The organism is Nostoc sp. DedSLP03 (genome assembly GCF_034530815.1).
In the GTDB taxonomy this organism is placed as follows: Bacteria; Cyanobacteriota; Cyanobacteriia; order Cyanobacteriales; family Nostocaceae; genus Nostoc.
Genome location: NZ_JAVRCK010000006.1, coordinates 57672 through 162554, shown reverse-complemented (window position 1 = coordinate 162554; position 104883 = coordinate 57672). Strand labels below are relative to the sequence as shown.

Here is a 104883-nt window from a genome sequence, read left to right as displayed (position 1 = left end):
TTTGTCATTTGTCATTTGTCATTTGTCATTTGTCATTTGTCATTTGTCATTTGTCGTTTGTCATTAGTTATTCTCTCCCTGCTCCCTGCTCCCTGCTCCCTCCGTTCCTGCTCCCCTGTTCCCCTGCTCCCCTGCTCCCTGCTCCCTACACCTGGGTTATGTTCGCTAGACATGGCTTTGAGTTTAGATGTAAAAGAATCAGGGCGATCGCTTGTTTTGGGGGTAAATTGCTCAATTGGGGCATGAATAGGAGCAGGCGGGAGCAGTTTTGGCTGTCGTTGATGATGGTTTGGTGACGGGAAAGGCACTGGACTTTCTTGTGAAGTTTGCTTTTGGCTGACAGCAGATAATCGCTCAAGAGTTGCTGAAGAGGTAAATTTCGCAGAAAGGGGAGGCTTTAAGACGGTTTTATTGTCTCTATCTTCCTGTTTTCCTTCTTCTTCACTCAAAGATGTCTTTGGTTGATAACTTTTCAGTTGGAGAATTGCAGTATTGCTGTGTTGATAGCCGTTGCGAATCTTAGCTGGTGGTAATTGAGGACTCGTCACTTGCTCTACAGTGGGTTTTTTCTTGGCTGGCGGTAGAGCTGGCGCAGCCGATGACGTTAAGTTTTGAGGAAACTTGCTACAAATCATCCGTTCAAATTCCATGTTGAAATGATATGTAGCCTGATCCCGGCGCTGCCAAAATACTAAAATTTGCTGCACAGAAACCGCTTTATAACGACCTTGATATAGTGCCTCAATCACTGCCAGGTGTAGCCAATTAAGGGGGTATTGCGTTTGCCAACGCTCAACTAGCTCATTGGCACTATACCCACCGAGATCGAAACTATAGTTAATTAATAAGGCGATCGCCAAGTTGGCAGAGGTGTCTGGAAGTGTTGTTAACATGGGGCTATTAGCTTTAGGCAATAGGTCTAAGATTTGTCACCCATCGCATATTAGCCTAGCGTGCTTTTAACTACATGGTTTATTTTTCCAAGAGTTGCCGAGCCGATAGGCAGTGTTCCTTATTTTACTTGTCAACTTCTAGAATGCAACCCCATATAGACTGATTTAACAAATTCTAAGGGTTTAAGTTGCATAGCAACTGACAAGACGTTCGGCGAGCGCTCAGTCGAGCCGTGAGTCGCAGCAAGTTTTATGGCTTTTGTCTTTATCCTCCTTGCAAAACTTAATTACGAATTACGAACTTGTACTGAGCGTAGCCGTAAAGCCTGCGGCATAGCTACGCTTCGGGCGCAGCCTCTCCAAGAGTTGTATTACGAATTACGAATTATTTTTATCGCAGATGTTCGACCAATGGCAACTAATGCTTGATAAACCATCGCTGCAACTTCGGCGCGTGTTGCAAAACGTAAAGGTGCAAGCACTTTCGGATCTGGATAGTTGACAACTATTCCCCGTTGTGTAGCAGTAGCAACGGCTGTTCGGGCATAATCGGGAATGGTATGACGATCGCTATATACTTCTACAACACCGCTATCAACAGCTGGTAATCCCAGTCCGTTTACTAAGGAGACAATCACCTGTAGCCGCTGCACACTTCGATCGGGGCGGAAAGTGCGATCGCTAAATCCACCAACAAAGCCACCGCTAGCCGCGATTTGGATAGCACTATAAGCCCAAAAATCCTTGGGTACATCCGTAAAATCAGGAGATGGGATTTTGGGAAATGGGTTAAAAGCGATCGCCACCATTGCTGCATACTGGGCGCGAGTCATGGGTTTATCTGGCTGATAACTACCATCAGCAAACGTATGAATTAAATCCATTCTCGCTAATGCTTGAATAAATGCTTCTGCCCAATGTCCGTTTAGTTCGGGAGATGGGGATTCGCTCGAAGCCGCGACTCGATTGGTTGGGAGTAATTCTACCAAACCCTTGACTAGAGCAGGATTTAATTGATTACCTACGGAAACTAGCTTTTGTGTAGTGGCATTATATAAATCAAATTCCCTTTGATCCCGAAAAATATTATCACCTGGATCTTCGCTATTACCTAAATCGGGGACTGCATTGCCATTGACTAATAGACCACCTTGGGTATTGTTAATAATCAGATTTTGACGTAGCACAGGTTGGGCATTGCGAGAAAGTGCGATCGCTGTGCGATTTTCTGATAATTTGTTATTGGCGATCGTTGGAACAGCAAAGTCACTAATTGCTATGCCTAAAGGGTTTCTTTGAAATACATTCCGCCGTACTTCTCCCTGGCTATGACCTGCCATTACTAACCCGCAAGCAATATTTTGTACAAATATGTTATCTAAAATTGCGGGTTTGGCAGTACCAGTGGTAAACACACCTTCCCGCCCACAGTTGCTCAAAGTATTGTTACTTAAAGTAGGTGCAGCCGATTCAATCCAGATACCAGTACCTTTGGCTGAGGGATTGGTGACAGTTATACCTAAAAGACTGGCATTATCTACCAAGAGCAACGTAATATTTTGTATACCAAAACTGGGACTTTGATACTCACCACTCCCGGAAATTACAATCCCTACACCTTTGTTAGCTTCATTACCCACCACTGTCACCCCTCTAGGGATAATTAGTGGAAACACTTCGCCACTAGCGGCCTTGTAAGTCCCCGACTCCAGATGAATTATCGTCGGGATTTTAGTTACTTTTAAAGCACGGGTGAGGCTTTTAAATGGACTCAACCGTGAACCAGTATTGGTATCATTCCCTGTCATAGGGTTGACATAGAGTGTGACGACGAGGGTAGAGTTCACCATTGATAGTTGAGAGTCAATTGTTTTAATTATGACAATCGTAAATAACACTACTTTTAGCAAACTTTTTCACAGTAATATCCTTGTGTATAGAAAATATATCCATCTGACTTTTTCTGGCAAGCAGATCGTGTGTACACAAAAGTCACAAACTCTTGTGCAACATTTTAAGTTCTCATCTCAATCGCATTGTCAGTGGAAACAATCGAGTTTAATCTCGGTGTTCCGAGGTACTGTTTTGGTTAATGTATTGAGTCAGCAACCCAGAACCCTTGCTCTGTAAGAAAATGAGTTAAACATTCTCATCCAGAATCGTTCCTTCTATATTGGCTCCATCCAAATTGGCTCCGCTCAAATTTGTCTGGTTCAAATCTGCTTGAGTGAGATTTGCCTGGGATAAGTCGGCTACAGTTAAATCTGCACCACTTAAATCTGCTCCATCTAGATTTGCTGCTATCAAGTTTGCTTCCTGTAAATCCGCCTCACTCAATTTAGTTTCAATCAATTTAGCAACCGTCAAATCAGCGTGACTCAAATTAGCTCCATCCAAAATAGCTCCATCCAAAATAGCTCCATCCAAAATAGCTTTGCTTAAGTTGCTATTACTGAGATCCGCATTGCTCAAATCTGCTCCATTTAAGTCTGCTTCAATCAAACTAGCGGCGGTTAAATTAGCGTGACTCAGATTAGCTCCATCTAAAATTGCTCGATCTAAAATTACGCCACTGAGATCGGCTTCTCTTAAATTGACCTCACTCAAGTTGACGCCAGTAAAGTCTCTGACACCTGCGGCATAGTTTTTCAGGAGTTGATCTGCTTTCATATCTGTCACTGTGATAAGGAACGTTTAACTAATTCGTAATACTTCGGCTACGCTCAGTACAAGTTCGTAATTAGTAATTTTTGAATGTAATTGCCATTTATTATATATACGTGGCTTTGTTTCAGTTTGGGTGTTTAAATAAGAGTCTGAAATAGTCTTTAATTACGAATTACGTTAGCGCAGTAGTAGCGAGTCTGCAAGCGAACGATTATGAATAATTTTGGACTATTCAGACTAACTGTAAATCTTCAGTACGCGCCACAGATGATTATTGTGATGAATCAAACTAAAGTGGATGTTGAATCAACTTTGTCTAGACTAGCTATTTTTAACTACTAGCGCTACTACCTAGAGTCGTGAGTTAATTTCATACTTGGGAGGGATGTTGCTCACCTTACAAGTCAAGCAGTACGCATGATTGCAACTCTTGGTGGCTTTTTGGGACGCAAAGGCGATGGTGAACCAAGAGTGAAAACCATTTGGCGTGGGCTGCGGCGATTACACGATATCCCTGCCACCAGGAAACTTCTTCACTTAGATTCTCCATCTCCATCTTTGTAGTTAACGAGCGCCTCTGGTGGATGTGCCACACTATCCCTACTACCCATACATTTTATGTTGATTTTGTCAACTATGCCGCCGTTGTTTACTTCTCTCACCCCTTTAGAGCCTACTTGACGGCAATCTTAAGAAAAATGTGACTAATGGATAGCTCCCAAAGGGAGAGGCTAACGCCTTTCCTCTGAAACGCTACGCGAACGCAAAGCGTCTCGTAGAGAAGGGAGAAGACCGCACTGGCTACCCTACAGAAATTCGCTGTAGAATTTTGGATGCCTAAATTTGGAGGCAATTTAGAATTATCTCCATTAGTCGTTAAGAGATTATTAGCTAGCTTTCATATTCACACTAGTCAGCTGTTCGATAAGTGCAAAAACATCACTGCGGCTGAGTTTCTCTTTACCATTAGCAAGGGCGTCAAGAGTGCCCTTTGCCAAGGTGAAGGGGATTTGACAAAAATCTAAGGCTGGCCCGGTAGGAAGGTCTTTGATATAAGCTTCGGCCAAACCTAGATTGCGTTGGGCATACTCTTGCATATTTTCTGCACTCCAACCTTCTGGGAAGAATTCTACCCCACGCTTCAAATCTTCAGTGTGGTTACGCAAGATATTGACTGCTTGTAAACCCCGACCAAAACCAATCGCCTGGGTGCGATTTGTTTGTGTTCCATCATACCAAGTCCACAAGTCAGAAAGTAACAGTCCCACTGCACCTGCAACTCCAAAGGTATAACGATCTAAATCAGATTCTGTATGAATTTTCCAGTTTTTTTCTGACCAATAAGCCATCCGGTCAGCCATTGCAGCAGTGGCATCCCAAATTCGAGGTGCAATGGTGTCTGGTGCTAGCAGTGACCATTCTCTAATCCTCAAAGTAACTTCTTCTAATGAATTCTCATACCCACTAAATCCTGCAAAGAAAGCATCTACCGCAAAGCCATCAACTCCTGCCTGTAATGTCAGGCTAATGGTTCTTAACAGCTTTGCTTTAGTAGCGTTATCTAATTCGGGATGATCTTCAATTTCATCAATGGCACGCATACACAAATATGCTGATGCTACTGCTTCTTGCAATCCTGGCGGTAAAAGACTAATTGGGATATAAAAAGTTCGGCTAGTTTCTTTGAGGATTTGCAATGCATCTCTACGTAAATTCATGTCTTCACTCCCCACTTGATTTTTGCACCACATGAAGTTTGCAGTTTTTTGATGTTACTGGATATAGTTTTGACTAAACTTTAAAAACTATAGACTATAAGATACGCTAGTATTTCATCTAAAAATTGATAGTTTTTGGTATTGCAATTAACAAAACTCTCAAATTTATCAAAGTCTAGTCTAGTATAGAGGTTTTTGGGTGCAAAATTGTTTAAAGTGTCGTTTGATATAGCTTTCATAAACTTTTAGCATACATATAAAGAATTATGGTAATATTTGGTTAGATATGACGAAATCGTTCTATAAGGAAACATCCATTTTAGCGATTTGAAAGTGCTTGAAGTCTGCGTTAATCTGACTAACAAAATGTAATTATTGTATATATAAAGACAATTCAGGAAAAGCTGACAACGGATAACAGCATTTGTACATACCTTTGGATGGGTACAGTAGTTTACCGAAGAGTTAGGGTCAGTTAAACTGGACAACATAATAAGGCTGCAATGCCTGAGTTGTGACTATAGACTATATCTAATCTATTGGAGTCAGAACCGCCTTGCTGTTCAAAGTGACATAAAGTGACCAAAATTCAAAACAAGAAGTTCCCGTATATTTACGAGATTGGCAAAAGTCGGGAAAATTCCATACTTTTCCCGACTTTTGCAAGAAGTGGGAATGAGAGGACACCTCCCTATCTTCTCTTAGCAAGGGGAGGTGCCGCAGGCAGTGGATTCTTTCGCGTATTGATCAAAAATCAGTGTTATAGTTCAGATTCTGTTTACAAACAAACCGAACAGTCTGTAAAAAACTAAAAAAATATAGAAGTATTCCTAATTATTAAATTTTCTGAATCCCTCGTTGATATTGTAAATATTTTTTCTGTAATTCCTCTGGAATGGGAATAAGGCGATTATTTTGCAAACTGATAAAACCACCCTTCTGACTAGCCACTGCTGCTAATTCATTGTTAGATAAAATTTCAGCTTGCACAGTCCACTTTAAGCGTCCTAAACCACTCAGCCATAAACGTCCAATCACTCGATCGATAATCTTTATTGGACGTTTATATTCAATTTCAGTCCCAGCTAGAATTGGTGTATATCCTAGCTCAATTTGTTGACTGAGTTGCCAATGTTCATCTAAAAACTTTAGACGTAAATCCTCTAGCCATCTGATATACACGATATTACTCACAATTCCCATAAAATCAATGTCGTATGTTTTGACAGGAATTGGTAATACTACTTCTAATGGTCTGTGTAAGTTGTTGTTTATTAGCATTATTGATCTTGATATTTTTTAATACTGCTCGATCTGTTTAATTAAAGAGAAGTTTTCAAGTATTGATTCAAGTGATTAATTACCCTATGGATATGAATTGAATCTCCATAAAGCTTGCTGATCATTATGCCTCCTTCCAGTGTTGCGATTATGATGGTAGCGATTTCATCAGCACTCACTTCCGGGCGAATTTCACCTTTTTTAATTCCTTTTTCAATAATTCGACAAATTAAATGTAGCCAAGAGTTCATCGCTTGTTGAGCACGTTGTCGCAACGCTGGATGAGCATCGTCACTTTCCACAGCAGTATTCAGCAGTGGACACCCGCCCTTGATTGGTGGATTTTCTGCGAAGCTACTAAACACCTCAATGATTGCTTGCAGACGTTCTACTGCGTGGTGTTTGCTTCGTAATGCAAATCTAGTATGCTGCTTAATGCGAGCGATCGCAAAATCAAAAGCTTGTAGTGCGAGATCGTCTTTGCTTTGGAAGTGATTGTAAATTCCTCCTTTCTGCAATCCAGTTACACGCATAATGTCTGACATCGATGAACCTGCATACCCCTGTTGATTAAACAGTTCGGCTGCTTGCTCAAGAATTCTGATTTTTGTTTCTTCGCCTTTGGACATTACAGCGATTTTGATAGTAGGGAGTTTATTGAATTGAAAATTGCTGTCAATTAAATATTACCGACCGAATGGTTTTATTTAAACTATCATGATATTTGCTTGTAAGTCAAGATTTTCTAAACACTGAGTAAAGAACTAGGCATTGTCTATAGCCAAAGTTTGCCAATGCAGACTTTACCTGGTTATAGACGCCGTTAGTTTTGATGCTATCCCACCATAATTAATCAGTATTTTGGCATTATCAGGAATTTCAGCAGCAATGTCGGCGATTTGACCTTTGCCAAACAGGATTTTGACTGGATTGCAAAAAACAAGGTTTTCCATGAGTCATTAAACTAGGGAATCGAAATTGACCTTGAGTATTGTAATCACTTCCAGGATGTTGCCTAATTGCAGCATAAATGCGATATATCGCGTCTCTACAAAGTTTGGTATTATCCTTATGCTTAATAACTTGTAGCTAAATTTTTGAGCAACCAGTCCGTAGGGAGTTTGACTGACTGCGGTGTATTATCCAGATAATTGAGCAATATACAACGCGAATACGCTAGACGTTTAGTCATGCTTACTAGTAAAATACGGTAAGTGCATCGCCTTACGTGGTTTTATATGTAAAACTGTAGAAAAACCTAGTTAGAAGTTGAGTTTAGCAGAGCGACTGACCAATAAGCAGTTATCAAAGTCTGTTTGAGCTAAATGCCAATTGTTATGCTTACAAAAACTTCCAGACAGGTTTTAAGTTGTCCAAGAATCATTGAGAAACACAATAACTTGTCATAACTAGCTCTGTCTACCACTGGGCTATAGTTTGGCTGAGTTGCTGCTCTCTAACTGCTCGTAATTAAGTCAGCGAACAGTTATCAAGGCTTCGTTTGGGGATTTAATCAACCCTTACCGACGCTGCTCACTTATAGAAGTGGGAGACTCAACAGGACTTTGATAACTGATAACTAATTGTTGAAACCCCCGAAGAATATGGACTATTTATTACTACCGTTCTTAAGCTTTTTTGTTGGTATCATCGTTGGTTTGACGGGAATTGGTGGAGCGTCTCTCATCACCCCAATGTTGATTTTTATTTTTCAGGTTCCGCCTTCTATCGCTGTGAGTTCTGATGTTGTGGCCGCCACCTTGATGAAAATTGTTGGTAGCGTCAAGCATTGGGAACAGAAAACCCTTGACACAGAAGTTGTTAAATGGTTAGCTTTCGGGAGTGTTCCAGGCTCACTGTTCGGCGTGGGGATTTTGCACTTAATTAAACATACAGGTGAGTTTAACCTGGATAATATCTTGTTCCGTTTGCTTGGCGGGATGATTTTGTTAGTCACAGTTTTAGCACTAGTGCAATTGTTGTTATTGACTTTTTTCCCCAAATTTAATTTACCCGAACTGCCAAAGTTAGACTTAGAAACTAACTTTGGTCGATTTATGACAGTTACTTTAGGAGCAATTTTAGGCTGTTTGGTTGGTCTAACTAGCGTCTCTTCAGGTTCAATGTTTGCCCTAGTGCTGATTGGGTTTTTCCACCTTGATGCCCGGAAATTAGTGGGTACAGATATTTCACACGCAGCGATTTTATTGCTGTTTACAGCCCTTGGTCATCTCAGCCTGGGAACAGTTGATTGGAGTTTGGTACTCCCTATATGGTTAGGCTCTGTGCCTGGGGTGTTACTAGGTGCTAAAATCTGCCAAGTAGCTCCGCAACGCCCACTAAGATTTATTATTTACGCCATTTTAATGATGGTAAGTTGGAAATTAGTTCATCAGGTTTGACAAAACTCGGTAATAAAGTTTTGCGATAAAAATTTTTTGCTACTCACTCATTCTTCAAAAAGACGACACCAAGATTAGGTGCGGCTAAATCTATCCCTTTGTTCGTTCCAGTATTCGTAGGAAAACATGAGATAAAGTACAAAAACGGGGCGCTCGTTGAAATAAGACAAAAACTAGATTGAATGCTTGGGTGAAAACGGATATTTTTGAAAAAGATGTCTTTTGTGTTTTAAAGCATTTATGCTCAAAGTTTATTAGCAGTCAAGTTATACATTTACAGGCTTTGTTTAACTAATATCAAGTTCCGGTGATTAATTATAATAAAATCTATGAATGTAGATTGGGTTGAACGGCGTGAAACCCAACATCAACAAGGATGAAATGTTGGGTTTCCTTCCTCAACCCAACCTACAGATATTATACTGATGCGGTTCAATAAGCTCTATGAAGACGTTAAAATCGGCAAAGTTGACAGTGGTTGGTTGGAAAAAGTCGAGTTAATGGATAATATCTTCCCCGAAATCAACTATCGCGTCTACCGTCCGCTATAGTCTCACAAAAAATAATCAACAGCAGTAGGGTGGGCATTGCTCACCCTATATTTTTAGCTAAAGGCTATCTGGATCGATATTTAATTCTCGGAGTTTAGCAGCTAATCTTTGCGCTTTCTCTTCTGCGGTTTGTCGTGCAGTTGCTTCCTCTTCATGAGTTAGGAGTATTTGACCCATAGCTGGATTGTAAAAGCGCAGTTTTCCCGCCTCTAAACGCAATTCTAGCCCCAAAACTTCACTGGATAGGGAGACTGTACCATCTGGTAAGGTATTGGTTGCCACTGGGAAATAATTTCCATCGACCAACTGTAAACCCTGGAGTTGGGGATTGAGATAATCGCCTGTGGGGTCATATTGAAAATATTCACGTACTCCTAGAAAGGCGTAAATTCCTTTTTTTGCACCTTGGTCTTTACTGCGGGTAGTTTTTGAGGTAATCTCTAAGACAAAATCTGGGGTTTGATTATTTTCTTCCCAGGTTTTGTAAGAGCGTCTGTCACGGTTTTCTACTCCAAACACCACAAAGACATCTGGAGCGACAACCGATTCTGGATAACCTTTTTCGTAGTAAATAAATAGATTACCAGCAACATATACATCTGGGTGATTTTGGAAATAAATTTCCAGCACAGTGGTAGCGTATACGAGACACTTACGCTGTACATCACCTTCGGCCATCGGCTTACCGTCCTCATCTGGGTATTCAATTGGAGTAACGGGGATATACTCTACTGAGGCTGTCATGGTCGGATACCTCAATTCAACTAGGGCTAGATTCAATAATATCGCTCAAAATGCGATCGCCATGACTGGGAGGCTGTGAAATTACCAGAAATTCCAAATCATAGTCGCTTTCATTAAGCATCTGATGAGGAATATTAGGTGGGATTTCTATACCTTCGTGTGGAGAAAGCACTTGGCGGGAACCATCAATTTCTAAGGTTGCCTTTCCAGATAATATAAAGAAAAACTGGCGGGCAAAGCCATCCTTGCCGATCTAAATCTGCACTGTAATACCAGTTACCTCCATATTCTTCACGCTGCCAGTCAAACTTGATCTGATAGCCAGGAAAGGGAGATGCAGAAAATATCAAACTGAACCCTGACTCTGCATCTGGAATCTGTGCCACCATTCTTTCGATAATTTCGTCTGCCCCTGCCACGAAAGGTTCTCTAACTAGACCTACATTTCCATCGTCGAACACCCACATCTCGCCGAACTTATAGGGATGAATAACCATGATTGAGTTCATAAAGTTTACTAGCAGTTAATAGCGTTTCATTTTAATAATGATATAAATACATTGGTAAGCGTACAGCAATTTGTATAAGTCACAAATTTCTAAATTTCGTGTCACTAACGTAAAAAAAGACAGGCATATTGCCTGTCCTAAAAATAATGATTTAGCAAAGAATTTAGAAATTCATCTCAGCAGCTTGGACTTTTTCAACCTGCTTTTTCTTCAGCACGAGCATAACTTGAGCCAACATTACAAGAGCGATAAATGCAATCATCCATTTGACTCTGGAAGCGTCTTGCAATACGATTTCTCCATCTGCTTGACCGAATCCACCGACGTTCGGGTTGCTGGTCAAAGCATCACCTGTCTTAACTGCTTGACCTTCGGAAACAAGCAGGTCTGGCCCTAGAGGAATCGTATCAACGACAACATCACCCGATTCGGGTTGGATGTTTACTAGATATTTAACGTTACCGTCTCCATCTTCCTCTTTAGCAATCTTGGTAATTGTGCCAGTAGCGGAAGCGTTGTAAACAGCGTTATTGCTCTTTTCACCAGTAGGATAAACTTGTCCGCGTCCTCGATTACCACCTACGTGAACTGAATATTTACCGAAGTGGATGTTTTTGTCGGTTGCGGGGTTGGGAGAAAGAACTGGGAAGACGATTTCCTGATACTGTTCGCCAGGTAAAGGGCCGACGATGACGACGTTATCTTTGTCTTCGCTGTAGGGTTGGTAGAAAGTGTCGCCAACTTCTTCTTTAAGTTCTTCGGAAAGACGGTCTTCAGGAGCAATCTTAAAGCCTTCGGGTAGCATCAGTACTGCACCGACGTTCAAGCCAACCTTAGAACCATCAGCACCAACTTGCTGGGCGCTTAGATCGTAGGGGATTTTCACCACAGCTTTGAATACAGTGTCAGGTAGCACCGATTGGGGAACTTCCACTTCTGTAACCTTGGCGGCTAGGTGACAGTTGGCACAAACAATTCGCCCTGTTGGTTCGCGGGGGGTTTCGGGATAGGTTTGCTGTGCCCAAAAAGGATAGGCGGCAGCTGATTGGGGAAGGGCTAGATCGCTGGTGAAGTAAAATGTCACAGTAGCGATCGCTATGAGCAATGTTTTTACAATCGCTCTAGCACTGCGAGTTAACCTCGCTGTTAGGAAAACATTTCTCATCTCTATAAGGGCGACAATTGAATTAGTCATTAGTCATTGGTCATTAGTCATTAGTCATTAAGCCCTGAACAAAGGACAAATGACTAAAGACAAAATTATTAACCCCACCAAGGTGCATCACCTGTGCGGAAGTCGGTTTCAGTCCAAGGGGTTAAAACGATTTTGTCGTCGTTGACGCTGGTATGGGCTAAAGCCAGAGACAGAGGTGCTGGTCCCCGAACAACTTTACCAGTTTCGTCATACTGAGAACCATGACAAGGACACTTGAATTTGTTCTCAGCAACGTTCCAGGGGACGACACAACCTAAGTGGGTACAGATAGCGTTAATGCCATAATCTTTGATCGCCTCTTTGCTGTTTACCACAATATAGGTAGGATCTCCCTTTAGTCCTTGGACTAGGTTGCGATCGCCTGCATTCCGATTTTCTAGAAATTTTGTGACGCTAACATCGTTACCTAGCTCGTCTTTTGCTGTTGTACCGCCACCTGCGCCACCTGCTGCTGGTGGAATAAAGTACTTGACAACGGGATACAATGCACCCAGAGCTACTCCAGTGACAGTCCCAAAAGTGAGCAGATTCATGAACTGACGACGCCCCATATCGGGCACGTCTGCTGATTCAGAAAATTGAGCCATAATCTACGCGCTCTTTGTGTATTTTGTTAAGCATTTTGACAAAAGTACTTGTACTTGAGCAACTCTTGTCTAAGTCGAAATGCTAGCGCTCACAACGATGCCATAATTCTTTGTTTCAAGATATAAAAAGCATCTTTTCTGTTAGCATTACATTTCTTTATATCCTTATCATACTGGAGTCACGGAACTTAACATCATAACTAAATGTAAAATCTGATTGAGAAAAGCTATGACAGGACAGGAATTACGCCAGATGTTGCTTGATAAGTGGGGATATTCTTACGATGTCCAGTTCCGGCGGACACAGGGAAAGATATTTTTGCAAGTAATGTGGAAATATCTAGAGCAAGCTTCTTTTCCCTTGAGTGAGGCGGAGTACCAAGAACATCTTGATCGCATTGCCAATTATCTTCATGCCTTGGGTGGGTCAACACAGGTACAAACTTTTATTACCCAAACCCGCGATCGCCCCCGCCTCGGCAAAGCTGTTAGCATCCCTTTAGATTTGGGCGAACGTTCTTCGGAATGGATATTATGACCAATTATTTGATTAACTTTAATCAATTTCTTCCTTAATTACAGTATTTTTTATGCAAAAATACTTTGAAAAAATCGGCTTGAGCCTTAAATGCAACTCAGAGAAGCGATCGCAATTCCCATAGCCCTCATCTCTCGTGAAACTGCTCGATAGCCAGAGCAGTTAAACATGCGTTGGATTTTTATTTTTTGGAAGTCTCTAATGCTTTTAAATCATCTAAGGTACAGAGCAAACGAGGCTTTTCAGGGTCAGTCAAATCTAGCTGCTCCCAAGATATTGTATAGCCACTGCGGATCTTGTGTGCCCCAAGCAAGTGTAAGATTCTCAACCCAATTGCCCAAGCCGATAGTCTTTCTAACATCGCAGTGGTTCCAATCAGATATTCCTGAATAACCCATTCTTCACCTTGCTGTTCGGCGCGTACTTCCTCAATGCGTCCGGCGGGTTTGCCAGTTGAATCCAATACTTGTTTGCCTAGTAGTAATTCCAGATGAATTTCACTTGCCATGTTCTGCCCCTGGAATTCGGCCAATAATGTGTTTCTGAAGCCATTTTTCATAAGCTAATGCCGGAGTTTGGTCAGCTTCAATCTCGACTTCAACATCAATACCAACATCCCGCACTTTTGACCACGGAATTCTCAAGGGTTCACTTTGTTTAGCACCCCAGCTACTTTCAATTGCTTTTACCCACCTGCCTAAACGTGGATGAATGCGTCGTGCAAGAATTGTCATACCAGTTTCGATATAAGTGAGTCGTGGCGGTTCTCCATCGCGTAACTCGATGACAATGCCATCGACTTTGCCCAGATGGCGGCGATCGCTGTCAACTAATTGGTTATCAAGTACATCTCTAATAATGTTCATTTTCTCTCACTTCCAGTTGATGATTAACAAGAACGCCCACCAGCGATCATCCTCCAAGAATTTCTAGTGGAATCGCAACGATCGCTAACACGAATGTCAACACAATTGTAAAGATCACCACACTATTACTTATCCAACCGTTGCGATATTTGCCGATATATAATTCATCGTTCATCAATACCAAAAATGGCACAATCACAGGCGGCAAAATTACTGCTGTAATCGCCATTGAAAACAAAGTCAATTGCAATGGGTCGATGCCAAATACCATTAATAAAGAAGCGAGAAAGACAAACACAGTGTAGACCAAACTAAAGCGGGCGGCATCTTTTGGTTTCAGATTTTCGCCCCAATTCCAACCAAAGGTCTGAGCAACAATATAAGCTGTGTCGAGAGTCACTTCCAATGCTGCACCAAAGCAAGCAATGCCCAAGGACACTGCAAATAGTACAAAGCCCCAGTAACCAAAAGCTTCTGTCAACATCAATGCTGCTTGTTCGTAGCTATCTACCTCAACGCCTTTGGGTTTGAGTACCAATGCTGACACAATCAGCACCCCTAGCGATACAATGCTACCAAAACTCATTCCTAAACCGGCAACTGCGCGATTTACACCGATATACCCTTCATCCCATTTATCTTCTACTGCCCCAGATGAGTAAAAGTAAAATAAATAGGGGCTAATCAAAGCACCTAAAATCCCAACTCCAAGATATAAATAATGAGCGGTATCTTGTTGTGGCAGAGTTGGCAACAAACCACTACCAAGTTGTGTTAGAGATGGATGCAACTTAAAAGTAGCGACGACAAAAACTAGTGTCACCAATCCTAATACGGAAATACCATTTTCAATAATCCCAAAGTTGCCGTACCAAATGAGCAACCAAATTGCAAAGGCAACGGGTAAAGCATACCACTGAAAACTAATACCCGTTAGCAGTTGTAAGGCAATGCAAACACCACCAATTTCCGCTGCTAACACTAGAAAATCAACTATGACTTCTGCAATCAGTGGAATAATATAAAAATTAAACCCAAAACGTTCGCGTACCGCAGCAGCTAAAGTATGTTTGCTAACTGCTGCTAACCGCCCAGACATTTCTACCAAAAAAATCACACAAATTGTACCCAGGATAATCGCCCAGATTAGTTGAAAGCCGAAAATAGATCCGGCCTCTGCTGCTGTAGCGATCGCACCCACATCTAAGAAGCCACCTATACTAGTCACAATGCCCAGCGCAATTTCCAAAACTTTCTTCATGGTTTGTTCTGCTGTGGTAGTTGCGAGTCTAGGGTTCGTCCTTCTAGCGATAAATCCTTAATACTTTGTGCCACTACAGAATAATTTTCTTGTTCAACTGCGGTTGACATTTGCTCTGTGATTTTTGCTAACCGTTTAATATGACCTAAAAGTGCTAACTTGTAAGGCTGAGGAATAGCTGTAGATGATTCTATCTGGGCTATGTTGTCGGTTTCTGTTTGCAACTCTTGCTGTGCTTTCTTGAGTGTTTGTTTCGCATAAACTTTTGGCACAGCACCTCGTACCCAACTATCAGCAACCATTTTGCTTGTAGCTGTCCATGATTTGACAGTTCGTAGTTCTTGTGTAAGCTTATCTGTGGCTGCTTCGCTACAAGCGGTTAATAATGTTAACCCTAATAAATAACCTATAAAGATCATTTTCATCAGATGTCGGTTTTTCTAGCCCTCCTTAGAACTTAGATGAATTCTAGTAATAAATTTACCATAGCCGTTGGTTTCAACTCCGCTCAACCAACTGAGCAGTCGAGAGTTGAGCGAAGTCGAAACTCGTCAACAGAGGTATTTTTTTTATGAGAAATCACCTTATTCACTCTCACCTATAACCTATTCCAAATGTTATTTACCTGTAAGCTTCACTAATCCAATACCACCGAAATAAAGTGCTAAAACTGCTCCCGCTAAAAGACTTTGAGTCAAGGGGTCAGTAGAAGGTGTGAGGACGGCTCCTAAAATCACTGCTCCCATAATCACGTAACGCCAACCAGAAACCATTCGTTCTGACGAGACAATGTTCAAATTACCGAGCAACAGTTGAATAATCGGAATTTGAAATGCTAAACCAGTGCTGAATAACAGCAGCAGCACAAATTCAAAATATTTATCAATTGACCAAAGTTGTTCGACTACATCTGCTCCGTAGCTAATGAAAAATTTCAAGGCTGCGGGGATAAGCAGTAAATAGGCAAATACTAAACCTGCTCCAAATAGCACACTCGAACCCAAAACCACAGGCCCCAGTAAACGGCGTTCGCGGCGAGTCAGTCCTGGAAGCACAAACTGGATAATTTGGTAAAGAATGAAAGGACTAGTAAGTACGATGCCAGTGTATGCTGCAACTTTCAGGGAGACAAAGAAATATTCTCCTGGTGCAAGTTGGAGAAATTTTACTCCTTGTGCTGGAACTTCAAGTAACTGGACAATCGGCTTAACGGCAAAGAAACAGCCAATAATGCCCACTGCTACGGCAATCAACGAATAGAAAATGCGCTGTCGCAACTCTTCTAGATGGTCGAAAAGGGACATTTCGACTTCACCAGGCAACTCATCAAGAGGATCGGTGTCTGAGTTGCCATATCCTTCTGGGTCGAGGTTAGGAACGTTTACAGTATCTACGTCTTGTGAAGGCGTCACGTCGCTTCGCTCCGAATTCAAAATTAAAAATTAAAAATTAAAAATTAACAATGCCATAAATAAATTTAGGGGATTGTATCTTTTTTTGTCGGTCATCGACCATTTTGGTGACTCAGCACTCTTCATTATTTTATCTGGGGAATGCAGCTACTAAGAGATGTTTTTGGGTGCTGTGGGTTTTTTGTCCTGTTTTTTGGGTTTGCATCTGCATAAGTTAGTAGGAAGACATCTTGTAGGCAATGCCTAACCTAAAATAAAAAAGGGTGGAACCGATAAATTAGAAATCATGTCTCTGCGGCTAGTAGTCTGTCTTATTGGTTTTGATCGGTTTGTAGTAAGCACTTGAGTGTTTAGAGAATGAAGGACTAAAGTCCTGACTAGGAACTAGCTTACCCATCAATTTAAATTTGACAGACCACTGCGCTGAGTAAATTAGCACAACATCAACATTTAATACTCAGTTTTAAAAATCCGGTTCGTCTAGGTGGCATCTATACAGATGGTAATCGGAAATTGTTAGCTGAGGTTGGGTATGAACCGGATAATTTGCATTGCCCTTATGGCATTGCCTGTTTATTTATACAATGTTGGGCTAGGCAATACTTCTAGTAGCGACGTGGCAAATGTTAAAAACCAGTATCCCACAATAGCTGCTCTAATTACTTACAGTACAAATGCTCAGTTACGCATCTTGCCGGGGCAAATATCGGCTAGAGATGACCAAACCGAAGATTGCCTTCGTGCTGGCACTTGTAAAGATTAGACTTCTAAGAGAAGTAGGGGAAAGGGTAAGGGTTAAAGGGGAAAGGGATGGAATTTCCTCTTAGCCTTTCCCCAACCGGAAAGCAAAAGTCACTTTTGCAAAAGACTCCATGAGTGGAACTCACAAGGAACAATAAAAATATCTCTTCCCCAGTCCCTATTTTCAAAGCAGGTCTATTGATACTAATTCGTAATTCGTAATTACGGCAGCCCCATCATCAAAGAAAATTAATGGTTGTAGAAAATCAACGTACAGTAGTGGTTACAGGAGCTTCAACAGGAATTGGTCAAGCGTGTGCTTTGCTTTTAGACCAGTTGGGCTTCTCTGTTTTTGCTGGAGTGCGTCAAGATGTTGATGCTCAAACACTTAAACAGAAAGGATCGCCAAGGCTGATTCCGATTTTTTTAGATGTTACTAATGCGGAATCGATCGCAGCTGCGGTTGATACGGTAACAAATGCAGTCGGTGGTGTGGGAATTGTCGGTTTAGTGAATAATGCCGGCATTGCTGTTCCTGGGCCGTTAGAATTATTAGCGATCGCTGAATTTCAACACCAGATGCAGGTTAATGTCACCGGACAATTAGCTGTGACACAAGCATTTCTTGGTCTTCTACGCCAAAGTCAAGGTCGAATTATCAATATGGGTTCTATTGCTGGTAGAAGTCCTACGCCGTTTTTGGGTGCTTATAATGCTTCTAAATTTGCTTTGGAAGCACTCACTGATGTGATGCGGATGGAGTTACGACCTTGGGGAATCTCGGTTTCAATTGTTGAACCTGGTTCTATTGCTACCCCAATTTGGGACAAGTCCCTAAGTCAATCTGAAGTAGCACAGCAGGATCTACCCGAAACGGCACACAATCTTTACGGTCAGGCGATGAACATTGTCCGCAAGAAAATGCAGATTATCGCATCTAAGGGAATTTCTGCGGATATTGTGGCTCAAGTTGTTGTCCATGCACTGACTGCAAAAAAACCCAAGACACGCTATCTTGTTGGACAGGATGCCAAAATTGGAGCGCTGATCAAGCATATTTTGCCCGATCGGCTACATGACAAGATAATTTTATACTCAATGGGGCTGTAGATTCCTGATTGTCAATAATTCAGAGGTCATCACTCTGAATGCAAAGGCTGTCATTAATAAAATCATGATTTTCATCAACAAAATTATGGTTTTCATCAAAAAAATCATATTTTTATCAACAAAATGATAGTTTTCATCAATAAAATTATGGTTTTCATCAATAAACCTCTTGCAAAAGTGACTTTTACTTTCCGGTTGGCGAAAGGGACTCATGTTAAAGGGTAAGAGGAAATTCCATCCCTTTCCCCTGCTTCTGCAAAAAGTCTAATAAAATCGTGCTGATTTCAGAACCAGAAGCAAAATTTAGTTAAAAAGTGACTTTGAACTCAAGTTGGCTTAAGCAACGTTTTTGTTAAAAGCCTTATTCTATAAGAATTTTAGATTATTTTTTTGTAAAATTAATGAAAGCTCGTTAATAAATCAAGCTGATGATGAGTTCAAAAGAGCGACAAAATTGTACTTAACAGTACCTTTTTTTGTGTTGGATATTTTTAATATTCATAAGAGTACCTTATTTAATTTTAGATATTTTTGCTATTTGTACTTATACTGGTATTTTTGCTTACTTTAACTAAAACATTACCATTAATATGTGCTATATCGAACTATAGATATAATCAATTATCCTGAATGCTGCTAGTTTAGTGAGTAGTTTGATTAAAATAAGGCATAAATTACCTAAAATCAATATATTTATCTAGTAAATTTTTATATCCTCATTCCTGAGTGAACTTGATTAGTTATGCTCTTAGATTTAGAAAGATTTTATCAAGCTTGCAATCCGAGCAGACCTCTAATAATAGGAAACGCTAGCGATCGCAGGTACTATATCGATTTTGCTGCGGTGCGGGGTGGCAAAATTATCGAAGCTTTGCAGCGCACGATCGCTAGAATATCGCCAGATACACCAACCTGTCAACTATTTACCGGACATCTCGGTTGTGGAAAATCAACGGAGTTGTTACGCCTGAAAGCTGAGTTAGAAGCGCAGCAATTTCATGTAGTTTACTTTGAGTCTACCCACGTCTTAGAAATGGCTGATGTGGATGTGACTGATATTTTGTTGGCGATCGCTGGACAGGTAAGTGAAAGCTTAGAAGCGATGAAAATTCGGCTCAAGCCTCGCTACTTTAGCAAGTTGTTTGGTGAAGTTGTAGATTTTCTGCAAACGCCAATTGACGTTGGGGTAGAAGCAGAGTTGTCTGTGGGGATTGCCAAAATTACCGCGAAAACAAAAGAAAGTCCCCAATTGCGACGGCGGTTACGAGATTATTTAGAACCGCGAACCGCAAATATTTTACAGTCAATTAATCAAGAATTACTAGAACCTGCTAACAAAGAATTGAAAGCTAGGAGTAAAAAAGGATTAGTGGTAATTGTTGATAACTTGGATCGAGTCGCAATTCGACCTTTACCATCGGGGCGATCGCTGCCAGAATATTTATTTATTCAGCGTGGCGAACAGTTACGCAAACTCAATTGTCATGTAGTCTATACTATTCCTTTAGCCTTGACTTTCTCTAACGATAGCGCCGAACTTCAGCATCGTTTGGGGGGTGGTGTTGCCCCAAAAATGTTACCGATGATACCTGTGCGTTTGCGCTCTGGTGAGATTTTTCCCCAAGGGCTAGCAATGATGCGGCAAATGGTGCTAGCTAGAGCTTTTCCAGACATTTTACCTAGCGATCGGTTAGGCTTAATTACAGAGGTGTTTGATAGTTTAGAAACCTTAGATCGATTGTGCCTGATCAGTGGTGGTCATGTCCGCGACTTATTAGGTTTACTGTTTGACTGTCTGCGAGAACAAGATCCACCCTTTGAGCGGGAATGTGTCGAGCTGGTAATTCAAAGACAGCGGGATTACCGAGCCAACGCTATCGACCCTCAAGAGTGGGAACTAATCTTTCAGGTGGTGCAACAGCAACGAGTTAGAGGTGATATAGAATACCACACCCTCTTGCGAAGTCTATTTGTATTTGAATACCGCGATCATCAGGGAGCTTGGTTTGCCGTCAACCCAGTTTTAGCAGAGACGGAAAAATTTAAATCATGGTTGAACGACACGCACAAGTAGATATCAGAGCAGCTAATGAGCGGGCTTTGCGGAGTTTGGGGAGAGCAATTACCCTTTCTAGCGGTCAATTTTCCCTAGTTTTGGTGTGCTGCAATTATCGAGTTTTGCAAGAACTTATGCTGCAACGACTCGAAGAACTCTCTTCAGGAGTACACCACATTCAAAAGGTAGTTCTGCCGCATAATGCCAGAAGTCTTTACACAAGTATTCATTTACAACTGCTAACCGAAGCTAATCCACCATCGGCGTTGATGATTTTGGGTTTAGAGTCAATAGATGGACTCGACGATTTTCTGAGGTCTATTAATCATATTCGGGATGAATTTCGCAAACGCCACCCATTTCCGATGATTGTCTGGGTGAATGAGGAAGTGTTGCAAAAGGTAGTCCGTTTAGCACCAGATTTTGCTAGTTGGGCGGCGACACCGATTCGGTTTGAAATGACAACTCAATCACTGCTGCAATTTCTGCAACAGGAAACTGACTCTTTATTTGCTACGGTGTTAGCAAACGATCTTACACAACACCAACCTCCTCAACTTGCCAAGCATTATTCGACTGTCGAGCAAGTCTGGGAACATAGTTACGAACTGCACTTTGCCATTAGAGAATTGCACAATCGTGGTATTACCTTAGAGCCAGAACTCCACGCTAGTTTAGAATTTGTTTTTGGTCTAGATAATTATATTAGCGATCGCATCAATACAGGTTTAAGCCATTTTCAGCAAAGCTTGCAAGTTTGGCAAAAGTTGGCAAAAAGAGAAGAAGCAGGGGAGCAGGAAAGTAGGGGAGCAGGGGGAGTAGGGGGAGCAGGGGGAGATGAGGGGGTATTTTCTTCGTCTACACCTCCATCTCGTCCATCTACCCTACTTCTGCGACAAGGAATTTTACTGTTTTATATTGGGCTGTGTTATTGCCGTTTTGCAGAGCAAAATCAAATAGAAAACCGCCGCCATTGGTACACTGCTAAATCTTATTTTCAGCAGTGCTTGAATATTTTGCAGGTGGCTGGGCGTTTAGATATAGTTGCTGGATTTATTAATCAGCTTGCTGAGGTTTTACAATATCTGCAAGAGTGGGAAGAATTGCAGACAGTTGCCCAAAAGTCTCTGGAGTTACATCAAACTTATGGTAGTCAAATCCAATTAGCTTGTGACTACGGTTTTCTGGCACAAGTAGCTGTGGAGCAGTCGCGGTGGGTACAGGCGAGTATCTTAGCACACGTATCACTGCTGAAATTAGGTGAGGCGCAAAAGCAGAATGACCCTTATAACTGCTTTTTTCCATTATTATTGGCGCAGATTTACTATTTAGTTTTAGCGAAAGCACAGCGAAATTTAGGCGAGCTAGAAGTTGCTCGTGAATACTTAGATAAGGCGACAAAAGAACTGCCCGCAGCCTTAGAAAGCAGTGCCCATCAATACGATGCCCATCGTTATATTCGCTTATTGCGGAGACTGCGATCGCTCTACTTTGAAGAAGGGCGATATTTAGAAGCTTATTACATTCGCCAAAAACGGCGTTCTGTTGAGCAGCAGTACGGTTTTCGGGCTTTTATTGGTGCAGGGCGCTTGCAACCCCAAAGACAGGCGACAAACCCAGCACTAATGTCACCTTCTGGAAGTAGCAGCATTGCTTTAGAAATTGCGGCTTCTGGTCGAGAGCGTGATATTAATAACTTAATTGGCAGAATTAGCCGCGCCGATCAAAAGTTGACGGTGATTCACGGCCCATCGGGGGTGGGTAAGAGTTCTACTGTCACGGCGGGTTTAGTTCCAGCACTGCAAAATCGAGCTATTGGCGATCAAATAGCCGTACCTGTGGTACTGCAAGTTTATACCGACTGGGCACGGGAATTAGGGAAGTCTTTAAATGAGGCGATGTCTAGTGACGCATCCCTAGCGATTTACGCTGATATTAATCCAGAAGTAGCCATTGAAGTGGAGGCTTTACCTTACTCTGACACACCGTTCACCATTGCTAGCATTTTACAACAACTCCAAGAGAATGCCGATCGCCATTTGATTACAGTTTTAATTTTTGACCAGTTTGAAGAATTTTTCTTTGGTTATAGCGATCGCAATCAAAAGCAAGAGTTTGATAAATTTATTAGCGATTGTCTGAATATACCCTTTGTCAAAGTTATCCTTTCTTTGCGAGAAGATTATTTACATCGTTTATTAGACTTTAAACATCTTTCGGCACTGGAAGCGATTAATAATAATATTCTCGACAAGCATATCCGCTATCAGTTAAATAATTTTTCGCCAGAATATGCGAAGGCAATTATCCAAAAATTGACGGAGCGATCGCAGTTTAATTTAGAACCTGCTTTGATTGATGCTTTAATCGAAGATTTATCCACAGAATTTGGAGAAGTCCGCCCGATTGAATTACAAGTTGTGGGAGCGCAAATTCAAGATGAGCGCATTACTACATTAGAGGAATATCAACCATATAGACCGAACAAACTCATCGAACGATATATCAAGGAACTAATTAAAGACTGCGGCCCAGAAAATGAACGAGCGGCTTTACTCGTTTTATACTTATTAACAGATGAAAGCAACAATCGACCTTTTAAAACTCGTGCTGAGTTAGCGGCGCAGCTATCAGAATTAGAAGATGCTGACAAATTAGAGTTAGTCTTAGAAATTTTAGTGCGCTCCGGTTTAGTGGTTCTATTTCCTGATGTACCAGAACGCTATCAACTGATTCACGATTATTTAGTAGATTTGATTCGCTACCTGCAACAACAAGAATCGAGCTTACAGGTACAACTAAATCAGTTGCGCTACAAAGTAGAACAAAGTCAAGCTGAGATTGAGCGACTGAAAAGCGAACTTAGTCAAAATAAGCAGCGTTCTAAATTGGTAGATTCTCATCCGCAACAGGGATTAGACTTATTAACAGAATTGCGAGAATTACACAAACGGGAAGAATTAAGTCAGTTAGAAATTGAGCAATTACGAGCTGAACTCAAAGAAAAAGAGTTAACAGCTAAACTTGCAGAAAGTCAAAAGAAACAAAGACTTAGTGAAGCTCAATTAAATCGTTCGCTGAAAATTGCCCTCACCGCTTCTGTTCTCGCCATCTTCGGATTAAGTGTTTCCATCGTCACAGCAGTAGATAGCGAAATTAAAACTCTCAGTGCATCCAGTGAAGCCCTCTTTGCCTCCCAAAAAGGTATTGATGCTTTAAAAGAAGCTTTGAAGGCAGGGAGAAAATTACAACAAACAGTCTGGATAGATTCCAATACAAGAGAACAAGTACAGACGGCGCTTTATCAAGCTGTTTCCGGGGTCAGAGAATATAACCGCTTGGACGGGCATATATCTGGAGTAAATAGTGCTATATTCAGCAGCGATCGCACTTTGATTGCCTCAGCCAGTGCGGATACTACAATCAAACTCTGGCGTCCTGATGGTAGCTTAGTTAAAACCTTGTCGGGGCATGAAGATGTAGTTAATAGCGTCAGTTTCAGCCCAGATAGTCAAATCATTGCTTCCGCCAGTCAAGACAAGACGATAAAACTTTGGAGTCGAGAAGGTCTACTGCTTGCTACTTTATTAGGACATCAGGGTGTAGTAAATAGTGTGAGTTTCAGCCCAGATGGTCAGATTATTGCTTCGGCGAGTACAGACAAGACAGTGAAACTGTGGAGTCGCGATGGTAAGCTACTCAAAACCTTGCAAGGACATGATGGTGCAGTCTTAAGTGTCGCTTGGTCAAATGATGGTCAAACCTTAGCTTCTGGAAGTGCTGATAAAACGGCGAAACTGTGGAGTCGTGATGGTAAGCTGCTCAAAACCTTGCAGGGACATGAGGATGCAGTGAAAAGCGTGGCTTGGTCGCCTGATGGTCAAACAATTGCTTCTGCTAGTTTAGACCAGACAATCAAACTGTGGAATGTTGAGGGGAAGCTACTGCGAACCTTATCGGGGCATAGTGCAGGAGTTACTAGCGTCAGTTTTAGCCGCGATAGTAACACGATCGCTTCTGCAAGTACTGATGAGACAATCAAACTCTGGAGTTCTGAAGGTGTACTGCTCTTAACCCTGAAGGGACATAATAATTGGGTTAACAGTGTCAGCTTCAGCCCAGACGGTCGCACTCTTGCTTCCGCCAGTCGGGACAAAACTATTAAACTTTGGCATTGGGACGATGTGTTACTGCGAAAGCCGAAAGCCGATAATGATGACTGGATAACTAGCATCAGTTTTAGCCCAAGCGATCGCACCTTGGCAGCAGCAAGCCGAGACAAAACTGTAAAACTTTTCAGTCGAGACGGTAAACTACTGCGTACATTCACAGGGCATCAGGGTCAAGTTTGGGGTGTAGCTTGGTCGCCCGATGGTCAAGTAATTGCCTCGGCTAGTAAAGATAAAACGGTGAAGCTTTGGAGTGGTGACGGTCAACTACTCAAAACCTTACAAGGTCATAATGATGCCATCTTGAGTGTAGCTTGGTCGCCTAATGGTCAAGTAATTGCCTCGGCTAGTAAAGATAAAACAGTAAAACTTTGGAGTAGTGACGGTCAACTGCTTAACACTTTGCAGGGACATCAAGAAGCAGTGAATTGGGTAAGCTTTAGCCCCGATGGCAAGTTGCTAGCCTCAGCCAGTGATGACAAAACCGTAAAAATCTGGTCTATAGAGGGTAAATTGCTATATACATTAATTGGTCATAGCCGCCGGGTAAATGGGGTTGCTTGGTCGCCTGATGGTCAAAGCATTGCCTCAGTGAGTATTGATAGCACGGTGAAGATTTGGAGTCGAGACGGTCAGTTGCTAGATAATCTCACGGGCGATGGCGATAGTTTTATCAGTGTCAGTTTTAGCCCCGATGGTAAGACTCTGGCAGCTAGCAGTGATGACAAAGTGAGAATTTGGAACCGAGAAGGAACGTTGCTGATTGCTTTGAAAGGCGATAAAGATGAGTTAACCAGCGTCAGTTTCAGCCATGACGGTAAGACTCTGGCTGCGGGTAGTGGTAATAGCACAGTAATTTTCCGAGATTTAGCAGATATCCAACTGGATAAATTACTGGCACGCGGTTGCGATTTGCTACATGATTATTTGCAGACTAACCAGAAAGTAATGAAAAGCGATCGCGCCTTGTGTTCTAGTAGGTGATTTTAAATTAATCGACTTCATGAATGATTTTCGGGCTTCCCGAACAGCTATATCTATGTTAAATCGATCAAAAAATGAGCTATTAAAGTATTTCTTTCGTAGGATAGCAAGTAAAGATGCAAAAGATTTGGGTTATCTTTATCAAGGTGCATCACTGAACCATCAACTGCTAAGTGGTGATGATCTATCCACCGCTCCTGTGAATCGAGTAAAAAACTGAAATAGGGGCTGACATCTGGATGATTTTTAGTTAATTCTTCATAGCTTTGATAAAAAGGAGGTATCCCAATTCCCATCGGCATATATAAGCCTTTGGGATAATCTGCTACAGGCAATTGAGGAAGCGTTTTCAGATTAATGCCACTAATGAATAATCTATTCTGTTCGCCAGTCTTGGTATCTGTGAATCCTAACTCAATTTCCTGTAAATTTTGTTCCACGCCAATTGGTTTAATATTCCTTAAAATGGCTTTATCAAATTTGCCTATTCTCCAGTATTGATTGCCCCAAGGCTTATTTTGATCGTAAAACCCTGGCGCTCGAAAACTTGCAAACTTAACTTCATTTTTAATGTTGTAAAAATCTCTCCATTTGGTGATGTTGGTCGCTAGCGTAGTTCTAACTTTTCTACTTTGCTCTCCTGATACAATTATCCTCTCATCAAGAGGGAACTGAGTAGCAACTTCTTTTTGATCGATTACATTTCTTAAAAGATTAGTTTTTACTACTGTGCCACTCGGATCTTGCCAGTGTTCTAATTTCCACCAATGCTGCCAATATGAAATCTTATTAATTTTTTCAAAAATATTTTTGTAATGTCCAATTGGGAAAGTAAACCAACTTTGATAATAAAGGGTTTTATTATTATCCTCTTTAGTAAAAAGTAAAATTTCCCAAAATCCGGCATTTAAGCAATTATTAGCCAAAGCTATCTCTACAATATTTTGTTTTTCAAAACCATCTCCTCCTACAATTTCTATATTTTTTGAATTAGCAGGAAAACTAATCTGTTGCCTATTCCACTCCCTATCTGTAAAAGCGATTATTTCTAAACCTCGATCTTTTTTAACCCATTCAGGTGCTTTGGGAACCAATAGCTCTAAGTCAACATTTTTTATAACTATTTTTGCCGTGTTTTTGTCTGTTGCTTCCAATACGAAATCGAAATGCGTATCATCTTTCTTAATCAGTGTTAATTTTCGATTAGAATATCTTTGAAAATTTTTTCCTAATGGTGCAGGATTGGCTGGATAATCGACATTAGATAATTCTTGTAGTTTTACACTCATCTGATTATCAAATTTATATCTGGATTTAAACCAGAAACCACCTAGTCCCAGCAAACCAAGGCAGAGAATAAGAGTACTAAATAAAATCTGTTTCTTCGTGACTGTGAAATTAACTTTGCCGAATTGGGAAATGCCTGCAATTTTTTCGTTTGCAGAGATGTTTTTCATCAGACAAATTCCTTTTTATGAGAATGCTGCTTAACAGCATAGCATTCTGCAAAACGGATGTCTTATTTCTCTTTTCAACTAAGATGTTAATAAACAGTTATCTGCAATTAAGGGTTTAATACCAATTCTTATTTTTCCTTTATTACACTTGCAGCAAACCGCTAAAGCGCATACGCATAGGCTGAAACCTGTATTTATTGGGAAATTGGACTTTTTCAACTTCACCAGAATTAGTCACAATAGAAAAAGTTTCACGCCTCAAAGGAAAACTTTTACCCAACAATGTTGTTTACTTTTCTTAATTGGATAAAGTCGGACTAAGCTGTTGAAGAAACTCAATATTTAAATCTAGCTTTTCTCCTAACCATAGGGAATGAACTGCATGATCTGCCACAGCATCCCCTGTCTCAGGATGAACGAGAATATTCAATCCCTCACGATTGAGCATTAACCAAGGAACGACTTTCTCAAACTGATTCGGTAAGAAAGCAACTTGATACATCGCTTGTGGATGGGGCCCGATCGGCTTGTCAAACCAGCGTCCGAGTTGCACCTCAAACCTAGCGCCTAATCCTTCACGTACGCGCGCAGCTACATCCCGACTCGCAGGATCGAAGTAAACATGAGCATGAAAACCAACGATCTCAATAGTATCTTTTTCCATAGATCCACTTTTCGATCTCAACTCTAATTTTGGGTAGCTGACTTTTTATTTTTTACTATAAATCTACGACGAGCTACGCCCACGCTCAATTTTAGCCCAATACAGTGTAGTTAGCGATCGCTTGTTGGAGATTGAATTTACAGAGATCGTTGATTGAGATAACTAACTTTTATGGGGTAGGCAGTATACTGAGCGTTATCGTTAACGCGGCCTCTTGCAGAGAAGTAGCGATCGCGCCATTTTGCCCACCCTAATTATGCAAGTTAAATGTGGAATAGCTTAGTAGTTAGTTAACGCTGAAAGCGCTTGTAGTTTCTTTGACAACTTCATCTCTTTTAGGAGTAACTGAAAGATGCACAACATGCACTGAACAAGGAGCATGGTGAAGAACGTAGTTACTCACACTACCGAGAAATAGTTCCATCAGCCGAGAATGGCCCCGACGCCCCATAACAATTAGATCGGCGTCACAACTATGGGCTAAATCACAAATAATCCGACCAGGACTACCAACATTTTGTGTAAATTCCGTAATCACACCTGCTGTATTTGCTTGGGCACAGAAAGATTGCAACATCTGGATTCCTAGATTTTTAAAAGTATCCCACTGTCGTTGGTATAACTCAAAGCTTTGACTGGTCAATCCTGGATAGTAGTCCATATTAGACAGCATAGGTACATAAGGACTACCCTCTTCTTCGGAAGACAGGACATGAAGTAACATTAAGCTAGCTTGTGTTAACTTTGCTAAATCTAATGCTTCCTGAAAAACCTGTTGCCCTATTTCCGAGCGATCTAATGCAACTAGAATCTTTTTAAACATCATATAGACCTCCGATTTCATTGGTAATTGGTCTTTACGGTTTCGGGTTTCCAGATGCTGGATTGTCAAAAATGACTAATCCCTCAACTATGTTTAGCGACTTTTGAATTTTAAATCTCTTAAAGGTTTTCGCACTATATTTATATTTATAGCAAAACAATTTGAGGAACTTGTGAGGAAAGCCAGCATTTATCTTTGAGCATGAGGGAGCATCTCATTTTGGAATAAATATTTTTGGGTACTGAGCCTAAATCCCTCTCTGAAAATTGTTGCAAATAAGCTAGGAACAGGATTGTAGAACAAGGCGATCTGCGGATATTTGACAAAAGCAGAAGAATGTAAATGACAAAAATTTTCTAGGCGATCGCTAACCACAAACTGGAAAATTTGAGTGGATAACTATCAATGTTTTTGCTCTTGTTTTAAGTAAGTTATATTTTTGTTGAGAAAGATTTGGGTAATGGATAGCCTAAAAGAAAATAGGTCAATGTATTGGATACAAACGAAAAGAGTAAAGTATTAAACAATCCGGTTGACAATTGTCCACACTTCTCCATCAGAGCGGACATAGGGAACGGAGATTGTCTTCAAGCCAGTAATAAAGGGCTTGTAATAAATCTGCCAATACATTGGACTCAGTTGATTGGCACAAGCCTTAAGAAAACGGACTTCTGCGGCCAGTTCACTTGCTAGTTGATTAATGCGTTCAGCATGAACCTGAGCTACTTCTTTCGCTTCTTCTAGCTGCTGCTGTTGGATAAGTTGTCTGGATTCACCTTGCCAACGCACTAACTTACCTTGTTTTTGTTTTATCTTGCCTTCTAAAGCGGCGATCGCTGCATCTATACCTTGGAGTTCAACTGATAATTGAGCATTTTCTCTGGCTTGACGGCGGTAAGCTTCTACCAGCGCCTGGGGTGAATCATTCTCGCCAGAGATGATATTACTTTTTATCGTGAGTGCAGCGCGTTCTTCTAAAAGAGCCTGAATTTGAGATTTAAGCGCTGCTATTTCAGCCTGAGTTTGCTCCATAAATCGAGTTTTAAGTGCTGAGTAAAATATTAAAAGCTTTTTGCGCCTTGGGTATCTAGAGAAAGCGATCGCACCTCGGCTGTAATTCCTTCTTCTTGCCAAGCAGCTAACATCGCCGCCTCTACTTCCTTTGAGTGTAACTTATCCGCCAAAGCTAACAGTGTCGGCCCCGCGCCACTAATCACCATACCATAAGCACCAGCACTAACAGCTGCAATGTTGAGAGCATCATAACCAGGAATCAAAGCTTTACGATAGGGCTGATGCAATCGATCTTGCAAAGCTGTCTTTAACCATTGTCCGTTACCAGTTTCCAAGCCGCGCAACAATAAGCCCAAATGGGCGGTATTGAAAATCGCATCGGCGCGACTTACTTCTGTTGGCAGAACGCCCCGCGCTTGTGATGTAGAAAGTTCAAAATTAGGAATAGCCACAACTGGCACAACATCTTTATGCCAGGGAACATCACAAATTTCCCAACCTGCGCCACTGGTAGCAGCCAGACGACATCCACCCAATAAAGCTGGAACTACATTATCAGGATGTCCTTCCATTGCGATCGCTAACTCCATCACCTGCGACTGAGATAGAGTTGCACCCTCTAGTTGGTTAGCCGCAACTAATCCACCAACAATTGCTGTCGCCGAACTACCCAAACCCCGCGCCAACGGAACACCTAACTTAATCTCTATTTTCACAGTCGGCGGTGTCTGCTCTATATGTTGATAGAACTTGACAAACGCTTGGTAGAGAAGATTACTTTCATCAGTTTGGACTCGTTGGGCTTCTGTACCAGTGACATCAATAGTTAACCCACCTTCTTCCAGCCGAGTGAACTTGAACTCGTTGTACAGCTTTAAAGCTGCACCAATACAATCAAAACCAGGCCCCAAATTAGCAGTTGTGGCGGGAACGGTAACAGTGATGGTAGAAACAACAGACATTGGTAAAACTCACTAATCATCAACCAGCATCCCATGTATTGGTATCACTTTGAGGCTAGTTTTTAAACCTAATAAAAACGCATATAGCGATCCTAAATGAGTTGTGAAAATCGAGAGACTAAGATCCCCGACTTCTTTGAGAAGTCGGGGATCTTATTGTTCATAAATGATTTAGGACTGTTATGGACGGGTAGTACTTAGTTGTAGGCATCGCTCTTTTTGACAAGTCTATTGGTCAACAAGATTACTTCAAAGTTCCTAAAACGGGCGCTACTTCAACTTCTGAAATTTGCGGAACCAAGAATCCCTTGGCATAAATCTGAGGATTGGTTTGCGAGACTATGGCATAAGATTGGCGAAGATTAGCATTGACTGCAACGGTCTTCACATCGTACATCTGCATCGCCATTTTGGGATAAAAACCAATACCAATAATCATCAGCAGAAAACAGGCGGCGATAAATACTTCACGCGGTCTAGCATCTTCGTAGACTGCATCTTCTGGTACAAGACAGTCTGTACCAAAACAAACTGTTCCCTCATCTTCTCGATTTTCCAAGCCTGCATTATTAATGTCGCATAACAGTGCTGCATCTTTACCATAAAACACTTCTCGCAGCATGGAAAGTAGATAAATCGGTGTGAGGATAACTCCAACTGCGGCGAGAAAAACTGTGACGGTGCAGAAAGTCGAACTGTAAACGTCACTGCTTGTTATTCCAACAAATACCGAGAGTTCGCCAGCAAAACCGCTCATACCGGGAAGTGCCAGAGATGCCATTGCTCCGATTGTAAACAGGGCAAAGACTTTGGGCATGGCTTGACCAATACCGCCCATATCTTTCATTACCATTGTGTGGGTGCGATCGTAAGTAACACCTGCTAAGAAGAACAGCACTGATGCAATCAAACCATGCGAAATCATCTGCAACATCGCGCCGTTGATTCCCAAATCAGTGAAGGACGCAATCCCAAGCAGTACAAATCCCATGTGAGAAATCGACGAATAAGCTAAACGCCGCTTCATATTGGTTTGAGCAAAGGAGTTCAATGCACCATAGATAATGTTGACAACACCGAGAATGGCTAGAACTGGCGCAAAATAAATGTGTGCATCGGGAAGCAACTCAAGATTCAGGCGAATCAGTCCATATCCGCCCATCTTCAGCAACACACCAGCTAATATCATCGATACAGGAGAGGATGCTTCGCCGTGGGCATCAGGCAACCAAGTATGCATCGGGAAAACAGCAAGCTTGACACCAAATGCAATCAACAATCCTGTATAAAGTAGCAGTTGTAGTCCAAGAGGATATTCCTTCTCAGCCAGGGCGGTTATATCAAACGTCATATCACCGCCGCCGTATAGCCCCATTGCCAGGGCTGCCACTAAAATAAATATAGAAGCAGCTGCGGTATACAACAAAAATTTTGTAGCCGCATAACGACGCCTTTGCCCACCCCAAATGCAGACTAATAGATAGACGGGAATCAGTTCTACTTCCCACATGATGAAAAATAGCAGCAAGTCTTTAGCAACAAACACCCCAACCTGTGCCGAATACAGCACCAGCATCAAAAAATAGAAGAGGCGGGGTCGGCGATCGACTTGCCAAGCTGAAAAAATCGAGAGTGTGGTGACAAATCCGGCTAAAAGCACAAGTGGCGCTGAAAGCCCATCGACTGATACCGCCCAGTTAAAACCTAACTGAGGCACCCAGGCATAATTTTCCACCATTTGAAAACTAGCACTGCTGGCATCGTAATGCTTCCAAAATGCGTAGCACATTAATCCAAAATCTGCAATACCTACACATAGTGCATACCACCGCACGAATTTACCATCTTTATCAGGTAACACAGGGATAAGCAGGGAAGCAACAAGTGGCAGTAAGACAATTGCGGTAAGCCAGGGAAATCGATCCGCTATCATGTATGTATAGAAAAATACTTATTTAGTCAATTATGTCATTCTACTAAACTTTGTAACGATTTCTTCATAAATTTTTTTCCCAGTTAACTGCTTTGACCAAAAAACAATTTACTGGAGACTGGGAAAGAAATATTTTTATTTGTTAAGTATTCTTCTGTACACAGTTGATGATGGTTTTACTTGCTTACGGTACTAATCCGGCCCGCAACGCACGGACAGCAGCTTGTGTGCGGTCAGCAACACAGAGTTTATTGAGAATACCTCGAACATGAGTTTTGACAGTACCGACTGTTAAATAGAGCCTTTTGGCAATTTCTGCATTGTCACAGCCAGCGACAATCAACTCTAAAACATCCATCTCTCTATGAGTTAAAGGATAGCTGACTATACTTTTCTCAACATCTGGGTCAATACCTTCAATCAAAACTCTTTTTCCAGATGCGTTTTTGTTGCCATCGGGGAAATCTTGACGTATTTGTTGTAGTACAAGGTCTGCGATCGCTGGATCGATCCATGAGCTACCTGCATAAGTCGTTTGCACAGCTTCTACTAGTTTCTCAGTTTCTATATCCTTCATACAATAAGAATCTGCACCTGCTGCAAATGCTGCTAAAACTGCTTGTTCGCTATTTTGCATCGTTAAAATTAGCAGCTTTGTTGTATAGTCCTCATTATCTGCCTGATATTGCCTAAATGTGCGTGTTAGCTCAATACCATCCATGTCAGGCAAACCAATGTCAATCGTAGCAACATCCGGCTTGAGAGTTTTCAGAAGCTTGATACCGTCGGCTGCATTGGCTGCTTCACCAACAATGTTAAACTCTGGCTGGGTTTGTAAAGCAGACCGCAAGCCGATTCTTGTCAGGTTATGATCTTCAATCACAAGGATCTTGATTTCACTCATAGTTGCTTAACTTTACTGTTATTTATCTAAAGTACAGATTAAAATAATCTCGTTCTTCTATTCGGGATCTTATACAAAAAGCAATGCGTTTGGTATTATTCCCTGAACTTCATCTACCATTAGACATAGATAACATTATCTCGTAAGCTTTTCTAAGGCAAGAGTTTCGATATGATAATATAATTCAATCAAAAAATATTTTTATACATAAACCCAACGCCCGATGTGTTATGCTATACAAATTTTCAGAAGAAATCTGATAGCAAGTAAAAGTAGGTGATTATTAAGTAGTTATCTTTGCTTTGAGCGGTATTATGCACATAAAAGCGACTAAAATAACTTACTCTAGCACTCAGGCACTCATATTAATTGGAGAATTTAGGCGACTAGTATACTTACGGAAAGAGTATTTGTATAATACAAATAGTACACATATTCAAGAGAAAAGCAGTGTAATTACGCAAAAAAAGGTATTAAACTCAGAAAACTCTAAAAGAAAATGTTAATCCTTAATAATCTCAGCGCTGGTGAAGTAAGCTATTACTAGATTTGCTAGGGATAGCCAAGCACTTCTTTTTTATTTAGCCATGTCTTTACCTAAAACTGTCAAAAAAGATAAAATTCTCGTTGTTGATGATATTTTTGACAATCTACTGGTCTTAGAAGCAGTCCTAGACGATGAGGACTATGAAATTAGCTTGGTAGAAGATAGTAAGATTGCTCTGGCTATGGTTGAAGAGTCACCGCCAGACATAATTCTCTTAGATGTGATGATGCCGGAGCTAGATGGCTATGAATTTACTCGGCGCATCCGACAGAATCAGGCGTTGCCATTTATCCCAATTCTGCTGCTCACGGCTCACTATGAGTCTAGCGTAGTTGAAGGACTAGACGCTGGTGCAGATGACTTCATTCGCAAACCATTCGATCCTGATGAACTCCATGCAAGGGTGCGATCGCTCCTGCGCCTCAAGCATAGTATCGACGAACGAGATCAGATGGCGAACCTTCGTGCAGATTTCGTCTCCCGTTTTACTCACGATTTACGCATCCCTCTAGTAGCCTCTAACCGCGTATTAAAATTATTGCTGGAAGGCAGGTTTTGCGATGTTTCGCCACAATTGCAAGAAATAATTAATACCATGATTGGCAGCAATCAAGACTTGCTGGAAATGGTAAATACCTTGTTAGAAGTTTATCGTCATGAAGCAGGCTGTAAAACCTTAAAAATTTCTGCCTGCAATATTCAAGAATTAGTTAGTGAAGTTTGCCAAGAATTAACTCCTTTAGCTGAAGAAAAAGGATTAGCTGTAAACATCGATCTAAGTGAAACTGCAAGCACCATTATGGGCGATCGCTTAGAACTGCGGCGAGTTTTGACAAATATTATCGGCAATGCTATCAAATTTACAGACAAAGGCTCTGTAAATATTCACTGTTATCTGACTCCGATAGCTGTGAATATTGATATCCAAGATACAGGGCCAGGAATTTCTAAACCAGATCAGGCAATATTATTCGAGCGATTTCGTCAAGGAAAACACCAACGTTCTGGTAGTGGCTTGGGATTATATCTTTCTCGCTGTATTATCGAAGCACATCAAGGCACAATCGATGTGACATCTGAACCAGGCAAGGGTAGTACATTTACTATCCGCCTACCTTTAGCTGACGAAAACTAAAAGTAGGCGACAAAAATGATTACCCTAATAACGCTGTTAGTACAATAGTATAAGTAGAGTTACCTTGTGATGTTGGGATGTTTGTTAAAAGATAGGTAAATAGAATATTAATTATGAATTAACACCTTTGAAAAAATCAGTAATAGATTGAGAAAATGCTTTGCGATCGTTATTTTCAAAATGGCTGAAAATCTTAGGTAAAAAACAGAGTGAATAAAGGGAGAAGGTTCAGTAAATCATTATTTAACTTAAACCTTCTTCCAAAATAAAATTTCACCTATTACATTACCATCAAAATCTAACTACTTGAACAAATTGTTACAGCGAGGAAAACCTCTATCACGCTGTACTATTCTAAAGTCTTTTTAACTTCATCTTTGATATTTTCAGTGGTGTTACGTACTTGGGCTTCAGCTTGTTTAGCTTTACCTTCAGCTTTATCTTTAGGATCGCCAGTTACTTCGCCAATTGCTTCTTGTACTTTACCTTCGACGTTTTTAGCAAAAGCTTTTGCTTTATCTTCGATACTCATTTTTTTTGCTCCTTAAATATGTTACGTAGTCATTAGTTATTGCTTGCTTTCAAAGCGCTGCAATATCTATAGATTAGTTTTAAATAACTTTCGATTCTTCTATCTGACGATGTTTTTATGACAAATATTTGTATCCATTGTAGATAACTATTTAAAGGTTAAATTCATCTTAAGAATTCAACTAATATCCACAAGAGAGAAAGATACCATTATATTTTTCATTCTTAAGACAAGATAATTTATAACTTTAGGTAGATAGTGATGCTGATAAACAGCAACTTGGCTTATTACAACTGGATATAGTAAATATGTCAACAGTGTGAGGGGGCTTTCAGCTTGGTGGTAGTAGTGCAATATCAGTGAGCCTGTGTATTCAATTCCGAGTAAACGATCGGGAAACCGCAAGGGCGCAATGGCTCCCCAACCTACGTAGTTTAAAGTTTTTGGGGCTAATGCAAGCGTATTGAGTTATATATTAGTCACATCTTTCTTAACAGTCACTTATTAACCTGCAATCTGCTGTATATTGTTTCTGTAATTCTGACTACTTAAAGCTTGTACTAGAAATAACTAACACTAAAAATAGTTGCAATTTCAGTAAATACTTTAGGAGCAGAAGCTTGCAGAATAAGGATTTTGTCACAAAATTTAGCAGAAATCAACATAATTGTTTAGGTTTTAACTGAAGAATAATTTAGCTAGTGCAAGAAGGCATAGATAAGTCTTAGTAGCGACTTTGAAATACCTAATAGAACTTGTGATTAATTTCTGCTCAAAGACAGCAGGAACAATTCTCCACGTTTATTTCTAGCTTCTTACTTGTAGTATTTATGAAGATATTTATTTATGCAATCAAATTCTAGTAATCAACCAACTCCCAACTCTCAATATATAGACTACAAAATGCCAACTGATTCGTCTGTTAACATTTTCATCGGATATTCTATCTTGATTCCAATGATTGTGTTTGTCGGGTTTAATATCTATAAGCAATACCGGACTGCTGTTTTTTGCCGACAAGTTGCTTATTTAGAGAAACTGTGGCATTTGAATATTAAAAAAGAGCTTGAAGAAAAATAATAATGAAGTACTTATTTCTAGTTTGGGTGCTTATATTCTCTTTAGTCGCTCCTAGTGCGGCGATATCTGACAACAAGCCGCTTCTCGACGAGAGCCTACACCAACACGTCTACACTGAAGTAAAACAGCCATACAACTTAATATCTGGACTTGGCACAATCCATCATCCAGTTTCTACTTCTAATTCCCAAGCCCAAAAGTTTTTCGAGCAGGGATTAAATTTAATTTACGCTTTCAATCATGATGAGGCAGTGCGTTCTTTTCAATACGCTGCCAAACTCGATCCGCATTTAGCGATCGCATATTGGGGTGTTGCTTTAGCCTTGGGGCCCAACATTAATTCAGAAATAGACCCCAATCGGGAATTAGCTGCTTACCAAGCAGTACAGCAAGCTTTGGCCCTTTCTACCCAAGCTTCCACCCAAGAACGAGACTACATTAACGCCTTAGCAAAACGTTACTCTCAAGATGCCGATGCTGATTTGTATCAACTAGCAGTAGATTACGCCAAAGCAATGGGAAACCTAGTCAAGCGCTATCCTGATGATTTGGATGCAGCGACACTTTACGCTGAAAGCTTGATGGATCTGCATCCTTGGCAGCACTGGACTAAAGATGGTAAGCCACAGCCAGATACAGAAAAAATTGTGGCTGTTTTAGAATCAGTTCTCGAACGTAACCCAAATCATGCCGGAGCTAATCATTACTATATTCATGCAGTAGAAGCCTCACCTTCTCCAGAACGGGCCCTTGTCAGTGCTAATCGGCTCGGAACTCTAGCGCCAGCAGCAGGACACTTGGTACACATGCCAAGTCATATTTATTTTCGTGTGGGAGATTATCAAAGGGCAATGCAGGCAAACGAGCAGGCGATCGCTCAAGATGATATTTACATCAAAAAATATCAAGTCCAGGGCACTTACCCCATGATGTACTACAACCACAACGTACATTTCCTCATGGTGGCCAGCAGCATGGCAGGAAGATATGAAGATGCTCTGAAATCCGCAGATAAATTAGTTGCAAATGCTACTGCAATTGACCCCTATGCACCAATGCTTGAGGGATTCCTCGGTAGCAAAATGCTGATTCAGACACGCTTTAGTGATTGGGATGCCATCTTCAAAACTCCTGCTCCCGAAGCTAAATTACCCACTACCTCTGCACTTTGGCATTTTGCTCGCGGTATGGCAAGCGCAGCCACAGGCAAACTTGAAGATGCAGCAAGTGAAAGTCGGGCATTACTGGCTGCCAAACAGGGAATTTCCACTAAAGCAACCATTGGATTCAGTCCAGCCAGTACTATTTTAGACATTGCCTCAAAAGTTCTAGACGCCAAAATTGCTAGAGAAAAGCATGATTATGAATCTGCTATCCAATTACTAGAAAAAGCAGTAGTAGCAGAAGATGCCCTTAATTACGTGGAACCACCAGACTGGTACTTTCCGACGCGGGAATCTTTGGGTGCTGTGCTTTTGGCTAAGGGTGACTATAGAGAAGCTGAGAAAGTCTTTCGTGCCGATTTAAAAAAATATCCCCATAATGGACGTTCTCTATTTGGCTTGCAGGCAACTTTGCAGGCACTAGGCAAAGATGAGGCCGCTCAACTTGTCAAAGCTGAATTAGAGACTGTTTGGAAAGGTGATGTTCGGCAACTTAACATTGCAACTTTGGTTAATTAGTCGAACATGATGTTACGCCACTGACTCTCCTTTTCCAAAAAAAGAGGCTAGCGCCAAAGAAAAAGACTCGCGATGCTTGCTGTTATAAGCATCGCAGTTGCTTTTATAGCAGGTTTTCCCAAAGAGTACAAGTCACAATAGTTTTATATTTGTTGCCTGACTTTGCCTTTCGTATTAAAATCTTGAAGTAATGCTTCATGGTGAATGCAGTCAAACGTTCAATTCGGATATTCAAAGATGCGCCCCTGCATGTCTGATTTTCTATATCACCCTACAGAATTTATCTTATTCCATTTCCAACCCCTTTTTGCGGTGGATTGTACTTAGGGTATGTGGGGGCGGGCGATCGCACCTAAGCGATCGCATCACTGGTTAACTATCTAGTGGATGCAAAGAGTTGGCTCGTATGTCATCCTAGATTTATGAGAGTTAATTCAGCGATGTCTTTGGTTTTAGTATTGAAAGGCTTTTTCCTTTTAGTATTTACAGACTTCTGAGAGAAATTAAAATCTCTACACAGTGATGATTTTGGAGAGAATCGATGTCAATTTATGTAGGTAACCTCTCTTATGACGTTACACAAGAAGATTTAAGTGGTATTTTTGCAGAATATGGTACTGTAAAGCGCGTTCAAGTACCTACTGACCGTGAAACAGGTCGTCCGCGCGGCTTTGCTTTTGTGGAAATGGGAACTGAAGCTGAAGAAACTGCTGCCATTGAAGCTCTCGACGGTGCTGAGTGGATGGGTCGTGACTTGAAAGTTAACAAAGCTAAACCCAAGGAAGACAGAGGTGATAGAGGTTCCTTTGGTGGTAACAGAGGAGGATACGGCAACCGCGGCGGTGGCGGTGGCGGACGGTACTAACCTTGGAAACAAAAACTTACCAAGAGTCTTAAGGTCAGACAAACAACAGTCTGTCTTTTTTTTGTAATGTTACCGCCTGCATAGCCATTGATGAAGTCAACTTAGTAGGAGAAATAATGACCCAAGTAATTGTAGGTGACAATGAACACATTGAGTCAGCCTTACGACGATTTAAACGAGAAGTTTCCAAGGCGGGAATTTTCCCAGACATGAGAAAGCATCGTCATTTTGAAACACCCTTAGAAAAACGCAAGCGCAAAGAAGTTGCCAAGCACAGACAAAGTAAGAGAAGTTTTCGTAATTAAGGGCTGAGATACAGCAGAATTCAGTCCTTCTGAATTCAGGAGTAAAACAGGCTTTATACCTTGCTTTGAGACCAAGCTTGTGTACTTCACCTTCCTGAAAATTCGCTGTAAATATGAATGAATTCCCTCATAGATTCTATGGGGGTTTTCCTTTTATCTATTTTAAAATCAGGAAACCTAAAGAAACGCTAAAATCAAGTCAGCCTTTGTATTGTAGCGGTTGTGTCCCACATTACTCAGAGTGCGGTTCACTGCATAAATCCTGATTGTCAACGTCCTTATCCTCAGCCTTGGGGAAACAAATTTTGCAACAGCTGTGGCGCACCGCTAGAGTTGTTAGACCGCTATGTTCCAGTTCAGCCCTTGGGATCGGGAGGATTTGCTCAAATCTACACAGTTTGGGATGAAAAAACTCAAACAGAGAAAGTGTTGAAAGTATTGGTAGAAGATTCGCCGAAGGCACTGGAGTTATTTACCCAAGAGGCGGCAGTTTTATCCGGTTTGCACCATCCAGGTGTCCCCAGAGTCGATGCCGAAGGGTATTTTCAGATACAACTGTTTAACCCCAAACCGCACCAACTGCCTTGTCTGGTAATGGAAAAAATCAATGGGCAAACTTTAGAGGAGATATTAAAAAACTTTCCCCAAGGGTGTCCAGAGAATTTGGTTTTAAATTGGTTTGCCCAAGCAGTGCAAATTTTACAAGAATTACATAAACGTCAGATTCTTCACCGAGATATCAAACCTTCTAATTTAATGCTGGGTACATCTTCGTCATCTGTAACCCCGTCTCCAGGGCAAGCAGAGGGCGATCGCCTGGTGTTAATTGATTTTGGCGGAGCGAAACAATTTAGTGCCTCTAAGCTGCGTTCTGTGTCTAGTTCCACGCGATTATTTTCTTCTGGCTACAGTCCACCAGAACAAGTGACTGGAGGTATTGTTGGGCCAAGTGCCGATTTTTATGCTCTTGGTCGAACGGTGATTGAACTACTAACAGGCAAATACCCACTAGAGTTGGAAGATCGGCAAACGGGTAAATTGCGCTGGCGAACTGAGGTGAATGTCAACCCGCAACTAGCAGATTTGCTGGATGAGATGGTGCAGGAAGATGTGCGATCGCGTCCAGCGAATGCAGCTATAATTCAAAAACGTTTGGCGAAGATTTCTCAACCATTACCGCCACCAGGGTTATTTGCCCAACTGCAAGACAAGATAAAGCTTGCCTCAACGCAAGTTTCCCAGAGATTTACACTGATAACACAAGCTATCGAACAAGTTTTAGCTAACTTTAGCCTAGCTCTCACCAAAACCATTATTTTTATCGCTCAGACAATCATCAAAATTCTCCGAGCTTGTTTGGCGACGATTTGGGCGATTGTACTAAGTACTATCGGCGCTTGTTTTGGTGCGATCGCTGGTTTTATTTTGGCCTATCACACCAGCTTAGGGCCTCAGATTGTAGAATTTCTTGGGAGTCAGCTAAATCAATTAGTACCAAATACTCAACCTGTCTTCGGGACAGATATTTTAGTGTTTGTCGCCGCAGGCTGGGGAACTGCTTGGGGATTGACAGTATCTGGGTGTTTTGGTCAACGGCGGCGGTTTTTAGTGGCTTCCTTGATGGGCATGATTAGCTATGGCTTCGGCTGGTTGATTTTGCAACTAATCACCCCAAAAGATAGCGGCGAGGGCTTAGTGGCAGTGATTTTAGTAGCAGTTTGCTTACTTACCTTGAGTTTAGGACTTCGCAGCCATCATGTAGTGTACGCTGTGTTCGCGGCCTTTGGCAGTGCGATCGCCTATGCCATTTTGATTCTTTTGAATTTAGCACCCCCAATTTTCCAATTTACCAGTCAACCAGGTTGGTCAGAGTTATATTCACCTCTGACTTTTTTTGGCTCTGTAGGCTTCTTTATCAGCTTCTGGTTAGGAGTGAGTTACTACCTAATTGTCCCTGGACTGCGCCTTTTAGGATGGCGGTGAAGAGGCAGGGGGAGAAATCAATTCAAAATTCAAAATTCAAAATTCAAAATTGAAGATTCAATGCCCAATGCCCCATTCCCCATGCCCAATGCCCAATGCCTAAAAACAAGATCCCCCTAGTCGTATTTTTATCGAGCTAGGGGGATCACATATTTGGTAGTCTATAATTGGTTCGGTATAGTTCCTTACGATTTGATTCTATAGCCTATATTTCCGTTTGAGTAGTCTTACTACTAGAATTTATAGTATTTTTACAGCTTCTTAATCAATGCTTCATCCCTGTACTTCCTTACAGAAGCAGTATATGTAAGGATGGCAGTACGTGATGTTCGTAACTTGTCATTTTTGTAAATATCAGTAAAAAATATGAAACTTAAGATTGTTGCCACCGTCTCGCTGTTAGCTTGTTTAGGGTTTGCAGAGCAGGCTCTTGCATTAAATCAGCTAGACTTGGATCAGTTAAAGGCAACAAGTGCCTGTCCTCGGTGTAATTTGAGTGGCGCTGACCTAAGTAGGCTGAATCTAACTGGAGCAAATTTGCGAGGGGCTGACTTGAGCGGCGCTACATTATCTCAAGCTAATCTCACAAATGCCGATCTCACTGGTGCAAATTTAGAAAATGCGATTCTGAATTCGGCGAATCTCAATGGTGCTTCTTTAACTGGAGCAAATTTAAAATCAGCATCCCTGGAAAATGCCGATCTGTCTTTTGCTGGTTTTATCAGCGCCAATTTAGAAGCAACAAACTTAAAAAATGCAATATTGCAATTTACTAATTTTCGAGGGGCTAACTACCGGCTAACAACTCTGGCTAATGGTGTCGTCACGTCCGACAAACCCTATGGCTGGTCGTTAGAGCGTCCAAACCCCAGAGAATGTAACGAGTTTAAACCCGAAAATACTTTAGGCACAACCTGCTATTCAAAATAAACTGGGAGTAGGGAATGGGGAATGGGGCATTGGGCATTGAATCTTCAATTTTGAATTTTGAATTTTGAATTTTGAATTGATTTCTCCCCTGCTCCCTGCTCCTCTGCCTCCTTCAACCCCTATCCTTGTATAGCAAAAGCATTTTGTTTGTTAACAGTTCTTTATCATGGGAAAAAAGCCTAGCCTATAGATTAATTAAATCGATGCTTACCCATATAAAAGACTTAGCAGCAAAACTAGCGCCCCGCTTAATTGAAATTCGCCGTCACATCCACTCTCACCCAGAACTCAGCGGTCACGAGTACCAAACAGCAGCTTTCGTGGCTGGTGTTTTGTCTTCCAGTGGACTGCACGTACAAGAAGGAGTTGGCAAAACGGGCGTAATTGGAGAACTTCAGGGCACTGGCCAAAATGACCGGTTATTGGCAATTCGTACTGATATGGATGCCTTGCCAATTCAAGAGGGTACTAATTTAGAATATGCCTCTCGTGCAGATGGGATTATGCACGCTTGCGGTCACGATGTTCATACCACTGTAGGGTTAGGAACGGCAATGGTGCTGTCCCAAATGACTGAGGAATTAGGTGGGAAAGTGCGGTTTTTATTTCAGCCAGCCGAGGAAATTGCTCAAGGGGCAAGCTGGATGGTGAAAGATGGGGCGATGGAAAATGTCTCAGCTTTATTAGGGGTTCATGTTTTCCCTTCTATACCCGCAGGTTCTATTGGGGTGCGTTACGGGGCATTAACAGCCGCCGCTGATGATTTAGAGATTCTGATTATGGGAGAATCTGGACACGGGGCGCGTCCCCATGAGGCGATTGATGCGATTTGGATTGGTTGCCAAGTGATTACGGCACTGCAACAAGCTATCAGCCGGACACAAAATCCTTTGCGTCCTGTAGTATTGAGTATCGGGAAGATTAATGGTGGCAGAGCGCCGAATGTAATTGCCGATAAAGTGCAGTTATTAGGAACTGTGCGATCGCTCCATCCCGAAACCCGTGCCCATCTCCCAAACTGGATTGAAAACATTGTATCTAATGTTTGCCATACCTACGGAGCAAAGTATCAAGTCAATTATCGCCAGGGTGTACCCAGCGTCCAAAATGATTACGCCCTGACGCAATTGTTACAATCAGCCGCAGAAGAAGCTTGGAGTAGCGATCGCGTTCAAGTACTACCCGAACCTTCCCTTGGTGCTGAAGATTTTTCTATATATTTGGAACACGTCCCCGGTTCCATGTTTCGCTTGGGTGTTGGCTACAAAGAAAGGATCGTTAACCACCCATTACACCATCCCCAATTTGAAGTCGATGAATCTGCAATTATTACCGGAGTTGTAACTATGGCATACACAGCTTATAAATACTGTCAGCAAAATTTGTAAACAAAAACTCCCAGCATTTATCTGCTGGGAGTTTTTGTTTAACTAACCTTTTTTAGAGGATATAAAAAGCTCGAAAGCATTCTATACATTCGACTCGCTAACAACGCCCAATTTCTCTTGAATTTTGGTCTTAGCGGCTTTGAATTCAGTAGCCAGTTGCTCGCTTTCATCGCTGCTCAAGTTGTTACGAATAGCAGCAAACATTGTGCTTTCTTCTTGACGAATATGGTCGCCAACAGCTTCCATTAGCTGTCTAACTCGATCTTTGAATTCAGATGAAGAAGGACTAATACCCTTAATTTGGTCTAACACCTGCTTCATTTCAGCCTGTTCGTCAAACAGTTCTTGGGTGTTATCTTGACCGTAGAAAGGACGTACTCTTGGATAGACTACTTCCTCTTCAGCTTCAGCGTGGGCACTCAAATCCTTGTAAATTTGACCGAAGTACTCTTGGATCTTCTGCGGATCGTTGCTTTGCAGTAATTCGGTGAACAGGGTATTTACCTTGTTGTGATCGAGGCGGATGACATCTTGGATATTTAGATCCTTTTTATCGCTGTTTTGGGTGACAGCGCTACCTACCACACCACTGACTGCGGCCACAGCGTCTTGAACCCGTGCCCAAATTCCTTGATCTGCATCTTGTCCAGTAAGTTCGCGGACACCCAGAACCTCTAGAACGCCTTTAAGTTGCTCTTGGTGAGCGCGGTTCTCAAAGTTAATGGTATTTAATGGCCCGATCGCTAGCAACACATCAGCGCCAACTTTTTGAGCAGCTTTGTGAACTATCAAGCCACTCATTACTACTTGATGTTTCAGCAATTCATGCTGAGAGACTTTTTCATACAGGCTTAACTCAGAACCTTTGAACAATTCGCGAGCTTTTTCAATGAATTGTGTAACATTTTGTTTGGGTTCAGCCTGAATCCCATACTGACCAATTACAGTTTCTAAAATCCCAAGGTTTTTTTCATCATCTTTGATAAAATTTCGGATGCGATCGGCAATTTCAGCATCAAGCCCTTGCGTCAAAAGCGATTGTTCATTTTCGATGACCAACTGTTGCAGAGCTTTAAGACTTGCCAGTTTTACAGCAATAGCATTGCGTTTCGTATCATCTAAAGTAGTAACCATCCGTGTTCTCCTCGGCAAAGTGTTCGTAATTCTTACTTGATATAACCTTGACATAGGGGTTAGGAAGATTCCATCTTTCTTTTGAGCGATCGCTCTCACAACTCTGGGTAGATAAATCAAACTTTTCGTTAGAGAAAAATAGAAGCGAGCGCTTCTATTTTTGATTGCCATCAAATTAAGCAGTTTAGTATGACATTCAAATTGAATAAATTACCTATTTGAAAGCAATTTATATCTTTAGAATGACAATTAAGATCGAAAAAACTACTTCTTATTCAAGAGGGCAAAATTGTAACCAGTTCCACTAGAGCAAGACTCGCAACGCTCAATTTTGACAAGCATTGCTTCTCCTTGACGCTCCCCAGATGCCGAAAACTGAATCATTCCGGTTGCTCCAGATGTTGAAAAATTGGGATTAGACAATACCCTTTGTAATCCTTCGCGGGTACTATCTTTTTTTAAACCAGCAATAATTGCTTGGAGTGCATCATAAGCTCCTGCTGTTCTCTGATTTACTTGAGCATTCCAAAGCTGAAAGGCATTTTTTGCAAAGGGGTTATCTTTATTAGCATCACGATGCCAATACACAGGTAATACCATTCCTTCGAGATCCTTGCCATTTTGCAAAGTTGTAGCGCTGTACATAGTTTCAGAAGCAAACAATGGCTTTCTACCTTTAACTTCTTGTGCTACTTTGGTGGCAAAGTAGATATTTCTGATTGAAGGCATTAGTAAAAAGCCACTTGCATTTTCTGTTTCTATGGCTTTATTTACAAAAGCTTTAGGGTCAAAATCCTTATCTGCTAAATTGCAAGGCGTACTAATAACGTTGCTGCCATAATTTTTGATAGCTTGAGTGTACTTTTCTACAAGTATCTGATTTGATGAAGAGGTTGGATTATCTCTTGAATTACGAACATCGCCACAAATAGCAACATTTCTTGCTTGTCGAGCAATGTAGCGAGAATGAGTATCTACTAAATTATCATATAATGGATTTACGTGAAATAAGTAGTTATTTGTGTAACTATTAGGCTGACTATTTAATGTATTATTATTTAACTTTCCTGAATTTTCTGCTTGATTTGGTAGCTCAACGGGCAAAACTAAAACCAAACCTTTCTCTTTATATATTTCTGCGTTACGTCTAACACCCACAGCAGCTACAAGGCTTTTATCTTCAACTAATTCATTATCTAGGCGTACAGAATCTTCTCTATTATCAGCACTTGCAATTACAATTTGCAATTTTTTACCATTAATTCCTTCTTGGGTATTAACTTCATTTTGAGCTTGAGCTACACCGCGTAAAATCTCTTCTGCTAAACTAGGGTCGAAGTTAATTGGTGCGACGATCGCAACTTTTATAGCTGATGAATTATCTCGCGCTATTTTGGCATTATTTAAATAAATTAAAGTTTCTGGATCGTTGCGATTATTTTTCAGAGAATCAGTAAACTTTTTAACGGCAGTAACGTAATCTTTTTCAGCAAAAGCTTTAACTCCATCTGTTTTTTCTGGGGATGTTTGCACTTTCACCAAAATCCTTGTACCCAAATTCATTAATGACGACTTATTTGTAAATGAAGATGAAGTTTGTGTGGGGTTTGATGGTGTTGTTACGATAGTAGAAGATACTTTGTTAATTAACCATAAAATAGCTGCTACCATTACCCCAGCCAGACCAAGAGAAATAAGCAGTCTCAAATTTTCTTTTTTATTTGTCATGAATAATTACCAATCTATTACAAAAATTATTTTAAATAAAAAGATTTATGACAATTGGATAAAACCAAAAAACTAAAGATATTTAGCAATCAGGTTGTTGATTATTTCCGATATACCCACAATAATAACTGTCAATAAACCTGCTAGAATAACTAGCAATCCTACAAGTAACAGCCCATTTAAACCAGCTTTGAAAAGATTATTAGTTAAAAGATTTCTGAAAATAAAGACAACGAGTAAATTGGCGATGATAGCAATAACAATTAAATAAGCCTTTTCTAGAAGTGGGCGAGATTGAATAAAGACTAATCCTCCTAAAATGAGCAACCACAATCCAGAGCTAATCCAAGTCGTTCCGAGAAAACTTATAAGTGCGATTGCTAAAAATGAACTACCCGATCCAGCTATGATTGCTCCAGATAATAATCTCCTGTTAGATAATTGTGGTAGATATCGAGTTGATTGATGTTGATTTTGCGGTTGCGTCCTTGATGGTAGAGTAGGTGGAATAACTGTAGGAGGTGATGTATACCTTAGCGGTGGCAACTTCTTTAAGTCTTGTAAGACAGCCTGTGCAGATTGATAACGCTGTTCGTGATTTTCTTGTAAACACTTGTTAAGAATCATCTCTAATTCTTGACTTATGGGTTGCGTTAAATGCTGTCGCCAACTAGAAGTCCAACCATAGCCTTGTTTCATCCACAAACTCGAAGGAGAGATATTGGTCAGCAGTTGAAAGCAAGTTATTCCTAAACTGTAGATATCACTAGACAGAAAAACTTTACCCGTTTGCATTTGCTCAACTGGTGCATAACCTAATGAACCAATAATTGTCCCGATCGTAGTGTTTGTAGGTTCCGTTTTTTGTTTTGCCACTCCAAAATCAATTAGTACTAACTTTCCATCATTTTGACGGCGAATAATATTTTCTGGCTTAATATCTCGGTGAATTACTTGTTGTTGATGTATGTCTATCAGTACGAATAATAAATCATTTAAAAAACCTCGAATTTTGGCTTCATCAAAAACTCCCTGTTGTTTTAACTCTTGCAACAGATTTTGTCCTTCGATAAACTGTTGCACTAAATACAGATATTCAGCTTCCTTAAAATATGCATATAAATTAGGAATTTGGACATGTTCTCCTAGTTCTTTGAGACGTTTGGCCTCTCGTTCAAACAACTCAGTCGCTTTTTTATGTGCCTGACTACCCTGACTGGCATAAAATTGACTTAGAACCAGCTGCTTAACAACACATCGTTCATTGAGCTTGTCTATATCTTCTGCAATATATGTGCGTGAAAAACCTCCTCTCCCTAATGGTGCGATGATTCGGTAACGATTTCTCAATAGCGATACCAACTGCGTGCCACAACTGAGGCAGAAATTTGCCCCGTCAGGATTTTTGGGATTCTCGCAATTAGGATTTAGGCAGCAGACCATATAACTATCGCTGTCATTTTATTAGTTTTTAGAATATACCTTAAATTCTCTAGAAGCTTTACATTGTAAAGTCTCTACATAGCTAATGGCGTAGGCGTAGCCCGCACTTCGACAAGCTCAGTAACCATCGTAGACATCGCTTTTTGCTTTTTTAAACAATTGACCTAGCTCTACATTGTGGGAATTCTGTGTGAGTTGAATATTTTTGTAGAGATACCTACTTCATTCTAGTCAATAGAAACCAGGCTTGGCGATCGCTTCTCTTCGATCCCAAACACGAAATAACCTGACTTTTAGTAGCCAGTAACTTCATCTCTCTGGGACAAAGATCGTACTTTTCACCAAAGCATTTCAATGACTAAATTCCTCTATGCGAATCAACCGCAATTCTCAAAAGCAATACAGCCCTTCAGTTAACAGCTGTTTGTCACAGAAGCTTTTTTTATCCCATCAACGCCGTAATTACCACACATCTCGATTGTGGGGTTTACAAAACTCCCCGCAATTGTGACGATTACGCTAGAATTATTAAAGGTTCTTTACAGAATTTGCCGATCCTTCTCAATTCTGTTAAAACAGCCTAGCATTCAAATGTAAATCTTATAAACACCCTCTAGAGTTCACCAAAAGCTTCTATGACGCTCCCAATTCGCAACGTCGCCATTATCGCCCACGTTGACCACGGCAAAACCACGCTGGTTGACGCACTCCTCAAACAATCCGGCATTTTCCGCGAAGGCGAAGACGTTCCGGATTGCGTTATGGACTCCAACGCCCTAGAACGGGAACGGGGTATTACTATCCTGTCCAAAAATACAGCAGTTCGCTACAAAGAAACATTAATTAATATTGTCGATACTCCTGGACACGCTGACTTTGGTGGCGAAGTTGAACGGGTACTCGGCATGGTTGACGGATGTCTTCTGATTGTCGATGCCAATGAAGGCCCCATGCCCCAAACGCGCTTCGTTCTGAAAAAAGCATTAGAAAAAGGGTTGCGCCCCATCGTTGTCATCAACAAAATCGATCGCGGTCAAGCTGACCCCCACGTTGCAGTTGATAAAGTCTTGGATCTGTTCTTGGAATTAGGCGCAGATGAAGATCAGTGTGATTTTCCTTATCTGTTCGCCTCTGGAATGGGAGGTTTTGCGAAGGAAACCTTGGAAGCAGAATCGGTAGACATGCAACCTTTGTTTAACGCGATTCTGAAACACGTTCCATCACCAGTGGGCGATCGCAATAAGCCTCTACAATTACAAGTCACAACCCTAGATTATTCTGAATATCTGGGACGGATTATCATTGGCAGAATTCACAATGGTACTATCCGTTCAGGACAGCAAGCCGCTTTGGTAACAGAAAATGGCACCATCGTCAAAGGTAAAATTACCAAATTGATGGGCTTTGAAGGTTTGAAACGGGTGGAAATGGAAGAAGCAACCGCAGGTTATATTGTAGCGGTGGCTGGTTTCGCTGATGCTTACATTGGGGAAACGATTACCGATCCTAACGAACCCCAAGCTTTACCACTAATTAAAGTGGATGAACCCACCTTGCAAATGACCTTCTGGGTGAATGATTCGCCCTTTGCGGGTCAAGAAGGTAAGTTGGTGACATCAAGACAAGTGCGCGATCGCCTTTTCCGCGAACTTGAAACCAACGTGGCTTTACGCGTGGAAGAAACCGATTCTCCCGATAAATTCCTCGTTTCCGGTCGGGGGGAACTCCACCTGGGTATCTTAATTGAAACCATGCGCCGGGAAGGATTCGAGTTTCAGGTATCTCAGCCACAGGTTATTTACCGCGAAGTCAACGGTCAACCTTGCGAACCTTACGAACTCTTGGTGTTAGACATTCCTGTTGATGCCGTGGGTAGCTGTATCGAACGCCTGGGACAACGCAAAGGCGAAATGCAAGATATGCAACCAAGTAGTGGCGATCGCACCCAGTTAGAGTTTGTCATTCCCGCCCGTGGTTTGATTGGTTTCCGGGGTGAATTCATGCGGATGACTCGTGGCGAAGGCATCATGAACCACAGCTTCTTAGACTACCGTCAACTCAGTGGCGACATTGAAGCCCGTAACAAAGGCGTTTTAATCTCCTTTGAAGAAGGCGTTTCTACCTTCTACGCCATGAGGAACGCCGAAGATCGAGGAGCATTCTTTATTACTCCCGGTACAAAGGTTTACAGAGGTATGATTGTGGGCGAACACAATCGTCCGCAAGATTTGGAACTAAATATCTGTAAAACTAAACAGTTGACCAACCACCGTGCTGCTGGTGGCGATGAATTGGTGCAACTGCAAGCACCGATAGACATGAGCCTAGAGCGTGCTTTGGAATACATCGGCCCCGATGAATTGGTGGAAGTTACACCCCAATCAATTCGTCTGCGGAAGATGTCGAAGAAGTTGGCAAAACGGTAAGTAAAGCAATAACTTAATTAATTTAGAAAGTCCGCATCAGCGGGCTTTTTTGTTTGCTAGGTGTGTAACAATCATTTTTTAAATGAATATATAGCACAATACAGTTCAGTTAAGCTTTTTTCTCTCCCCCTGCCTCCCCTGCCTCCCCTGCCTGCCTTAACAGATAAATTTTGCTTAACCCAAGCCCAAGCGTATTGATATATAGCAGGAGGCAGGAGGTAAAAACCTTGCTATTCCTGAGATTTACGCTTGTCATTATGTCCTAATCTACCTGGCAACTGCTATAACAAGGAATAGAAGTATAATAATGCCTGATGTTTATTACACATCAGCCAAAGTAAGCTGCACTTAAATCATCCTGTCTTAGGAAAGTTAGTCAAAGAATTTAGACCAAAAATTTTTAGATCGCTTAGTAAAAGTATTAATATTACCTTATCTTGTATCACATCAAAAACTGTTTGGATTAGTCAAAACTAGGCGTAAGCGCCACCCTTGAGATTGACGCTTACACCAAACAAATTTGGGCTTTAACTTCTTAAGTTGACACCAATGATTGCTTGCGATCGCAACAATTATGCTGTTAAAGATTTAATTATATGTAACCAATAAAACTGAATTATACAAAAAAATTAAGTAAAATTTCGTATGCATTTTGTACATCTACTATCTAGGCTGATTTATTACACATGACACTGAACTCGCTCACAGACAGTCCTATTGTTGCATTTACAATTCTCCTAACAGTAATCTTTACTGTCCCTCCGATATTTGAGCGACTGCGACTACCTGGATTAGTGGGGTTGTTGGTTGCAGGTATATTACTAGGACAAAATGGACTAAAGTTGTTAAATCCTGAGTCTGAAACTATCAATCTGCTCTCTGAGATCGGCAAACTTTATTTGATGTTTGTGGCAGGTTTAGAAATTGACTTAGAGCAGTTTCGTAAAACTAGAAATCGCTCAATCGGGTTTGGCATTTTAACATTTTTAGTTCCAATGATTGCTGGCATTGCTACAGGACGATTATTCAATTTGGGTTGGAATGCCTCCGTCCTCATTGGTTCTTTGCTAGCCTCTCATACCCTCTTGGCATATCCAATTGTGAGTCGTCTGGGAGTGGTAACGAATGAAGCTGTAACTGTCACCATTGGTGCCACAATTTTTACTGACACAGGTGCTTTGCTGGTATTAGCGATTTGTGTCGGAATTCATGGAGGAGAATTCTCCGCCATGAGTTTAGCAATTTTATTAGGTGGATTAGCAATTTACACTGCTGTTGTCCTGTTTGGCTTTGACTGGGCGGGAAAAGAGTTTTTTCGCCGCTCTGGGGATGAACAAAGTAACCAGTTTTTGTTTATATTACTAGCATTATTTTTGGCATCTGTCGGAGCGCAGGTAATTGGAGTTGAGAAAATTGTTGGTGCTTTTTTAGCAGGTTTAGCTGTCAACGATGTTCTAGGACGTAGCCCAGTCAGAGAAAAAATTGAGTTTATTGGTAGTGTTTTATTTATCCCTTGTTTCTTTGTGGACATGGGATTATTGATTAATATTCCTGCATTTATCAAAACCCTCAGTTCAATTTGGCTGACTCTGGTAATTGTAATAGCTTTGATTGGCAGCAAATTTATAGCAGCATTCTTAGCCAAATTATTGTATCGCTACAACACGGCCCAATTGCTAACGATGTGGTCATTATCGCTACCACAGGTAGCAGCCACACTAGCAGCAACCTTGGTTGCTTATCAAACGGTAAATCCTGCTGGTGAGCGCTTAATCAGTGAAGCTGTCTTAAACAGCGTGATTGTGCTTATGCTGGTAACTGCAATTCTGGGCCCCATAATAACAGCACGATTTGCTCCTTCACTACAGCTTTCTCAGACAGATTTTGAAACAGATAGTTTGACAACTTGGTGGCAAGGTAATGAAGATGAGCAAGTAGAAAAAAATCAATATCCATTTACTGTACTAGTGCCAATATACAACCCCCAAACCCAACGGTATTTAATCGAAATGGCATCACTACTGGCTAGTCATGAATCTGGAAAAATTGTGCCATTAGCTATTACTAGAGCACATATTCACATGGATGATCCGCAATTAGTAACAGCGCTTAACCAAAGTCGAGAAAGATTGAATTTAGCTAAAGAAATCAGTCAAGAATTTCAGGTGGAAGTATCACCAGCAATTCGGATTGATGATGATGCAGCTTTGGGGATTAGCCGCACCAGTCGAGAACAAAATGCTAGTTTAATAGTGATGGGTTGGTCGCAGACAACAGGTTTACGCGCCCGCTTATTTGGTAATGTTATTGATAGCGTCTTCTGGTCTTCTCACTGTCCGGTTGCAGTTACACGCCTCTTGAGCAGTCCCAAGACAATCCAAAGAATTCTTGTACCAGTTGGAGACTTAACGCGCCAAACAATCGGTGCTTTAAGGTTTGCTCAGATTTTGGCTGATGTCAATCAGGCGGAAGTTGTGCTTTTACACGTGTGCGATCGCAAATCACCCCCAAATCGAGTAGAAAGATTTGTGTCTCAATTGTCTGACATCACTTCTAAAAGCCAGTTACAGGTAAATACGAATATCCAAACAATCAGGGGTGATGATGTCGCAAGAGTCGTAATTCGGGAAGCTCAGACGTTTGATTTAGCAGTATTACGTTCCGTTCGTTATCGCACAGCCGGAGGATTAGCAGTCAGTGAAGTGACAACGCAGATGATTCAAGAATTGAAGTGTTCAATTGTGTTGTTGGGAGAGCCGAATTCGTGATGTGCGAGTCAACGCTAGTAAAATAATTGCGATCGCTTTTGCCTCAGTGATGGGAATCCACAAGAGCGATCGCGTGGTTTGATAACTATTCTCCAAGTTACTCTTGAGATAATAATGGCTCAAATGACTGGTAAGCCTGATAGTTCCGAAAATGTCGAGCATATAAATCAACAATATCCTCAGATGAATCAAAGTCATCATACAAAACTGAATTCACGTCTACTAATTGCTGCAATGACCAAGTAATAGTTTCTCCATTTTCATTTGTATAGCTGACACTTTCATTTTTACCATGATTCAAAGCTTTTGCTTTTGCTTCCTCTAAAGAAGTGGCTTTAATCAAAACAAAGCTTTCTTGGTACAAAGATTGATAATCAGGTTTATCTGAAGATGATTTGTAGAGAATTATAGCAATATAGAAGGATTCTGCTTTATTTGCACTTTTAGTTTCCATATTATGTTCTCCACAGGTCTTATAAAGGTAAGTATTGAACACGATTACTTAATTCTTCAAGATAGGCTGTTTTAGCAATAATTTCTAAATCACGAACACAATCGCCAACAGTAACTCTGAGTTTATGAGCATAAATAACACCAGCAAAATTTATTTGTTTGTCTTGACGATGGTTGGCTTCAGCTAAAAAATCGTCATCTTGGGAAAACAAAACACGCTCAAGTTCTGTCGCACGGTCAAGTATAAGAGGATCGGGAAAGCTAGTCCGCCCATCTTCTTGTACTGTTAATACATCTACACCCCGAATCCGTAATCCATCTGTAATTCCTCGATGGACATTTTCATCAATATAAAGAGCAATGCTCATTTAATTAATCCTTCTACACGCAGTCTTTTTGCTAATGGAGATTCTCCTGTTTCTAAACGTAATCTTTCCGCATACTCGAAACGTTGCTGCATATCAGCATCAATTTTTTCTTTATGTTCCCAATAATAAGCTAAAGCAGAATAAATCTGGCTCATGCTCAAATGTGGATATTGAAAATGTAATTCTTCTGGACTCCAACCATAAGCATGAATGGAAGTAATTAATTCGACAACTTTCATTGATGTTCCTTTAATGAAAGGAATATTATTTTCATTAACTAAAATATGTTTATATTCAGTGGTTGTTGTTTGAGTCATAATTTTTACGTTAAAGGTTTTATAGTTGTTTTAATTCCTTACCAATTAGAAAGCTAATCCAAACTTAAATTTATGTTCATCACTATTCCTACACCTTATTTTACCGCCGAAACCAACTGCGTACCCAACGCCACAACCGACGCAACCAACGCCGTAAATTACGACGAGAGACTACAGGCGTTTTTGGTTGAGAAAGACGCTCAATTGCATTGTTGCAATCTTGCACATTAGCATCAAGTCCCATTGTTTGATATAGTTCACGGGCATTGCGATAAGCACCCAGCGCGTCTGATTCTCGGTTGAGGTTTTCTAATGACAGACCTAAGTTAAACCATGCGATCGCTTCCCCATTGCGATCGCCTATCTTTCTTTTGATTTCCAAAGACTGCTGCAAGAACTCAATCGCCCGTTGGTACTGTCCCAGGGAGTTGTAAGCATTGCCCAAACCGATTAAGGAAGCACCTTCGCCATTGCGATCGCCTATCTCCCTTTTGATTTCCAAAGACTCTTGGTAGAACTCAATCGCCCGTTGGTACTGTCCCAGGGAGTTGTAAGCATTGCCCAAACCGATTAAGGAAGCACCTTCGCAATTGCGATCGCCAATTTCCCTAGCTATATCCAAAGACTGCTGAAACAACCCTATCGCCTCTTGGTACTGCCCTTGAGATAAGTAAGCAAGACCCAAATTAGCTAAGGATTTGCCTTGTGTATTGCGATCGCCTATCTCCCTAGCTATATCTAAAGACTGCTGATAGAACTCTATCGCCCGTTCATACTGCCCCAGAGAGAAGTAAAAATTGCCCAAATTAGCTAAGGATTTGCCTTGTGTATTGCGATCGCCTATTTCCCTAGCAATATCCAAAGACTGCTGTAAGAAATCTATCGCCTGTTGGTACTGCCCCAGAGATAAGTAAGCATTACCCAAATTAGCTAAGGATTTGCCTTCAGTATTACGATCGCCTATTTCCCTAGCAATATCCAAAGACTGCTGTAAGAAATCTATCGCCTGTTGGTACTGCCCTAGAGATAAGTAAGGATTACTCAAATTCATTAAGGATAAGCCTTCAGTATTGCGATCGCCTATTTCCCTAGCAATGTCCAAAGACTGCTGGAAGAAATCTATTGCCTGTTGGTACTGCCCCAGAGATAAGTAAGCATTACCCAAATTCATTAAGGATTTGCCTTCAGTATTGCGATCGCCTATCTCCCTAGCAATGTCCAAAGACTGCTGGAAGAAATCTATCGCCCGTTCATACTGCCCCTGGTATAAGTAAGCAAGACCCAAATTCATTAAGGATAAGCCTTCAGTATTGCGATCGCCTATTTCCCTAGCGATCTCCAAAGACTGCTGGGAGAAATCTATTGCCCGTTCATACTGCCCCTGATAATTGTAAGCATTACCCAAATTCATTAAGGATAAGCCTTCAGTATTGCGATCGCCTATCTCCCTAGCAATGTCCAAAGACTGCTGATAGAAATCTATCGCCCGTTCATACTGCCCCTGGTATAAGTAAGCAAGACCCAAATTCATTAAGGATTTGCCTTCAGTATTGCGATCGCCTATTTCCCTAGCGATATCCAAACACTGCTGATGAAACTTAATTGCCTGTTGGTACTGCCCCAAAGAGTTGTAAGCAAGACCCAAGTTATTGAGAGCAGCCGGATAATTCGAGTTTTCTGTCTCGCTAGTTTTTTCCCAGGCTTCTATTAATTGCCCGTATAAATCAACTTGATCGCTGTAATAGCCCCGCAAGGTCAAAAATTCAGTGCAGAAAAGAATGCTATCAAATGCCGAATCATACTTTTCTAGTTGAAACCAGTGATAAAAAACTTCTAGATATCCCTTAATATCTTCTTTAGTCTGCCAAGGTTGTTGTTTAACATTCAAAAGATAGTAATTGATAGCTCGTTGATGCACTTCAGTTTGATCGCCAGCCTGATACCGTACATATTCCAAAACCACAGGCTGAAATTCAAATCGCCGCTTCCCATTAAGCTTTTCTATTAACAAAGAACGCTTAACCAGATTCCTCAATTCTCCTTCAATCTCTGGTGCTGAACTTCCCGGCAACATGGCCACGGCTGCGGCACTCTCAACCGCACCACGATAAACACTAATATTCAGCAATAACGCCTTTTGTAACTCATTCAACCGATTAAAACTGGCATCCAACACCACCGCCATGTTCCACCCATGCTTGGAAAAAGTCGCCGTAAAATAGACTTCCCCACTGTCTATCAGGTTGTAATAAACTCTCCAGGTTGTCAACGATCAGTAAAAATTGCCCAGAACGTAAACACCTAACTAGCGCCTCTACTAACTGCGCTTCTTGTTCTGGAACCGGAAAGCCAAATTCACCGAGGACTTGGCGGGCTAAATCGCTAAAACCTGCGCCATAACTAACATCAGCCCAAAATCGCTTTGGGAAACCGACAATTTCATCATAAATTTTCGTAGCCAGCATCGATTTACCTGTGCCACCGATGCCTTCTATACCAATTAAAAAAGTATTTTCATCAGTTAACCATTGCTGTATTTGGGCGATTTCTGCTGTTCTTCCTTGCCAGTAAGCCAAACTTTTACCGGGATTCCCTGCTTTGAGAACCCCCGGCGATTCTGGTGGAGAGATTTGTTGCAATCGCTCTAGTACTGGTTCTATTCGGTCAACAATAATTTTGACTTCTGCTGCATTTATCTGTCCAACTTGAGTTACCTTACTGTCACCGTAGGCAGTGAGATTCATTTCAATATTGTTCGAGTTACTGGGGCTGGGTTCCTCTGCCATTGCTTACAGTAGGTAAAAATTTTGCTTGATATTGTGGCAGTGAACTCGGAAGTTCGTGTTCAGAACTCGGCCGTTCCTGTTTAGAACTCGGCCGTTCCTGTTTAGAACTCGGCCGTTCCTGTTTAGAACTCGGCCGTTCCTGTTTAGAACTCGGTCGTTCCTGTTTAGAACTTGGCCGTTCCTGTTTAGAACTCGGCCGTTCCTGTTCAGAACTCGGCCGTTCCTGCTCAGAACCCGGCCGTTCCTGCTCAGAACTCGAAACATCAAAATTTTTAGGGTGGGCAGTACTCTATCCACCCTATTCAATTAAAAACTTACTTGGTTTGCGTCAATTTTCCCAACTTGCTTCACCGTACTTTGGTCGTAAGCATTAGCACTGACCTGAATATTGTCTCCGGGTTGGTCAGTCGATGCTTGTAAAATTTTAGCTATTTCCTCTGCAAGTGCTGTATCCGCTTCTAAAATCTTCTTAAGTTGCACTCGCAAACTTGCTTGTAAATCTTCATCTTCTGGCTTTTGTGCCACATCCGTTGCTGCTTCGTTTGCTGCTTCTTTAGCCTCTACTTTGGGATGTAACTTAGCCCAAATAGCTTTGGCTTTATTCCAAACATCCTCACCTACTTTCTGAGATGCTCCTTCTACAGCTTTATTGCCCACATTTAACAGAAATGGCAGACAGGGAGCGAGAAATTTAACGAGTAAAGCTATATCCATTGGTTTATGATGTCTATCTCACAAATGTACATTTTTACTAAGTATATTAACGCTTCTTTCCCTGTCACCTTGAAGCGAAATTTAGCCCAATAATCGCTGCCAAGTTAATTCTTTTCTCATTTCATCCCAATGCCAGCGTAATAAATTAGCGGGTTGACTCTTGGTAATTCCAGGCAAACCAATCGCTCGTCTAGGTGCATCCGTAGCTAGTAAAATGGCAGTCTCCACATCACAAATCCCCCACTTCAGCAAATTCTGCACTCCCACTAATAAGGGTAAAGTCGTTCCTGATAAAGTGCCATCGGCTAGTCGTGCCGTGCCGTTTTTAACTTCAATTTCTCGACTGTCCCAAGGATACACGCCATCGGGTAGCCCCAGAGGTGAAAGGGCATCGCTGACGAGGAACAGCCCTTTTTCTTCATAGCTAGCGCGGAGTAAAATTTGCAGCATCGTGGGCGAAACGTGTTCGCCATCAGCAATAAAACCACACATCACATCAGAATGGGTAATTGCTGCCCCTAATAATCCTGGTTCGCGGTGATGCAATGGTGGCATGGCATTGAAAGCATGAGTTACCATCGTTGCACCAAGTTCAAAAGCAAGTTGCGCTTGGGCTGATGTTGCCTGAGAATGTCCTAAACTAAGGGTAATTCCCAAAGAACGCAAATATGGAATTACTTCGCCAGTGGGATCTAACTCCGGCGCTAAAGTTATGACTTTTACGACGTGGGCATAATCTCCCAAAACCCGCTTTACCTCGTCAATTGTTAAGGGTAATAAGTACTCTGCTGGGTGTGCGCCGCGCTTATGGTAATTCAAACATGGGCCTTCTAAATGGACTCCGAGAATCTTGGCAGATGACCTCACCCCCAACCCCTCTCCGTCAACGGAGAGGGGAGTAAAATTAGAAATCACAGCAAGCGATCGCTGAATATTTTCTACTGAAGTTGTTACAAGTGTCGGTAAAAATGCATCTACCCCGACATCCCACAAAAATTGCGTTATTTTCTGGAGTACATGAGCATTTTCAGCCGTTAAATCAGGAAATGCCAAACCCAACGCACCGTTAATTTGCAAATCAACGCCACCCAATGAAATCCAGTCACCTGCAACATCGATCACAGATGCACAGATGTCTTTCCCGACTGTATCCATTGGCAAGATTTGCTCAATTATGCCCTCTTGATTAACCAAGAGCATCTGCAAATCTTTGTAACCAGGCACTCTAGCATTGATAATATCTACAGGATTTTGTGTTGCTTGAGTCATCACACTAACGAGAAGAGAGTTAAATCTGATTTTAGATGCAACTAACATCAATGAATCAATTCAAACAACGCCAATCAATGAGATGATAATTGGCATAACCTAGCTCAACTAATTTTTAATTTTTAATTTTTAATTTTTAATTATTATGACTCCCCTAGTTGGTATTATCATGGGCAGCGATTCCGATTTGCCCACTCTGAAAGATGCGATCGCAGTTTGTGAAGAATTTGGCATTGAGAGCGAAGTAGCGATCGTTTCGGCTCACCGCACCCCAGAACGTATGGTGCAATATGCTCAACTTGCACACCAACGCGGTATTAAGGTAATTATTGCAGGTGCCGGTGGTGCTGCCCATCTACCTGGAATGGTAGCGTCTTTAACTCCCCTTCCTGTGATCGGTGTTCCTGTACCCACTCGGAACTTACAAGGTGTAGATTCTTTGTATTCTATTTTACAGATGCCTGGTGGTATTCCTGTGGCAACAGTAGCGATCGGTAATGCCAAAAATGCCGGTCTTTTAGCAATACAAATCCTCGCAACTCATCAACCAGAATTGTTAGAAAAAGTGCAACAATATCGTCAAACCTTATGTGAATCAGTAATTGCAAAGCAAGCAAAACTAGAACAACTAGGTTACGAGCAATATTTACAGCAGATGTTTTAATAAATATTAATATCAGAGCAGCAGGGAAGATGAGGGAGACAAGGGGACAAATCAATTCAAAATTCAAAATTCAAAATTCAAAATTAAAGAACTTCTGCCTTCTCCTGGCTCCAGCATAGCTGCCTTCTGCCTCCTCTTTCCCCATGCCCAATGACAAATAACAAATGACAAATGACAAACCAAACTATTCAGATTGTTGCCCATATTATTGCTTTGCCTAACAAAGTAGAAGAACTAAAAGCTGTACTGTTGGAACTTATTGAGCCAACCCGTCAGGAAGCAGGTGCGATTGAGTATAAACTTTTGCAAAACCAATACGATCCAACAGACTTTACTTTTGTAGAAGAGTGGACTTCTCATGAAGCCCTGAATACTCATATGGATTCACCCCATTTCCAAGCAGCAGCAGCTAAACTTGAAGGTTTAGTGACTGCTGCACCAGATATCCGCCGCTACCATCTTTTGGCATAGTGCGATCTTGCTAACTTGAAGCAGACTCTTTATTTTTGGCGATAATTTGGCATATCTCAGCCTGAAATTCTAAGATTGAAGCGATCGCTCCAGAATCAATGCAGCATTCTGAAGTATCTTGATCCTGAGACCTTAGTCAAAAATTGAGAGCTAATGTGCCAATTGCTCGGAATGAATTGCAATGTTCCAACGGATATTTGCTTTTCTTTTGAAGGGTTTTCTGCACGGGGAGGAAAAACGGATGACCATCGCGATGGTTGGGGCATTGCTTTCTTTGAAGGAAAGGGATGTCGAATGTTTTTAGACGCTCAACCTTCTGTTGCTTCTCCGGTAGCGGAGTTTGTGCGGAGTTATCCCATCCACTCAACCCATGTCATAGCCCATATCCGCAAAGCTACTCAGGGCGAAATTGCCCTACACAATTGCCATCCTTTCCGCAGAGAATTGTGGGGTCAGTATTGGGTGTTTGCCCACAACGGTAATTTGCCAGATTTCGATCCAGAAAATTTGGGCTTTTATCAAGCCGTAGGTGATACCGATAGTGAAAAAGCATTCTGCACGATCCTAGAAACATTGCGATCGCGCTTTCCTTTAGGTAAGCCCGATATCAAGGAATTGTATTTTGTGCTGCAAGAAATTACTGCTGTAATTGCGACAGTAGGTATATTTAATTACTTATTATCAGATGGAGAACACTTTTTTGCTTATTGCTCAACTAAACTCAGCTACATTGTTCGCCAAGCGCCCTTTGCTGCTGCCCATTTAATTGACCAAGACATGACCGTAGATTTTCGGGAAGTGACTACTGAACGCGATCGCGTCGCTGTCATTGCTACCACACCCCTGACTGACAATGAAATTTGGACACAAATTCAACCAGGGGAATTACTAGTTTTTCAGGACGGTTTGCCCATAAAATATGCATTAACTTAATCCCACATTCCGCACTTCATTTTGTAGTGCAAATACTAGTACTAAGAAGTACAAGGTTAATTAAATAAATACATATAGAGGATCGGGAGCGATCGCATACCGAGAAGATCCATTTCCCGACATCTCTCCTAACAAGCGACAGTATTAACAACACTGTCGCCCTTATCTTTATTGAATTAATTCATGAAATCGAACTATCTAGCGGTGACAAGCTGACCCGTAAAGAAGAATGACCCTCCATTTTGTCCATTACCCTGTAGTGGATTACTTTTTAGATCAAACAGGCGAAGCTCAATTGTCCCTTCTACTGTTTGAGTTATCGGATTAAAAGCAGCTCTATAATCATTTCTTGCAATACCGGTACCGCCCTTGTTTGAGAGGCTAAAGTTGAGTGCCCTACCTGTAATCGCCTTCTTTCCATTACACGCCCAAGTACCTTGAGAAGTGGTAAAAGGATCAAACTGACCTGAAACACCACCTTGGTTTGAGTCACTACTAATCAAGTTGCCTTCTTCAGTAAGAGTTATCAGCGCACGTGAAGCAAACTTTCCTGCTTCATCTTTAATTGTCGTTAGGTATGTACCAGCGACAAACTTTCTGCAAACAGCCTGTTTAGAATTAGTATCAATTACAGATTCAGCTTTTGCTTTATGAATGTTGCAGATATCCAAAATGCTCACTGTGGAAAGTACACCAATTGTCAATCCAATCAAAGTTTTACGAATTTTCATGATAAACAATAGTAAAAAGATTTATGAAACGTAAAAATTATACATTAAACAAAAAACAATCTTGATAAATTTTGGTTAATTTTTGATTAAAAAAGACGTAACCACTGCCCAACACTCTAACGAGAACTATTAACATCAATTTCTACCTTTTCATCAATTGCTATTACTAGATAGAGCCATCAGCGCTCGTATTAAAGCATTAACATCAATTTCTACTTTTTCATCAATTGCTATGTCTACACCACTTCTAGCCACAGACGATAACATAGCCAAACTCGCTGCTGCTCCCAACACCTGCTCGGTAATTTCCAGATATCTCTGCAACTGTTCTAAATTCTGAAATTATTTCAACTGTCTTACTGCCTTGACAAATCAATTAAGGCTTCTGGTTAACAGAAATAGTTTTATCAGCAACAATTCAAAATTCAAAATTGAAGAGAGTTACATAAGGGGATTTAAACCCCGGCTGAAACTCAGCTACATGTGACGTTGCGGGTCTTAAACCCTTTAATTTACGATAAATTATTAACTAGCAAGTTGCTTGATGTCTTAGGTGTCGAATTGCGATGCCTACGGCGAGCTGCGCCTATGCAATTTGATAGTTGAAAGTAAAAGCATTTTTAATTTTTCACAGAACTGGTAAAATCACCATGTTCTCGATAAAGAATGTGAGGTTTTTTGGTGTTTGCAACTAGATAGATGGAATCATCCAGTATGATAAACACTATATAACTGTATTCCCATCGATTATTTGTGGATTTAGTGGAGGAAATAGAATGAGTTTGTGGCAACGCTTACTGAAAAGATTACAAGCGATGTCTTACGACAAGCTGCTAGCCTATGGCAACGCCAAAGGCGAACGCATCTACGCGTTCAATAGAATGTATCGGTTCAAGCTAAATTCGCTCAAAGGCTTTGTATCACTCTTTTTGGTAGGTACTGTATTGAGTGTAGCCCTTGCTGCCTGCTCTGGTGGAGAAACTGGGAGTACTTCTTCCTCTGAAACCCCTGCTGCTAATGCTACTCCTGTGGCTGCAAGCAAAGATAATGTTGAACTAACTTTAGTTTCCTTTGCTGTCACCAAAGCCGCTCACGAAGCAATTATTCCTAAGTTTGTAGAACAGTGGAAAAAAGATCGTAATCAAACTGTCGTCTTTAAGCAAAGCTATGGTGGTTCTGGTTCCCAAACTCGCGCTGTTATCGATGGTTTGGAAGCAGATGTTGTTCACTTAGCACTAGCTGGAGACACCACAAAGATTGAGAAGGCTGGATTGATTCAGCCAGGATGGGAGAAAGAAGTTCCCAACAATGGTATTGTCTCCAAATCTGTTGCAGCAATAGTCACTCGTTCCGGCAATCCTAAAGGCATCAAGAACTGGCAAGATTTAGCCAAAGACGGTGTGAAATTGATTACTGCTAACCCCAAAACTTCCGGCGGTGCTAAGTGGAATTTCTTAGCACTATGGGATTCTGTAATTAAAACAGGTGGCGATGAGGCGAAAGCTACTGAATTTGTGACCAAAGTTTACAAAAATGTGCCAATCTTGCCTAAAGATGCGCGGGAAGCTACTGATACATTTGCCAAGCAAGGGCAGGGAGATGTCTTAATCAACTACGAAAACGAAGTTCTTTTGGCACAACAAAAGGGCGAGAAGGTTGAGTATGTCGTTCCCGATGTAAATATATCCATTGACAATCCGATCGCTGTGGTAGATAAAAACGTCGATAAGCACGGAACCCGCGAAGTTGCTGAAGGTTTTGTGAAATACCTCTATAGCCCAGAAGCACAGCAAGAGTTTGTCAAATTAGGATTCCGTCCTGTGGATGAGGCTTTAGCTCAAACCAAGGAAGTCACTGACAAATTTCCTAAGCTGAAAACTCTGGGTACAGTTGCAGACTTGGGCGGTTGGGAAGCAATCGATCAGAAGTTCTTCGCAGATGGGGGCGTATTTGACAAGATTCAAGGCAAAAAATAATTTGTAATACTCGCCAAAGGCGAGAAGCAAGCTACGTAATTCGTAATTCGTAATTATGACTCCACAACTTTCTTTTCTCCAGAATTAAAAATAGTTGGTCTGTGGTTGAATTACGTTAGCGTAGCGGTAGCGAGTCCGCGTACTCTGTAAGAGTTGCAAGCTACGCTTTTAGCGTCTCGTAGAGAGCGTCATTAGCAATTACGAACACTGGCAAAAAGCTCCTTGTGAATTTTAAATTTTGAATTTTTCACTATGACATCTGTATCTCCTTCTGTGGAAGTTGAACGCAAAGCGCCATTCTGGAAGAGATTGGGACGAGTTCCTTGGACTTGGCGAATCACCATTGCATACCTGACGGTGATGTTGTTTGTCCCCATAGCTGCTATGTTTCTGAAAGCAGCTACAGAACCTCCATCTAGGTTTTGGGCGATCGCAACCAGTGATATCGCACTAGCAACATACAACGTAACTTTTGTGACGGCAATATTTGCTGCCTTACTCAATGGCGTATTTGGAACTCTAATTGCTTGGGTTTTGGTTCGCTACGACTTTCCCTTCAAGCGCTTGATTGACGCCACAGTAGATTTACCCTTTGCACTACCAACTTCTGTAGCAGGGCTAACCCTGGCAACAGTTTACAGCGATAACGGCTGGCTAGGTTCGCTACTAGCACCACTGGGAATAAAGGTATCTTTTACCCGCACAGGAGTAGCGGTAGCAATGATATTTATCTCACTACCTTTTATTGTGAGAACTGTGCAACCCGTGCTTCAAGAAATGGAACATGAAATTGAAGAAGCCGCCTGGTGTCTGGGTGCTTCTCAATGGCAGACCTTCTGGAAAGTGATTTTGCCACCTTTATTTCCCACGATTTTAACTGGTGTTGCCTTGGGTTTCTCCCGTGCAGTTGGGGAATATGGTTCGACTGTGATTATTTCTTCCAATACGCCCTTTCAAGATTTGATCGCACCTGTACTGATTTTCCAACGGCTAGAGCAGTATGACTATTCTGGTGCAACAGTAATTGGCATAGTTTTACTATCAATTTCCTTGGTACTGCTATTGGCAATTAATTTCTTACAAGGATGGGCAAGGCGATATGACAGTAGATAAGCCAAGTTTTCACTCATCTGCATCTGAGACACATACGGCCAAGCCGAAAGAGCAGAAGAGTTGGGTGCCAATAGTTTTAATTGGGATAGCGATCGCTTATTTAGCCCTAGTTCAATATATCCCGGCAATTAACGTATTTTTCCAAGCCTTTGGTAAGGGTGTTAGCCCGTTTCTGTCCAACCTGACGCGACCAGCTTTTCTCCATGCAGCTTGGCTGACACTGTTATTAGCTGTGATTTCTCTACCTTTAAATACGGTATTTGGTTTATGTGCAGCTTGGGCGATCGCTCGTCATAAATTTCCTGGACGCGCCGTAGTTTTGAGCATTATCGATCTGCCCTTTTCAATTTCGCCCGTAGTTGCAGGGTTAATGATTGTCCTACTTTACGGCCGGAATGGGTGGTTTGGCCCTTGGCTTCAAGCCCATGATATCAAGATTATCTTTGCCTTTCCAGGTATGGTACTAGCTACAGCCTTCGTGAGTATGCCCTTTGTGGCGCGGGAAGTGATTCCGGTTTTAGAAGAGTTTGGTAAGGATCAAGAAGAAGCTGCTAGAACTCTAGGTGCGAAAGATTGGCAGATATTTTTGCGCGTCACCCTACCCAGTATCCGTTGGGGTTTACTCTACGGTTTAATTTTGACCAATGCCAGAGCAATGGGTGAATTCGGAGCGGTTTCAGTGGTATCTGGCAACATTGCTGACCAAACCCAGAGCCTACCACTGTTTGTAGAAGACGCTTACAAACAATACGAAACTGAAGCGGCTTTTTCTGCAGCTGTACTGTTAGCGTTGTTAGCAGTAGTAACCTTGGTGCTGAAGGAGATTCTAGAACGGAAAACCCGCATTAAAAATGTTGAATAGAAAAATCAAGCAATTATAGTTATCTTTTGAATAAGATACAAGCAAATCATGGGACATGGTACGATCTACCTAGTACCTATCAGTAAATTACCGTTAGGGTTAAAAGTAGTTCTGTACCAATCCCGATTAGGGATTGAAATAACTCAGATATGGCTACTGACAATACACTTACCAATAAACGGATTCGACTCAGAATTCCTAAAGATTATCACCAGGAACCTGTTATTTCTCGCCTGGTGTCTGACTACGGACTGACTGTGAATATCACGGCAGCGATTTTGGGAGCCAATGCTGTCGGAGATGGTTGGTTTGACCTTGAACTACAAGGAACAGATGCACAAATACAAAGCGGGTTAACTTATCTTCGCGATTTGGAATTGGAAGTCTGGGATGATACTAAAGCAAGCGATTGGTAAGATTTATCTGGTTTTAAAAGAATTGTAACCCGCAGATACCCGATTTTATAAAAGTTGTAGGGGATCTTGTTTTTGATGAATGATTCAGAATTGCTGTAGTGGTTTGTCTACAAAAGGGTATACCAAATACCGTTATCATTTTGACGTAAAATACGGTATCTTCCTTGAAGAAATTCTAGCATTTTTGGAAAATTTTTTTTGATAGTAGGTTGCTGAATATAATCAATAAAAATATAAGGAGGCTTAGATGAATCTAACTCTTCTAGAAGTTTTGTCCATTGCTCAGGCAGAAAATATTCAAGTGCCCAACCACGTAGTGATGTTGCCTGAGTCCGATTGGAGAAGTAGTAAATAGATGGATCGCCAGCTACATAAATCTTACCAGGAAGACTTTCTGGTTGGGAGATAAATTCAGCCTCTGAACGAAGAGATGGATATTTTTCTCTAAAAACAGTCTGATATTTGAATCGTGCCTCTTCAGTTAAAGCAAAGTTATTATTAACCAGAACAACACTCTTTTTTATCAAAGTGTGCGATAAAGGGAAGAAAAACAAAAATATCAGCAGAATTGTCGTAAATGGGGAACTCAATTTTATTAAAGACTCCCATAAAACATCTAATCCTTTAGTAGCTAAAATACCTAAAGGTACAAACAATAGTAAATAATGGTATTCCCAAAATGCGCCACGTTGTAGAACAATCACACCCCAAGCAAAAATACACCAAATCACAAGTAGCAAAGTCAATATATTCTTAGACTTACGCAATGATACATCTACTGCAACAGTAGCGGCTAAAATTAGAGGGTAAAAATTATTTAAGAACCATTTGATTCCTGCAAAAAGCCCACTTGGGTTAAATTGGGAATTAGCAACAATCCGAGGTGGATATAAAAAGAATGTCTGATACAAAATTGGTAAACTATTAAACCAGGCAAAATAGCTAACAATACATAAAATAGGAAATATAATCCCCATAAAAATGGTAATAAAGATTTCTACAAATACTTTTGAAATTGGCTGCCGTTTGATCAGCAAAGAATATATCAAAATAGTTAACCAAAAGGAAAGTAATATTAGTAAAAGTATTAATTTAAATGTGATGACAATTCCACCAATAAAGCCTGATAGTAAAAGTATAAAAAATGCTTTTCTACCTTCATATTTAAAAGATTGAGAAGTTAACCAAACACAAGTAAATAAAGGCAAACTAACCAGTGCTTCCACTTGAGTAAGATGCCAAGGCTGTGAAACAGTATAGTAAACGCCAACTGTTAACAAAGGTACTAGACTTGCGATTATCGGATGCTGAAAATAGCTTTTGAGACTCAGCAACAATATTATAGACAGAAACACCATATAAATAAGTTCAAAGAGATGGATACCAATCTCATTAAAACCAAATAAAGTTCCTGCTAAAAAGTAAAAGCAAAAAATCCCCGGTTGCTTCACATCCCAGAAATCACGATAGAGTAACTTTCCTTGTTGCATCTCCAAAGCACCAAGCCGAAAAAATGCTTGATCTCCGTCAAATGGAAAAGGTAAATGTATAAGACCAATAATCACAATACAAATCAAAACTAAAAAGTCAATCTTATTTAATTTAGTAATATTAATCATCAATTTTTATCATGAAAATTTAAGCGACTATTATACAGTCATTAATATCCTAACAAGGTAAAGATCAAGGCAATTTTAGGATATGAACTTAAAGTTTAAAGTTTCTGCGATCGCGTCAACACTGACTTTTCATTTTATTAAAAATTAGCTGAAGTACCAAAAATATTTAAGTAAGTAGGCAGAAACAAATTAAAGTACATTAAATAATGTAAAAAACATAATTTTTCTCTGCTTTGAAGGCTCTAGCCCTACTTTGAGGGCTAGAGCCGCTTAATTTAAACCTTTAATTATTAACACCGTTCTACTTCTCACAAGAGATGGCAGTTATTGCTGGAGGAAATAAGTATGAATAAAAACTTTCCTTCCAAGTAGAGCATCTAACATCGTCCACTGCCTAAGTCTCAAGTTGCGCGTGGATTACTTAAACTGGACTACCTCTATGAAAGCTTTTGGTATTATATTTTGAGAGAAATGTCAACCGTATTAACCTCAAGCTAGTCAAAATATAATAAGTTTGATTTACGTTATTTTACCCATTGTATTTTTTCAGTCTTTGTGAGAGTCTCCTTTACATAACAACTAAGTTCATAAAATCGATAGAGTTGCAGTAGTTTAATAAAAGCTAGAAATATGAAAATTTTTATGAGGCTAACATTCAAGCAGGCACAGTTGAGTTGTGGGGGCACGACATCTGCAAGATTCTCTGCCGAACCTAAAAATTGCGTAGGCGCAGCCCGCCTTCGGCATCGCTATTGGGAATTAATCTGATGTCTCAGAGTAAATCTGTAGAACCTGCTTCAGTCCACAGTCGAATTCTCGTACCTCAACGGTATAACAGGCAACCTGTAATTTCTCGACTGGTTTCTCGTTATGGTTTAACCGTCAATATCAAAGCTGCATCCTTGACATCCGAAAATGACAGCGATGGCTGGTTTGATTTGGAACTTTCAGGAAATCCTCAAAAACTGACAAATAGCCTATCTTACTTGCAAGAATTGGGAGTGAATTTACTGCAACTAGCGATCACTAACCAAATTCAACCCAACCAGCACACTCTACCTTTCCCAAATTCAGCTAGCAAATTGAGTCCCAAAGACTCTGCATGGCTGACAAATAAATGGCAAGAACAATTCCAGCAATGGATTTCTCAAGGTCAAACCAATCGATTGCGGTTACAACTGTGCGTCTTAAAATCTTATTACCAAGAACCAGTAATTTCCGAGTTAGTTTCTGGTTATGGACTAACAGTCAATATTACCAGTGCTATACTTCAACCCGATACGCAAGATGACGGCTGGTTTGACTTGGATTTGTGGGGCACAACAAAACAACTCTACTCTAGCTTGAGTTATTTAGAAAAACTGGGACTACCGATTTGGCTAGATTTGTCTAGCGTTTATAGCGATATCTACGACGGGCTACGCCTACGCTAATTAATAAAATCATCACTATCTAATGTCAGCACTAAATAACCAAAAAACCAATTTTCAAAACAGATTATCACTGGTTTCTTCAGTTTCTGAAAAAAACCAAATCACTCAAATTCGTCTGCGGATACATATTCCCAAATGCTATCTGCAAGCGCCCGTGATTTCGCAGTTAATTTCTACTCACGGCTTGGTAGTTAATATTACCAAGGCTATGCTACAACCAAATGCAGAAGGATGCTTTGACATTGAACTGCGGGGAACAGTGCCACAAATTTCTAGCGGTTTAGCTTACCTAGAATCCTTGAATCTTAGAATTGTGGGCAAGCCGAATGCTGACGGCGATAGCTGGTTTTACTGAAATAATCTAAATTTCGTAGTACCAAATTTCTTCTTCTTTAAGAACAATTCGATGTAAGGAGAGGCGATCGATCAAGCCCTCTTGCTCAAACTGCCCAAGAACACGAGTGATTGTAACACGAGTTGAACCGACCATTTCTGCCAGGTCTTCATGAGTCAGACGCATATCTATTAAACGTCCCTTCTCAACTTCCGAACCAAACTTTTTAGATAACCATGCCAATAGCTTGATAAGCATAGTATCCACTTTTTTATGGCTACGAATAATCATCAATTCTTGAGCCTGTTGGATATGGGCAAGCAGAGTTTCTGTTAGTTCAGTCCATTCTTCTAGAGGTAAAACTGTTGCCTCCACTTTAGTTAGGCATTCCATCTGATAAGGTTCTAATTTTGACAACCTTTTACCAACGACATCTCCAGGACCCCACAATCCTAAAGCAACAGTTGTACCATCTTCCAGATAGCTAAAAGTTCTTACAAAACCCGTTTCAATCTTCCAAAGGTCGTTATGATGCTCTGGCAGAAATGATCTACGGGCAAAAAGTTGCTTAGTATTGTTACTGTTTGAACTAGATAAGCTTGTGTACAAAGACACCATATATATAAAACTATTCTCCGATAAATTAACCGTAGTATTACATTTATATCAGGTTATAAGAACCTATGGGTATTTTAAAGAGGGGAGCAGGGGAGGCAGGGGGAGCAGGGGAAGAATAACTCATGCCCCATGCCCAATGCCCAATGCCCAATGCCCAATGCCCCATTCCCAAAATTAAATTCCCGCACCATCAAGAAAATCTTCAATCATCCCATCAGAGTTCTTGCTCTTAGGGTTGTCAGTTAATTCGTCGCCAAGCTCAGTTGGGGACAAACTTGATTGTTCCAACTGCTCAAACTGTTTTTCTAGAGACTTGACGCGTTCAAATAAAGCACGGATAACTTCAGCTTCTACGTCGCGGACTTTATCATGATCCAGAACATTGCTATTTAAGTTGTTCTGACGAGTTACGCGCCCTGGAATCCCAACTACTGTAGTGTTACTGGGAACATCTCGTAGTACCACAGAACCGGCTCCGATACGGACGCGATCGCCAATTTGAATATTTCCCAATACTTTCGCACCCGCTCCCACAACCACATGAGAACCTAAAGTTGGATGGCGTTTGCCGCTTTCTTTCCCAGTCCCGCCAAGGGTGACACCTTGATAAATCAAAGCATAATCGCCTACGATCGCAGTCTCGCCAATCACAACTCCCATACCGTGGTCAATAAACACTCCCTGGCCAATTAATGCCCCAGGATGGATTTCAATTCCGGTTAAAAACCTACTAAGATGAGAGATGAGTCTTGGTATGAAAGGAATTCCAATTTTATACAGCCAGTGCGCCAATCGATGAAACACTAGAGCTTGCAGTCCAGGGTAACAAAACAATACTTCTAGCCAGTTACGGGCTGCTGGGTCACGCTCAAAAATGGTTTGCAAATCAGTTAGTAGCATAGTCTGTTGAGATTTTTATTGGTGGGTGAGGCTCTAAAAGCAGAAACTTACGATGATTCCCAAAAAAAGATCGAGTCCTTATATTGGGAATTGTGTAATATCTAAATCTACGGTAAGTCGATAGAGTATAGTGTTTTTGTGGGTAATAAGTGGGATGCTATCACATTCCACTGTTGAAAAAAATTAATTTCGCATAAACTGCGATAAGTCCCTCAATTCACCGTAGTATGTTGAGTACAGTGTTGAATAGCCAAAACTACGCTCTCTTGGATCTGTCTTCCAAAGTGGAATACGCGCTGCTGGCACTCTTAGAACTGGCAAGCCACCACGGACAAAAACTTCCTTTAACCATGAGCGAGATTACTGCCAAGCAACCCATACCTGAGCGCTATCTGGAACAAATTTTGACCAACCTCCGGCGTGCTGGTGTGGTGCAGAGTCAACGCGGCTCTAAAGGAGGTTTCGTTTTAGTTCGGGAACCTTGGCAGATTACAATACTTGAAATTGTCACTTTGGTTGAAGGCGAGCGGAAAGAGAAAGATACCTCTAACTCTCCGACTCTAGAAAAGACTCTGGTTTATGAAGTTTGGGAGCAAGCTAATGCTGCCTCAATAGAAGTTTTGGGTCGTTATACACTCCAAGACTTGTGCGAGGAAAGAGAAACTCGCGCCCAGCAGAGTCCAATGTATTATATTTAGACACGACGGAGTACCCCCATGCAGATAGCGAAAGATATCACAGAGTTAATCGGCCGAACTCCTTTAGTTCAATTAAACAAGATTCCCCAAGCTTCAGGAGCGGTTGCTCGGATTGTGGTGAAGCTAGAAAGCATGAATCCAGCATCTTCTGTGAAAGACCGGATTGGCGCGAGTATGGTGGAAGCGGCAGAAGAAGCAGGCTTGATTCACCCCGGAAAAACTGTTTTAGTAGAGCCGACTTCTGGAAATACAGGAATTGCGCTAGCAATGGTGGCAGCCGCCAAGGGCTACCATCTCATTCTAACGATGCCTGACACAATGAGCCACGAAAGACGATCCATGCTCAAAGCTTATGGCGCTCAACTAGAGTTAACGCCAGGGGTAGAAGGGATGCGAGGAGCGATCGCTCATGCAGAACAGCTTGTCGCTAAAACGCCCAATGCTTATATGTTGCAGCAGTTCCGCAACCCAGCTAACCCGAAAGTTCACGCCGAAACCACAGCTGAAGAAATTTGGAATGATACCGATGGAGAGGTAGATATTCTCGTGGCGGGAGTGGGTACTGGTGGGACGATTACGGGAGTTTCAGAAGTTATTAAAAAACGGAAGCCGAGTTTTCAAGCGATCGCAGTTGAACCAAGCAACAGTCCGGTATTAGCAGGCGGTAAATCAGGGCCTCACAAAATTCAAGGTATCGGCGCGGGATTTGTCCCAGCAATTTACCGTTCAGAACTGGTAGATGAAGTGATTCAGGTAGCAGATGAGCAAGCGATCGCTTACAGCCGTCGCCTAGCAAAAGAAGAAGGATTGCTATCAGGGATTTCGACTGGCGCTGCTTTATACGCGGCTATTCAAGTGGCACAACGACCAGAAAATGCAGGTCGCCTAATCGTGATGATCCAGCCTAGCTTCGGCGAACGCTACCTCAGTACTTCACTGTTCAAAGATCCAGAGGAGAATGAGTGGTTGAGTAAAGTTTGATTCAGGTGGGGTCTCAATCCCCATCAGTTAAGCCCAAAATCCTTGCTAGAGACGCATTAGCAGAGCAGGACGTTAGCGTAACCCAATCCAATTTCGCGTCTCTACAGGTCTAAAAGATGAAACTTCTACTCAGTCTCGCGTCAGCCTAATTGAGCAAGTTGTATCTTAGATTCAAGAATCTTTAAATAAAATGTTTCTGGGGGCATAGCACTAAAATGCTTCTATGCAGGAAATCTGAAAGTTAATAAGTCCTCATTCCTAATCTACTAGAATTTAAAATTATCGCCAATTTAATCGTTAGTTTCATTATTTTTTACCAAAATCATCAAACAGATACTACTAGCAGCTAGCTTTATTGGACTTAAAGCTTCGCTTTTTAATACAATAAAAACGCCTAATCCGATCAGAATAAAAGGCACAAGATTATTAATATAGTGAGTCAATACATCAGCTATAACTCTGTTGTTAATTAATTTGTATGCAACGTAGCACCAAACTCCTAACAAGAGAAAAAATAATCCGATAATTACCAAAAAACTCTCTAAGTTGCAGCTAGCAAATAAAGGCACGTAGACACTAATATTATCGCTACCATTGGCAATTGTAACGGCTGCCACACTATAAGCTTGAGGAGAAAAAAAGCTAGTAATTGTTGATGCTTCAGCTTCTTCTGTGGTAGCTATAATTTCTTTTGATGAATCTTCTTCCCGATTCACTAAGCTACTGATACCTATGGAGATTGGTAGTAAACCAAGTAATCCAATCCAGTTTTTTGATAAAACTAACCCACCAAATAAACCCGAAAGGCTAAGAATTAACAGAACTGTAAAACCGAAAAACTGGCCAGCAACTATATGTCGGGGGCGAAAATTAGCACTTATTTGAGAAAAAAATAATAATAAAATGACAATATCATCAATGTTAGTGGCAATGAACGCAATTAACCCTGTAGTAATTGCAGTAACTAACTCGTTCATATTTTAAGATAAAGAAGAATTGAGGAGTCAGTAATAATTACTGTGTCATTTTAAATCTAAGTTGTACCAGAAGGTTAAAATAATTCGTGATTGATAATGACGCGCGAATATTTCGTCAATAATTACGAATTACGTTAGCGTAGCGGTAGCGAGAAACGAGCGTCATTACGAATTACGAATTACGAATGAGTGAATTTGGTATGGTGGTAAATCGTAGATTCTAAAAATCCAGCATGAGTCAGCTAGGGACAGCCTTCAGTGAAGGGATAATTGCCTTCATCGCCACTAACATAGATGACATCATTATCTTGTTAATATTTTTTTCACAGGTAGACGGTAATTTTCGGCGGCGGCATATCTTACTCGGTCAATATCTGGGTTTTACAGCCATTATCATCGCTAGCTTACCAGGATTTTTTGGTGGATTGGTTGTACAGCGGGAATGGATAGGATTGCTAGGACTACTACCAATAGCAATTGGTATTCAGCAATTAATATCTAGAAAAGAAGAAACGATAACAGTTCAGACAGTTAGTAGTGATTTTAGAGAGCCTACACCTACGAACCCAGTATTATCTTTTATTTTGAGTATTTTGCACCCCCAAACCTATAAAGTGGCAGCAGTAACGATCGCTAATGGTGGTGACAATATTAGTATATATATCCCTTTGTTCGCTGGTCATAACCTTGCAAGTTTGGGAGTAATTTTAGGTATATTTTTTATCATGGTAGGGGTTTGGTGTGCGATCGCTTATTTTTTAAGCCGTCAACCTGCCATTGCTAATATTTTAAGTCGCTACGGTAAAGCTGCCGTACCTTTTGTGTTAATTGGCTTGGGTCTATTCATTATGTATGAACGAGGTACATTCACTCTACTACCTTGGAGCAGAAGTTAATTAACGTTGGATTTTGAATGCTGGATTTGAGATTGAACGATGAAAATCTCAATTTGAAATCTTAAGTCAGGCTAATTTGAATGGTGCTGACCTCAGTATATTTGGTAAAATACTTGTACTGAGCTTTGCCGAAGTAAACGCTCCTTACTACTAAAATAGGGTGAGCATTGCCCACCCTACTGCTGTTGATTACTTTGTGTGAGACTATAACGGACGGTAGACGCGATAGTTGATTTCGGGGAAGATATTATCCATTAACTCGACTTTTTCCAACCAACCACTGTCAACTTTGCCGATTTTAACGTCTTCATAGAGCTTATTGAAACGCATCAGGTGCGATCGCGTCCGTCTGACTGCATAGGGTACCATCGTTCCTGTCCGCATAATAAATGCCCAGTCGGAAGATTGTGCTAATAACAATTCCCGCGCTGCTTGGTTCAATGCTTTCCACCCCAACTCATCTTCTGGTTCCAGGTGCGAGATTTCAATCATCCGTTCAGCAGCTTTGTGCAAATGCGGATAAACCCACGCATTCGTTTCATTCAACCAATACTCGTGGAAACCCTTGAAACCCCAACTAGACTGCGAAGGACGACAAACTTGCTGCGTCGGCTGCTCTCGCAAATAGTCTGCTAAATGGGTCATTCGATATGTTCCTTGGTCATACCACGACTTGCGGAATAGGTAATCGATGAACCAAGGGCCTTCATACCACCAATGTCCAAATAACTCTGCGTCATAAGGTGAAACGATAATTGGCGGTCGTTGCATTATACCATAGAGATGCTCTGATTGCCGCTCTCGATTATACATAAAATTAGCAGCGTGTTCTGCTGCCTTTTCCCTAGCCCAATAAGGATCGTAGAGCGCCTTATCTGAAAGACCTAAGCCACGTCCCGTAATTTTGTGATATTTAATGCCCGTGTTTTTTCGTTGACCATTGGGCATAATGTAGGGCTTGATGTACTCATATTCTGCTTCCCAGCCCAAATCTTTATAAAATTCCCGATATTCCGCTGCCCCAGGATAGCCCACCTCAGAAGACCATACCTGTTGGGAAGATTCATGATCTCGACCAAAGACAGCAACACCAGTTTCTGTATAAATTGGCGCATAAGTGCCAAAGCGCGGCCGGGGACGGGCATAAAGGATGCCATGCCCATCAGTGAGGAAGTAGCGTAACCCAGCATCAGCTAGCATCCGCTCTAAACCTTCATAGTAGCCACATTCCGGCAACCAAATGCCTCTAGGTGCTTGTCCAAAAGTTTGTTCGTAATGTTCGCAGGCTACCTGAATTTGCGCCCACACAGCTTGGGGATACATTTTCATCAACGGTAAATAGCCGTGAGTAGCGCCGCAAGTGATAATTTCCAGGTTGTTACTGTCTTGGAACTTCTTAAAAGCTGTCACCAAGTCCCCGTCGTAGCGTTCCCATAGCTGACGCGCTTCGCTAAACTCAGTTGCGTAATGTTCGGCTAAATAACGAAGATGCCCGTTGTTGACATTATGTTCTACTTCTAGTGCTACAAGTTCTTCTAGTTGAGCTAAGTGTAATTCATAGCGTTCTTGAAGCAGAGGATCGCGAAGCATCGACACTAAAGGGGGTGTCATACTCATCGTGATTTTAAAGTCGATACCGTCTCGCTTTAAGCCTTCAAATACTTTCAATAAGGGGATGTATGTTTCTGTGATGGCTTCATAGAGCCATTCTTCCTCCAGCACGTAGTCACTTTCCGGGTGACGAACGAAGGGTAGATGTGCGTGGAGTACAAGCGCGACGTAGCCGATAGCCATAGTGATTTTGGGGTGATACTTGTAAGTTGAAGGTTGAGAGGTTTGGCTGAAATTAACAATATTTTAAGACTTTATGGGAATCGTAAGAATAGTTTTCAATATGAGTTAAATACGGTGTTGTACCCCACATTCCGCACCTATAGCAACAGCCAAAATGGTTAGGACATTAACAGATGATAAAATTTAGACACAAAAAGGCTTTTCACCCAGTCCCCAGTCCCCAGTCCCTAGTCCCCAGTCCCTTGCTATCAAACTGGCACACAGAGAAAACAGTAAGTAAATTAAAAAGACTAGTAAAAATTGAGACAATAGACCTCCTGCACGAATCAAGAAGTATGTGCCAGTTCGTAGTTTAACAACCCAGCAATTAGATTTATGCGTAAGCCAAACCGCTTTCTACGGTTGCGATAAGTCCTGAGAAAATGCGAAAAATTTTGAAGCGGCGAATCGTATGTTCAACTCGTACCCGCAGTTTTGCTAATTGCGAGTTTCAACCCAAGCATCTAACTCTTTTGGAATCGTATGTTCAACTCGCACCCGCAGTTTTGCTAAGGTTTGATTATGCTGCTTTTTTGCCTCTGGCAACGCTTGCTGACGAGGCTTTTTGGTTGGGGTACAAGCTCCAGCATGACATTTAGCAAATCCTTGATAGCCCCGGTCAGCTAAACACAATTGTGACGAGACAAACGGCAAGCGGCTGCGTTTAAGTAGCGATTTAAGTCATGAGTTTTACCCGTGTCTACAGCAGTACAGATAATTTGTCCCGTTTCAAACTCCACTAATAGCTGTGCTTTGAGTGTATGACGCTTCTGCTTGCCACTATGAAGATGCTGCTATCTTCATTGTGCCAGTTGGCGATCGCCAACTGGCACACCGTCTAAATATTCATGCAGGAGGTCTAATCGAGTTCTCACCTGTAAAGCAAGATTGCATTTACATAAATTTATTGCTAAATATTCATGCAGGAGGTCTAATCGAGTTCTCACTCCTATTATGAATAGGGATGAGTGGCGAAATCCAAATACTTGGCTGGTTTCGATTGAAGAACTAGAAAGCGTTCTTCGTAGTAAAAATATTAATTTTCTGTCCAATGTTCCGAAGATATTCGGAAATATATCAAGGAACGCATATATTTGCTGCCACCAACTGCATCTTTGTTAGCAGATACGGAATTAACATCAGATTCAAGGGACACAATATGGGTCAACAACGATGCTGCCATCTGGCATAGTAGTATTGCGGAAGAAGGAACCTCGCATTATGGGGAGAAAGAAGAACTTAGCTCCAGTCAGGTTAGCTCCGGGCAAGTTAAGACCTCCCATTTGGAGGCAATCTAGGTTAGCGTCCCTCAAGTCGGCATAACTCAAGTCAGCCCCATCCAGAATAGCACCACGCAAATTAGCACCACGCAAATTAGCGCCCCAGAAATTGACTTCTCCCAAACCGGACTCTTCCAAGTTGGCATCACTCAAGTTGGCGTAGGGCAAATAAGCCTCTCGCAAGGAAACTCCACGCAGATCGGCATCTCTCAAATCAGCATGGTGCAAAACAATATTATAGAAAACTCTCTCACCAGCAGCGTAGCGCCTGAGAAAGTCCTGGGTACTAACAACCCTTATGGGATCATTTTCAAGACTCCCATCTGGCATAGTGGTATTACAGAAGAGAGCAGCTTCCAAAATAGTGGAACTCAAGTTGGCACCACGGAGATTGGTATCAATCAAATTGGCACTACTCAGTTTAGCGCCAGTCAAGTTGGCATTGGTCAGATCGGCACCCATCAAATTGGCACTACTCAGGTCGGCATCAGCCAAGTTGATACCTATCAAATTGGCATTAATCAAGTTAGCACTATAGAGCCAAGTCCCTTCTAGGTTAGCGCTACTCAGGTTGGAATTAGTTAATTCGCTATGACCCAAACTGATAAAACTGAGATTGCCTCCACTCAAGTTAATATCAACCAAGTAAGCACTACTCAAATGAGATTCTCTAGCTGGCAGTTCAATCCCACTAAAATTTCTTTCTCCAGCCTTGTACTCTCTGAGCAGATTGTCAACAGCAATTCACCCCAGGCAGGGTGGTTCAGGCAAGTCTTCGTCCAATTTTATCCAATCGTCATCAACCATAAATTAACTCTTAGGGTCAATACCTGCGTTTCGCAAGCGTTCTGCCAATATTGCAGCCCGTTGACGTTCTTGTTCTAATTGTTGGTTTGCTTGCTCTAATTGTTGGTTTGCTTGCTCTAATTGTTGGTTTGCTTGCTCTAATTGTTGGTTTGATTCTTCCTCTGGCAACATAACCAACTGTCTATCTGGTGTAAAGAAGCGTAATTTGCCCAAATATACTGCCAAATACAGCCCTAACTGCTGACTCCACAACCAACCAACCTCAGTGGGTACAAGGTCTTGATATTGCCCATCAACTAAGTGAAATCCCTGTAATTCTAGGTTATTTGGGTCAAACCAAAAGTAATCTGGAGTACGAAATGTATTCTGGTAAATTTGCTTTTTTAAACCTTTATCAACTGAGGCAGTGGAGTTAGATAATAGCTCAATAATTACATTGGGATATTTGCCATCTTCTTGCCACACAACCCAGCTTTTACGGTCTTTTTTCTCTGTATCTAAAACCACAAAGAAATCAGGGCCTCGAAATTCTTCTGACTTTTTCTGGTTGGGACTGAAATAGATTGTCAGGTTGCCGGTAGCATAAAAATCCTGACGATCGCGCCACCACCATTTAATCAGGCGGATAAGCAAATCAATTTGTTCTCGGTGTAAGTCAGATTCCAAGGGGGGTTCGTCACTAAAGATATCACCTGGTGGGAAAATTATACTCTCAGTGACATCTTCTAAACTAGCGGTGGCAGCAAGGGGCTGAGACATACAAGATAGTTTTTTATGTTTGTCTCTATGCTATCGTGACTAACCTTTGCATTATGAGTGCGTAGGTGCAGCCTGTTATAGACATCGCACTTTTTATATCATGTCCGGCTAATCACTTATGATTACCGTATCTGTGCAAAAATCCCAAAAGTTTCTTTCCCCCTGCTCCCTGCCCCCTGGCCCCTGCCCTCTGCCCTCTAAATGATAAGTCTTCAACCAGACATGATATTATTCCTCATCCCGATATAACTCTTGCAAGTCTTGTAACTGAGTCTTTCGGGAAATCCGGCGATATTTTTTACTTTCTAACTTGGGTTCGTATTGACTCTGTCCTTTGCCTTTGCTTTTTAACTTCATGGTGGATTCTGGATCGGCTTGTTGGTGTAGCTGTGTTTGATGAGCGATCGCCGCGTCCAAAAATTCTAAATAATGTTCGTATCGTTCCCAGTCTCCCCGCACCACGCACTCAGGCTCGTCTCGATGCAGACAATCACTAAAACGACAGCTAGCAACTGCTAACCGCTTTCTGGCTTCTGGGAAATAATGGATTAATTCTTCTGGCATACAATCCATGTCCGGCTGATTAAAACCGGGAGTGTCTGCAAGCATTCCACCGCTAGGTAACTCAAATAATTCTATATGGCGAGTGGTATGACGACCACGAGCTAACTTTCCAGAAACTTCTCCGACTCGCAGCTGAAGAGAGTCAATCAGCGTATTAATCAGGCTGGATTTACCAACGCCGGAAGGCCCAGCGATTACGGTAATTTTATTGCTCAGGTATTTGGCTGCTTGCTCAGTATTAATACCATCTTTAACGCTGATAAATATTGGCTGATAGCCCCAACCGAGCAGGCGATCGCTAACTTGTTGTTGTTCTGGCGCTGAAATTAAATCACTTTTATTCAAACATAAAAGCACATCCAAGCCAGTAGACTCAGCCTTAATCAGAAATCGGCTCAACTGATAAGGTTCCAAAGGTGGATCGGCAACGGCAAATACCAAGAGGATTTGGTTGACATTGGCGATCGCTGGACGATCTAACTCACTTTGGCGGGGTAAAACCTCAGCGATCGCTCCCCTCCCTCCAGCCCAATCTGGCTCTTCTACCACAACGCGATCGCCTACCATCACCTGTTGTCCAATTTTTTTCAGACGTGTTCGCCGAGTACAAAGCAAAAGAGGAGGCGAGGGCAAAGAGGCATTTAAATCCAGTTTCTCCTCTGCTCCCCTGCTCCTCTGCTCCCCTGCCTCTCGATCCATCTGTACTCGGTAAAAATTAGCTTGTACAGCCACCACCGTACCCAATAACTGTCCAGTTACGTCAAAAATTTCCCCTGTCATTGGCTAGCAACTGGACGGCGCACTAACAGAGAAAAATAACTAGTGCAGTCTGTAATTTGTTCTACCTGATAACCTGCCATTGTCAAACTATCAGGAACCTGCTCAATCGGCTCACCAGGGTCTAACCAGACTTCTAGCAAACCTCCCAATGGCATTTTCTCCAGACGTAGTTTTGTCCGCACGAAATTAATCGGGCAAGGGGTGCCGCGTAAATCAAGTTGAGCATCGGGAGTTAAAACAGAAGAGGGCATCATCACTTAAATAAATTTCCCAAGAATCCTTCTAGACCGCCTTTACCAGTCCGATCGCCCTTAATTTTAGCTAGCTTCTCCAGCAGTTCCCTCTCCTCTGGGGTGATTTTATTGGGAATATCAATTAATACGTTCAGCATGTGATCCCCACGACTTACGGGATTACCCAAGCGGGGTACGCCGCGATTTTCCAACTTCATCACTGTATTCGGCTGAGTTCCAGCTGGAATGATTAGTTCTACTGGCCCATCTACTGTATCTACCTCTAACCGACAACCTAAAATCGCTTGCAGGTAGCTAATTTTGATTTCCGAGAGAATATTAATTCCATCTCGTTGAAATTCCTCGTCCTCATTTACGAACAAGTAAACGTATAAATCCCCAGGAGGCCCACTACGTTGACCAGCATCTCCTTCACTTGAAATCCGCAAACGTGTGCCATTATCCACCCCTGCTGGAATGGTAATTTTGAGTTTCTTTGTGACTTGATTTGCGCCCTTACCATCACACGCGTCACACTTATCTTCAATTACCATCCCTGTTCCATTACAGGTGGGACAAGTCGAGACTTGGGTGAAACTGCCAAAGGGCGTTCTAGTCACACGCCGTACTTGAGCCGAACCGCCACAAGTCGAACAAGTCCGAGGGCGGGTTCCAGGTTTAGCACCAGAACCGCTACAAACTTCGCAATTTTCTAGATGGGAAATGCGAATTTCTTTTTCGCCGCCAAATATCGCTTCCCGAAAGTCTAACTTCAGGTCTAGCCGCAGGTCATCACCCCTCGCAGGCCCACTGCGGCGTCTTTGTTGGGTGGGATTACCCATACCGCCAGCAAAGCCACTAAAAATGCTTTCAAAGATATCGGCAAAACCACCCATATCGCCGACATCTTGAAAGCCCGCGCCAGCACCAGATACACCCTCTGGCCCAAAGCGATCGTAACGAGCGCGGGTTTCGGGTTCTGAGAGTACCTCATAAGCGCGGTTAATTTCTTTAAAGCGATCCTCCGCCCCCGGTTCTTTGTTCACATCTGGGTGATATTTCCGGGCTAGACGGCGATAGGCTTGTTTGATTTCTTCTTTGTCAGTGTCACGAGAGACACCCAGGATTTCATAATAGTCGCGGGCCATATAGCAAAGGTAAAAGTTAGAAGGAAGAAAGCAGAAGTCAGAAGAACGTCATTCACGGTCACTTGCTACCCTATGGATTAACTGTTTTGCCTACAGAGATGTAAGAGCAACACATTATCCTTTAGAGGGCGGCTTGCCGGAGGGCAGGCAGAAGATAAAATTAATTTTTGTTAATAATTGATTTTACCCTTTACCTTTTACAAAAATCACCGACAAATCTTGAGCAACAGGTGCTTTCCTCGTGGGAGACGACAAAAGCTATAGAAGTTAGGAACAGGGGGAGCCTCTGCTCAGACTTCTCACTGCCGAGTCGGCTGTCTCTTTTACAATTGTGCTACGTAGGAGAGGAAAACCTCGCCCATCAACCAGAGGGGCTAGCCGCACCAAGAGGTGTGGAAAACCACCCTTATGCAATGGAAGTGGCTCTGAACTTGCACATTGCCTAGCCTAAAGTAATTTGCTTCTACAATCTAGCAAAGGACTGAGGTCTTGTGAAACTTCGTTAAATATTTAAATATATTAAAATATCTTCATAAAACTTTACAAATTAGGATATTGGGGATTGGGGATTGGGGATTGGGGACAAGGGGACAAATCAATTCAAAATTCAAAATTCAAAATTCAAACATTTTTGAACTTCTGCCTTCTGCCTCCTCTTTCCCAATGCCCCATGCCCCGTGCCCCATGCCCAATCCCCAATCCCTAGTCCCCAATCCCTAATCTATCGCCTCATAATCAGCCTGAGCTGTACTTTCTTCGTCAAAATCAAAGTTGAATTGTGGTATGAGCGTGCCATTCATTGGTGAGTCTACTTCTGGGGTAAAGTGACTAGATGAACCCCCCTCAATCTCATCAGTTTGGCTGTTAGCTCGATTGTAAACATCAGCACCAATTGCAAACAAGGTTTGTTGGAAGTCGTCTAAGCGCTGCTTAAATTCCACTGTGGAAATGCTGGAGTCAATCATTGCAGCTTGGAGTTGTGCAACTTTTTCACTGGCCAAGGTCTTCATCTGGTCGCCGATAAAGTTGCTATTATCCTTGATTGTAGATTCATAACTGAACAACAAATTATCTGCTTGGTTTTTGAGTTCAACCAGTTCTTTACGCCTTCTATCTTCTTCGGAAAACAGTTCGGCCTCTTGGCGCATCCGTTCGACTTCGTTGCTACTCAAACCACCTGTATTGGTAATCCTGATACTCTGTTCTCTACCTGTACCTTTATCTTGGGCAGAAACCTTGAGGATGCCGTTGACATCGATTTCAAAGGATACTTCAATTTGCGGTACACCACGGGGCGATGGGGGAATTCCTGCTAGCAAAAACTTGCCGAGACTCTTGTTATCTCGTGACATCGCTCGTTCACCTTGGAGGATGTGAATTTCCACTGAGGTTTGCCCATCAACGGCGGTGGAAAAAACTTGTGACCGACTCGTAGGAATTGTAGTGTTGCGTTCAATGATTTTGGTGAACACTTCACCTAAAGTTTCAATTCCCAAGGACAGAGGGGTAACATCCAATAGCAAGAGATTATCGACTTCACCACCTAACACACCTGCTTGAATAGCTGCTCCCAATGCTACAGCTTCATCAGGGTTGATGGAGCGATCGGGAGCTTTGCCGTTGAAAAACTTAACTAGCGCGTTTTGGACTGCTGGAATACGGGTAGAACCACCTACCAAAATAATCCGATCTATAGCTTCTGGTTTGAGATCCGCATCTTTGAGCGATTGGATCAGTGGTTCGATGGTCGCTTCAATTAATTTCGCGGCGAGTTCTTCAAATTTCGAGCGGCTGAGTTCCATCTCCAGATGCTTTGGCCCGGTATCATCAGCTGTGATAAATGGCAAGTTGATGGAGGTATTCACCATACTGGAGAGTTCAATTTTTGCCTTTTCCGCAGCTTCTCGCAGGCGTTGCAGTGCCATTTTGTCTTTGGAAAGGTCGATTTTCTCTTGTTCTTGAAAACGTTCCATCATCCAAAGGACTATCGCATTATCAAAGTCGTCTCCACCCAAGTGGTTGTTACCACAAGTCGCCTTCACTTCAAAAACGCCATCCCCAAGTTGCAGGATCGATACGTCAAAAGTACCGCCTCCCAAGTCAAATACTAAAATTAGCTGCTCTTGGTCTTGCTTTTCCAATCCGAAAGCTAAAGCCGCAGCTGTTGGTTCATTAATGATTCGCAGAACTTCTAAACCTGCAATTGTGCCAGCATCTTTAGTTGCTTGTCTTTGGGCATCTGTGAAATATGCTGGTACGGTGATCACTGCTTGAGTAACCTCTTCACCCAAAAAGTTTTCTGCATCCTGCTTCAGCTTTTGCAGGATCATGGCAGATAATTCTTGTGGGGTATAATTTTTTGAGCGAATTTGGACATCAACAGTCTCGTCTCGACCTTTGATGCAGTTGTAGGGGACGCGATCGCGTTCTATTTCAGTATCTTCCCAACGCCGCCCGATGAATCGTTTAATACTGTAAATTGTGTTTTCAGCATTGGTTACGGCTTGGCGCTTTGCCAATTGACCAACCAAGCGATCGCCACTCTTCCCAAATCCCACAATACTTGGAGTCGTTCGTCCACCTTCAGAATTGGAGATCACAAGTGGTTGACCACCCTCCAAAACTGCGACGCAACTGTTAGTAGTGCCTAAGTCGATCCCAATAACTTTTCCCATATTTACCAGTATTTTTACTGAATATTTCTGCTGTAATATGTCGCGGACTAACTTTTTTGCTAAAAACAAAGGCTAGCGGATAACGTCTGTGCAACCCCTGTTGCTGGTAGCAATCATAAAGTTGAAACACAGAGAGTTATCCAAAGCCTTGTCCAAGTTTGAGGTACGCGATGCTCGTCCTTGCTATAACCCAGGCACTTGAGGTCAGCGAGGCGAGCGACTACAGCTTAACTGTTGGCTGAACTCGACTGATCTTCTGGTGCAAAAGGTGTATCTTCCTTGGGAGCAGCTACTTTGACCATTGCATGGCGTAGCACGCGATCGCCCAAGTAATATCCGCGCACTAACTCTTCTAACACTGTTCCTTCAGGATGTTCATCCGTAGGTTCCCGCATTACTGCTTCGTGCAGGTTAGGATCGAATTCTTGACCTTCGGGACGCATTGGTGAGACACCCAAGCGCTTCAGGCTATCTACTAATTGTTTGTAAACGCCTTGGTAACTTTTGTGCATGGTCATTTCGCCCTCAGACTGCGGTTTGAGGTGCGATCGCGCCCGCTCAAAATTATCGACTATTGGTAGCAATTCCAAAATCGTATTCCGCTTCACCTGCAACTCTAGGTCTTCTTTTTCTTTGCTAGTGCGTTTCCGGTAATTCTCAAAATCAGCGGCGATCCGCATATATTGAGTACTACGCTCTTCTAGTTGCGTTTTGACGGACTCGATTTGTTGAGTCAGTTCTGCCAAAGCTGCTGTTTCCACTCCAGTTTTCTCAGTTGCAGCGACGCTATTTTCTGAATTGACAGCAGTATCGCCCGATACATTTGTTTGGCCCGCCACTTGTTCTGTCACCTCGCTGCCAGATTCATTGAAATTAACTTGGGCTGGGAAGTCACTCTTCATTGCTTGCTTTACCTCTGTTGGTTCACCCAATTGCTGGCTTGTATTGTTTATCTGTTTATTTTCATCGATCATTGTCTATTCATTCCAGATCCTATTTATGGCAGTGTATCTCCACAGCTTGCAACCGTCGTCATCCACGACGTGCCACTGAGGCTGATTTTATTGCCGACAAGTTCCTGGAAGTGATGTAACCGTCCTCTTATTGTGACAAATGGTGAACACGTTAGCCCAGACGCTACTAAGGCGGGAACCCGAACGAGTAATTTGCAATAGTAGCGCCAAATGCGACTTGCCCCTTATCTTATTTGAAAATATTTTGAATACTTCGACTACGCTCAGTACAAGTTTTGAATGCGTGAATTTTGAATTCAAAGCAAAGCGACGTGACTCAGGACTTTTTTGAAAAATGAGAATTCTCTCTCACACTAAGGGAATACTTTAAGCAGAGGTTCCCCCTACTCATTCGCTCATTTATGACTTACTCGTCACCACAACGGCGCAGTACCGCTCTAACTACCAGAACAGAGTTTTCGCCCTTCGGCAATAAGCTAGTGCAATCTGGCTATGTCAATACCGAACAGATGAGGCAGGCATTAATTGAAAGCCGCAAATCTGGCAGACCCTTAACGGAAGTATTAGAGTCAATCACTGGGCAACAACTATCGCCTGAGTTGCTCAGGCAATACAAAAAACAGCAGCTATTTGAACTAAAAATATTATACGGAGTTGAATTCCTCGATCCAGAAGTCAATTCCGTTGGCAACACGATGATGGGGAACCTGATTGAAACCCTCATCCCAGTGGATATCTGCCGTCGCCATCGCTTAGTACCACTGTCGAAACACGAAGACCAAACCCCGCCCTCAGTTTTAGTGGCGATGGTCGCTCCAGATAATCTAGAGGCTTCCGATGACCTGAACCGCATCTTGCGCCCCCAAGGCTTGGCGTTACAGCGCATGGTGATTACCCAGGAAGACTACCAACAGCTAATCAACCAATATTTGGATGAAATGGCTGTTCGGCAAAAGCACCTGGAACGAGAAAACTCTACAGATATTAGTCAAGATTTAGAAAATCTCGGAAATCTTGATATTTCGGATGCTCCTGAAGAAATGGAGGCCGATCTAGGGGCAGCGATGAAGGGCGCAGAGGATGCCCCAGTTATCAATCTAGTTAATAGAATCCTGGCTAAAGCCTTACATGAGGGCGTTTCTGACATTCATATTGAACCGCAAGAAGAAAACTTACGCATTCGCTTTCGGAAAGATGGCGTACTGCGTGAAGCTTTCCCCTCAATGCCGAAAAAAATCATCCCGGCGGTGACAGCCCGATTTAAAATCATCTCCAATCTAGACATTGCTGAACGCCGTCTACCCCAAGATGGACGTATCCGGCGGCTGTTTGAGGGACGTAAGGTGGATTTCCGGGTGAATACCTTACCCAGTCGCTACGGGGAAAAGGTGGTACTGCGGATTTTGGATAACTCCTCCACCCAACTAGGATTGGATAAGTTAATTACCGATCCAGAGACTTTGAATATTGTCAAGGATATGGTTAGCCGTCCTTTTGGGTTAATTTTGGTAACTGGGCCAACTGGTTCCGGGAAAACAACTTCGCTGTATTCTGCACTCTCAGAAAAGAACGATCCCGGAATTAATATCAGTACCGTAGAAGACCCAATTGAGTACAGTCTTCCAGGGATTACTCAAGTACAGGTGATTCGGGAAAAAGGATTAGATTTTGCTACCGCTCTACGGGCTTTCTTGCGACAAGATCCCGATGTGCTACTGGTGGGTGAAACGCGGGATAAGGAAACGGCAAAAACAGCGATTGAAGCTGCCTTGACCGGTCACTTAGTATTAACTACCTTACATACCAATGATGCCCCAGGAGCGATCGCTCGTTTGGGAGAAATGGGGATTGAGCCTTTCATGGTTTCTAGTTCCCTAATTGGCGTTTTAGCTCAACGTTTGGTGCGGCGTGTATGTTCTGAATGTCGTGTGCCCTACACTCCCACAACCGAGGAACTAGCTCGTTATGGTCTATCAGCTTCCTCAGATGTCGGAGTCACTTTCTATAAGGCTAACACCTTGACATTAGATGCGATCGCAGATGCCAAAGCCAAAAATAACCTTTGTCCAAAATGTAATGGTGTCGGCTACAAAGGGCGTTGTGGTGTTTATGAAGTTATGCGAGTCACCGAAAACCTGCAAACTCTAATCAACGAAGATGCACCCACAGAACGCATCAAAGAAGTGGCAATAGAAGAGGGCATGAAAACCTTACTGGCTTACAGTTTGGACTTAGTGCGCGAAGGTTCCACCACTCTAGAAGAAGTAGAACGAGTGACGTTTACTGATACTGGTTTGGAAGCAGAGTTAAAAGCCAAACGCAAGACAGGTCTTACCTGCCGGAGTTGCGATGCCACATTGAAACAAGAATGGTTAGATTGTCCTTACTGTATGACAGCTCGGTTTTAAGAATAGTCATTAGTCATTAGTCATTGGTCATTGGTGAATGCTTAATAACTTTAAACAACTGACAAATAACAAATAACAAATGACAAAGGACAAATGACAACGGACAAAAGACAAATGACAAATAAAAAACATTAAAAGGAAGCAGAACTATGGAAATGATGATTGAAGACTTGATGGAGCAGTTGATTGAGATGGGTGGCTCGGATATGCACTTGTCCGCAGGTTTACCTCCCTACTTCCGCATCAGTGGCAAACTTACGCCCATAGGTGAGCATGTATTGACGGCAGATCAATGTCAAAGGCTGATTTTTAGTATGCTCAACAATACCCAGCGTAAAACCCTAGAGCAGACTTGGGAGTTGGATTGTTCTTATGGTGTCAAAGGTTTAGCTCGTTTCCGGGTCAATGTCTATAAAGAGCGTGGTGCTTATGCTGCTTGCTTACGAGCATTAAGTTCTAAGATTCCTAACTTTGAAAAATTAGGTCTGCCAGATATCGTGCGGGAAATGTGCGATAAACCTAGAGGACTTATTCTGGTGACAGGCCCTACAGGTTCTGGTAAGACAACTACCCTAGCGGCAATGATTGACTTGATTAACCGCACCAAAGCAGAGCATATTTTAACGGTGGAAGACCCAATTGAATTTGTCTATGAACCAATTAAAAGCTTGGTTCACCAGCGACAACTAGGAGAAGATACTAAAAGCTTTGCTAATGCTTTGAAAGCAGCCCTGCGGGAAGATCCAGATATTATTCTGGTAGGGGAAATGCGCGATTTGGAAACGATTTCTTTGGCGATTTCCGCGGCAGAAACAGGGCACTTAGTATTTGGTACGCTACACACAAGTTCCGCCGCCCAAACTGTTGACCGGATTATCGACGTTTTCCCTCATGAAAGACAAACTCAAGTGCGAGTGCAATTGTCTAACTCGTTGGTTGGGGTATTTAGTCAAACCTTGGTGTCCAAGAAAAACCCTAAACCCGGTGAATATGGTCGGGTGATGGCTCAAGAAATTCTGATTGTTACTCCTGCTATTTCTAACTTGATTCGAGAAGGTAAAACATCTCAAATTTACTCAGCGATTCAAACTGGCGGCAAATTGGGAATGCAAACTCTGGAGAAGGTTTTAGCTGATTTTTACAAAGCCGGAACGATTTCTTTTGAAGCGGCGATGTCTAAGACTTCTAAGCCTGATGAAATTCAACGTCTTATCGGTACTTCTGTACCACCGCAGGCAGCAGGTGCAAAACCTGGTGCAGCTGCCAAAGCACATTAAAGAAACTGGGGAGTAATAATTTTAGATTTTAGATTTTGGATTTTAGATTGAAATTTAATCCAAAATCCTCAATCCAAAATCAAAAATAAAATTGTCTCATACCCAATTAATAACAACTATTTTGAATTTATTTTATGCCAAACTTTGTTGCCCGTGTTCGGGATTCGCAAGGAAAATCTCGAACAGAAAAAATTGTTGCTGAATCCTTGGTACAAGCTCGTACTAATCTTAGAGATCAAGGTTTTGTAATCCAAGAACTCAAGCAATCTCAGGGATTTCAGCCAGATGTTGCCTTGAAAAATTTCCAGAATTCCTTAGTTAAGGTTTCTGTGAAAGACAAAGCCGTTTTTTCGCGTCAATTTGCCGTTTTGATGAATGCGGGAGTTGCGATCGTTAGAAGTTTAGGGGTGCTTTCCGAACAGTGTAGTAATACTAAATTGAAACAAGCCCTTGTAGAAATTAGCACCGATGTTCAAAGCGGAATGAATCTTTCAGAGGCAATGCGGAAGCATCCTGACTGTTTTGATGGATTATATGTAAGTATGATTCAAGCTGGCGAAGTTGGCGGTGTTCTAGACGAAGTATTAAATCGTTTAGCCAAGTTGTTAGAAGATGTTGCCCGTTTACAAAACCAAATTAAATCAGCACTGTCTTATCCAACGGTGGTGGGTTTTATCGCAGTTGCTATCTTTCTTGGTATGACTATTTTTCTTATTCCAATTTTCGCCACGATTTTTGTACAACTTGGAATCACATTACCACCTTTAACGCAATTTTTGATGGATGCTAGTAAATTTCTGAGAAGTCCGGGTGCTTTAGTTCTTCTTGCTGGTCTTATCGGACTGAAATTTGCCTTTACACAATACGGTAAAACTCCTGTTGGTCGCATCACAATCGATCGTTTTTCCCTCAAAATGCCATTGTTTGGTGACTTAATTCAAAAATCTTCAGTTGCCCGCTTTAGCCGGACTTTTGGTTCTTTGACTCGTTCAGGCGTACCAATTTTAACTTGCTTAGAAATTGTCCGAGATACATCAGGAAACCAAGTGATTGCTAATGCCATAGATGCAGCCCGGATGGAGATTCAACAAGGAGGCATGATTAGCATTGCTTTACAAAAAGATGCCGTTTTTCCGGCTATGGCAATTCAGATGATTAGTATCGGAGAAGAAACTGGAGAATTAGATGGAATGTTGATGAAAGTTGCCGATTTCTATGAAGATGAAGTTGAGCAAGCAGTAAAAGCAATGACCAGTATTTTAGAACCGGTGATGATTGTGGTTCTAGGGGGAATGGTTGGAACCATTTTGCTAGCGATGTATTTGCCTATGTTTGCAGTATTTGAAAAGCTGGGATAAAGGATTAATAGTTAAGAGTTAGAAGTTATGAGTTAGGAATTAAAATTTTTTATTCCTAACTTTTAGCTTATCGCTAATTAATTTTATTCTTAACTTCTGTACAGACGCGATCGATCGCGTCTCTACTCCTCATTATTTAATAAACTATGACTGTGCAAAAATCTCAGTACGAAGCGAGTTTGGCAGAGTACAGCAATCATCTAGCTGCGATCGCCTTATTAAAGCAATATCGGCCCTACTTGGAGATGATTCCCAGTCTGCGCCGTCCAGATGAAAGTGTCATTACTATACCCTTGCCAATTGTTCGGCTTCGCAATCCTGCTACAACAGCCTTAAAAACGATTTGCTTACCCTGTGATGTGGCAATTTTGATGTGCGATCCAGAGTGGAAAATCAAAACTGGTGCAGAAATTTTAGTCTTTATTCATCGCGCTGACGAAGACTTTTCTGATTTGTTAGGACGTTGGCGACAAACCCAAGTTTATCTAGACAATGATTATGAGTGGTTGATGCCTCTGCGTCACAGTCATATTTTGAGTGAGGGAGCTAATACTGTATATCCTCTGTTTATCGTTTTTCATGAGACTTTAGAACGCATCCAAAGAGGCCTGGTGGGAGCCGAACTCCCATTTATTATGCAAACACCAGATTTGCTGGTTGAGGAGAATCTCACAGATATTTTCTCTTCACAAACTCCACCAGCTTAAGTACTTACAACAGAATTCAAAAGTAAAATACGCTTTCTACCTGGATAACAGACGAATCGTTGTGTACCTAACTAGTTTAAAATCTGCTGTATAGTCAAAAAACATCATAAATGTACTAAGTGTAAAACTACATATTTTTATCCCCGGCTACGCCGTCCCCCTTTTGTTAAACTAAAGGGGTTTTATTATGTGTATCTTCCTTCATACAAAATTTTTATAAATACCCACGCAACAGACTTTCACCTTTACAAAACTATAAATTAGCTCGTCACACATCCGTGAAAAGACTAATTCTAGGAAAATTTATTTTTACTTTTTGAAGAGTAATGAGGATTTGGCAAAGATTCAGTAATCTTACTGTTGCCAATAAAGAATTGTCATAAAATTAGAGACGTTTAAGAGCAGATATTTTATACTAATGAATCGTTTTCCTCAAAAAACAACGAATTCTCAAGAGAGCATTTCACAACCAACTCAGTTGAGTCAGATGTGTGGTTCCAAACGGCTATTTCGCGATCGCTATGAAATACTGCAAATTTTAGGTAGAGGTGGTTTTGGTGTAACATTTTTAGCCAAAAATGCCGTATTACCTGGGAAGCCACTGTGTGTTATTAAACAGCTTTGTCCAAAAGTGACTAGTCCCCAAAGTTGGCAAAGGGCATGTATGCGCTTTGAAAAAGAAGCAAGAATTTTGGGACAACTCGGTAGTCATTCGCAAATTCCCATGTTATTAGACTACTTTCAGGCAAATGGGCAGTTTTTTTTAATTCAAGAATATGTGCCGGGTTTGACTTTGGCGCGAGAAGTGCGGCAAACTGGGCCCAAAAGTGAATCCTCAGTTAAGCAGTTCTTACAGGAATTATTACCTGTCTTACAGTATCTTCATAAACATCATGTGATTCATCGGGATATTAAGCCTCAAAATTTATTGCGGTGTGAATATGATGGGCGCATGGTGCTGATTGATTTTGGTGCGGTGAAAGAGAAATTAGTTGATGTTTGTGAAAACTCAATCAATCAAGCTGTCAATACCAACTTTATCGGTACTAAGGGATTTGCACCACCAGAACAGTTTTCTTTACGTCCAGTTTATGCCAGTGATATTTATGCACTGGGTGTAACCTGCATTTTTATGTTGACTGCTAAAAGTCCTTTAGAATTGGACTACGACCCAAAAACTGGTGAAATATCTTGGCAAAAACAGGTAAATATCAGCAACAGTTTCGCTCAGATTTTAGGAAAAATGGTGAAAATTACTTTAGAGGAGCGGTTTAAGACTGCCGATGAAGTGATGAAAGCTTTAAGTAGTGAAAGTTATTTGCCTACTTTGGCTAACTGTTTAACTACCCAAAAATTAAATAATAAAAGTATTACACAACACGAAATTACAGAAAACAAAATTACACAACATGAAATTATACAACAGGAAAATTATGATGTATACATGCCACCTGTAGCTAGAACTGCTAGTGCGATTCGGAAATGGAAAGCAAGATTCAAGGAAACAAGATAACATACAGCAGAATTCAGAATGGGCTACGCCCTGCTGCGCTAACAGGAGTAAAACATACTTTATACCTGGGTAACAGACTTAGGTTGTGTACCTTACTTTCCTTGAAATCTGCTGTATGTTGCAGCCTTTTTAGTTGAGGTATCAAATGAATAATTAATTATGAGCAATTTAAAATAGCCAAAACAAATTTAGTAAGCATTTTAACTATATTTGATAGTCAGTAATGATTCATTAATCAGGGTTTATATTCAATACTTAGTCAGTTGTCGCTTGCTAAGATACAAGCAAAATTACGAGGTTTAAAAGTTCCTAAAAATATTTTTATTTAGATTATTATATAATCGATAGAATAATTAATCTTATGGCTCTCGTAGTTTTCCACAGATGAGGAAGACTGACTACTATTTACAAAAGCTAACTATATAAGTAATTCCCCAATCCCCAGAACAGGGTTTATCTACCACAAGTAAGCGAGAGTCAATTATTTTAAGGGAAAGTTCGGGACAAACTTAGCCTAAGTTGTCATGCAGTCGCGCCTGTCAGATCATGATCTGCTGCTTAAATCCCGATTGCTCAAATCCCCTGAATCCCAATGGAAAGAAGTTTTGCCAAAGTTGTAGCACCCCGCTGGTGTCACTTTTAAGAAATCGCTTTCGTGTGATCCGAGTCCTTTCAGATGAGGGGGGATTTGGCAGAACCTATCTATCAGAAGACGTAGATAAACTCAATGAACGCTGTGTTATTAAGCAATTAGCTCCAAAATTCCAAGGAACTTGGTCGCAAAAAAAGGCGATGGAGTTGTTCGCCGAAGAAGCGCAGCGACTACAAGACCTGGGGGAACATCCCCAAATTCCGACTTTGATAGCTTATTTTGAGCAAGACGGCTGCCTATATTTGGTGCAGCAGTTTATTAATGGAGATAATTTGTTAAAGGAGTTACAACAGCGCAAGGCTTATAACGCTAGAGACATTCAATCTATTTTGTTAGATTTACTACCCATCCTAAAATTTATCCACGATCGCAAAATTATTCACCGAGACATCAAGCCAGAAAATATTATCCGCAATAAAAATGATGGGCGATTAAGTTTGATTGATTTTGGCTCCTCAAAGCAATTTACCGCCAAAGTTCAGCAGAAATCTGGCACATCCATTGGTTCGCATGGCTATTCTCCCCTAGAACAAATTAGAGATGGCAAAGCTTTCCCCGCCAGCGACTTGTTCGGTGTGGGGGCTACCTGCTTTCATCTGCTAACGGGAAATTCCCCATTTCAGTTGTGGATGGAATCTGGGTACGCTTGGGTAAGTAATTGGCGGGAATATTTGCGGAGTCCATTAAATCCTGAGTTGGATTTTGTCATCGACAAGCTTTTGAAAAAAGATATCCAGGAACGTTACCAGTCAGCCGAAGAAGTCCTGAGAGACTTGACTCCAAAACAACTCCTCGCACTGCCACCTGCGGGTAAGTCATCTGGGAAATTACCACCAACTAAAGCACCAGCTTTACCAAAAAGCTATCCCTTACTAAGAATTTTAATCTTGGTAAGTGCTTTCATTCTGTTATTTGGATTCAGCGAATCTTGGTATAAACATTTTCGCCGGATTCAAACCAGTTTGGTCTCTAGGTTGATGCAACAAAATAGTCCTAGTAAAAATGATGCGATTTTGAGTCAGATTAGCTTGGGTAAAGTTTCCTTAGCTAACACCCTCCAAGGACACGAAAACTCAGTTTTATCTGTCGCCATCAGTCCCGATGGTAAAACTATAGCCAGCAGTGGCGACGATGGCACGATCAAACTTTGGAATCTTGCAACCGGAAAACTAATCGCTTCACTCAAAGGGCATTTTCAGCAGGTGAATGTCGTAGTCATTAGTCCAGATGGCAAACTTCTAGTTAGTGCTAGTGATGACAACACGATTAAAATCTGGAATTTGGCAACGCGAAAACAAATTCGCACTCTTATAGGGCATTCTAACTCAGTTCATGCCCTAGCCATCAGTGCTGATAGCGAGACTTTAGTTAGTGCTAGTGATGACAACACGATTAAAATCTGGGATTTGGCAACAGGAGAGCAAATTCGGACACTAGCAGGGCATACATTCTGGGTGCGGTCAGTGGCTATTAGTCCTAATGGTGTGATTCTTGCCAGTGGCAGTTTTGACAAGACGATCAAAATCTGGAATTTAGCAAAGGGATACCCAATCCGTACACTAGAAGGGAATTCTCAAACAGTGACAACTGTGGCTATTAGCCCAAATGGTAAAACTTTAGCCAGTGCTAGCCGCGATCGCACCATTAAACTTTGGAATTTAGCTACGGGAAGAGAACTTCGCACCTTAGCGGGACATAGCAATACTGTCACATCCGTAGCCTTCAGTACTGATGGTAAAATTGTTGCTAGTGGTAGCCGCGATCGCACTATCAAACTGTGGAATACAGCTACAGGAGAAGAAATTCTCACATTAGCAGGGCACACCAACACCGTCACATCTGTTACCTTCACTCCTGATGGCAAAACCCTTGTTAGCGGTAGTGAAGATAATACTATTAAGATTTGGCGGTTGTCTCAGTGAGTGGGAATTAGGGATTGGGGATGAAGGAGAGTTAGAATCTCGTTCATCCACCTTTGAACTGGATGAATCCATATCAAAGACTCGTTCATCCACCTTTGAACTGGATGAATCCATATTAAAGACTCGTTAATCCACCTTTTGTCTCACCGAAGCAGTGTTGAGTTACTGATGTTAAAACCATTCATACAAATGGAGGGTTTTGAAACCTAAACTTTCAGTTACCCTGAAGTTAGATGCCTAATTAATATTGATTGTTCCATAACATAGAATAGATGACTGAACAAACTTCTAGAATTTGTATCCTTGGTGGAGGCTTTGGTGGTCTCTACACAGCCTTGCGGTTAAGTCAATTACCTTGGGAATCTACGCAAAAACCCGAAATTGTTCTAATAGATCAAAGCGATCGCTTCCTATTCTCTCCTTTACTTTACGAATTACTCACTGGCGAACTGCAAACTTGGGAAATTGCCCCACCCTTTGAAGAACTTTTACAAGGCACAGGAGTGCGTTTTTATCAAGGCGTTGTGTCTGGAATTGACATCGACCAGCAACGGGTAAATATCCAAGAAGGCCCGGAAATCCCTTATGACCGATTAGTGTTAGCGCTAGGAGGTGAGACACCGCTAGATTTAGTTCCTGGTGCGGCAGCCTACGCCTACACATTCCGCACCATCTCTGATGCTTATCGTTTAGAAGAACGCCTGCGATTTTTAGAAGAATCCGATGCTGATAAAATTCGGGTAGCGATCGTTGGGGCTGGCTACAGTGGTGTAGAGTTAGCTTGTAAGTTAGCTGACAGACTAGGCGAAAGAGGACGCTTTCGGATCGTTGAAATCGCCGACCAAATTTTGCGAACTTCCCCAGAGTTTAATCGGGAAGCAGCAAAGAAAGCATTAAATGCCCGTGGTGTATTTATTGACTTAGAAACCAAAGTAGAATCAATCGAGCAAAATAGCATTTCCCTAGAGTACAAAAACCAGTTAGACACGATTCCCGTGGATTTGGTAATTTGGACTGTAGGAACTAAGGTTCCGCCCGTAGTAAAATCTCTTCCTCTCAAGCAAAATCAGCGCGGTCAAATCACCACTACATCCAATTTGCAAGTCCTCGATTGTCCAGAAATCTTTGCCTTGGGAGATTTAGCAGATTGTCATGATGCTGAAGGACAGCAAGTCCCCGCTACGGCACAAGCGGCTTTTCAACAAGCTGATTATACTGCTTGGAATATCTGGGCAACTCTGACTAATCGCCCCCTCCTTCCCTTCCACTACCAACAGTTAGGAGAAATGATGGCACTAGGAATAGACAACGCCACTCTCACTGGTTTAGGAATTAAACTAGATGGCCCCTTAGCATACGTCGCTCGCCGTGCTGCTTATTTATATAGATTGCCAACTTTAGACCATCAGCTGAAAGTTGGTTTTAATTGGCTATTCCGTCCGATTATAGAAACACTTTCTCGGTAACTTTCAAGGTTGGGAATTGGGAATTGAGCATTGGTAAAAAAACCAATACATTTACGATGATTTGGTAAGAATTCAGGAGTCAGGAGTCAGGAGCCAGAATAATTGTAAAATCAAGCGTGTAAGAACTTCTTGATTTTATTAAAATTATTAAGTTTGGGTATCAAAGTCTTCTTAATTTTAACTTCTGGATTCTGGATTCTGAATTCTTACATGATTTGTTTAATTTCCGCCAATCTACTTAGCAGATGCTAGACTCTACCCACAGAAGCTTTGAACAAGCCAAAATCTAAAATTCAACATTCAAAATTTTCAAACTTTAATGGAACAACCGAAAGTTATTTTTTTAGATGCTGTGGGTACACTCTTCGATGTCAAAGGTAGTGTGGGCGAAGTTTATAGTCAGATCGCCCAGGAATTTGGCGTTACAGTTTCAGGCGAAACATTGAATACAGCTTTCATCCAAAGCTTTAAAGCAGCGCCACCGCCGATATTTCCAGATGCAGAACTGCAAGATATTCCCCAGCGTGAGTTTGATTGGTGGCGGATAATTGCTCTGAACACTTTTGAAAGGGCAGGTGTTCTCAAGGAATTTTCTGACTTTTCGGCTTTTTTTAGCGAACTTTACATTCACTTTGGCACTGGCGAACCGTGGTTTGTCTATCCCGATGTTTTACCAGCTTTAATCAACTGGCGGCGGTTGGGAGTTAGCTTAGGGGTGCTGTCCAATTTTGATTCTCGGATTTACTCAGTATTGCAAAGTTTGGGATTGAGAGAGTTTTTTACCTCCGTCACCATTTCTACACAGGTACGTGCAGCTAAACCCGACCCGCAAATTTTTGCCATTGCCTTAGACAAACATAAATGTTCTCCAGAGGCGGCGTGGCATATCGGCGATAGCATTGTAGAAGATTATCATGCAGCTAAAGCAGCTGGACTTAGAGGTGTTTGGATCGACCGTGGGAAATGAGGGAGATACTTTCAATTTAGCAACGCCAAATTTTTAAAGTGGAATCCAATCCAATCTATCAATCCACTCTTCTGCCTCAGTCGTTTCCCAAATCAAATAAATTGTTTCTGCCCAAAGACTCAGGTTCCCACTGGAACGCAACCAAACTAGTCCCCAAATATGTCCTCCATCTCCCCAGTGTTCTTCCAGATGTTGGGGCATACTTTTGCGGTTGTCTGTAACCAATATTCGTTGGGATAATTCTAGGTAGCGCAGGATATCTGGGTCAAGCGTACCTAATGGTGGTGCTTCGGCATCGCCTATGCGCAGAATATCTATTGCCGGATTGAAGCGCAAAACAGCTATCTTCAGTTTGGGCGACAAATTTTCATCAATGAGAAAACGTACCTTCACCAAGAGTTTAGTAACTCCTGCTCACGTTGCGCCTTTAATACTCTTAAACGTTGCATCAAAGGTGAAGGATTAGCTAATGATTCTTGATAGCGCTGTTCTCGCCACTTTGCTAGCCGCAACATATAAGCATCTATTTCAACACGATTATGCAGATAGTAGGTAAGCGTAGCGTAAATTTTCTCCAAATTCAGGGAAGGTAATTCGTTTATAATTTCCTCTGGTGAATATCCTTGCAAGTAATATTGAATCACATTATCAATACCAATACGATGACCTTTGATCCGGATGTCATCTGGGTCTAAAAACTCAAAATAATCTTCTAGTTGCATCCATCTACCTCTGAAATGTCTTTTAGCATTATCTTAATTACTCTTGGCTAATTCCATGCGATCGCCGGGGTACTGTACTTACTGTACTGTTGTTGCATTTTTTCCAAGTTTAAAGCGTCAAGGATATAAAACTTCTAAGTCTGACATGCTTAGTATTTATATTATCCACCTCAAAGACTCGTTCATCCCCCTTGCCCCGACTCCCCACTCTCAACTCCCTTATTCCCCTGCTGCCCCAACACTCGTATGATCGAGATATCAGGAAAACATAACAGCCAGATTTTTACCGCAAAACATGGGCAGTATTTGGGAAATCGATTTTTACTCTCGTCCGATTTTGGACGCTAATCAAAAAAAAGTTTGGGAAGTCTTAGTCTGCGAAAGCCCCTTGGATATCGGCGCAAAAGTAGACTCTTTGTTTCGCTATGCTCAATATTGTCCCAGTACCCAGGTAAATTCGGTCTGGTTGCGGACAGCATTGCAGGAGGCTATTAACCAAGCTGGAAAAGCACCAATTAAAATCCGCTTTTTCCGCCGCCAAATGAACAATATGATTACTAAAGCTTGCCAAGATTTGGGTATTCCCGCCCAGCCTAGCCGCCGGACTTTAGTTCTCAATCAATGGTTAGAACAGCGGATGGAAGAAGTGTATCCTCAAGAGACAGGGTATCAAGAGGGAACTAATCCCTCAGTCCGCTTAGAGAAACCTTTGCCGCAACGTTTACCAGATGCTTTGGAAGGACAACAATGGGTATTTGTTACCTTAGATGCTGCGGATTTTGCTGATATGCCAGAGTGGGAAATTGGCTTCGGTGAAGCTTTCCCTTTAGAGTTAGCGAAAGTTTCACCCGAAGCCCGTATTCCTGGTATTTTGATTTTCTCATCGAGAGCGTTGCCCTTGGCTGGCTGGATGTCTGGTTTGGAGTTAGCTTTCTTAAAATTTGACGCTAGCGAAGAGGCGAGATTGCTTTTAGAAACTGGTGTAACTGAAAGCTGGATTGTGGCAAATATCAAAAAACCTCAAATTTTAGCAGAAGCCAAAGGTTTTGAAGCAGCCAAGCAAAAAGCGAATGGAGTACATTTTATCGGCGTACAGTCCGATCCCAAAGCAGAATCTTTTGCTGGTTTTTGGCTGTTGCAGGAGGTTAATCTGTGAAAATGGGCAGGGGGCAGGGGGCAGGGGGCAGGGGAGAATAACTAATGACCAATGACCAATGACCAATGACAAATGACAAATGACAAATGACAAATGACCAGATCCGTTGAGACATGACAATGATTTGGGATAATTAACTGCGTCCATCAGTGTCGATCTGCGGTTTCAAATCGTAACTGTAAAGAAACATTGATGATTTTTGGATAGTTATCTGCGTTCATCACTGGAAAGTGCGTAGGCGTAGCCCGTCGTAGACATCGCACTTCTCAAAAGATAGCGTTGATATGCGGTTCAAAATCCACAATTCACTAAGGGTCATGGGTTCTGAAAATTTGTCACAAGATACACTAGCCGAACAGTTGCTGGAACTAGCTATAAAATCTGGAGCAGAAGCTGCTGAAGTGTATCAATCGCGATCGCTTTCTCGTCCCGTGTTTTTTGAGGCAAACCGACTCAAACAGCTAGAAACTAACCAATCTGAAGGCACAGCACTAAGGCTTTGGCGAAACGGGCGTCCGGGACTAACGGTAGCTTACGGTTCTGTCTTAGCCGAAGTAATGGTAGAAAAAGCTCTGGCTTTGAGTCAACTAAATCAACCGGAAATTGTAGAATTAGGCTCTAACTTTCAGCCTGACTACCCCGATTTAGGAGAAAGTTTCCCGATAGAGGTTTTGGTGGACTGGGGCAAGGAAGCGATCGCACTCATCCGTGATGCCTATCCCGATGTTGTATGCAATGGTGACTGGGAATGTGATATTGAAACCACCAGATTAGTCAACACTAAAGGTTTAGATTGTCACTATACAGACACTACCCTCAGCTGCTATATATCAGCAGAATGGGTGCGTGGTGATGATTTTTTAAGTGTTTCTGATGGTCAAACCAATCGGGGGGAACTCGACTCAGAGAGATTAGCTAATCAAATTTTACAACGGTTAATTTGGTCTAGTGAAAATATTTCACCTCCTATTGGTCGTGTGCCGATTTTGTTTACTTCTAAAGCCGCCGATATGCTTTGGGGTACTGTACAAGCCGCTTTGAATGGCAAGCGAGTTTTAGAAGCAGCTTCACCTTGGGCAGAACGTTTGGGTAAGGAAGTAGTTGCACCTAGTCTCACCATCTACCAAGATCCTGAAGCTGGCCCTTACAGCTGTCCTTTTGATGATGAAGGCACTCCGACTCAATCTCTAGTATTTATCCAAAACGGGACTTTACAACATTTCTATAGCGATCGCACCACTGGCTCCCAACTAGGTACTAATACCACTGGAAATGGTTTTCGCCCTGGTTTAGGTAGCTATCCTACCCCTGGTTTATTTAATTTTCTCATCCAGCCCGGAACGGCATCACTACCAGATTTGATTCAACAACTAGATGATGGCTTGATTGTCGATCAAATGTTGGGTGGTGGCGGCAGTATTTCTGGAGATTTTTCGATCAACGTCGATTTAGGCTACCGCGTCCAAAATGGTCAAGTAATTGGGCGTGTTAAGGATACGATGGTTGCAGGTAATGTTTACACAGCCCTGAAGCAATTGGTTACACTAGGCAACGATGTTGATTGGAATGGTTCTTGTTATACTCCGTCTCTGATCGTAGAAGGGCTATCTACTACGGGAAGAAGCAATTAAATAATTCGTAATTCGTAATTCGTAATTCGTAATTCGTAATTCGTAATTCGTAAGTGGGGACTGTGCTTGTGTGGTAGCGAATTATATTTTGCCAACGACTTTTAAACATCCTCTGAAGATTCCACCGAACAGCTTTTTAGTCAAGATTTGTAATCAAAAATCGTTCGACTGAACGAACGCGAGTGCGTCTTGTAGAGAAGTCGAAGTCCAAAATTTAAAATCCAAAACTGGTATGAATCAGCGTTTTCGCACCTGGTGGCAGCCTAGAAGAGGTTTAGCGATCGCCGAAGCCTGTATTATCGGTCTGGTTGCTGCCTTATCTGCGGTATTTCTGAAAGTCGGATCGGGATGGCTGGGGACATGGCGAGTGCATACTACCCACCTTTTGCCGACATGGCTGGTACTACCTGCAATTGGTCTTGTCCTGGGATTTCTGGCTGGATGGTTGGTGGATAGATTAGCACCAGAGGCTTCTGGTAGCGGTATTCCACAAGTCAAAGCATCTCTGGCCAATGTGCCTGTGACATTATCTTGGCGGGTAGCAGGTGTGAAGTTACTCAGTGCGATCGTCGCCATCGGTTCTGGCATGACTTTGGGACGGCAAGGCCCTACTGTCCAAGTGGGGGCAGGTTTGGCAGCAGGGATGAGTCGTTGGGTTCCCACTTCCCCAGATCATCGACGGCAGATGATTGCAGCTGGTGCAGGTGCCGGTTTGGCTGCTGCTTTCAATGCCCCGATCGCAGGTGTATTATTTATCGTTGAAGAATTACTCCAAGATTTATCAGGATTGACTCTCGGAACTGCGATTATCGCCTCCTTTATTGGTGGCGTGATATCCCGACTTCTGGGTGGTGGCTCTCTTGACCTTAACTTGCAATTAGTAAAATCTTCCAGCCAATTTTCTATCCCAGAAATTCCCTTTTTCATCCTGTTAGGTATTTTGGCAGGCTTGTTTGGTGCATTGTTTAATCGCGGTATTATCTTTAGTATTAAATTTTACGAAAGATTACACATTAGTTTGCCCTTGCGTGTAGCTTTAGCTGGATTTATCTCTGGTATTGTCGTGGCCCTGCTTCCTCCCTCTTTCCGTGATAATACGGGATTACGGGAGTCATTAATTACTGGAAATTCCCATCCTAGCGTCGCAGCGATCGCCTTTGCGGCCCAGTTTATCCTCACACTGATCGCATTTGGTTCGGGAGCGCCGGGGGGATTATTCGCTCCCAGTCTGATTTTGGGTTCTTGCTTAGGACACATCATCGGTGTATCTGAGTTATATATCACTGGAGTTGGTTCTCCTACGACTTACGCCCTAGCGGGTATGGGTGGATTTTTTAGCGCCGTTTCCAAAGTGCCAATCACAGCCATTGTGATTGTCTTTGAGATGACTACAGATTTCAATCTGGTACTACCTTTGATGATTGTTTCTGTCGCTGCTTATCTGGTTGCGGATAAAGTAGTGCCTGGTTCGCTTTATGAGAAACTTTTGGAGTTAAAAGGGATTACTCTCACCAAAGAAGTTGCGATGGAAGGAGCATTAAGCAAGTTAACTGCAAAAGATGTGATGCAAGAACGGGTAGAAACTCTAGATGCAGAGATGACCTTGGAAGAAGCAATGCAAGCTTTTGCTCGTTCCCATCATCGCGGTTTCCCTGTGGTAGAAGATAGCAAGTTAGTGGGGATTGTAACGCAATCAGACTTGTTAAAAATCCGCGAGAGTACAAACCACACATTTCACGATCGCAATCTAGCCGATATTTTCTTAAAAGAAATTATGACATCTGTCCCGATGACAGTATCACCAATTCACACCCTCAGTAATGTACTATATTTACTCGATCGCCATCAAATCAGTCGCTTACCTGTGGTAGATAGACGAAAACTGATTGGGATTATTACCCGTGCAGATATTATTCGGGCGGAAGCAGATCATCTCAATGGCGAGAATGCGACACCGAAACTGCGACCAGAACCTTCATACATAGTTTACCAGACGCGATCGCCCAGCACTGGTAGAGGTAGATTATTAGTACCCGTAGCAAATCCCGAAACAGCAGGTGTTTTATTACAAATGGCAGCAGCTATTGCCCGCGATCGCCATTATGAAATAGATTGCGTGCAAGTGATGCTGATACCCCGCCACAGTTCCCCATCAGAAACACAGGTAAGAACGGCAAAAAGCCGCCGCTTGCTACGACAGGCAGAAGTATTAGCAAAAAAGTGGAAAATTCCTTTACACACGCAGATTCGAGTTACCCACGATGTGGCGCAGGCAATTTTGGAGACAATCAACGAACAACACATCGACCTAATTTTAATGGGATGGAAAGGTAACACATCTACCCCTGGTCGGATTTTTGGTAGCGTTGTTGACATCATAATTCGCCAAGCCACCTGCGAAGTTGTACTAGTAAAATTAGGCACTACTCAATCCTCGATTCCCAGTCCCCAGTTCAACCGTTGGCTAGTTCCAGTGGCTGGTGGCCCCAATTCCCCACTGGCAATTAAATTGCTACCGGCTTTAATTACATTGGGAAACGATCCGAAAATTCGCCTGACACAGGTGTTTAAGCCATCTGAACTCAAACCAGATATGTCAATTTCAGAACAAGCCATCCGCCGTTTGATGCGTCGCCGCAAATTGTCGAGTACTGTAGTTGCTCTCCCGGTGCAAGCTAATTCAGTCGCAGAAGGTGTGATTAATCTAGTGAAAACAGAAGGTTACGACGTTGTAGTTTTGGGAGCTTCCCGCGAGGGATTGCTACAGCAAGCGATTCAAGGTAATATTCCCGAAGCGATCGCCTCTGGTGTTGAAAGTACAGTCATTTTGGTTAGAGGTGCGATGCAAAAGTAAAAAACATAGATTTTAGTGAGTTTTTAAAAAGAAAGAATTCAGGAGTCAGGAGCCAGAATTCAGAATTGAATTCTGCGCGACTGGCTCCTGAATAAGTGGGTTTAAGTCCCCCACAAAACAAGAAAATTTGGTGAGCCAGTACGATCTTGGGGGTTTCCCCCATGAGTAACTGGCGAACCCGTAAGGGTGGTTTTCAATCAGTGGTGGGTCTGAATCCCCCACTGATTGATTCTGACTCCTGAATTCTGACTTCTGAATTC

At 41.8% G+C, this 104883-nt stretch carries 93 protein-coding genes and 5 pseudogenes; 44 read left to right on the top strand and 54 right to left on the bottom strand.

Going from position 1 to position 104883, the window contains the following annotated elements; translation table 11 throughout:
* Positions 1 to 32: 32 nt before the first annotated feature.
* From RM368_RS04990 to RM368_RS04980, 3 genes are all read right to left on the bottom strand, one after another.
* The gene (locus RM368_RS04990; protein WP_322693025.1) at positions 33 to 893 is read right to left on the bottom strand and encodes a hypothetical protein; all 861 of its coding nucleotides are present in this window, start codon (positions 891 to 893) and stop codon (positions 33 to 35) included.
* Between the two features lie 371 nt (positions 894 to 1264).
* Complete coding sequence (locus RM368_RS04985; RefSeq protein ID WP_322693024.1) at positions 1265 to 2743, bottom strand: DUF1565 domain-containing protein; 1479 nt, start codon at positions 2741 to 2743, stop codon at positions 1265 to 1267.
* A gap of 289 nt (positions 2744 to 3032) precedes the next feature.
* Positions 3033 to 3563 (bottom strand): pentapeptide repeat-containing protein, encoded by a 531-nt coding sequence (locus RM368_RS04980; protein WP_322693023.1) that lies wholly within the window; start codon positions 3561 to 3563, stop codon positions 3033 to 3035.
* Positions 3564 to 3965: 402 nt separating this feature from the next.
* Between RM368_RS04980 and RM368_RS04975 the strand changes: the two are divergent.
* Positions 3966 to 4124: pseudogene (locus RM368_RS04975) on the top strand (IS4 family transposase); the annotation flags it as partial.
* Between the two features lie 323 nt (positions 4125 to 4447).
* On the opposite strand, the gene RM368_RS04970 reads toward RM368_RS04975, so the two are convergent.
* The 4 genes and pseudogenes from RM368_RS04970 to RM368_RS04955 form a co-directional block, all read right to left on the bottom strand.
* Positions 4448 to 5278 (bottom strand): phytoene/squalene synthase family protein, encoded by an 831-nt coding sequence (locus RM368_RS04970; protein WP_322693022.1) that lies wholly within the window; start codon positions 5276 to 5278, stop codon positions 4448 to 4450.
* 837 nt (positions 5279 to 6115) lie between these two features.
* Positions 6116 to 6559, bottom strand: coding sequence for a thioesterase family protein (locus RM368_RS04965; RefSeq protein WP_322693021.1), 444 nt, complete (start codon positions 6557 to 6559; stop codon positions 6116 to 6118).
* Between the two features lie 41 nt (positions 6560 to 6600).
* Positions 6601 to 7188 carry a TetR/AcrR family transcriptional regulator gene (locus RM368_RS04960; protein WP_322693020.1) on the bottom strand — a complete coding sequence of 196 codons (588 nt, stop codon included), beginning with the start codon at positions 7186 to 7188 and terminating at the stop codon, positions 6601 to 6603.
* 160 nt (positions 7189 to 7348) lie between these two features.
* Positions 7349 to 7512: pseudogene (locus RM368_RS04955) on the bottom strand (NADH-dependent alcohol dehydrogenase); the annotation flags it as partial.
* 651 nt (positions 7513 to 8163) lie between these two features.
* Here RM368_RS04955 and RM368_RS04950 point away from each other — a divergent pair.
* Positions 8164 to 8961, top strand: coding sequence for a sulfite exporter TauE/SafE family protein (locus RM368_RS04950; protein WP_322693019.1), 798 nt, complete (start codon positions 8164 to 8166; stop codon positions 8959 to 8961).
* 416 nt (positions 8962 to 9377) lie between these two features.
* Positions 9378 to 9512: pseudogene (locus RM368_RS04945) on the top strand (1,4-alpha-glucan branching protein domain-containing protein); the annotation flags it as partial.
* A 57-nt stretch (positions 9513 to 9569) separates the two neighbouring features.
* Here RM368_RS04945 and RM368_RS04940 read toward each other — a convergent pair.
* The 5 genes from RM368_RS04940 to petC form a co-directional block, all read right to left on the bottom strand.
* The gene (locus RM368_RS04940) at positions 9570 to 10256 is read right to left on the bottom strand and encodes a Uma2 family endonuclease (RefSeq protein ID WP_322693018.1); all 687 of its coding nucleotides are present in this window, start codon (positions 10254 to 10256) and stop codon (positions 9570 to 9572) included.
* Between the two features lie 16 nt (positions 10257 to 10272).
* Positions 10273 to 10428, bottom strand: a complete 156-nt coding sequence (locus tag RM368_RS04935; protein WP_322693017.1) for a hypothetical protein — start codon at positions 10426 to 10428, stop codon at positions 10273 to 10275.
* Between the two features lie 13 nt (positions 10429 to 10441).
* Positions 10442 to 10765, bottom strand: coding sequence for a DUF6717 family protein (locus tag RM368_RS04930; protein WP_322693016.1), 324 nt, complete (start codon positions 10763 to 10765; stop codon positions 10442 to 10444).
* Between the two features lie 163 nt (positions 10766 to 10928).
* Positions 10929 to 11930 carry a cytochrome f gene (gene petA, locus RM368_RS04925; protein ID WP_292817010.1) on the bottom strand — a complete coding sequence of 334 codons (1002 nt, stop codon included), beginning with the start codon at positions 11928 to 11930 and terminating at the stop codon, positions 10929 to 10931.
* A 98-nt stretch (positions 11931 to 12028) separates the two neighbouring features.
* Entirely contained in the window at positions 12029 to 12568 is a 540-nt protein-coding gene (gene petC / locus RM368_RS04920; RefSeq protein WP_322693015.1) for a cytochrome b6-f complex iron-sulfur subunit, read from the bottom strand.
* Between the two features lie 229 nt (positions 12569 to 12797).
* Between petC and RM368_RS04915 the strand changes: the two genes are divergently transcribed.
* The gene (locus tag RM368_RS04915; RefSeq protein WP_322693014.1) at positions 12798 to 13106 is read left to right on the top strand and encodes a DUF3067 family protein; all 309 of its coding nucleotides are present in this window, start codon (positions 12798 to 12800) and stop codon (positions 13104 to 13106) included.
* A gap of 181 nt (positions 13107 to 13287) precedes the next feature.
* Here RM368_RS04915 and RM368_RS04910 read toward each other — a convergent pair whose 3' ends face one another.
* Positions 13288 to 13614: a hypothetical protein gene (locus RM368_RS04910; RefSeq protein ID WP_322693013.1), complete on the bottom strand. Its 327-nt coding sequence runs from the start codon at positions 13612 to 13614 to the stop codon at positions 13288 to 13290.
* 199 nt (positions 13615 to 13813) lie between these two features.
* Here RM368_RS04910 and RM368_RS38700 point away from each other — a divergent pair, with 199 nt between their 5' ends.
* A complete protein-coding gene (locus RM368_RS38700; protein ID WP_416212212.1) occupies positions 13814 to 13885 on the top strand; it encodes an MJ0042-type zinc finger domain-containing protein in 72 nt (23 codons plus the stop codon).
* Between the two features lie 133 nt (positions 13886 to 14018).
* Here the strand turns inward: RM368_RS38700 and RM368_RS04900 are convergent, their stop codons facing one another.
* The 3 genes from RM368_RS04900 to tatC all read right to left on the bottom strand — a co-directional run bounded on the left by RM368_RS04900 (position 14019) and on the right by tatC (position 16645).
* A complete protein-coding gene (locus RM368_RS04900; RefSeq protein ID WP_322693011.1) occupies positions 14019 to 15233 on the bottom strand; it encodes an Nramp family divalent metal transporter in 1215 nt (404 codons plus the stop codon).
* On the bottom strand, positions 15230 to 15658 hold the full coding sequence (locus tag RM368_RS04895) for a hypothetical protein (protein WP_322693010.1): 429 nt from the start codon (positions 15656 to 15658) through the stop codon (positions 15230 to 15232). The genes RM368_RS04900 and RM368_RS04895 overlap by 4 nt, the downstream gene beginning before the upstream one ends.
* 192 nt (positions 15659 to 15850) lie before the next feature.
* Entirely contained in the window at positions 15851 to 16645 is a 795-nt protein-coding gene (gene tatC, locus RM368_RS04890; RefSeq protein ID WP_322693009.1) for a twin-arginine translocase subunit TatC, read from the bottom strand.
* Between the two features lie 532 nt (positions 16646 to 17177).
* On the opposite strand from tatC, the gene RM368_RS04885 reads away from it, so the two are divergent.
* The 4 genes from RM368_RS04885 (at position 17178) to RM368_RS04870 (ending at position 25705) form a co-directional block, all read left to right on the top strand.
* Positions 17178 to 17408: a hypothetical protein gene (locus RM368_RS04885; RefSeq protein ID WP_322693008.1), complete on the top strand. Its 231-nt coding sequence runs from the start codon at positions 17178 to 17180 to the stop codon at positions 17406 to 17408.
* A 230-nt stretch (positions 17409 to 17638) separates the two neighbouring features.
* Positions 17639 to 18496, top strand: coding sequence for an SDR family oxidoreductase (locus RM368_RS04880; protein WP_322693007.1), 858 nt, complete (start codon positions 17639 to 17641; stop codon positions 18494 to 18496).
* A 742-nt stretch (positions 18497 to 19238) separates the two neighbouring features.
* The gene (locus RM368_RS04875) at positions 19239 to 20570 is read left to right on the top strand and encodes a P-loop NTPase fold protein (protein ID WP_322693006.1); all 1332 of its coding nucleotides are present in this window, start codon (positions 19239 to 19241) and stop codon (positions 20568 to 20570) included.
* The gene (locus tag RM368_RS04870) at positions 20546 to 25705 is read left to right on the top strand and encodes an eIF2A-related protein (protein ID WP_322693005.1); all 5160 of its coding nucleotides are present in this window, start codon (positions 20546 to 20548) and stop codon (positions 25703 to 25705) included. The genes RM368_RS04875 and RM368_RS04870 overlap by 25 nt, the downstream gene beginning before the upstream one ends.
* A 53-nt stretch (positions 25706 to 25758) precedes the next feature.
* Here the strand turns inward: RM368_RS04870 and RM368_RS04865 are convergent, their stop codons facing one another.
* The 7 genes from RM368_RS04865 to RM368_RS04835 all read right to left on the bottom strand — a co-directional run bounded on the left by RM368_RS04865 (position 25759) and on the right by RM368_RS04835 (position 33462).
* Positions 25759 to 27162, bottom strand: a complete 1404-nt coding sequence (locus tag RM368_RS04865; RefSeq protein WP_322693004.1) for a hypothetical protein — start codon at positions 27160 to 27162, stop codon at positions 25759 to 25761.
* A gap of 298 nt (positions 27163 to 27460) precedes the next feature.
* Positions 27461 to 27826 carry a DOPA 4,5-dioxygenase family protein gene (locus RM368_RS04860; protein WP_322693003.1) on the bottom strand — a complete coding sequence of 122 codons (366 nt, stop codon included), beginning with the start codon at positions 27824 to 27826 and terminating at the stop codon, positions 27461 to 27463.
* A gap of 286 nt (positions 27827 to 28112) precedes the next feature.
* Positions 28113 to 28649, bottom strand: coding sequence for a universal stress protein (locus tag RM368_RS04855; protein ID WP_322693029.1), 537 nt, complete (start codon positions 28647 to 28649; stop codon positions 28113 to 28115).
* 519 nt (positions 28650 to 29168) lie between these two features.
* On the bottom strand, positions 29169 to 29681 hold the full coding sequence (locus tag RM368_RS04850; RefSeq protein ID WP_322693002.1) for a hypothetical protein: 513 nt from the start codon (positions 29679 to 29681) through the stop codon (positions 29169 to 29171).
* Positions 29682 to 29710: 29 nt separating this feature from the next.
* Positions 29711 to 30625: a homoserine kinase gene (gene thrB / locus RM368_RS04845; protein WP_322693001.1), complete on the bottom strand. Its 915-nt coding sequence runs from the start codon at positions 30623 to 30625 to the stop codon at positions 29711 to 29713.
* A 244-nt stretch (positions 30626 to 30869) separates the two neighbouring features.
* Positions 30870 to 32558 (bottom strand): NAD(P)H-quinone oxidoreductase subunit 4, encoded by a 1689-nt coding sequence (locus tag RM368_RS04840; RefSeq protein WP_322693000.1) that lies wholly within the window; start codon positions 32556 to 32558, stop codon positions 30870 to 30872.
* A gap of 184 nt (positions 32559 to 32742) precedes the next feature.
* Positions 32743 to 33462, bottom strand: coding sequence for a response regulator transcription factor (locus RM368_RS04835; protein ID WP_322692999.1), 720 nt, complete (start codon positions 33460 to 33462; stop codon positions 32743 to 32745).
* A gap of 587 nt (positions 33463 to 34049) precedes the next feature.
* Between RM368_RS04835 and RM368_RS04830 the strand changes: the two genes are divergently transcribed.
* Positions 34050 to 35144, top strand: a complete 1095-nt coding sequence (locus tag RM368_RS04830) for a hybrid sensor histidine kinase/response regulator (protein WP_322692998.1) — start codon at positions 34050 to 34052, stop codon at positions 35142 to 35144.
* A 349-nt stretch (positions 35145 to 35493) separates the two neighbouring features.
* Here RM368_RS04830 and RM368_RS04825 read toward each other — a convergent pair whose 3' ends face one another.
* Entirely contained in the window at positions 35494 to 35676 is a 183-nt protein-coding gene (locus tag RM368_RS04825) for a CsbD family protein (RefSeq protein ID WP_322692997.1), read from the bottom strand.
* 846 nt (positions 35677 to 36522) lie between these two features.
* Between RM368_RS04825 and RM368_RS04820 the strand changes: the two genes are divergently transcribed.
* The 7 genes from RM368_RS04820 (at position 36523) to RM368_RS04790 (ending at position 43909) form a co-directional block, all read left to right on the top strand.
* The gene (locus tag RM368_RS04820) at positions 36523 to 36756 is read left to right on the top strand and encodes a hypothetical protein (RefSeq protein ID WP_322692996.1); all 234 of its coding nucleotides are present in this window, start codon (positions 36523 to 36525) and stop codon (positions 36754 to 36756) included.
* Positions 36757 to 36758: 2 nt separating this feature from the next.
* A complete protein-coding gene (locus RM368_RS04815; RefSeq protein WP_322692995.1) occupies positions 36759 to 38438 on the top strand; it encodes a hypothetical protein in 1680 nt (559 codons plus the stop codon).
* A gap of 541 nt (positions 38439 to 38979) precedes the next feature.
* Positions 38980 to 39303, top strand: a complete 324-nt coding sequence (locus tag RM368_RS04810; protein ID WP_322692994.1) for an RNA-binding protein — start codon at positions 38980 to 38982, stop codon at positions 39301 to 39303.
* Between the two features lie 116 nt (positions 39304 to 39419).
* Positions 39420 to 39608, top strand: coding sequence for a 30S ribosomal protein S21 (rpsU, locus tag RM368_RS04805; RefSeq protein WP_012407716.1), 189 nt, complete (start codon positions 39420 to 39422; stop codon positions 39606 to 39608).
* A gap of 222 nt (positions 39609 to 39830) precedes the next feature.
* Positions 39831 to 41591 (top strand): serine/threonine-protein kinase, encoded by a 1761-nt coding sequence (locus tag RM368_RS04800; protein ID WP_322692993.1) that lies wholly within the window; start codon positions 39831 to 39833, stop codon positions 41589 to 41591.
* A gap of 366 nt (positions 41592 to 41957) precedes the next feature.
* Positions 41958 to 42521, top strand: coding sequence for a pentapeptide repeat-containing protein (locus tag RM368_RS04795; protein WP_322692992.1), 564 nt, complete (start codon positions 41958 to 41960; stop codon positions 42519 to 42521).
* 203 nt (positions 42522 to 42724) lie between these two features.
* On the top strand, positions 42725 to 43909 hold the full coding sequence (locus RM368_RS04790; RefSeq protein ID WP_322692991.1) for a M20 family metallopeptidase: 1185 nt from the start codon (positions 42725 to 42727) through the stop codon (positions 43907 to 43909).
* An 81-nt stretch (positions 43910 to 43990) separates the two neighbouring features.
* On the opposite strand, the gene RM368_RS04785 is transcribed toward RM368_RS04790, so the two are convergent.
* From RM368_RS04785 to RM368_RS04775, 3 genes are all read right to left on the bottom strand, one after another.
* The gene (locus RM368_RS04785) at positions 43991 to 45043 is read right to left on the bottom strand and encodes a hemerythrin domain-containing protein (protein WP_322692990.1); all 1053 of its coding nucleotides are present in this window, start codon (positions 45041 to 45043) and stop codon (positions 43991 to 43993) included.
* A gap of 264 nt (positions 45044 to 45307) precedes the next feature.
* Complete coding sequence (locus RM368_RS04780) at positions 45308 to 46771, bottom strand: ABC transporter substrate-binding protein (RefSeq protein ID WP_322692989.1); 1464 nt, start codon at positions 46769 to 46771, stop codon at positions 45308 to 45310.
* Positions 46772 to 46843: 72 nt separating this feature from the next.
* On the bottom strand, positions 46844 to 48214 hold the full coding sequence (locus RM368_RS04775; protein ID WP_322692988.1) for a serine/threonine-protein kinase: 1371 nt from the start codon (positions 48212 to 48214) through the stop codon (positions 46844 to 46846).
* 635 nt (positions 48215 to 48849) lie between these two features.
* Here RM368_RS04775 and typA point away from each other — a divergent pair.
* Together typA and RM368_RS04765 are read left to right on the top strand one after the other, a co-directional pair.
* A complete protein-coding gene (typA, locus tag RM368_RS04770; RefSeq protein ID WP_322692987.1) occupies positions 48850 to 50640 on the top strand; it encodes a translational GTPase TypA in 1791 nt (596 codons plus the stop codon).
* 686 nt (positions 50641 to 51326) lie between these two features.
* A complete protein-coding gene (locus RM368_RS04765) occupies positions 51327 to 53408 on the top strand; it encodes a cation:proton antiporter (RefSeq protein WP_322692986.1) in 2082 nt (693 codons plus the stop codon).
* Here the strand turns inward: RM368_RS04765 and RM368_RS04760 are convergent.
* From RM368_RS04760 to nagA, 8 genes are all read right to left on the bottom strand, one after another.
* Positions 53376 to 53504 carry a hypothetical protein gene (locus tag RM368_RS04760; RefSeq protein WP_322692985.1) on the bottom strand — a complete coding sequence of 43 codons (129 nt, stop codon included), beginning with the start codon at positions 53502 to 53504 and terminating at the stop codon, positions 53376 to 53378. The two genes, RM368_RS04765 and RM368_RS04760, sit on opposite strands and share 33 nt — an antisense overlap.
* A 1-nt stretch (position 53505) precedes the next feature.
* Entirely contained in the window at positions 53506 to 53862 is a 357-nt protein-coding gene (locus RM368_RS04755; protein ID WP_322692984.1) for a DUF4288 domain-containing protein, read from the bottom strand.
* A gap of 19 nt (positions 53863 to 53881) precedes the next feature.
* Positions 53882 to 54229 (bottom strand): DUF5615 family PIN-like protein, encoded by a 348-nt coding sequence (locus RM368_RS04750; RefSeq protein ID WP_322692983.1) that lies wholly within the window; start codon positions 54227 to 54229, stop codon positions 53882 to 53884.
* Positions 54226 to 54546, bottom strand: a complete 321-nt coding sequence (locus RM368_RS04745; protein WP_322692982.1) for a DUF433 domain-containing protein — start codon at positions 54544 to 54546, stop codon at positions 54226 to 54228. Before RM368_RS04745 ends, RM368_RS04750 begins: the two co-directional genes overlap by 4 nt.
* A 100-nt stretch (positions 54547 to 54646) precedes the next feature.
* On the bottom strand, positions 54647 to 56731 hold the full coding sequence (locus RM368_RS04740; RefSeq protein WP_322692981.1) for a tetratricopeptide repeat protein: 2085 nt from the start codon (positions 56729 to 56731) through the stop codon (positions 54647 to 54649).
* Positions 56703 to 57332, bottom strand: a complete 630-nt coding sequence (locus RM368_RS04735; RefSeq protein WP_322692980.1) for an NB-ARC domain-containing protein — start codon at positions 57330 to 57332, stop codon at positions 56703 to 56705. Before RM368_RS04735 ends, RM368_RS04740 begins: the two co-directional genes overlap by 29 nt.
* Before the next feature lie 306 nt (positions 57333 to 57638).
* Positions 57639 to 58046 (bottom strand): hypothetical protein, encoded by a 408-nt coding sequence (locus RM368_RS04730; RefSeq protein WP_322692979.1) that lies wholly within the window; start codon positions 58044 to 58046, stop codon positions 57639 to 57641.
* 81 nt (positions 58047 to 58127) lie between these two features.
* Complete coding sequence (gene nagA, locus RM368_RS04725) at positions 58128 to 59315, bottom strand: N-acetylglucosamine-6-phosphate deacetylase (protein WP_322692978.1); 1188 nt, start codon at positions 59313 to 59315, stop codon at positions 58128 to 58130.
* Positions 59316 to 59460: 145 nt separating this feature from the next.
* On the opposite strand from nagA, the gene purE reads away from it, so the two are divergent.
* The 3 genes from purE to RM368_RS04710 all read left to right on the top strand — a co-directional run bounded on the left by purE (position 59461) and on the right by RM368_RS04710 (position 61383).
* The gene (purE, locus tag RM368_RS04720; protein WP_322692977.1) at positions 59461 to 59979 is read left to right on the top strand and encodes a 5-(carboxyamino)imidazole ribonucleotide mutase; all 519 of its coding nucleotides are present in this window, start codon (positions 59461 to 59463) and stop codon (positions 59977 to 59979) included.
* 171 nt (positions 59980 to 60150) lie between these two features.
* Positions 60151 to 60450, top strand: a complete 300-nt coding sequence (locus tag RM368_RS04715) for a putative quinol monooxygenase (protein ID WP_322692976.1) — start codon at positions 60151 to 60153, stop codon at positions 60448 to 60450.
* 153 nt (positions 60451 to 60603) lie between these two features.
* Positions 60604 to 61383, top strand: coding sequence for a class II glutamine amidotransferase (locus tag RM368_RS04710; RefSeq protein WP_322692975.1), 780 nt, complete (start codon positions 60604 to 60606; stop codon positions 61381 to 61383).
* A gap of 194 nt (positions 61384 to 61577) precedes the next feature.
* Here RM368_RS04710 and RM368_RS04705 read toward each other — a convergent pair whose 3' ends face one another.
* Together RM368_RS04705 and RM368_RS04700 are read right to left on the bottom strand one after the other, a co-directional pair.
* Positions 61578 to 62114 carry a hypothetical protein gene (locus tag RM368_RS04705; protein ID WP_322692974.1) on the bottom strand — a complete coding sequence of 179 codons (537 nt, stop codon included), beginning with the start codon at positions 62112 to 62114 and terminating at the stop codon, positions 61578 to 61580.
* A gap of 153 nt (positions 62115 to 62267) precedes the next feature.
* Complete coding sequence (locus RM368_RS04700; RefSeq protein ID WP_322692973.1) at positions 62268 to 62438, bottom strand: hypothetical protein; 171 nt, start codon at positions 62436 to 62438, stop codon at positions 62268 to 62270.
* Between the two features lie 452 nt (positions 62439 to 62890).
* Between RM368_RS04700 and RM368_RS04695 the strand changes: the two genes are divergently transcribed.
* The 4 genes from RM368_RS04695 (at position 62891) to RM368_RS04680 (ending at position 66481) form a co-directional block, all read left to right on the top strand.
* On the top strand, positions 62891 to 64090 hold the full coding sequence (locus tag RM368_RS04695; RefSeq protein ID WP_322692972.1) for a sulfate ABC transporter substrate-binding protein: 1200 nt from the start codon (positions 62891 to 62893) through the stop codon (positions 64088 to 64090).
* A gap of 252 nt (positions 64091 to 64342) precedes the next feature.
* On the top strand, positions 64343 to 65203 hold the full coding sequence (gene cysT / locus RM368_RS04690) for a sulfate ABC transporter permease subunit CysT (protein WP_322692971.1): 861 nt from the start codon (positions 64343 to 64345) through the stop codon (positions 65201 to 65203).
* Positions 65190 to 66065 (top strand): sulfate ABC transporter permease subunit CysW, encoded by an 876-nt coding sequence (cysW, locus tag RM368_RS04685; protein WP_322692970.1) that lies wholly within the window; start codon positions 65190 to 65192, stop codon positions 66063 to 66065. The genes cysT and cysW overlap by 14 nt, the downstream gene beginning before the upstream one ends.
* 149 nt (positions 66066 to 66214) lie before the next feature.
* A complete protein-coding gene (locus RM368_RS04680; protein WP_118168346.1) occupies positions 66215 to 66481 on the top strand; it encodes an NIL domain-containing protein in 267 nt (88 codons plus the stop codon).
* A 107-nt stretch (positions 66482 to 66588) separates the two neighbouring features.
* Here the strand turns inward: RM368_RS04680 and RM368_RS04675 are convergent, their stop codons facing one another.
* The gene (locus tag RM368_RS04675; protein ID WP_322692969.1) at positions 66589 to 68100 is read right to left on the bottom strand and encodes a hypothetical protein; all 1512 of its coding nucleotides are present in this window, start codon (positions 68098 to 68100) and stop codon (positions 66589 to 66591) included.
* A 767-nt stretch (positions 68101 to 68867) separates the two neighbouring features.
* Between RM368_RS04675 and RM368_RS04670 the strand changes: the two genes are divergently transcribed.
* Both RM368_RS04670 and RM368_RS04665 read left to right on the top strand, forming a co-directional pair.
* On the top strand, positions 68868 to 69533 hold the full coding sequence (locus RM368_RS04670; RefSeq protein WP_322692968.1) for an NIL domain-containing protein: 666 nt from the start codon (positions 68868 to 68870) through the stop codon (positions 69531 to 69533).
* Positions 69534 to 69555: 22 nt separating this feature from the next.
* Positions 69556 to 69888: an NIL domain-containing protein gene (locus RM368_RS04665; protein ID WP_322692967.1), complete on the top strand. Its 333-nt coding sequence runs from the start codon at positions 69556 to 69558 to the stop codon at positions 69886 to 69888.
* Between the two features lie 6 nt (positions 69889 to 69894).
* On the opposite strand, the gene RM368_RS04660 is transcribed toward RM368_RS04665, so the two are convergent.
* Positions 69895 to 70485: a Crp/Fnr family transcriptional regulator gene (locus RM368_RS04660; protein ID WP_322692966.1), complete on the bottom strand. Its 591-nt coding sequence runs from the start codon at positions 70483 to 70485 to the stop codon at positions 69895 to 69897.
* A gap of 174 nt (positions 70486 to 70659) precedes the next feature.
* The gene (gene cysE / locus RM368_RS04655; RefSeq protein WP_322692965.1) at positions 70660 to 71385 is read right to left on the bottom strand and encodes a serine O-acetyltransferase; all 726 of its coding nucleotides are present in this window, start codon (positions 71383 to 71385) and stop codon (positions 70660 to 70662) included.
* Positions 71386 to 71612: 227 nt separating this feature from the next.
* Here cysE and RM368_RS04650 point away from each other — a divergent pair, with 227 nt between their 5' ends.
* Positions 71613 to 72083 carry an Rrf2 family transcriptional regulator gene (locus tag RM368_RS04650; RefSeq protein ID WP_322692964.1) on the top strand — a complete coding sequence of 157 codons (471 nt, stop codon included), beginning with the start codon at positions 71613 to 71615 and terminating at the stop codon, positions 72081 to 72083.
* 18 nt (positions 72084 to 72101) lie between these two features.
* Positions 72102 to 73064, top strand: a complete 963-nt coding sequence (gene cysK / locus RM368_RS04645) for a cysteine synthase A (RefSeq protein ID WP_322692963.1) — start codon at positions 72102 to 72104, stop codon at positions 73062 to 73064.
* A gap of 290 nt (positions 73065 to 73354) precedes the next feature.
* Here the strand turns inward: cysK and RM368_RS04640 are convergent, their stop codons facing one another.
* Positions 73355 to 74041, bottom strand: coding sequence for a cadmium resistance transporter (locus RM368_RS04640; RefSeq protein WP_322692962.1), 687 nt, complete (start codon positions 74039 to 74041; stop codon positions 73355 to 73357).
* Between the two features lie 233 nt (positions 74042 to 74274).
* Here RM368_RS04640 and RM368_RS04635 point away from each other — a divergent pair, with 233 nt between their 5' ends.
* Positions 74275 to 74937 (top strand): cadmium resistance transporter, encoded by a 663-nt coding sequence (locus RM368_RS04635; RefSeq protein WP_322692961.1) that lies wholly within the window; start codon positions 74275 to 74277, stop codon positions 74935 to 74937.
* A 204-nt stretch (positions 74938 to 75141) separates the two neighbouring features.
* Here RM368_RS04635 and RM368_RS04630 read toward each other — a convergent pair whose 3' ends face one another.
* From RM368_RS04630 to RM368_RS38695, 4 genes and pseudogenes are all read right to left on the bottom strand, one after another.
* A complete protein-coding gene (locus RM368_RS04630) occupies positions 75142 to 76731 on the bottom strand; it encodes a glycoside hydrolase family 57 protein (protein ID WP_322692960.1) in 1590 nt (529 codons plus the stop codon).
* A gap of 326 nt (positions 76732 to 77057) precedes the next feature.
* Positions 77058 to 77217, bottom strand: a pseudogene (locus tag RM368_RS04625) (IS5/IS1182 family transposase); the annotation flags it as partial.
* A gap of 42 nt (positions 77218 to 77259) precedes the next feature.
* Positions 77260 to 77424, bottom strand: a pseudogene (locus RM368_RS04620) (hypothetical protein); the annotation flags it as partial.
* Positions 77394 to 77510, bottom strand: a complete 117-nt coding sequence (locus RM368_RS38695) for a hypothetical protein (protein ID WP_416212211.1) — start codon at positions 77508 to 77510, stop codon at positions 77394 to 77396. The pseudogene RM368_RS04620 and the gene RM368_RS38695, both read right to left, overlap by 31 nt.
* Before the next feature lie 17 nt (positions 77511 to 77527).
* Here RM368_RS38695 and RM368_RS04615 point away from each other — a divergent pair, with 17 nt between their 5' ends.
* Positions 77528 to 77728: a hypothetical protein gene (locus RM368_RS04615; protein WP_322692958.1), complete on the top strand. Its 201-nt coding sequence runs from the start codon at positions 77528 to 77530 to the stop codon at positions 77726 to 77728.
* 187 nt (positions 77729 to 77915) lie between these two features.
* On the opposite strand, the gene RM368_RS04610 is transcribed toward RM368_RS04615, so the two are convergent.
* The 5 genes from RM368_RS04610 to dnaJ all read right to left on the bottom strand — a co-directional run bounded on the left by RM368_RS04610 (position 77916) and on the right by dnaJ (position 82341).
* Positions 77916 to 78710 carry a pentapeptide repeat-containing protein gene (locus tag RM368_RS04610; RefSeq protein ID WP_322692957.1) on the bottom strand — a complete coding sequence of 265 codons (795 nt, stop codon included), beginning with the start codon at positions 78708 to 78710 and terminating at the stop codon, positions 77916 to 77918.
* A 150-nt stretch (positions 78711 to 78860) separates the two neighbouring features.
* The gene (locus RM368_RS04605) at positions 78861 to 79616 is read right to left on the bottom strand and encodes a Uma2 family endonuclease (protein ID WP_322692956.1); all 756 of its coding nucleotides are present in this window, start codon (positions 79614 to 79616) and stop codon (positions 78861 to 78863) included.
* A 228-nt stretch (positions 79617 to 79844) separates the two neighbouring features.
* A complete protein-coding gene (gene rsgA / locus RM368_RS04600) occupies positions 79845 to 80960 on the bottom strand; it encodes a small ribosomal subunit biogenesis GTPase RsgA (RefSeq protein WP_322692955.1) in 1116 nt (371 codons plus the stop codon).
* On the bottom strand, positions 80957 to 81214 hold the full coding sequence (locus RM368_RS04595) for a sulfurtransferase TusA family protein (protein WP_099102520.1): 258 nt from the start codon (positions 81212 to 81214) through the stop codon (positions 80957 to 80959). The genes rsgA and RM368_RS04595 overlap by 4 nt, the downstream gene beginning before the upstream one ends.
* Entirely contained in the window at positions 81214 to 82341 is a 1128-nt protein-coding gene (gene dnaJ / locus RM368_RS04590) for a molecular chaperone DnaJ (RefSeq protein ID WP_322668135.1), read from the bottom strand. Before dnaJ ends, RM368_RS04595 begins: the two co-directional genes overlap by 1 nt.
* Before the next feature lie 167 nt (positions 82342 to 82508).
* Here dnaJ and RM368_RS04585 point away from each other — a divergent pair, with 167 nt between their 5' ends.
* Positions 82509 to 82787 (top strand): hypothetical protein, encoded by a 279-nt coding sequence (locus tag RM368_RS04585; RefSeq protein WP_322692954.1) that lies wholly within the window; start codon positions 82509 to 82511, stop codon positions 82785 to 82787.
* 270 nt (positions 82788 to 83057) lie between these two features.
* Here the strand turns inward: RM368_RS04585 and dnaK are convergent, their stop codons facing one another.
* Together dnaK and grpE are read right to left on the bottom strand one after the other, a co-directional pair.
* Positions 83058 to 85016: a molecular chaperone DnaK gene (gene dnaK, locus RM368_RS04580; RefSeq protein WP_322692953.1), complete on the bottom strand. Its 1959-nt coding sequence runs from the start codon at positions 85014 to 85016 to the stop codon at positions 83058 to 83060.
* A gap of 227 nt (positions 85017 to 85243) precedes the next feature.
* Positions 85244 to 85990 carry a nucleotide exchange factor GrpE gene (gene grpE / locus RM368_RS04575; RefSeq protein WP_322692952.1) on the bottom strand — a complete coding sequence of 249 codons (747 nt, stop codon included), beginning with the start codon at positions 85988 to 85990 and terminating at the stop codon, positions 85244 to 85246.
* A 401-nt stretch (positions 85991 to 86391) separates the two neighbouring features.
* Between grpE and RM368_RS04570 the strand changes: the two genes are divergently transcribed.
* The 8 genes from RM368_RS04570 to RM368_RS04535 all read left to right on the top strand — a co-directional run bounded on the left by RM368_RS04570 (position 86392) and on the right by RM368_RS04535 (position 98260).
* Entirely contained in the window at positions 86392 to 88398 is a 2007-nt protein-coding gene (locus RM368_RS04570; RefSeq protein ID WP_322692951.1) for a GspE/PulE family protein, read from the top strand.
* Between the two features lie 149 nt (positions 88399 to 88547).
* The gene (locus RM368_RS04565; protein WP_229453549.1) at positions 88548 to 89675 is read left to right on the top strand and encodes a type IV pilus twitching motility protein PilT; all 1128 of its coding nucleotides are present in this window, start codon (positions 88548 to 88550) and stop codon (positions 89673 to 89675) included.
* A 134-nt stretch (positions 89676 to 89809) separates the two neighbouring features.
* Positions 89810 to 91033, top strand: a complete 1224-nt coding sequence (locus RM368_RS04560) for a type II secretion system F family protein (protein ID WP_322692950.1) — start codon at positions 89810 to 89812, stop codon at positions 91031 to 91033.
* Between the two features lie 146 nt (positions 91034 to 91179).
* Positions 91180 to 91740, top strand: coding sequence for a hypothetical protein (locus tag RM368_RS04555; protein WP_322692949.1), 561 nt, complete (start codon positions 91180 to 91182; stop codon positions 91738 to 91740).
* Positions 91741 to 92158: 418 nt separating this feature from the next.
* Positions 92159 to 93253: a serine/threonine-protein kinase gene (locus RM368_RS04550; RefSeq protein ID WP_322692948.1), complete on the top strand. Its 1095-nt coding sequence runs from the start codon at positions 92159 to 92161 to the stop codon at positions 93251 to 93253.
* 546 nt (positions 93254 to 93799) lie between these two features.
* The gene (locus tag RM368_RS04545; RefSeq protein WP_322692947.1) at positions 93800 to 95827 is read left to right on the top strand and encodes a serine/threonine-protein kinase; all 2028 of its coding nucleotides are present in this window, start codon (positions 93800 to 93802) and stop codon (positions 95825 to 95827) included.
* 272 nt (positions 95828 to 96099) lie between these two features.
* Positions 96100 to 97293 (top strand): NAD(P)/FAD-dependent oxidoreductase, encoded by a 1194-nt coding sequence (locus RM368_RS04540; protein WP_322692946.1) that lies wholly within the window; start codon positions 96100 to 96102, stop codon positions 97291 to 97293.
* Between the two features lie 319 nt (positions 97294 to 97612).
* Positions 97613 to 98260, top strand: coding sequence for an HAD family hydrolase (locus tag RM368_RS04535; protein WP_322692945.1), 648 nt, complete (start codon positions 97613 to 97615; stop codon positions 98258 to 98260).
* A 33-nt stretch (positions 98261 to 98293) separates the two neighbouring features.
* Here RM368_RS04535 and RM368_RS04530 read toward each other — a convergent pair whose 3' ends face one another.
* Complete coding sequence (locus RM368_RS04530) at positions 98294 to 98653, bottom strand: DUF5615 family PIN-like protein (protein WP_322693028.1); 360 nt, start codon at positions 98651 to 98653, stop codon at positions 98294 to 98296.
* Positions 98650 to 98982 (bottom strand): DUF433 domain-containing protein, encoded by a 333-nt coding sequence (locus tag RM368_RS04525; protein ID WP_322692944.1) that lies wholly within the window; start codon positions 98980 to 98982, stop codon positions 98650 to 98652. Before RM368_RS04525 ends, RM368_RS04530 begins: the two co-directional genes overlap by 4 nt.
* A gap of 295 nt (positions 98983 to 99277) precedes the next feature.
* Here RM368_RS04525 and RM368_RS04520 point away from each other — a divergent pair, with 295 nt between their 5' ends.
* The 3 genes from RM368_RS04520 to RM368_RS04510 all read left to right on the top strand — a co-directional run bounded on the left by RM368_RS04520 (position 99278) and on the right by RM368_RS04510 (position 104623).
* A complete protein-coding gene (locus RM368_RS04520; protein WP_322692943.1) occupies positions 99278 to 100138 on the top strand; it encodes a Tab2/Atab2 family RNA-binding protein in 861 nt (286 codons plus the stop codon).
* A 317-nt stretch (positions 100139 to 100455) separates the two neighbouring features.
* The gene (locus RM368_RS04515) at positions 100456 to 101769 is read left to right on the top strand and encodes a TldD/PmbA family protein (RefSeq protein ID WP_322692942.1); all 1314 of its coding nucleotides are present in this window, start codon (positions 100456 to 100458) and stop codon (positions 101767 to 101769) included.
* A gap of 232 nt (positions 101770 to 102001) precedes the next feature.
* Complete coding sequence (locus RM368_RS04510) at positions 102002 to 104623, top strand: chloride channel protein (RefSeq protein ID WP_322692941.1); 2622 nt, start codon at positions 102002 to 102004, stop codon at positions 104621 to 104623.
* The last annotated feature ends 260 nt before the right edge of the window (positions 104624 to 104883 follow it).

Excerpts from the sequence above, each read along its gene's own strand:
- RM368_RS04990 (WP_322693025.1), bottom strand. The coding sequence starts at position 893 with ATGTTAACAACACTTCCAGACACCTCTGCCAACTTGGCGATCGCCTTA.
- RM368_RS04985 (WP_322693024.1), bottom strand. The coding sequence starts at position 2,743 with ATGGTGAACTCTACCCTCGTCGTCACACTCTATGTCAACCCTATGACA.
- RM368_RS04980 (WP_322693023.1), bottom strand. The coding sequence starts at position 3,563 with ATGAAAGCAGATCAACTCCTGAAAAACTATGCCGCAGGTGTCAGAGAC.
- RM368_RS04970 (WP_322693022.1), bottom strand. The coding sequence starts at position 5,278 with ATGAATTTACGTAGAGATGCATTGCAAATCCTCAAAGAAACTAGCCGA.
- RM368_RS04965 (WP_322693021.1), bottom strand. The coding sequence starts at position 6,559 with ATGCTAATAAACAACAACTTACACAGACCATTAGAAGTAGTATTACCA.
- RM368_RS04960 (WP_322693020.1), bottom strand. The coding sequence starts at position 7,188 with ATGTCCAAAGGCGAAGAAACAAAAATCAGAATTCTTGAGCAAGCAGCC.
- RM368_RS04950 (WP_322693019.1), top strand. The coding sequence starts at position 8,164 with ATGGACTATTTATTACTACCGTTCTTAAGCTTTTTTGTTGGTATCATC.
- RM368_RS04940 (WP_322693018.1), bottom strand. The coding sequence starts at position 10,256 with ATGACAGCCTCAGTAGAGTATATCCCCGTTACTCCAATTGAATACCCA.
- RM368_RS04930 (WP_322693016.1), bottom strand. The coding sequence starts at position 10,765 with ATGAACTCAATCATGGTTATTCATCCCTATAAGTTCGGCGAGATGTGG.
- petA (WP_292817010.1), bottom strand. The coding sequence starts at position 11,930 with ATGAGAAATGTTTTCCTAACAGCGAGGTTAACTCGCAGTGCTAGAGCG.
- petC (WP_322693015.1), bottom strand. The coding sequence starts at position 12,568 with ATGGCTCAATTTTCTGAATCAGCAGACGTGCCCGATATGGGGCGTCGT.
- RM368_RS04915 (WP_322693014.1), top strand. The coding sequence starts at position 12,798 with ATGACAGGACAGGAATTACGCCAGATGTTGCTTGATAAGTGGGGATAT.
- RM368_RS04910 (WP_322693013.1), bottom strand. The coding sequence starts at position 13,614 with ATGGCAAGTGAAATTCATCTGGAATTACTACTAGGCAAACAAGTATTG.
- RM368_RS04900 (WP_322693011.1), bottom strand. The coding sequence starts at position 15,233 with ATGAAGAAAGTTTTGGAAATTGCGCTGGGCATTGTGACTAGTATAGGT.
- RM368_RS04895 (WP_322693010.1), bottom strand. The coding sequence starts at position 15,658 with ATGAAAATGATCTTTATAGGTTATTTATTAGGGTTAACATTATTAACC.
- RM368_RS04885 (WP_322693008.1), top strand. The coding sequence starts at position 17,178 with ATGAACCGGATAATTTGCATTGCCCTTATGGCATTGCCTGTTTATTTA.
- RM368_RS04880 (WP_322693007.1), top strand. The coding sequence starts at position 17,639 with ATGGTTGTAGAAAATCAACGTACAGTAGTGGTTACAGGAGCTTCAACA.
- RM368_RS04875 (WP_322693006.1), top strand. The coding sequence starts at position 19,239 with ATGCTCTTAGATTTAGAAAGATTTTATCAAGCTTGCAATCCGAGCAGA.
- RM368_RS04870 (WP_322693005.1), top strand. The coding sequence starts at position 20,546 with ATGGTTGAACGACACGCACAAGTAGATATCAGAGCAGCTAATGAGCGG.
- RM368_RS04865 (WP_322693004.1), bottom strand. The coding sequence starts at position 27,162 with ATGAAAAACATCTCTGCAAACGAAAAAATTGCAGGCATTTCCCAATTC.
- RM368_RS04860 (WP_322693003.1), bottom strand. The coding sequence starts at position 27,826 with ATGGAAAAAGATACTATTGAGATCGTTGGTTTTCATGCTCATGTTTAC.
- RM368_RS04855 (WP_322693029.1), bottom strand. The coding sequence starts at position 28,649 with ATGTTTAAAAAGATTCTAGTTGCATTAGATCGCTCGGAAATAGGGCAA.
- RM368_RS04850 (WP_322693002.1), bottom strand. The coding sequence starts at position 29,681 with ATGGAGCAAACTCAGGCTGAAATAGCAGCGCTTAAATCTCAAATTCAG.
- thrB (WP_322693001.1), bottom strand. The coding sequence starts at position 30,625 with ATGTCTGTTGTTTCTACCATCACTGTTACCGTTCCCGCCACAACTGCT.
- RM368_RS04840 (WP_322693000.1), bottom strand. The coding sequence starts at position 32,558 with ATGATAGCGGATCGATTTCCCTGGCTTACCGCAATTGTCTTACTGCCA.
- RM368_RS04835 (WP_322692999.1), bottom strand. The coding sequence starts at position 33,462 with ATGAGTGAAATCAAGATCCTTGTGATTGAAGATCATAACCTGACAAGA.
- RM368_RS04830 (WP_322692998.1), top strand. The coding sequence starts at position 34,050 with ATGTCTTTACCTAAAACTGTCAAAAAAGATAAAATTCTCGTTGTTGAT.
- RM368_RS04825 (WP_322692997.1), bottom strand. The coding sequence starts at position 35,676 with ATGAGTATCGAAGATAAAGCAAAAGCTTTTGCTAAAAACGTCGAAGGT.
- RM368_RS04820 (WP_322692996.1), top strand. The coding sequence starts at position 36,523 with ATGCAATCAAATTCTAGTAATCAACCAACTCCCAACTCTCAATATATA.
- RM368_RS04815 (WP_322692995.1), top strand. The coding sequence starts at position 36,759 with ATGAAGTACTTATTTCTAGTTTGGGTGCTTATATTCTCTTTAGTCGCT.
- RM368_RS04810 (WP_322692994.1), top strand. The coding sequence starts at position 38,980 with ATGTCAATTTATGTAGGTAACCTCTCTTATGACGTTACACAAGAAGAT.
- rpsU (WP_012407716.1), top strand. The coding sequence starts at position 39,420 with ATGACCCAAGTAATTGTAGGTGACAATGAACACATTGAGTCAGCCTTA.
- RM368_RS04795 (WP_322692992.1), top strand. The coding sequence starts at position 41,958 with ATGAAACTTAAGATTGTTGCCACCGTCTCGCTGTTAGCTTGTTTAGGG.
- RM368_RS04790 (WP_322692991.1), top strand. The coding sequence starts at position 42,725 with ATGCTTACCCATATAAAAGACTTAGCAGCAAAACTAGCGCCCCGCTTA.
- RM368_RS04785 (WP_322692990.1), bottom strand. The coding sequence starts at position 45,043 with ATGGTTACTACTTTAGATGATACGAAACGCAATGCTATTGCTGTAAAA.
- RM368_RS04780 (WP_322692989.1), bottom strand. The coding sequence starts at position 46,771 with ATGACAAATAAAAAAGAAAATTTGAGACTGCTTATTTCTCTTGGTCTG.
- RM368_RS04775 (WP_322692988.1), bottom strand. The coding sequence starts at position 48,214 with ATGGTCTGCTGCCTAAATCCTAATTGCGAGAATCCCAAAAATCCTGAC.
- typA (WP_322692987.1), top strand. The coding sequence starts at position 48,850 with ATGACGCTCCCAATTCGCAACGTCGCCATTATCGCCCACGTTGACCAC.
- RM368_RS04765 (WP_322692986.1), top strand. The coding sequence starts at position 51,327 with ATGACACTGAACTCGCTCACAGACAGTCCTATTGTTGCATTTACAATT.
- RM368_RS04755 (WP_322692984.1), bottom strand. The coding sequence starts at position 53,862 with ATGGAAACTAAAAGTGCAAATAAAGCAGAATCCTTCTATATTGCTATA.
- RM368_RS04750 (WP_322692983.1), bottom strand. The coding sequence starts at position 54,229 with ATGAGCATTGCTCTTTATATTGATGAAAATGTCCATCGAGGAATTACA.
- RM368_RS04745 (WP_322692982.1), bottom strand. The coding sequence starts at position 54,546 with ATGACTCAAACAACAACCACTGAATATAAACATATTTTAGTTAATGAA.
- RM368_RS04740 (WP_322692981.1), bottom strand. The coding sequence starts at position 56,731 with ATGGCGGTGGTGTTGGATGCCAGTTTTAATCGGTTGAATGAGTTACAA.
- RM368_RS04735 (WP_322692980.1), bottom strand. The coding sequence starts at position 57,332 with ATGGCAGAGGAACCCAGCCCCAGTAACTCGAACAATATTGAAATGAAT.
- RM368_RS04730 (WP_322692979.1), bottom strand. The coding sequence starts at position 58,046 with ATGGATATAGCTTTACTCGTTAAATTTCTCGCTCCCTGTCTGCCATTT.
- nagA (WP_322692978.1), bottom strand. The coding sequence starts at position 59,315 with ATGACTCAAGCAACACAAAATCCTGTAGATATTATCAATGCTAGAGTG.
- purE (WP_322692977.1), top strand. The coding sequence starts at position 59,461 with ATGACTCCCCTAGTTGGTATTATCATGGGCAGCGATTCCGATTTGCCC.
- RM368_RS04715 (WP_322692976.1), top strand. The coding sequence starts at position 60,151 with ATGACAAACCAAACTATTCAGATTGTTGCCCATATTATTGCTTTGCCT.
- RM368_RS04710 (WP_322692975.1), top strand. The coding sequence starts at position 60,604 with ATGTGCCAATTGCTCGGAATGAATTGCAATGTTCCAACGGATATTTGC.
- RM368_RS04705 (WP_322692974.1), bottom strand. The coding sequence starts at position 62,114 with ATGAAAATTCGTAAAACTTTGATTGGATTGACAATTGGTGTACTTTCC.
- RM368_RS04695 (WP_322692972.1), top strand. The coding sequence starts at position 62,891 with ATGAGTTTGTGGCAACGCTTACTGAAAAGATTACAAGCGATGTCTTAC.
- cysT (WP_322692971.1), top strand. The coding sequence starts at position 64,343 with ATGACATCTGTATCTCCTTCTGTGGAAGTTGAACGCAAAGCGCCATTC.
- cysW (WP_322692970.1), top strand. The coding sequence starts at position 65,190 with ATGACAGTAGATAAGCCAAGTTTTCACTCATCTGCATCTGAGACACAT.
- RM368_RS04680 (WP_118168346.1), top strand. The coding sequence starts at position 66,215 with ATGGCTACTGACAATACACTTACCAATAAACGGATTCGACTCAGAATT.
- RM368_RS04675 (WP_322692969.1), bottom strand. The coding sequence starts at position 68,100 with ATGATTAATATTACTAAATTAAATAAGATTGACTTTTTAGTTTTGATT.
- RM368_RS04670 (WP_322692968.1), top strand. The coding sequence starts at position 68,868 with ATGTCTCAGAGTAAATCTGTAGAACCTGCTTCAGTCCACAGTCGAATT.
- RM368_RS04665 (WP_322692967.1), top strand. The coding sequence starts at position 69,556 with ATGTCAGCACTAAATAACCAAAAAACCAATTTTCAAAACAGATTATCA.
- RM368_RS04660 (WP_322692966.1), bottom strand. The coding sequence starts at position 70,485 with ATGGTGTCTTTGTACACAAGCTTATCTAGTTCAAACAGTAACAATACT.
- cysE (WP_322692965.1), bottom strand. The coding sequence starts at position 71,385 with ATGCTACTAACTGATTTGCAAACCATTTTTGAGCGTGACCCAGCAGCC.
- RM368_RS04650 (WP_322692964.1), top strand. The coding sequence starts at position 71,613 with ATGTTGAGTACAGTGTTGAATAGCCAAAACTACGCTCTCTTGGATCTG.
- cysK (WP_322692963.1), top strand. The coding sequence starts at position 72,102 with ATGCAGATAGCGAAAGATATCACAGAGTTAATCGGCCGAACTCCTTTA.
- RM368_RS04640 (WP_322692962.1), bottom strand. The coding sequence starts at position 74,041 with ATGAACGAGTTAGTTACTGCAATTACTACAGGGTTAATTGCGTTCATT.
- RM368_RS04635 (WP_322692961.1), top strand. The coding sequence starts at position 74,275 with ATGAGTCAGCTAGGGACAGCCTTCAGTGAAGGGATAATTGCCTTCATC.
- RM368_RS04630 (WP_322692960.1), bottom strand. The coding sequence starts at position 76,731 with ATGGCTATCGGCTACGTCGCGCTTGTACTCCACGCACATCTACCCTTC.
- RM368_RS04605 (WP_322692956.1), bottom strand. The coding sequence starts at position 79,616 with ATGTCTCAGCCCCTTGCTGCCACCGCTAGTTTAGAAGATGTCACTGAG.
- rsgA (WP_322692955.1), bottom strand. The coding sequence starts at position 80,960 with ATGACAGGGGAAATTTTTGACGTAACTGGACAGTTATTGGGTACGGTG.
- RM368_RS04595 (WP_099102520.1), bottom strand. The coding sequence starts at position 81,214 with ATGATGCCCTCTTCTGTTTTAACTCCCGATGCTCAACTTGATTTACGC.
- dnaJ (WP_322668135.1), bottom strand. The coding sequence starts at position 82,341 with ATGGCCCGCGACTATTATGAAATCCTGGGTGTCTCTCGTGACACTGAC.
- dnaK (WP_322692953.1), bottom strand. The coding sequence starts at position 85,016 with ATGGGAAAAGTTATTGGGATCGACTTAGGCACTACTAACAGTTGCGTC.
- grpE (WP_322692952.1), bottom strand. The coding sequence starts at position 85,990 with ATGATCGATGAAAATAAACAGATAAACAATACAAGCCAGCAATTGGGT.
- RM368_RS04570 (WP_322692951.1), top strand. The coding sequence starts at position 86,392 with ATGACTTACTCGTCACCACAACGGCGCAGTACCGCTCTAACTACCAGA.
- RM368_RS04565 (WP_229453549.1), top strand. The coding sequence starts at position 88,548 with ATGGAAATGATGATTGAAGACTTGATGGAGCAGTTGATTGAGATGGGT.
- RM368_RS04560 (WP_322692950.1), top strand. The coding sequence starts at position 89,810 with ATGCCAAACTTTGTTGCCCGTGTTCGGGATTCGCAAGGAAAATCTCGA.
- RM368_RS04555 (WP_322692949.1), top strand. The coding sequence starts at position 91,180 with ATGACTGTGCAAAAATCTCAGTACGAAGCGAGTTTGGCAGAGTACAGC.
- RM368_RS04550 (WP_322692948.1), top strand. The coding sequence starts at position 92,159 with ATGAATCGTTTTCCTCAAAAAACAACGAATTCTCAAGAGAGCATTTCA.
- RM368_RS04545 (WP_322692947.1), top strand. The coding sequence starts at position 93,800 with ATGATCTGCTGCTTAAATCCCGATTGCTCAAATCCCCTGAATCCCAAT.
- RM368_RS04540 (WP_322692946.1), top strand. The coding sequence starts at position 96,100 with ATGACTGAACAAACTTCTAGAATTTGTATCCTTGGTGGAGGCTTTGGT.
- RM368_RS04535 (WP_322692945.1), top strand. The coding sequence starts at position 97,613 with ATGGAACAACCGAAAGTTATTTTTTTAGATGCTGTGGGTACACTCTTC.
- RM368_RS04525 (WP_322692944.1), bottom strand. The coding sequence starts at position 98,982 with ATGCAACTAGAAGATTATTTTGAGTTTTTAGACCCAGATGACATCCGG.
- RM368_RS04520 (WP_322692943.1), top strand. The coding sequence starts at position 99,278 with ATGGGCAGTATTTGGGAAATCGATTTTTACTCTCGTCCGATTTTGGAC.
- RM368_RS04515 (WP_322692942.1), top strand. The coding sequence starts at position 100,456 with ATGGGTTCTGAAAATTTGTCACAAGATACACTAGCCGAACAGTTGCTG.
- RM368_RS04510 (WP_322692941.1), top strand. The coding sequence starts at position 102,002 with ATGAATCAGCGTTTTCGCACCTGGTGGCAGCCTAGAAGAGGTTTAGCG.